Origin of the sequence: Amycolatopsis sp. lyj-23 (assembly GCF_046549135.1) — a bacterium.
Classification (GTDB): domain Bacteria; phylum Actinomycetota; class Actinomycetes; order Mycobacteriales; family Pseudonocardiaceae; genus Amycolatopsis.
In genome coordinates this window covers 112,339-227,681 of sequence record NZ_JAJPWN010000009.1, presented here as the reverse complement: position 1 = coordinate 227,681, position 115,343 = coordinate 112,339, and the positions used below count along the sequence as shown (strand labels likewise).

The window sequence follows — 115,343 nt, the reverse complement described above, 5'->3', positions numbered from 1 at the left end:
CGATGATGTCGAGGTGGCCGTTGGTGGCCGGGTCGTAGGAACCGGGACAGACCGCACGCCGCATGGCGCGGACGCTACCGTGCCGCACCCCGTCTCCGCGCGTGGTTCACGCCACAGCCGTGTACTCCGCCCAGTGGACGGCCGTGTCGCCGTACTTCTTCGCGCGCGTCGGCACGAACCCCGGCGGCCAGTCCGGCTCGCCGTCGCGGGCCGCGCGCTCGATCACCACCAGGGCCGACGACGTCAGCCAGCCGCCGGCGGCCAGCGCCGCCAGGACGGACCCGAGCGCCGCCGCGTCCACCGCGTAGGGCGGGTCGGCGAGCACGAGGTCGAACGCGGCCGGCGCGGGCGCCGCGACCACCGCCTCGACCGGCCCGGCCCGGACCGTGCCGCCCAGCCCGAGCGCCGCGACGTTGCCGCGCAGGACCTCCACCGCCCGCCGGTCGGACTCCACGAACAGCGCGTCCGCCGCGCCGCGGGAGAGCGCTTCGAGGCCGAGCGCGCCGGACCCGGCGTAGAGGTCGAGAACGCGGGCGCCGTCCAGCTCGCCCGCCGTCCCGAGCGCGTTGAACAGGGCTTCCCGCACGCGTTCCGACGTCGGCCTCGTGCCCTTCGGCGGCACCTTCAGCCGCCGTCCGCCCGCCGTCCCGGCCACGATCCTGGTCACCCCCCGATTGTGGGGGGACGGCGCGCGCCACACATGACCGGGACATTGGTGTCCCGGCCGGAACCAACGCGTAGAGTCGTCCTTCGCCCTCGGAGGCGATCCCAGAGCTGTCAAGGAGCCATGCGTGTCGGAACCTCGGGTCAGACGGGCCGAGATCGCCATCGAACAAGCCCACGTCGATCGCGTGTACACCCGTCTGGACGAACTGCGGGCCCAGGCCGAGGCCATGCGCACGAAGGGCTACGAGATCGGCCAGGGAGCGCAGCGCGAGGCGATCTTCGAGCAGGCGTCGATGCTGTTCGAACGCGACATGATGGTCTACCACGCCAACCAGACGCTGCAGTCGCTCGACGCCGAGTACGAAGGCCTCGTCTTCGGCCGGCTCGACGACCGCGAGGGAGAACGGACCTACGTCGGCAGGCTCGGCATCCGCGACGCCGAGTTCGACAACCTCGTCACGGACTGGCGCGCGCCGGCCGCGGCGGCGTTCTACCAGGCCACCGCCGAGGAACCGATGGACGTCGTGCGGCGGCGCGTGATCCGCTGCTCCGGCCAGAACGTCCTGGACGTCGACGACGACGTCCTGATCGCCGACGCCGTGCCCGAGGACATGCAGATCGTCGGCGAAGGCGCGCTGATGGCCGCGCTGGGGCGTTCGCGCGGCGAGAAGATGCGCGACATCGTCGCCACCATCCAGAAGGAACAGGACGAGGTCATCCGGGCGCCGTGGCGCGGCGTCACCGAGATCACCGGCGGGCCCGGCACCGGCAAGACCGCGGTCGCGCTGCACCGCGCCGCCTACCTGCTGTACCGCTACCGGCGTCAGCTGGGCGGAGCCGGGGTGCTGGTGATCGGGCCGTCCGGGGTGTTCACCAGCTACATCTCGCGGGTGCTGCCCTCGATGGGCGAGACGAACGTAGAGCTGCGCGCACTCGGTGAAGTCCTCGACGGCCTGGAGGCGACGCGGCAGGACGCGGCCCCGCTGGCCGCGGTCAAGGGTTCGCTGCGGATGCGGAAGGTGCTGCTGCGCGCGTTGCGCGACACGCCGCCGGAGGCGCCGGAGGAACTGCGGATCGTCTACCGCGGCGAGGTGCTCAAGCTGGGCGCGCGCGAGCTGGAGAAGGTCCGCCGCAAGGCCCACACGCAGGGCGCGCCGCCGAACCGGTCGCGGATCCGGGCGGCGGAGCTGCTGCTGGACGCCCTCGCCGCGAAGGCCGAGGAGCACGCGAAGGACGACGGCAGGCAGATCGACCGGGCCGAGCTGATCACCGACCTCGGCGAGCGGATCGACTTCCACCGCTTCCTCGTCGTCTGGTGGCCGGTGCTGTACCCGGCGCAGATCCTCAAGTGGCTGGCCGACGAGAAGCGGCTGGCTTCGGCGGCGAAGGGCGTGCTGAACCGCCAGGAGATCTCGATGCTGGCCGCGGACTTCGCGGACCGCTCGCGGGGCTGGTCGATCGCGGACGTGGCGCTGCTGGACGAGCTGCGCGTGCTGATCGGGCCACCGCCGAAGCGCAAGCGGCGCCAGGTGATCGAGGTCGAGCCGGAGCGCTCGGGCGGGGCGCCGACGCGGCCGGAGCACTACGACGAGTACTCGCACGTGGTCGTCGACGAGTCGCAGGACCTCTCGCCGATGCAGTGGCGGATGGTGGGCCGGCGCGGCAAGTACGCGAGCTGGACGGTGGTCGGCGACCCGGTGCAGAGCTCCTGGCCGGACCCGGCGGAAGCGGCTTCGGCGCGCGACCAGGCGTTCGGCGTCAAAACGGCCCGGCGCCGGTACACGCTGCGCACGAACTACCGGAACTCGGCGGAGATCTTCGACCTGGCCGCGAAGGTGGTGGCCGGGCACGCGGAGCCGGGCGAACTGCCGGTGGCGGTCCGCCGCACCGGCATCGAGCCGGAGGTCCGCCCGGTCGAGGCGGCCGGCCTGGCCGCGGCGACGCAGGCGGCGGTGAAGGAACTGCTGGGCGCGGTCGAGGGCACGGTCGGCGTCATCACGGCGATGGACCGGGTCCCGGAGGTCACGGGCTGGCTGCCGGGCCAGGCCGACGAGCGGCTGAAGGTCGTGGGCAGCCTGGATTCGAAGGGCCTGGAGTACGACGCGGTGGTCCTGGTGGAGCCGGTCGACCTGATCAGCGAGTCGACGACGGGCCGCCGGGTGCTGTACGTGGCGCTGACCCGCGCGACGCAGCAGCTGATCGTGCTCGCTTCGAACCCCGACTGGATCCCCGCGGCCTGACCCGAGCGCTGAAGGGCCCCTTCGCGGGGCGGGAGGCAGGGTTCCCGTGTCCGCGAAGAAGCCCTTCTGACCCCCGGTGAAATGCACGCCGCAGGGACGAGCTCGTCCACCGGCATGTGCGGAGCTCGGCCGCGAATTCGGTCAGCAGGTCGTCTCCGGGGTCCGAAGGTCGCTCCGGACGCGGCACCCAGTCCTCCTGGATTTCCTTTCCGGGTTCGTCCACCGCATCGCCACCGCGGGTCGTTCCGGGGCCGATCGCGGAGACCGGCGTGAAGATCGTCACCGCGGCGCGGGAAGCAATCGCGGCACCGGGGCGTTGACCCCGGTTGTGAGCTCACTGCCTGACGTGCCGCTGTCCGTGCTCGACCTCTCCCCCGTGTCGGAGGGGACCAGCATCGGGGAGACGCTGCGCAACACCCTGGACCTCGCCCGCGCCGCGGAACGGCTGGGCTACCACCGCTACTGGCTGGCCGAGCACCACAACATGCCCGGCATCGCGAGCTCCGCCACCGCCGTGCTGATCGGGCACGTCGCCGACGCCACCGAGCGCATCCGCGTCGGGTCGGGCGGGGTCATGCTGCCCAACCACGCGCCGCTGGTCGTCGCCGAGCAGTTCGGCACCCTGGAGGCGTTCCACCCCGGCCGGATCGACCTGGGCATCGGCCGCGCGCCCGGCACCGACCAGCGCACCGCGCTCGCCCTGCGCGGGCCGGGCGGGCTGTCCGCGGAGAACTTCCCGGAGCACCTGCAGGAACTGATCGGGTACTTCACCCATTCGGAGGCCCGCGGCGTCAACGCGGCGGTGGCCGAGGGCAACCAGCCGCCGATCTGGCTGCTCGGTTCGAGCGGCTTCAGCGCCCAGCTCGCCGGCCGGCTCGGCCTGCCGTTCTCCTTCGCGCACCACTTCGCCGCCGAGAACACCATCCCGGCCGTGCAGCTCTACCGCGAGAACTTCCGGCCCGGGGTGCTCGACGAGCCGTACGTCATGCTCGGGGTGTCCGTCGTGGCCGCCGAAACCGACGAGCGCGCCCGGTTCCTGGCCGGACCGTCCGGCCTGACGTTCCTCAGCCTCCGCCGCGGCCGCCCGATCGCGCTGCCGACGCCGGAAGAGGCCGAGGCCTACCCGTACACCGAGATGGACCGCGCCTTCCTGGCCGAGCGCTTCGGCTCCAGCATCGTCGGCTCGCCGGAGACCGTCCACAAGGGACTCGAGCAGCTACTGGCCGACACCGGCGCGGACGAGCTGATGATCACCACGATGGTCCACGGCCACGCCGACCGCGTCCGCTCCTACGAGCTCATCGCCGCCCTCAAGTCGTGATCCGGCGCCGGGGCGGACGGCCCGCACCGTCCGCCCCGGTTGCGCCGATTGTGCAGGCGCCGTCCCGCGACACCGTCCGGGACGGCGATTTCTTTTCCTCCGCTGACAACAAGATCGGGTCCGTTTGTCAGCGCCGGACAAGAAACGGTCCGGTTACCAGCCCGTGACCCCGTGATCCTGCTCAAGTTCTTGTCTCCCAGCAAGGCCGTCGTTAGCGTACCGACCAGTAGGAAACGGCACGGTGCCCCCGAGACCGTGAATGGCCGGAATTCGTTGACCCGTTCGGACCATTTCCCTTTAGTCATCTCGGGCGTATTCGTCGTGCCGCCGAAACCGCTGGAGGCACACGAATGGCCGAACGGACGACGACGGCGTCGTTCCCGGGGGCGGCCGCACTGCGGCAGACCGGACGGCTCTACGGGCTGGGTCTCGACGTCGTCCGGCTGACCTTCCGCCGCCCGTTCCAGGTGCGGGAGCTGATCCAGCAGTTCTGGTTCATCGCGAGCGTGTCGATCCTGCCGACGGCGCTGGTCTCGATCCCGTTCGGCGCGGTGATCGCGCTGCACATCGGGTCGCTGACCACGCAGATCGGCGCCCAGTCCTTCACCGGTGCGGCCAGCGTGCTCGCGATCATCCAGCAGGCCAGCCCGATCGTCACCGCGCTGCTCATCGCCGGCGCGGGCGGCAGCGCGATGTGCGCCGACCTCGGTTCCCGCACGATCCGCGAAGAGATCGACGCGATGGAGGTCCTCGGCGTTTCGCCGGTGCAGCGGCTGATCGTGCCCCGGGTGCTCGCCGCGATGGGCGTCGCGGTCTTCCTCAACGGCATGGTCAGCGTCGTCGGCGTGCTCGGCGGCTACTTCTTCAACGTGATCATGCAGCACGGCACCCCGGGCGCCTACCTGGCGAGCTTCTCCGCACTGGCCCAGCTGCCCGACCTGTGGATCAGCGAGATCAAGGCCGTCATCTTCGGTTTCGTCGCCGGGGTCGTGGCCTCCTACCGCGGGCTCAACCCCAAGGGCGGCCCGAAGGGGGTCGGCGACGCGGTCAACCAGTCCGTGGTCATCACGTTCCTGCTGTTGTTCGTGCTGAACCTGGTCCTCACCACCGTCTACCTGCAACTCGTGCCGCCCAAGGGGAGCTGAAGTGACGACCACGGAACTCCCCAGAGGCGCGCGGGTACGCGAAGCCGTCGACCGCCGGTTCGGTTTCCTCGACACCCTCGGCGACCAGATCCTCTTCTTCCTCCGCGCGATCGCCTGGACCCCGCGGGCCCTGCGCCGCTACCTGCGCGAAGTCGTCCGCCTGCTGGCCGAAGTGAGCTTCGGCAGCGGCGCGCTGGCCGTCATCGGCGGCACGATCGGCGTGATGGTCGGGATGACCGTGGCCACCGGCACGGTCGTCGGCCTCCAGGGCTACTCCGCGCTGAACCAGGTCGGGACGTCGGCGTTCGCCGGGTTCGTCTCCGCCTACTTCAACACGCGTGAGATCGCGCCGCTGGTCAGCGGGCTCGCCCTGTCCGCCACGGTCGGCTGCGGCTTCACCGCGCAGCTCGGCGCGATGCGGATCTCCGAGGAGATCGACGCCCTCGAGGTGATGGGCATCCCGAGCGTGCCCTACCTGGTGACGACCCGGGTGATCGCCGGTTTCCTCGCCGTCATCCCGCTCTACGCGATCGGGCTGCTGTCGAGCTACCTCGCCTCGCGGGAAGTCACCGTGTTGTTCTTCGGCCAGTCCGCGGGCACCTACGACCACTACTTCCTGCTGTTCCTGCCGCCCGGCGACGTGCTGTGGTCGTTCGGGAAGGTGCTGGTGTTCAGCGTCGTGGTGGTCCTGGCCCACTGCTACTACGGCTTCCGCGCGAGCGGTGGCCCGGCCGGCGTCGGCGTCGCGGTGGGCCGCGCGGTGCGCACCGCGATCGTCGCGATCAGCGTGCTCGACTTCTTCCTGTCCCTGGCCATCTGGGGCGCGACGACGACCGTGCAGGTGGCCGGATGAGGCGCGACACCCGCCGCAAGGCCGGGATCCGCACCGCGGGCGTGCTGTTCCTCGTGGTGATGGGCGTCCTGGTGACGCTGTCGATCAAGGTGTACGACAAGGACTTCGTCACCACGGTCCCGGTGACGCTGAAGGCGAGCCGCATCGGCAACCAGCTCTCCCCGGGCGGGCAGGTCAAGGCCCGCGGGGTGCTCGTCGGCGAGATCCGCGAGGTCCGGGCGACCCCGCAGGGCGCCGAGATAGCGCTTGCTCTCGAACCGGGCAAGGTGGACATGCTGCCCCGCAACGTCTCCGCGCTGCTCGTGCCGAAGACGCTGTTCGGCGAGCGGTACGTCCAGCTGTCCATCCCGGACGGCGAGCGGGCGCCGCACCTGGTCGCCGGCGACGTCATCGAGCAGGACCGCTCGGCGAACGCGATCGAGCTGGAACGGGTCTTCGACAACCTGCTGCCGGTGCTGCAGGCCGTCCAGCCGCAGAAGCTCGCCACGACGCTGACCGCGGTTTCGACGGCCTTGGAGGGACGCGGCGAGCAGCTCGGGAAGACGATCGACACCGCGTCGGCCTACCTGAAGAACTTCAACCCCGACCTGCCGCAGCTGACCGCGGACGTCCACGACCTGGCCTCGGTTTCCCGGCTCTACGGCGACATCGCGCCCGACCTCCTGGACGCCCTCACCGACTCCGCCGTCACGCTGAACACGGTCAAGGAGAAGCAGGCCGACCTGGCCGGGGTGTACCAGCAGGTGACGTCGTCCTCGCAGGACGTCTCGGCGTTCCTGGCCGCCAACCGGGACAACCTCATCGCCCTGGCCGCCGACAGCCGCGCGCCGCTGGAGATCGCGGCGAAGTACTCCCCCAGCTTCGCCTGCACGATCGGCTCGCTCAACGCCCTGAGGAAATCCATGGACAAGGTGCTCGGCGCGGGCACGGACGAACCGGGCATGCACGCCGTGGTCTCGGTGACCGCCGACAGCGGCAAGTACCTGCCGGGCCGGGACGACCCGCGCTTCACCGACAGCGGCGAGCCGCGCTGCTACCCCTCCGGCGTCGCCCCGACGACCGGCACCGCGGCCGCGGTCCCGGGCAGCACCGGGCACCCGCTGCTGACCGGCGGCCGGGGCGACCTCGGCGTCGCGAACTCGCCGCAGGAGGAGCAGCTGCTGGCCACGCTCCTCGCCCCGTCGATCGGGGTGCCGACGGGGTCGGTCCCGGGCTGGAGCAGCGTGCTCGTCGGGCCGCTCTACCGCGGCACGGAGGTGACGCTCAAGTGAGGAACATCGCCGCCCCGCTGATCAAGAGCCTGATCTTCATCGTCGTCACCGCGCTCGCCACCGCGTTGCTCGCCGTCTCCATCACCAACTCCGGCGTCGGGGCGACCAAGCGCTACACGGCCGAGTTCCTGGACGCCACCTCGCTCAACGTCGGCGACGACGTGCGCATCTCCGGGGTCCGCGTCGGCCAGGTGGAATCCCTGGAAATCGGCGACCGCAACCGGGCGGTGGTCGGGTTCTCCCTGGACCAGGGCCGCCGGCTGCCCGCCGACGTCCGCGCGGTCATCAAGTACCGCAACATGGTCGGGCAGCGGTACGTCGCCCTCGAACGCGGGAACACCGCCACCCGGGAGCAGCTGCCCGAAGGCGCCGAAATTCCGCTGGACCGCACGACACCGGCGCTGGACCTGACCGACCTCTTCAACGGCTTCAAGCCGCTGTTCCAGGCGCTGTCGCCGAACGACGTCAACGAGCTCTCCGGCGAGATCGTCCAGGTGCTGCAGGGCGAAGGCGGCACCGTCGAGAGCCTGCTGCAGCACACCGGCTCGCTGACCACCACCCTCGCCTCGCGCGACAAGGTGATCGGGGAAGTGATCGGCAACCTCGACGACGTGCTCAAGACGGTCAACGGCAAGGGTGACGCGCTGGCGAACCTCGTGTCCACGCTGCGGCAGCTGGTGTCCGGGCTGGCCGGCGACCGCGCCGCGATCGGCGACGCCATCAGCGGGATCGGCGCGCTGACCGAGTCGACCGCCGGGCTGTTCGAGCAGGCCCGTCCGCCGCTGAAGGACAGCATCGCCGGCCTGAAGGACGTCGCCGGGACGCTGGCCCAGAACCAGTCCGATGTGGACAGTTTTCTCACCAACCTGCCGGTGAAGTTCAACGAGATCGCCCGGACCGCCTCCTACGGCTCGTGGATGAACTTCTTCCTCTGCCGCGCCACGCTGCAGACCACGCCCCCGCGCGGCGTGTTCGTCCCCACGCCGAGGTGCGAATCGTGAAGTCCTTCAAGGAGCGCAACCCGATCGTCCTCGGCGTGGTCGGCAGCGTCGCGCTGGCCGCGCTGCTGACCGTCACGTTCAACTACGACAACCTCCCGATCGTCGGCGGCGGCACCACCTACGAGGCCGAGTTCTCCGAGGCCGCCGGCCTGCAGCCCGACGACGAGGTCCGGATCGCCGGCATCAAGGTCGGCGAGGTCCGCCGGGTGGAGCTGGCCGACGACCACGTCCTGGTCTCCTTCCGGGTCAAGAACGCCTGGGTCGGCGACCGCACGTCCGCCGAGATCAAGATCAAGACGTTGCTGGGCCGCAAGTTCCTCGCGCTGAACCCCACCGGCGACGGCGTCCAGGACCCGGACCGGGCGATCCCGCGGACCCGGACCGTGACGCCCTACGACGTCACCGACGCCTTCAACGGCCTGGCCGACACCGTGGGCGCGATCGACACCAAGCAGCTCGCGGACAGTTTCACCACGTTGTCCGACACCTTCCGCAACTCCCCCGAGCACGTCCGCAGCGCGCTCGACGGGCTGTCCCGGCTGTCCAAGACGGTGTCGAGCCGTGACAGCCAGATCGCCGAGCTGCTGGCCAACGCGCGGAAGCTGACCACGACGCTGGCGAACTCGAACGACGACTTCGAGAAGCTCATCTCCGACGGCAACCTGCTGCTCACCGAGCTCAACAGCCGCCGCGACGCGATCCGGGACCTGCTCGACGGTTCGGCGCGGCTGGCCGACCAGCTCAGCGGCCTGGTGCACGACAACTCCGACGCGCTCAAGCCGGCGTTGGCGTCGCTGAACCAGGTCACCGACCTGCTCAAGCGCCAGAACGACAACCTCGCCAAGGGCCTGCAGCTGGCCGGCCCGTATTTCCGGGTGCTCACCAACACGACCGGCAACGGCCGCTGGATCGACGCCTACCTCTGCGGGCTGCTGCCCGAGAACCACGACCCGTGCACCCCGCCGAAGAACCCGGGAGGGGCGAAGTGAGCGCGTTGAGGACCACCCGCACCGGCGTCCTGGTGAGCCGTTTCGTCGCCGCCGCCCTGCTGCTCGCCCTCGTCGTCTGCGCGGCGCTGTGGTGGGTGTTCTCCGGCTCGGGCCAGCACCACGTCACCGCCTACTTCACGCGCGCGGTCGGCGTCTACCCCGGTTCGGACGTCCGCGTGCTCGGCGTCCGGATCGGCCAGGTCGACCGGGTCACCCCACGCGGTGAGCAGGTGCAGGTGGACATGAGCGTCGACGGCTCGGTCGGCGTCGCCGAGGACACCACGCTGCTGGTGATCGCCCCCAGCGTCGTCGCCGACCGCTACCTGCAGTTCGCCAAGCCCGCCCGCGGCGGGCCGCGGCTGCCGGACGGCGCCACGATCCCCGTCCAGCGGACGGCCACCCCGGTGGAACTGGACCAGCTCTACGCCAGCCTCGACACGATCTCGAAGGCCCTCGGCCCGAACGGCGCCAACTCCCAGGGCGCGCTGTCGGACCTGCTGAAGACCGGCGCGCAGAACCTGCAGGGCAACGGCCGCGCGTTCAACGACAGCGTCCGCAACTTCGCGCAACTGGCCCGGACACTGGCCGGCAACTCGGGCGACCTGTTCGGCACGGTCGACCAGCTGCAGCAGTTCACCACCATGCTGGCCACCAACGACAGCCAGGTGAGCGCCGTGAACCAGCAGCTCGCGCAGATCTCCGGCACCCTCGCCGCCAACAGCGGCGACCTGGCCAGGGCCCTCGACGGCCTGGGTCGCGCGCTCGCCGACGTCCAGGGGTTCATCCGGGACAACCGCGGGGCGCTGAAGGCCGACGTGGACAACTTGGTGACCACCACCCGGACACTGGTCGAGCAGCGCGAATCGCTGGCGGGCACGCTCGACTCCGTCCCGCTCGCGGTGACCAACGTGCTCGACGCGGTCGACCCGGCCACCGGGCAGCTGCGGGGCCGCGGCAACTTCGACTACTACCTCCAGCCGCTGCCGTTGCCGGTCACCGGCGACGTGTACACGAACGGGGGACAGCGGTGAAGCGGATCGTCGCGGCCGTGGCCGTCGGGTGCCTGACCCTCGCGGGCTGCTCGTCGGGTGAGTTCAAGGGCGTCTACGACCTGCCCCTGCCAGGCGGCGCCGACGTCGGCGACCACCCGTACTCGGTGACCGTGCAGTTCGCCGACGTGCTCGACCTCGTGCCGCAGGCCGCGGTGAAGGTCGGCGACGTCCCGGTCGGCCGCGTGCGGGAAGTCCGGCTGGGCGGTGACGGCTGGACGGCCGAGACGGTCCTGGAGGTCAACGGCGACGTCGTGCTGCCCGCGAACGCGGTCGCGCGGCTGCGCCAGTCCAGCCTGCTCGGCGAGAAGTTCGTGGAACTGGCCGCTCCGGACGGCGAGGCGAAGAACGCCGGCCGGCTGGCGAACGGCGCCACGATCACCCTGGACCGGACCAACCGCAACCCGGAGTTCGAAGAGATCTTCGGCGCCCTGTCCCTGCTGCTCAACGGCGGCGGGATCGGGCAGCTGCAGACGATCAACCGGGAGCTGTCGAAGGTGATGGACGGCAACGAAGAGCAGATCCGGTCGTTCCTGTCCGGCGTGGACACCCTGGTGACCGGCCTGGACGCCCACCGCTCGGACATCACCGAAGCGCTCGACGGGCTGAACCGGCTGTCGGCCACGCTGGCGAACCGCCACGAGCAGGTCTCCGGCGCGCTGACCGACCTGACGCCGGGGCTGCGGACGCTCACCGACCAGCGCACGCAGCTCGTGTCGATGCTGCAGGCGCTGGACCGGCTCGGCACGGTCGCCACCGACGTCGTCGACCGCAGCCGCGCCGACCTGGTCGCCGACCTGCGCGCGCTCGCCCCGATCCTCGGGCAGCTGGCCGCGGCCGGGCAGAACCTGCCGCAGTCGCTGCAGATGCTGCCGACGTTCCCGTTCCCGGACTCGGTGCTCGGCGCGGTGAAGGGCGACTACGTCAACGCCTACGTCTCGATGATCCCGGCACCCGGGGTGCCGCTGCCCCCGCCCGGCGAAGGTGTCCCGCCGGGCCTGCCGACGCTCCCGCTGCCGAGCAGCGGGACCCGGGTTTCCGGAGGCAGCTGATGCTGAGCCGCAGAGTCCGCGTCCAGGTCGTGCTGTTCGTCGTGATCGCGCTGGCCACGACGGCGTTCGTCGGCGCGAAGTACGCCGGGCTGGGCCGGCTGTTCGGCGCCGGCAGCTACACGGTGAAGCTGGAGCTCGCCGAGGGCGGTGGCCTGTTCACCAACGGCGAGGTCACCTACCGCGGCGTCGCCGTCGGCCGGGTCGGGCAGCTGCGGCTCACCCTCACCGGCACGGAAGCCGACCTGCTGATCGACGACGGCGCCCCGCCGATCCCGGCCGACTCGCGGGCCGTGGTGGCGAACCGGTCGGCGGTCGGCGAGCAGTACGTCGACCTGCAGCCGCGCACGCCCGACGCGCCCTACCTCGACGGCGGCTCGGTGATCCGGCGCGAGTCGACGACGCTGCCGCTGCCGGTGAACAGCCTGCTGACGGACCTGGACTCGTTCACCGCGTCGGTGCCGACCCAGGACCTGCGCACGGTGGTCAACGAGCTCGACGACGCCCTGCGCGGCGCGGGGCCGGACCTGCAGACGCTGATGGACTCGGCGACGACGTTCACGCAGGAGGCGGCGGGCCACCTGCCGCAGACGTCGAAGCTGATCGACGACGGCGTGACGGTGCTGCGCACGCAGCTCGGGTCGTCGGCGGAGTGGCGGTCGTTCAGCAGCAACGCCAGGGTGTTCGCCCAGCAGCTGGCGAACTCCGACGGCGACCTGCGGCGCGTGATCGCGAGCGCACCGCCGGCGGCGTCCGAGCTGAGCGGGCTGCTCAAGGAGAACGATCCGGGCCTGCCGATCCTGCTGGCCAACCTGCTGACGACGTCCCGCGTGTTCGCCACCCGCACCGCGGCGGAGCAGCAGTTCCTGGTCGACACCCCGAAGGCGGTGGCGGCGGTGGGTTCGGCGCTGAACGACTCGGGCGACGCGCTGCGGATGGGGCTGGTGCTGAACTTCAACGACCCGCCGCCGTGCCTGCAGGGCTACGAAGGAACACCCCACCGTTCGAGCCGGGACCTGACGCCGTTGCCGTTCCAGACCGACGCGGCGTGCACGCTCCCGTACGGCAACCCGAGTTCGGTGCGCGGCGCCCAGAACGCGCCGCACCCGCCGGTCCCGGCCCCGGCGCTGCCGGGCGGCCTGACGAGCCCGCTTTCGCTGGGCACGCAGGCGACGGCGACGAGCCTGGAGGAGATGCTGTGGCTGCGGTGAAGGTGGCTGCGGTGAAGGTCGGCTTGGCGGCACTGACCGCGGCGGCGGCGGTGTTCGCGGGCTGGTCGGGCTATTCCTGGTACACGGCGGCCCACGCCGCCACGGCGACGTACGGGACGGCCCGCGACGAAGCACTGGTCACCGGCCGCACGCTGGTGGCCCAGCTGAACACCCTGGACTACCACGACGTCGACGGCGGACTGGGCAAGTGGCTGGCGGCCTCGACGGGCCCGCTGCACGACCAGCTGGCCCGCACGGACGAGACGACGAAGAAGACTCTGGCGGCGAACGCGACGGTGGCGACGGGCCGCGTGGTGGACGCGGCGTTGAGCGAGCTGGACGACCACGCGGGCACGGCGAAGATGCTGGCCTCGGTGGAGATCACGATGGCGAAGGCGGGCACGGCCCCGGCGGTGAAGCGCAACCGGTTCGCGGCGGCGCTGAGCCGGACCCCGGACGGGTGGAAGCTGAGCGCGCTGGACCAGCTGCCGGTGGGTACCCGATGAGCCGCACGAAGACGACGGCGGAGGAGCTCGCCGAGGCGGAGACCGGTGTCGTCGACGCGAACAGCGCCGAGGGTAAGGCGGCAGCCGACTCGACCGAGGGCACGACCGCCACCGAACCCGACGCCGAGGGTAAGGCGGCAGCCGACTCGACCGAAGGCACAACCGCCACCGAACCCGGTGCCGAGCCCAAGGCGGCACACTCGACCGAGAGCACAACCGCCACCGAACCCGGCGCCGACGAAGCCACCGCGACCGAAGGCGCGCCCTTCGCCGAGCAGGCCGAAGCCGGACCACACTTCGCCGCGGGGAACCCGGCCGCCGAGGGCACAGCCGCGAGCGAGCCGACCACCGGCCCGGCAGCCGCGAGCGAGCCCGAAGGCGAGCGCGCCGCCCAAGCTCTCCCCAGCCCAGCCCCGAGCGAACCGGCCACCGACCCAGCAGCCACCACCACCGGCGTGCCGCCCGAGGTTCCCGCAAGCGCAGCAGCCGAGGGCGAGCCTGCCGAACCCGAAGCCACCCAACCCACCCCAACCGAAGCCGAGCCCGAAGCCGGGCCCGCCGAAGGCCGCCCCGCCTGGCGCCGTCTCCCGGCGCTCCTCCTCGCCGCCACCCTCCTCCTCACCGGCGCCGGGGTCTGGTTCACCCTCGAAGCCCGCTCCGCCGCGGACAACCCCGCCGCCGCCAACCTCGCGCTCACCGATGTCGGCGCCACCGCCGATGTCACCTCCGCCGTCACCCTCGCGGTGAACCGGATCTTCTCCTATTCCTACGACCGGACCGACGTAACCGAAAAGGCCGCCGCCGCCGTGTTGCGCGGGTCGGCCAAGGATTCCTACGACAAGCTCTTCGCCGAAGTCAGGCGCAAGGCTCCGGAACAGAAACTCGTGCTCACTTCGCGCGTTTCGGCCATCGCGGTGCAAGAACTCAAGAATGGTCACGCGCGGTTACTCGTCTTTCTCGATCAATCAGCCGTCCGGGCCGACAACAATGCCACCGACACGGCCGCGGCGCAGCTTTCCGTGACCGCCGAGCGCACCACCGGCAGCTGGGTCATCACCGAGCTCGAACCACGCTGATACAGCGTACTTTCACCGTTTCCGGGAGCACCCGGGAACGGACGGGAAACGCAAAAGGAGGACAACCATGTCCGTGGCAACGCAGCTGAAGAGACTGGCCGTGCTCACGTCGGCGGCGGCCGTCGTGCTGACGGGGGTCACCGTCACGCCGGCGTCGGCCGACGTCGTCCCGATCCCCGTGTCCTACAAGGTCACCGGCTCCACCACGGTGAAGAAGACCGGCAGCGCACTGAAGCTCGGCCCCGGTTCGCTCAAGGGGAACCTGCTCATCGACGACCAGACCGGGTCGGTCGGGCTGAGCGCGGACCTGTCGCTGCCGCCGTCGCAGGCCGACATCTCGCTGCTGGCGGGCATCTTCCGGATCAAGGCGAAGGTCAAGGTGACCCCGCTCGGGCCGGTCACCGGCACCATCGCCGACGGCAACCTGGTCACCAAGGCCAAGGCCAACATGGAGATCTACGACATCTGGGCCGGCCCGATCGTGCCGGTCATCCCGCTGCCGACCGTGCCGGGCAGCTGCAAGACGAAGACCCCGCTCGACCTGACGCTGTCCGCGCAGAACATCGACATCACCGCGCCCGCGATCACGGTGACGGGCACCTACACCATTCCCGAGTTCAACAACTGCTTCATCGCCGACATCGCGCTCGGCGCCCTGATTTCGGGACCGGGCAACACGATCACGCTCGACCTGGCCAGCGACGCCACCTGAGCCGGACCGCCGGTGGCGGGCCCGCGCGGCCCGCCACCCCCCGGTTCAGCAGGGTGCGGCCGGGTCTTCCTTCAGCGCGAAGCTGTCGTTGTCCCCGGCCGAAACGGCGAACACCGGCCCGCACAGCAGCGGGGTCGACTCCCCGACGAAGTTCGACCCCCAGACGACGATGTCCCCGTTGGTCTTGTAGGCGACGTTGTGGTTGAACCCGGCGTCGACGCCCGCCACGTCGGACAGCGCCTCCGGCGGCACCTCGGTCTGGTGGAAGTTGTCGCGGCCCCAGGCGTAGACGCGGCCGTCCTTGAGGGCCAGGCTGTGGTTGAACCCCGCGGAAACCGCCGTGACGCCGGACGAAAGCCCGGCAGGCACCGTCGACTGGCCGTAGGTGTTGCTGCCCCAGGCGAGCACGCCGCCGTTCTTGAGCGCGAGGTTGTGGTCGCCACCGGCGGAGATCGCGGTGACGCCGGACTGCGCGGCGGCGGGCACATCGGTCCGCGTTCCCCAGCTCACCACCAGGCCGCCCTGCTTGAGCGCCAGGCTGTGCATGTTGGACGTCGAAATCGCGAGCACGCCACTGGCCACGGACGCGGGCAGGTTCGTCTGGCCGTACCAGTTGTTGCCCCAGGCGATCACCCCGCCGTTCTTGAGGGCCAGTTCGTGGCCCCAGCCCGACGCGATCTGGCTGACCCCGGAGGTCGCCGCCGCGGGGATTTCGTTGTTGCCCCAGTTGTTCAGGCCCCACGCGAGGACCGCGCCACCCTTCAGCGCCAGCGCGGTCGTGCTGCCCGCCGACACCGCGGTGACCCCGGTCAGCGCCTCCGGCGGCGGGATCGTGACGTTGTAGTCCGGTTTACCCCAGGCGATCACGCCGCCCACCGTGGCCGCGGAGGCCGGCTGGGCGAGCGACGAGACGGCCACCGCCGCCGTGAGCGCAAATGCGGCACGCTTGAATGACACCCGTCCACAACGTGAAGAACCCGGCACGATAGTCTCATTTCTGTCGAATGCGTCTTCGCGATTGCCCACGCAAGATCACAAATGGTAGCCCGCCGCTCGCCGTGCCGGGCGTTCTTTGTCACGATCCGCCAAATCCCGCGCGTTCCCTGCGCCCGTCCGCACAAGATTTCCCCGGAGCGGCGCGTGGCTCACCCGGGAGGGTTCCCGACTCTTGTTCCGTACTGAACTGGCGAGTAGCCTCGATTTCGGCAGATGGACCTCCACCTCGCACGCCGGTGGATTCGCCTCCCGCCGCCCGGGGCAAACGGGGCGGGTGAAGCGATGGGGGAACGACGGCGGCGAGCAATCGATCAGCCAAAAGCCGAGACTGAACCGAATCAAAGGAGATGAAGGTATGTCCCGACTCAGCAGGCTGTCCGCCGGTATCGCCACCACCGCGACCGCCATCGGCGCCATCGCGGTGCTGACCGCGGGCACCGCGGCCGCCGCCACGATCACCTACACCGCCGGCGGGACCGCCGGGATCACCTACAACTGCACCTTCCCCGGCATTTCGCCGCAGCCGGTCGCGATCACCGCGCACCTGGACGCGCCGGACACCGTCGTGCACGGCACCACCATCACGCCGAGCAACGTGGGCGGGACCGCGACGATCAGCTCGACCGTCCACTCGCTGCTGACCGCCGTGGGCTACGACGGCATCCGGGGCACCGCGACGGTTCCGGTGACCGTCTCGGCCGGCACGCTGTCGTCGTCGGCGGCCTCCGGGCTGAACATCCCGCAGGTCATCTACCCGACCGGTGGCCCGATCACGGTGAACATCGCGCAGGTGGCGTCGTCCAGCATCCCGAGCTGGACCGCGCCGTCGACCGCGGGCACCGCCACCCTGTCGCTGACGAGCGGGCTGTCGGCGAACCTGGAGTTCCACAAGAAGTCGACCGACACCTGGTCGCCGTGGACGATGAACTGCACCCTCAAGGTGACCAGCCCGGCGCAGAACACCGCGTTCAGCCCGAGCATCACCGTCTCCTGACCGGGTTTCCCGGTGCGGGCCGCCCGGCCCGCACCGGGAACACCCCGCCGCTGCCGCACCGCACCCAGGGAAACCGATGCCACGTCGAGTCCGGCCCCGCACCCTCACGATCTCCGCGCTGGCGGCCGTCGGCCTGCTGTCCGCGGTGAACGGCGCGCTGACCGGCGTCGGGTCGGCCGCTCCCGCCCCCGCCGTTCCGCCGGACACGAAGGCCGCGACGTCGGTGTCGGTGACGTGCCCCTTCGCCGACCCGCTCGGCGCCCGCAAGCTCACCGTCGACACCGCGGCGACGATCCCCGCCCAGGCGCGGACCGGGACGTCGCTGACCGTCGGCGCGCTTTCCGCCAAGCTCACGCTCCCCCGCGACGTCGCGCTGGCCTACCTCCCGGCCGGCACCACCGCCGGCTCGCTGGGCGGCGAAGTGCGGCTGGAGCTCGCTGTGCACCAGGACGACCGTGCGGACAAGGTCCCGGTGGCCCTGGTCGTGCCGGCCACCCCGCTGCCGGAAACCGGCGACGTCACCCTGACCGCCACCGGCACCGTGCCCGACATCGCGCTGAACACCGTCGGCGCCGTCACCTTCGACGTCACCGCGCCGTCGCTCGCGCTGACCGCCGCGCCATCGCCCGCCGCGCCACCAACCACCGCGCTGCCAACCACCGCGCCGCCAACCACCGGGGCGGCCGCCGCGAAGCCGGTCGCGTGCACCCTGGACGCCGAGCAGCAGACGACGCTGGCCAAGGTGCTCGTGCTGCCGAAGGTGACGCCGGGACAGAAGCAGGAGCAGCGGGTCGCGGCCGCCGACGAGCCCGGCCCGGGCGATCCGCCGACCGACGACGAGTTCGCCGTTCCGCTGAGCCTGGTCACGATCCTGACGAAGTCGACGGTCAAGAAGCTCGGCGCGACCGTCACCGCCGACCCGGCGTTCCTGTTCAACGGCCTGTTCATCCTGAACCTGGTCACCAACGACTCCCGGGTCACCGGGTCGACCACCTTCGCCCCGGCGACCGCCACGTTCCTGGGCTTCGGGTTCGTGCCGGTGACCGCGACCATCGAGTTCCTGCCGGTCGACTGGCGCGACAGCAAGCTCATCGAGTTCGCCGGCGGGATCACGACCGACCCGGACACCGGCGCCACCTTCCTGAACACGACGCTGCAGGTGATGGCCCGCCTCAGCGGCGCGAAGGTCAACGGCGTCCCGCTGGACCTCGGCCCCGAGTGCGTGACGGCGGACAAGATCACCCTCACGCTCAACGGCCCGTACGAGGCGTTCGGCGTCGGCCACATCCGGACCGACGAGAAGACGGGGTTCAAGATCCCCGCGTTCACCGGCTGCGGCGCGGGCGGCCAGGACCTGAGCCCGCTGCTGACGGGGATGAGCTCGGGCGAGGGCAACCAGGCGTTCGTCGACACCTACAACCTCCTCGTCTGCACCGAACCGGACCACACCCAGTGCCCGCCGGGCTCCGACGGGCCGCCACCGGACCCGGCCGCCGCGGCCGCGAAGAAGGCGGCGGCGAAGCGACCTCACTGAGGGGGAACCATGAGGATCGGAACGGCGGTCGCGGCCGCCCTGCTCGTCACGGCCACGACCGCGGGAACGGCGCACGCCGCCACGATCACCGCGCAAACGGCCACGCTGACCTACAGCTGCACCTATCCCGGCGTGTCTCCGCAGAACTCGACCTTCGCCGGTTCGTTCACGACCGCGGACACGGTGTCGCCGGGCGCCGCGATCACCCTCACCGACGTGCACCTGGACCACGTCATGTCCCCGGCGGTCCGCTCCCTCTTCACCGCCGCCGGGTACGACGAGGTCCAGGGATCCTTCGGCGCCACGATCACCGCGGCGAACGCCACCCCGGCGAGCGCCGTGATCTCCGGCGGCATCCCCCTGCAGGTGGTCCCCACCACCGGCGGCCTGGCCTTCCCGGAGAACGCCGGCCCCCTGACCTTCACCGCCGGCACCGCGGGTTCGGCCGGGTTCGCACTCGGCCTCCAGGTCACCGAGAACCTGCAGTGGCACCGGAAGGGGACGGGGACCGGGACGTGGACCGCCTGGTCGTCGACCTGCACGCTGAGGATCACCAACCCGGCGCAGGACTCCCGGTTCCAGCCCGGGATCACGATTTCCTGACCCGCGCTACGGCCACTGCGGGCGTGACCCACCCGACCGCGGTGACGGCAGCAGGTCGCTGACCGGGTGCCGCAGCGGGAGCGGCGCCGCCCCCGCGCGCAGCGCCAGCTCCATCTCGAACCGCGCCGACGGGTCGCGCAGGCTTTCGCCGAACGTCGCCTGCAGCTGGCGCATGCGGTAGCGGACCGTCTGCGGGTGGACGCCGAGGCGCTCGGCGATCTCCACCACGTTGCCCTGGCTGTCCAGCCACGCCCGCAGCGTCTCCAGCAGCCGCTCCTGCTGTTTGCCCGTCATGTCGGCCAGCGGCGCGAACAGGCGGTGCCGCAGCGTGCCGACCAGACCCGTGTCGGAGTTGACCAGCAGCGTCGCCAGGTGCTCCTCGGCGCGCAGCACCGGCCGCGGCGTCAGCACGCCGCGCTCGGCCAGCTGGAGGGTGTTGCGGGCCCACCTGAGCGAATCCGCGACCGAAGCGAGCGGGACGCACGGGCCGATCGACAGGCGGCAGTCCGGCAGGGCCACCTGCAGCGCCGCCAGCCGGGCACTGCTCAGCTCGCCGGGGACGACCAGCTTCGGGTCCGGGGTGTCGAGCTCGGCGAGGACGTCCGCGTCGAGCCCGGCGTGCCGCCGGGCCGGGGCGACGCCGCCGGCCGGGCAGATCGCCACCGGGGTCGCGTCGGACGGCACCGGCCAGCCGATCAGCTGCGCCAGCTCGGCAATCGCCTTCGGGGACGCCGGCGGCGTCTCCAGGATCAGGTGCAGCAGCTTGCGGCGCCAGGTGTCCAGCGCGCCCGCGGTGCGCGCCTTCGCCTCGAGGTAGCCGTCGAGGGCGACGGACGCGAGCTCGTCCATGAACGCCAGCATCGCGTCGGCCAGCTGCGACATCACCGCGGAGGAGAGGCCGCTGCGCCGCCCGACGCGCATGATCCGCCGCCACGACACCCGCGCGCCGACGCGGTAGGCCGACTGCAGCGTGTCGAGGCTGCGGCCCTCGCGCATTTCGTTCTGCCCCAGCCGGTGGTGCACTTCGTGGGACTGTTCCTTCGACACGGTGGGATCGGCGATCTGCGCGACGAACAGCGTGATCGCGTATTCGACGCCTGCCCGGATCGACTTGCCGTACGGCCCGTCGAGCGGCCGCGCATACGCCGGGATGGTCGCGCGGATTTCTTCGACGATTTCGGCGGCGAGACTGGCCAGTTCCGGACGCAGGATGTCAGCGAGCTTGCGGGGTAGTGCGGCGGGCGGCGCAGCGTGTTCGAATCCGCGCTCCACCGTCATCGCAGCTCCTTTGCTCCGCCCCCGGAATCCGGCCGCGGAGCACCCACGACCGGCACCCCGCGCCTGTCACGGGGTGACAACCGGCACATCGAAAAACTAACGCCAAACGTGTCACCTTCGTGAAAGAAAACCGGTTTCTTGTCAGGAAGATGACAAATTTCCGGACGGTTGGCTGCAACCAGCTGACAAGTGTCCCGCCGAGTGCACTGTCACGTGCGTGCGAACGGGCGAACGCGGTGTCGAGCGCCCCGCGCCGCGGCTGCGCACTCGTGCTTGTATCATGTGCTTGACACAAGCTTCGGGAGGTACGGCATGCCGTGGGACAACGTGCTCGCTGTCGCGCTCTTCACGGGCCTGATCGGGCTGGGGATCCTGATCGTGCTCTGGCCGGGTGAGAAGCACGGTAAGCGCTTGCTGGAACGCTGGGGGGTGGCCGAGCCGGGCGCCGACGAGGTCGCGCTGGCCGTCCGCTACCTCAAGCGGCGCCGGCTCTGGTACCCGTGGCTCTTCCTCGCGATCCCGCCGCTGCTCGACGACGGCGGAGCGGGCACGATCGTCGTCACGCTCCTGCTGGGCGGCCTGATCGCCGAGCTGCTGGCGCAGCGCCCGGCCCGCGGCCCGCGCCGGGAGGCCGTGCTGGCCCCGCGGACGCTGCGGGACGTCGTCCCGGTGTGGGTGCTGGTCCTCGGCGGGCTGGCGGCGGCGGGGGCGATGGTGCACCTGGGGCTGACGGCCCAGTGGAAGCTGCTGGCGGTCGCCGCGGGCACGGCGGTGGCCTGCGCGGCGATCGCGCTGCTGGCGGTGCGCCGCCCGGCGATCGGCGAGCCGCGCACCGACCTGGCGTTGCGCACCCGCAGCGCCCGGGTGGCGATCGGGCTGGGCATCGGCGCGTGCACGGCGATCGGCTGGCCGGCCGGCGACTTCGGGTCGTTCCTGGTCGTCGTGGCCGGCCTGGCGGCGTTCCTGGCGGTCACGGCCCCGGTGAAACGGCAGCCGGCCACCGCGTGAAGATCGTCGTCGACACCGAGACCGGCCTGGCGCCCTGGCGGCAGGTGCACGACCAGGTGGTCCGGGCGGTCACGACGGGCGCGCTGCCCGAGGGGACCCGGCTGCCCCCGATCCGCCAGCTGGCCCGCGACCTCGGCCTGGCCTCGGGCACGGTGGCCAGGGCCTACCGCGAGCTGGAGGCGGCGGGCTGGGTGACGACGGCCCGGTCGCGCGGCACGGTCGTGACGATCCCGCCCGGCCGCCCGGAACCCGCGGCCCTGCTCCGCTCCGCCGCCGCGGACTTCGCGACGACGGCCCGGGACCTCGGCGCCACCCTCGACGACGCGCTGGACGCGGTCCGCGCCGCCTGGTCGTGAACGGGAACCAGGGTGCTGACCCTCTCAACCACTCACGAGCAGGCGGCCGATCGCGGCGACCACCGGCTCGAGGACCTCGACCTCGCGCGGGGTGCCCACGCACTCCGTGATCCCCGCACCGACGACCTCGAAGCGGGCCAGGGCGTTGAGCTCCGCGACCAGGCGCTCGATCGTCCAGCCGCCGGGTTCCGGGTAGTTCAGCCCCGGGAACTCCGCCGGGTCCAGCACGTCGAGGTCCACGTGCACGTACAGCTTCTCCACCCCGGCCAAGGCGCCGAGGGACTCGACCACCAGGCCACGGGACACCGCCGCCCGCTCCTCCGGGTCGAACACGCGTGTCCCGGCGAGGGCCACGTTCCCGGGCGTCAACGCCGGGTCCGCCGCGAACTCCGGGTCGCCCTCGCCGAACAGCGACCGCAGCACCATCCCGTGGAACGCCCCTGAGGGCGACGAATCGGCCGTGTTCAGGTCCGCGTGGGCGTCGAACCACGCGACGCCCAGCCCGGGCCCGTGGCGGAACCGCGCGACCCCGATCGGGACCAGCTCGACGCCGCAGTCGCCGCCGATCGTCAGCACCGGCCCGCCCGGCGCCTCCAGTGCGGCCAGCTGAGCGGCCCGGTTGGCGCCGGTCAGCACCGCGCGGGACGCGATCCCGCGGTCCACTTCGGACACCGCGTGCGTCTGGCGGACGTGGTGGACGGGCCGGCCGAGGACGTGCCCGGCCAGCTCCGCGAGCGCCACACAGCCGTCCGGCAGCTCCGCCGCGCGCGGTCCGGCCGCGCCCTGCCGTTGCGGTACCGCGTTGATCAGCATCCGCCGAGCGTATCGCTGCCGGCACGCGGCCGGGCGCGGTCAGGCGGATCGGCACCCGCCTGACCGCACGGGAGGCCTTATTCGAGGACCAGGAGGAGGTCTCCGCCTTCGACCTGCTGCACGTTCGTGATCGCCAGCCTGCCGACCTTGCCGCCGGCCGACGCCGTGATCGAGGCCTCCATCTTCATCGCCTCGATCGTCGCGACCGTCGCACCGGCCTCGACCGTGTCACCCTCGGCGACCTGCAGCGTGACGACGCCGGCGAACGGCGCCGCGACCTGCTTCGGGTTGCCCTTCTCCGCCTTCTCGGTCGCCGGGATGTCCGAAGCGATCGAGCGGTCGCGGACCTGGATCGGGCGCAGCTGGCCGTTGAGCGTCGACATCACCGTGCGGACACCGCGCTCGTCGGCCTCGCCGATGGCCTCCAGCTCGATGAGCAGCCGCACACCCGGCTCGAGGTCGACCGAGTACTCCTCTCCCGGCCGCAGCCCGTAGAAGAAGTCCTTGCTGGGCAGCACCGACGTGTCGCCGTAGGCCTCGCGGTGCGCCTCGAACTCCTTCGTCGGGCCGGGGAACAGCAGCCGGTTGAGCGTCCGGCGCGGGTGTTCGGCCAGCGCGGAACGGTCCTCTTCGGACAGTTCGACGACCGGCTTCGCCGCCGCCCGGCCCTCGAGGGCTTTGGTGCGGAACGGCTCCGGCCAGCCGCCCGGCGGGTCGCCGAGCTCGCCGCGCAGGAAGCCGATCACCGAGTCGGGGATGTCGAACTTGTTCGGCTCCGCCTCGAAGTCGGCCGGCGAGACGCCCGCGCCGACCAGGTGCAGCGCGAGGTCGCCGACGACCTTGGACGACGGCGTCACCTTGACCAGGTGGCCGAGGATCTTGTCGGCGGCCGCGTACATCGCCTCGATGTCCTCGAACCGGTCGCCCAGGCCGAGCGCGATGGCCTGCGTGCGCAGGTTCGACAGCTGGCCGCCGGGGATCTCGTGGTCGTAGACGCGCCCGGTCGGCGACGCCAGGCCGGCCTCGAAGGGCGCGTAGATCTTGCGCACGCTCTCCCAGTACGGCTCCAGGTCGCCGATGGCCCGCAGGTCCAGACCGGTGGTCCGGGCCGAGTGGTCGGTGGCCGCCACGATCGAGGACAGCGACGGCTGCGACGTCGTGCCCGCCATCGACGAGACCGCGCCGTCGACGGCGTCCGCGCCCGCGTTGATCGCCGCGAGGTAGGTGGCCAGCTGGCCGCCCGCGGTGTCGTGGGTGTGGATGTGCACCGGCAGGTCGAACTCCTTGCGCAGCGCGGTGACCAGCTTGGTCGCCGCGGGCGCGCGCAGCAGCCCGGCCATGTCCTTGATCGCCAGGACGTGCGCCCCGGCGCCGACGATCTGCTCGGCCAGCTTGAGGTAGTAGTCGAGCGTGTAGAGCTTCTCGCCCGGGTCCGACAGGTCCGAGGTGTAGCAGAGCGCCACCTCGGCAACCGCGGACCCGGTTTCGCGCACGGCTTCGATGGCCGGGCGCATCTGCTCGACGTCGTTGAGCGCGTCGAAGATCCGGAAGATGTCGATGCCGGTCTTCGTCGCCTCCTGGACGAAGGCGGTGGTCACCTCGGTCGGGTACGGCGTGTAGCCGACGGTGTTGCGCCCGCGCAGCAGCATCTGCAGGCAGATGTTCGGCACGGCCTCGCGCAGCGCGGCGAGCCGCTCCCACGGGTCCTCGGCGAGGAACCGCAGCGCGACGTCGTAGGTCGCGCCGCCCCAGCACTCCAGCGACAGCAGCTGCGGCAGCGTGTTCGCGACCACCGGCGCGACGGCCAGCAGGTCCTTCGTGCGGACGCGGGTGGCGAGCAGCGACTGGTGGGCGTCGCGGAAGGTCGTGTCGGTGACGCCGATGTGCGGCGACTTCCGCAGCCACTCGGCGAACCCGGCCGGGCCCAGCTCGACGAGCTTCTGCTTCGAGCCCGGCGCCGGCTCGGCGTCCTTCGGCAGCTTCGGCAGCTTCAGGGTGGCGTCCGGGGTCTTCGGGCGCTCGCCGTTGGGCTTGTTGACCGTCTGGTCGGCGAGGTAGGTCAGCAGCCGCGTGCCGCGGTCGGCGGACTGCCGCGCGGTGAGCAGCTCCGGGCGTTCCTCGATGAACGACGTCGTGACGCGGCCGGCACGGAAGTCCGGGTCGTCGAGGACGGCCTGCAGGAACGGGATGTTCGTGGCGACCCCGCGGATCCGGAACTCGGCGACGGCCCGGCGCGCGCGGCCGACGGCGGTCTTGAAGTCGCGGCCGCGGCAAGTCAGCTTGACCAGCAGCGAGTCGAAGTGGGCGCTGATCTCGGTGCCGGAGAAGGCGGTGCCGCCGTCGAGCCGGATGCCCGAGCCGCCCGGCGAGCGGTAGGCGGAGATCATCCCGGTGTCCGGGCGGAAGCCGTTGGCCGGGTCCTCGGTGGTGATCCGGCACTGCAGGGCGGCCCCGCGCAGGTAGATCTTCTCCTGGCTCAGGCCCAGGTCGTCGAGGGTTTCGCCGGAGGCGATCCGCAGCTGCGACTGCACGAGGTCGAGGTCGGTGACCTCTTCGGTCACCGTGTGCTCGACCTGGATGCGCGGGTTCATCTCGATGAAGACGTGCTTGCCCTGCTTGTCGAGCAGGAACTCGACGGTGCCGGCGTTGCGGTAGCCGATCTGGCGGGCGAACTTGACCGCGTCCGCGCAGATGCGGTCACGCAGCCCGGGGTCGAGGTTCGGCGCCGGGGCGAGCTCGATGACCTTCTGGTGGCGCCGCTGCACGGAGCAGTCGCGCTCGTAGAGGTGGATGACGTTGCCGACGCCGTCGGCCAGGATCTGCACCTCGATGTGCCGCGGCTCGACGACGGCCTTCTCGAGGAAGACGGTCGGGTCGCCGAAGGCGGACTCGGCCTCGCGCGCGGCGGCCTCGATGGACTCGCGCAGCAGCGCGGGGTCCTCGACGCGGCGCATCCCGCGCCCGCCACCGCCGGCGACGGCCTTGACGAAGACCGGGAACCCGAGCTCTCCGGCCGCGGCGACCAGCGTGTCGACGTCGCTGGAGGGCTCGGACGAGCCGAGCACGGGCACGCCGGCCTCGCGCGCGGCCTTGACCGCACGAGCCTTGTTACCGGTGAGTTCCAGGATGTCGGCGCTGGGCCCGACGAAGGTGATCCCCGCTTCTTCGCACGCGCGCGCGAGATCGGGGTTCTCCGAGAGGAAGCCGTAGCCGGGGTAGACGGCATCGGCCCCCGCCTTCTTCGCCGCGGCGACGATCTCGTCGACCGAGAGGTAGGCGCGCACGGGGTGACCGGGTTCGCCGATCTCGTACGCCTCGTCGGCCTTCAGCCGGTGCAGCGAGTTGCGGTCTTCGTGCGGAAACACGGCAACTGTGCCGGCACCGAGTTCGTAGCCGGCGCGGAACGCCCGGATCGCGATCTCCCCGCGGTTGGCCACCAGAACCTTGCGGAACATGCCCGGTCCTTCCCTCTTGGATCGGTAAGTCAACGCACGTTACCCGGTTCTTCCCGCTGTGCGGGAGTTCAGTCCCGGGTGATGGACATCATGCGTCGCGCAGGGTTGCCGTCCGGGTCGTCTGGGCAGCTTTTCAGGATCCCGGCGGCGCGTAAAGCAGCCGGTTGGCGGTGCCGTTCGGGACGCCATTGAGCACGTCCGGGGTGGCCGCCTTGACCAGGGCGTCGTCCACTTGGGCCGGGCTGTCGCCGGGGTGCTGGGCGCGGTAGAGCGCGGCCACGCCGGCCGCGAACGCCGCCGCCATCGAGGTGCCGGACTCCGGGCCCGCGCCGGTGCCGCCCGCGATCGGGCACGGGATGCCGGCGCCTGGGGCGTAGAGGTCGACGTCCTGGCCGGAGTTCGACGTCTTGTCCGGCCGGTCCTGGGCGTCGGAGGCGGCGACGGTCAGCGCCTCGGGCACCCGGCCCGGCGAGAAGCCGCCGGCGTCGGCGGTCTCGCTGCCCGCCGGGACGGCGATCGGCACCACCTCGGCCAGCCGTTTCACGGCGGCGTCGAGCTGGTCGTTGGGCACCCCGCCGATGCCGAGGACGGCGACGGCGGGCTGCTGGGCGTTCTGCGCGACCCAGTCGATGCCGGCGATGATCTGGTCGGTGGCCCCGCCGCCGCCGGAGTCGAGCACTCGCACCGGCACGATCTGGGCGCCCTTCGCGACGCCGTAGGCCTTGCCGGCGGCGATGCCGGCGAGCCGGGTGCCGTGGCCGTTGGTGTCGGAGGTGTCGGAGCCGCCGCCGAGGAAGTCCCGCCCCGGTGCAACGCGGCCCTGGAAGTCGGGGTGCTTCGCGTCGACGCCGCTGTCGATGACGTAGATGGTGACGCCCGAGGCGTCGGTCGCGTAGTGGTAGGCGTGGTCGAGGCCGGCGCGCTGGTCGATCCGGTCGAGCCCCCAGCTGGGCGGATCGGGCTGCACCCCGCCGCTCGAGACCTGCCCGGCGAGCACGGCCACGGCCGCGAGAAGCATCCTCATGATCGTCGTGGTACCCCTGCGGTACACCAGCGACAAGTCGAAGCTGTCGCCCGTTCGGCTGATTCCGGACGATCAGCACGCCGGCCACGAGCTCCCGTAGACGACCAGCCCGGCGAGGTTCGCGCCCTCGGGTTCCGGCTTCCCGACGGCGACGACGTTCCCGAGAGGGCACCGGACCAGCCGGCGGCGAACCGGGCCGCCCCGGTGATGCCGGCGAGCACCGCGGCCGGGGACGAGGCCGGCCGCGCCGAGCAGGCCGAGCGCCATCGCGGCCCGGCCGGCCCGCCGGATGCCGAGCTGCCGCCGGACGAGCCACCGGGCCCCGGCCCCGGCGGCGAAGACGGCGAGCAGGTCGAGGAAGACGGCGGCGGGATCGCGGGAACTGGCGGCCCGGGCCGCGGGTTGCAAAGAATTCGCCGCGGTGGCCTGGGTGACCACGGGGTGCGGCGCTTCGGCCTGGGTGGCTGCCCTGCTCGCGGCGACGGACGGCTTCGGCCCCCGGCTGCGGCAATCAGCCGAACGGGCTCACCTACCCGGCGCCGCCGCCGAAGATCGTTTCCTGCTTCTCCAGGCAGACCACCGCATCGAACGCCGCCGCGACGTCCACCGCCGGGCTCAGGTGCGCGTGCCGGACGGCCGCGGCCGCCGGGTGCTCGGCCACGCACGGTGCCCGCGATGCCAGCAACGCCTCGACGCTGCCTTCCGCGGACGCGTCGAGGGCCTGCTCGAACATCCGGAAGCCCAGCGGGAACGCCGGGTCGGGTGCCAGACCGGTCGTCGTCCCCGAGACGGCGGTCAAAGCCAGCGCGAAATAGCGATCGCCGAGCTCCGCGGCCAGGTGCGTGCCCGCCGACGGCGCCGTCATGCCCGGCATCGGCGAGAACGGGATGCGCTGGAGGTGTCCGTTGTGGAGCATCAGCACGATCTTCTCGCCGGGGAACTGCCGCCGCAGCAGCCGCACCGTGGCCGCCATGTACGTGTCCCGCGACGAACTCTGCGGCTCGGGCGCGTGGCCTGCCATCAGCGCGGCCAGCTCCCGCAGGTACAGGTCCACCCGAAGCGCACCTTCCGCGTGGTGCACGGCGACGCCACCGTAACCAAGGGACTCCACGTGTCCTTTGAGGATGGTCAGCGCCGTCGTCGCGGCATCCCGCGCCTCTGCGCTCATCGCCGCGTACCGCCCCGGCGCGACCGCGCTGCTCACCGACGCGTACGGCTCGCACGCCGCCAACGCCGCGTCCACAAGGGACACGTTGGCCGGGTCCACGCGCCGGACCTCCGAACGCAGCGCCTGCAGCGCGGGCACCGGCGAGCCCGCCGAGCCCGGGACGTCGAGGCCGAAGAACCGGACGCCGCGGCCGCGCAGCCAGGTCAGCATCTCGTGCACCTCGGCGGAGTCGCCGAGGCCGAAGGTGAAGCCGTCCCGCGCGACGTCGGCGACCTCACCCGGGCCGCCCTGGAGCCACGCGTCGACCAGGTGCCCCTCCGGGAAGCCGCCCTCGAACCCGAGCACGGTGAACCCGCACTCGGTGACGAGGTGGCGCAGGAGGCGGTCCCGCAGCACACCGAACTCGCGGATGTGGTGGTTGTTCTCCCCGATCGCGACGACCTCGGCGTCCCCGATCAGTTCGGCGATTTCCGCAACGGCGACGGTTCCTGTCATACTGAGCACACTAACGCAACAGGAGTAGCAGTTGGCCACTGAGATTTCCGGGACCAAGCGCCCCGGCGGCCGCACCGAGCGGACCCGCCTCGCCGCGCTCGAAGCCACCCTCGCGCTGCTCGGCGAACGCGGGTACGCGGAGCTGACCGTCGAGGCGGTGGCCGAACGCTCCGGCGTCCACAAGACGACGCTGTACCGCCGCTGGGAGTCCGCCGAGGGCCTGGTCGCGGCCGCCCTGCTGATGGGCACCGAGCAGGAGTGGGCCGCCCCGGACACCGGGTCGCTCGAAGGCGACCTGCGCGCGATCAACCTGGAGCTGGTCCGCTACTTCACCACGCCGGGCGAACGCGAGCTCCCGACGGCGTCGATCTCGGCCGCGTTCCTCTCCGCGCGCGCCGCCGGCGCCCTGCAGGAGTTCTACGTCGACCGCCACGCCCGCTCGGCCGCCGCGGTCCACCGCGCGATCGACCGCGGCGAGGTCCCGCCCGGCACCGACGCCGTCGAGGTGATCCGGGTGGCGTGCGGGCCGGTCTTCTACCGCCTGTTCGTCTCCCGGGAAGGCGTGACGCCGGAGGACGCCGGCGTCGCCGCGAAAGCCGCCGCGGCGGCCGCGAAAGCCGGCGTGTTCACCGCAACCGGCGGCACTCTCCCGGGGTGACGCGCCCGCTCAGCTCTTCTCCAGGTACTCCGCGCGGTCGACGTCGACGACGTCGCCGACCATCTGGGCCAGCCCGCGGTACTTCTTCAGCTCCGGGTCCTTCTCGACGATCTCCTGCGCGCTCTCCCGGGACGCGGCGATGACGTCTTCGTCCCGCAGGAGCGACAACAGCTTCAGCGTCGAGCGCTTGCCGGACTGGGCCGCGCCCAGGATGTCGCCTTCGCGGCGCAGCTCGAGGTCCAGGCGCGACAGCTCGAAGCCGTCCGTCGTGGACTCGACCGCCGCCAGCCGCTCGCGGGTCGCCGTGCCGTCGAGGGTTTCGGTGACCAGCAGGCACAGCCCCGGCACGCTGCCCCGGCCGACGCGGCCGCGCAGCTGGTGCAGCTGGCTGACGCCGAAGCGGTCGGCGTCCATGATCACCATCGCGGTCGCGTTCGGCACGTTCACGCCGACCTCGATCACCGTGGTGGCCACCAGGACGTCCAGCTGGGCCGCCGAGAACGCGCGCATCACGGCGTCCTTGTCGTCGGGCGGCATCCGGCCGTGCAGCACGCCGATCCTCAGGCCCTGCAGCGGCCCGTGCTCCAGCTCGGGCGCGACTTCGAGGACCGCCAGCGGCGGCCGCTTGTCGCTCTTGTCCGACGGCGGCTCGTCGCCGATCCGCGGGCAGACGACGTACGCCTGGTGGCCCTTGCCGACCTCCTCGCGGACGCGCTGCCAGATCCGCTCGAACCACGCCGGTTTCTCGGCGACCGGCACGACCGTGGTCGCGATCGGCGACCGCCCGACCGGCATCTCCCGCAGCGCCGACACCTCCAGGTCGCCGTAGACGGTCATCGCGACCGTGCGCGGGATCGGCGTCGCCGTCATGACCAGCACGTGCGGGCTCGTGTCGCCGGCGCCGCGGGTGCGCAACGCGTCCCGCTGCTCGACGCCGAACCGGTGCTGCTCGTCGACGACGGCGAGGCCGAGGTCGGCGAACTCGACGTGGTCCTGGATGAGCGCGTGCGTGCCGACGACGATGCCCGCTTCCCCGCTGACGATCTCCAGCAGCGACTTCTTGCGTTCCTTCGCGCCCATCGACCCGGTCAGCAGCGTCACGCGCGTGGCGTTCTCCGCCGCGCCGAGCTCGCCGGCCTGGCCGAGGTCGCCGAGCATCTCCCGCAGCGACCGCGCGTGCTGCGCGGCGAGCACCTCGGTCGGCGCCAGCATCGCGGCCTGCCGCCCGTTGTCGACGACCTGCAGCATCGCCCGCAGCGCGACGACCGTCTTGCCCGAGCCGACCTCGCCCTGCAGCAGCCGGTTCATCGGGTGCTCGGACGCGAGGTCGGTGGCGATCTCGTCGCCGATCCCCCGCTGGCCCGCGGTGAGGTCGAAGGGCAGCCGCTTGTCGAAGGCGTCCAGCAGACCGCCGCTGACGTGCGGGTTCGCCTTCGCCGGCCGCGAGATCGCCGAGTGCCGCCGCTGCGCGAAGATCAGCTGGACGGCCATGGCTTCGTCCCACTTGAGCCGCTTCTTCGACGCCTCCAGGTGCGCCCAGTTCTCCGGGCGGTGGATGCCGCGCAGCGCGTTGTCCAGGTCGGCCAGCTTGTGCAGCCGCCGCAGCTCCGCGGGCATCGGGTCGTCGTCGACCTCGAGGACGTCGAGGACCTGGCGCACGCACTTGGCGATCGACCAGGTCGGCATGCCCTGCGCCGCCGGGTAGACCGGGATGATGGCGGCGAGGAAGTCGTCCATCGCCTCCTCGGCGCGGTCGGCCTCGAACAGCTCGTACTCGGGGTTGGTCAGCTGCAGCGTGTCGCGGAAGGCGGACACCTTGCCGGCGAACAGGCCGGTCTTGCCGGGGACGAGGTCCTTCTCCCGCCACGCCTGGTTGAAGAAGGCGCAGGTCAGCCGGCGTTTCCCGTCGGTGATGACCATGTCGAGGATGGTCCCGTTGCGTGCCTTCATCCGCCGCTTGCTCACCTTTTCGATGCGCGCCAGCACGGTGGCGTGCTCGCCCAGCTCCAGGCCGTGGATGTCGGTGAGCTCGCCGCGCTCGGCGTAGCGGCGCGGGTAGTGGCGCAGCAGGTCGCTGACCGTCTCGATGTCCAACGACGTGGCGAGCGCCTTCGCCGTCTTGGCGCCCAGCAGCAACGGCAGCTTGTCGCGCAGTCCGGCCATCCGCTATTCGACTCCCATCAGCAGCACGGCGTCCGCCTGGCCACTGGCGTAGCCGGCCAGTTCCACCTCGGGGTGCTCCACCCGCAACTGCTCCGCGAGCTCCTCGGCGACCCCCGGCGGGGCCGCCGCCCCGCTGAGCACGGTCACCAGCTCGCCGCCGAGCGCCAGCATCCGGTTCAGCACCTTCATCGCGGCCGCGACCAAGTTGGTCTCGGACGCGGGCGCGGGCTCGATCAGCACCACCTCGTCGTCGACCAGGCCGACCACGTCGCCGGACTGGGCCCGGCCCACCCAGGTTAGCGACTCCTCCTGCGCGATCCGCAGTTCGCCACGCCTGGTCGCGGCGGCCGCTTCGGCCATCGCGACGACGTCGTCGTTGGTGCGGCGGCCGGCGTCGTGCACGGCGAGGGCGGCCATGACCTGCACCGGCGATGCGCACGGGATGACGACGACGTCCCGGCCGGCGGCCATGGCGTGCCCGGCCGCGGCGTCGGCCGCGGCGGTGAGGGCGGCGCTGCCGGGCAGCACGGTCACCTGCTGCCCGGCGGCCTCGTTGAGCAGGCCGATCATGTCTTCGACGCTGGGGGTCCCGCCCTCGGGCACGGCCAGCACCGGGATGCTTTCGGCGCGCAGCAGCTCGGCCAGCGCCCCGCCGTGGACGACGGCGACGACCGTGCGGTCGATCCCGCCGCCCGGCTCGATCGGCGTCGGCGTGAGCAGCGGCTCGACGCGGATCCGGCGCGGGCGGCCCAGGGTGAGCCCGGCCTCGATGGCGGCGCCGATGTCGGCGCAGTGGACGTGCACGGCGTGGCTGCCCGAGCCGTCGCCGGCGACCGTGACGCTGTCGCCGAGGCCGCTGAGCTCCTTGCGCAGGGTCGGCAGGCTCGCCTCGTCGACGCCGTCGAGGAGGTACATGACCTCCCAGGCGTAGGCCTCGGCGCTATCGGTGTGGACTTCGAGGGCGTGCTCCTGCTGGACGGGGGCGCCGGTGAGCACCCCGACCAGCGCGTCGAGCACCGCGACCAGGCCGCGGGCGCCGGCGTCGACGACCCCGGCCCTGGCCAGGGCGGGCAACTGCTCCGGCGTCTTCTCGAGCGCGTGCGCGGCCTCTTTCGCGGCTTTCGCGGCGATCTCGGGCAGCGGGCTCGTGTCGCCGCGGACGGCGAGGGCGACGGCGTGCAGGACGGTCAGGATGGTCCCGGCGACCGGGCGGCTGACGGCGCCCGTGGCAACCTCGTCGGCGTGCCCGAGGGCCCGCGCCAGCCACGGGCCGTCGAGGTCGCCTTCGGCGCGGTCGGCGAGCCCGCGGATGACCTGCGAGAGGATGACACCGGAGTTGCCCTTGGCGGCGGCCACGGCCCCGCGCGCGAGGACCTTGAGCGCTTCGGCCGCGGTTTCCGGCGTCGCTTCGGAGAGTTCGCGGGCCGCGCCGGTCATCGTGAAGAGCATGTTGGAGCCGGTGTCGGAGTCGGCGACGGGGTAGACGTTGATGCCGTCGATGGCCGGCCGCAGGCTCGCCAGGCTGCGCACACAACCCGCCGCCCAGGCCGACACCGCCACCGCGTCCAGCACCCGCACCCCGTAACCTCCTACCCGGTCCCCGGGCAGCGTATCGACCCGGTGCCGGGGCCCTCGATCGCAGTAGTTACTATGGTCGAGTTGCCCAGTGCATCTGGGCTCATTTCTATGACCCAGATCCAAAGGAGTTCGACGTGGCTGCCGTGTGCGACGTCTGTGGCAAGGGACCGGGCTTCGGCAAGGCGGTCTCGCACTCCCACCGCCGTACCAACCGCCGGTGGAACCCGAACATCCAGACCGTCCACGCCAAGGTGGGTGTGTCCCAGCGCAAGCGCCTGAACGTGTGCACCTCCTGCATCAAGGCGGGCAAGGTCGTCCGGGGCTGACGCTGCAGCGAAGTTTGGGGATGGCGGGTGCTCGCGAGAGCACCCGCCATTTTCATGTCTACTTCAGGAAATCGGTCAGCAGCTCCTTGAGCGTCTCCGGGTACTGGAGGACGCCGTGGTCCTGGCCGTCGAGGGTCTCGTGACGGGCGCCGGGCACCGCCGCGGCCGCCGCGCGGGCGCCTGACTGGAGTGCGTCGTCGCTCGCGCCGCCGCCGATCACCAGCGCCGGCACCCGGATGCGGGCCAGGTTCTCCGAAGGGCGGGCGTCCGGGCCGACGATCGTCAGGTCGTACGGCAGCGTGTGCGCCAGCGCCGTGAACCAGCCCCACACCGGCGCGGACTTCATCCCCTCGATCATCTCCGCCGACGTGCCCGCGACCTGCAGGAACGTCGCCACCGCGCCATCGCGGTCCCCCACCGCCAGCTGCGCCCGCACCTCGTCGACGACATCGGCCCGCGGGTGCTCGTCGGTCGCGTACGGCGGCTCATACGCCACCACGCGGTCGATCCCGATGCCCGCCGCGGCCGCCTCGAGGGCCAGGACCGCGCCCGAGGAGTGCCCGAACACCGACGCCGTCCCGCCCAGGTGCGCGATCAGCGCCGCGAGGTCCTCGATCTCCCGCTCGACGGCGTACTCCGGGGCGTCACCGGAGTCCCCGCGGCCCCGCCGGTCGTAGTTGACCACCGTGGAGTCACCGGCCAGGACCTCCGCCAGGCCCACCGTGGTCGTCCGGTCGTTGAACGCGCCGCCGGTCAGGATCACCGGCGGGCCGTCGCCGCGCTGCTCGAAGCAGATGGTCGTGCCGTCGGCCGAGGTGACGTTCATGTTTTCCTCCGGAAAGGGTTCGTTTCCCCTCGGTCGGAGCCGTCACGCGGATCCGGACACGACCCTCAGGGAAGTTTCCAATCGACCGGCGCCGCGCCCTGCTGCTCCAGGAGCTGGTTGGCCCGGCTGAACGGCCGCGAACCGAAGAAGCCGTTGTGCGCCGACAGCGGGCTCGGGTGCGCGGATTCGATGCACGGGACGTCACCCAGCATCGGCCGCAGGTTGCGGGCGTTGCGGCCCCACAGGATCGCCACCATCGGCTCCGACCGGGCCGCGAGGGCCTTGATCGCCTGCTCGGTGACCGCCTCCCAGCCCTTGCCCTGGTGCGAGTTCGACTTCCCGGGCTCCACGGTCAGGGACCGGTTGAGCAGCAGCACGCCCTGCTCGGCCCACGGCGTCAGGTCGCCGTTCGAGGGCAGCGGGTGGCCGAGGTCCTCGGTGTACTCCTTGTAGATGTTGATCAGGCTCTTCGGGATCGGCCGGACGTCCGGCGCCACCGAGAAGCTCAGGCCCACCGCGTGTCCCGGCGTCGGGTACGGGTCCTGCCCGACGATCAGCACCCGGACGTCGTGGAACGGCTGCTGGAACGCCCGCAGCACGTGCTCACCCGCCGGCAGGTAGGTGCGGCCCGCGGCGATCTCCGCGCGGAGGAACTCCCCCATCGCGGCGACCTGCGGCGCCACCGGTTCGAGGGCTTTCGCCCAGCCTGCCTCGACGATGTCCTGCAGCGGTCGTGCGGTCACGGCGCGCAAGCCTACCGGGCGTGGCCGGCGTCACCCGAGCGGGTCGAGCCGCCTCAGCTCCGCCTTGAACCGCTTCGCCCGTTCGACGTAGGAATCCACGACCAGCGCGATGTTCTCCGGCCCGAACGAGGTGTTCTCGCGCACCTTCCCCGGCACGCCCAGCGCGATTTCGCCGGTCTTGACGTGCGAGCCGTAGGAGAGCACCGCGCCCGCGCCGACCATGCCGCCGTCCTCGATGACCGAACCGTTCAGCACCACCGAACCGGACGCGATGAGGCAGCCGGTGCCGATCGTCGCGCCCTCGACGTGGACGGCGTGGCCGATCGCCGACGACGGCCCGAGGATCGTCGGGTGCCGCCGGGTGCAGTGCAGGACGCAGCCGTCCTGGACGTTGGAGCGCTCGCCGATCTCGATGTAGCCGTGGTCGCCGCGCAGGACGGTCTGCGGCCACACCGACGCGTGGGCGCCGATCCGGACGTCGCCGATCACCGTCGCGTCCGGGTGGACGTAGGCGTCGGGGTGGATCGTCGGTTCGAGATCACCGAGCGCGTAGATGGCCATGCCGCCTCCGGGTGACTGCGGTTTCACTTCCGGTGCGATTGGATCACGCCATCGCCGCCAAGCCGAAGACCAGCCTGCTCGTCCTCCTCCTCGTCGTGCTGACGTGGCTGCTCAGCCTGCCCGTCGTGACCCCGGCGCTCGCGAACGGACTGGCCGGGACGCCGCCGATGGGCTGGAACAGCTGGAACCAGGTCCGCTGCTACGACCTGACCGAGGACGTCGTGAAGCGTGCCGCCGACGCGCTCGCCGACACCGGCCTGCGTGACGCGGGTTACCAGTACGTCGTCGTCGACGACTGCTGGCAGGCTCCGGCCCGCGCCGCCGACGGCTCGCTACAGGCGGATCCGGCGCGGTTCCCGCACGGGATCGCCGACCTCGCCGACTACGTCCACTCCCGCGGCCTGCTGTTCGGCATCTACGCCGTGCCCGGCAGCCGCACGTGCGCCATGGCGAACGACGCCTACCCGGCGGCCGGCATCGGCTCGCTCGGCCACGAGCGCCAGGACGCCGAGACGTTCGGCCGCTGGGGCGTCGACTACCTCAAGTACGACTGGTGCAACGCCGACACCGTGGACGGTCTCGACCGGAAGGCCGCGTTCGAGAAGATGCGCGACGAACTGGCCGCGCTGCCCCGGCCGATCGTCTACGCGATCTCCGAGTACGGCGTCTCCAGCCCGTGGACCTGGGCGCGGCCGGTGGCGAACCTGTGGCGCACCACCTACGACCTGGTCCCGACCTGGGATTCGGTGCTCGCCACGATCGACCAGCAGGCCGCCGTCGCCGTGCACAGCGGCTCGCCCGGCGGCTGGAACGACCCGGACATGCTGCAGGTCGGCAACGGCACCCTCACCGCCGATGAGGCCCGCGCGCACTTCAGCGTCTGGGCCGTGCTGAACGCGCCGCTGTTCGCCGGCACCGACCCGGCGAAGCTGAGCGCCACCGACCTCGCGACGCTCGGCAACGCCGAAGCGATCGCCGTCGACCAGGACTTCGCGGGCGGCCAGGGCCGTCGGCTCGCCGCGGGCCCCGGCTACCAGGTGTGGGGAAAACCGCTGAGCGACGGCGGTTTCGCGGTGGTGCTGCTCAACACCGGCAGCACCACCGCGACCGTTTCCGCGTCGATCCCCGGCGCTTGGCGGGTGCGCGACCTGTGGGCCCACCGGGACGCCGGGACGGCCGTGTCGGCGTCCCTGCGGCCCCACGCGGCGGCCCTGCTGCGGCTCACACCGAGGTGAGGTCCTTGCCGAAGCAGCGGCTTTCCGGCTCGTTCTTGTAGACGCCGAAGTGCGGGATCTCGGTGTAGCCCGACGACGTGTAGAGCGCGATCGCTTCCGGCTGCTTCGTCCCGGTCTCCAGGACCGCGCGCTTGCGGCCGGACAGCGCCGCCGTGCGTTCCAGTTCGAACAGGATCATCCGCGCGAAGCCGCGCCCGCGCGCGGCGTCGGAGACGTACATCCGCTTGAATTCGGCGTCACCCGGCCGGAAGTCGGGCTCCGGGCCGTCGTGGGCGCGCCACGCTCCGCACGCGACCGCCTCCTCGCCCTGGTAGCCGACGAGGAACAGGCCCTGCGGCGGGTCGAAGTCCGCCGGGCTCATCGGGGTGATGTCTTCGCTGCCGTAGCGCTCGATGTACACCTGCTGCACCGCGGTCATGAGCTTGGCCGCGTCAGGGTGGTCGTAGGGGACCGGAACGATTCTCACGCTTCCCGAGCCTAGATCAGCGCCAGTGCGTCCAGCCGCCTTCTCGGGAAAACGTCTTCCCGTCGACGGTGATCCCGGAGTCCGGCATGGTGACGACGCCGATGGTGCGCCAGCCGTCCGGCAGCTCGGTGAACGGCGGGAAGGTGGCCGCCAGCGCGTGGTCCTCGCCGCCGGTGAGCACCCAGTCCAGGGGGTCCGCGCCCAGGGCGGCGCCGACTTCGGTGAGCCGCGCGGGGACGTCGAGGTCGGCGGTGCGCACGTCGATGCCGACGCCGGAGGCCTCGCCGATGTGGCCGAGGTCGGCGAGCAGGCCGTCGGAGACGTCGATCATGGCCGTGGCCCCGGCCAGCGCGGCGCGAGGACCGGCTTCGTAGGGCGGTTCCGGGCAGCGCTGGGCGTTGACGACGCCGACCGGCGACCGGAAGCCCCGGCCGAGCACGGCCAGGCCGGCGGCGGCCCAGCCGAGCCGCCCGTTGACCGCGACGACGTCGCCGGGCCGGGCGCCCGAGCGCGTCACCGGCTCGCGGTCGCCGAGGTCGCCGAGCGCCGTGACGCTGATCACGAGCTGGTCGGCGCGGACCATGTCGCCGCCGGAGACGCCGATGCCGGCGCGGCCGGCCTCGGCCCACATGCCGTCGGCCACGCCGGTGACGACTTCGCGCGGGGTGTCGGGCGGGCAGGCGAGTCCGACGAGGACGGTGGTCGGGGTGGCGCCCATGGCGGCGATGTCGGCCAGGTTGACCGCGACGGCCTTGCGCCCGACGTGCTCGGGGGTGGACCAGTCGAGCCGGAAGTGGACGCCCTGGACGAGCACGTCGGTGCTGGCGACCACCCGCCCGTCCGGGGCGGCGACGACCGCGGCGTCGTCGCCCGGGCCGAGCAGCGTGCCCGGGGGCTGGCGCCGTCCTTCGGTGACGGCTCGGATGAGCGCGAACTCGCCGGTCTCGGCGACCGTTCCGTCGTTCGGTGACACCGGTCACCTCTGCTTTCTCTACCGGGACAAAGATCGATCACCGATAGTCGGATGCCCTATGTTTTTCCGTGAGCTGGCGATACGTTGCTGATGACGTTCCTACCTTGAGCGACAAGATCCCGACGAAAGGGCGCGCCGTGGTCCACGCATACATCCTCATCCAGACCGAGGTCGGCAAGGCGGCCGCGGTGGCTGCCGAGATCTCCAGCATCCCGGGTGTGACCAGCTCGGAGGATGTCACCGGACCGTACGACGTGATCGTCCGCGCGGCCGCCGACAACGTCGACCAGCTGGGTCAGCTCGTGGTCGCGAAGGTGCAGAACGTGGAGGGCATCACGCGGACGCTGACCTGCCCGGTGGTGCACCTGTAGCGAGTGGTGTAGTGGTCGGCGTGCCTGACTCCGACACCGGTGCTCCGCCCAGGGTGGTGCTCGTCACGGCGGCGGCGCTCGCCGTGGCCCTGGCGGTCGCCATCGCCGTGTTCGCGCTGACCCGGCCTCCCGCGGATTCCGCGGACTCCGGTCCCCTGCCGCTCGTGCCGGTGCCCGCGCCCTTCGCCGGGTCGCCGGGGTGCACGACGCTGCTCGGCGCCGTGCCGACGGAGCTGACGTCGAACGGCGCTTCCCTGAAGTTGCGTTCGCTGGCGTCCCCGGCGCCGCCGGCCACGGTGGCCTGGGGCACGACGGATCCCCTGGTGCTGCGCTGCGGCCTGGACCGGCCGCCGGAGCTGACGCCGTCGGCGCAGCTGCGGCTGGTGAACGGCGTGCAGTGGCTGCAGGTGCCGGGCGAGGGCGCGTCGACGTGGTACGTGGTCGATCGCGAGGTCTACGCGGCGCTGACGGTGCCGGACAGCGCCGGGACGGGCCCGCTGCAGCAGATCTCGGACACCGTCGCGGCGAAGCTGCCCGCGAAGCCGCTGCGCTTTTCCTAGCGCAGGCCCGTACCCCGGGCGATCGCCGTCTCGACGAGGGTGGTCAGCAGGGTCGCGTAGTCCATGCCGGTGACCTCCCACATCTTCGGGTAGGCGGACTTCGTCGTGAAGCCGGGCATGGTGTTGACCTCGTTGATGATCAGCTCGTGGTCTTCGGTGACGAAGAAGTCGACGCGCGCGAGCCCCTGGCAGTCCAGGGCCCGGAACGCTTCGACGGCCATCGCGCGGAGCTTCTCGGTGAGGGCGTCGTCGAGCTTGGCGGGGATGTCGAGTTCGGCGTCGTCGCCGAGGTACTTGGTTTCGAAGTCGTACCAGGCGTTTTCGTCCTCGGACAGCACGCGGATCTCGGCCGGCAGCGAGGCTTCGACGCGGCCGTCCGGGAACTCGAGGACACCGCACTCGACCTCCCGCCCGACGACGGCGGCCTCGACGAGCACCTTGGGATCGGTGGCGCGCGCGAGTTCGATGGCGGCGTCGAGCCCGGCCCAGTCGGCGACGCGCGAGATGCCGACGGAGCTCCCGGCCCGCGAGGGCTTGACAAAAACGGGAAGACCGAGGTTTTCCCGGTCGGCGTCGTCCAAAGTGGATTGACCCCGCTTGAGCGCGGCGTAGGTCCCGACCGGAAGCCCTTCGGCGGCAAGGAGTTTCTTGGCGGTCTCCTTGTCCATGGCGGCGGCGCTGGCGAGCACCCCGGGCCCGACGTAGGGGATGCCGGCGAGTTCGAGCAGGCCCTGGATGGTGCCGTCCTCGCCGAAGGCCCCGTGCAAGACGGGGAAGACGACGTCGACGCGCGACAGCATTTCGCTTTCCCGCCCGGGTTCCACGGCGACGAGGCCCTGGCTGGAGGGATCCCCGGCGAGCACGAGCCCCTTGCCGTCGTCGACGGAGGGCAGTTCCCGGCCGCGGATGGCGAGCTGGGCGGAGTCCCCGGACCCGAGCACCCACCGGCCTTCCCGGGTGATCCCGACGGGGACGGCCTCGAACCGCTCGGGATCGAGGTGGCCCAGGACGCTGCCCGCGGACAGGCACGAGATGGTGTGCTCGCTGCTGCGCCCGCCGAACACGACCGCGACCCGGATCTTCTCGCTCATGGTGAGCCACCGTACCCGGTGACCTCGCGGAACGGCCGAGCCCGGTGCGGTGGGTGGGCGGTACCGAGCGGTGAGCGCAACCGGTGACGGGGGTGATGCGTCCGGTAGGTCGCGGGGGTTGGTGGGGTGTTGTTCGGGGTGGGCTGGTTTCGGTGGGGTCGCTCGTCTTCCCACTCAGGTTTCAAGCCGCGTCCGCCGAGCTGCGCTCAGCCGGGCAGGCTCCGCAAGACACTCACCGCGGAAGACACAACCCATCACCGCAGCAAAGACACCAACGTCGGCAAAGCCGCCGCCAAGGCCTCCCGCGAACACCCCGCATACCCGATCGCCACCCCGAAAGCCGACGGCTCCCCGGCGAAGTGCCGCGACAACCCGTCCAACCGGATCCCCCGCCGCTCGGCCGCCGCGATCACCGAAGCCTCCACCGCGGCCGAGGAAAACGGCACCACCAGATGCGCTCCCGCGTCGTCACCCCGCATCGGGATGCCCGCCGAAGACAGCGCCGCCGCCAGCAAAGTCCGCCGCTCCGCCATCTCACGCCGCAGTTTCCGCAGGTGGCGGCCCAGATCACCGTTCCGCGCGAACTCGTACAGCACGCGCTGCCCCGCGGGCGACGGGCGCGTTCCGGTCAGGTCGCGGTACGCCAGCACCGCCGAAGTGATCGCCTCCGGCGCCACCATCCAGCCCGCCCCCAGCGTCGGGGTCAAGATCTTCGACGTCGTCCCCAAGTGGACCACCACGTCCGGCGCCAGCGAAGCCAGCATCGGCAGCGGCGCCACGTCGAAGCGCAGCTCTCCGTCGTAGTCGTCCTCGATCACCAGCATCGACGATGCGCGCGCCCGCTCCACCAGGGCGACGCGCCGGGCCGCGCTCAGCCTGCTGCCCATCGGGTACTGGTGCGCCGGCGAGCAGTACACCGCCCGTGCGCCCTCCGGGACGAAGTCCGGCCGCAGCCCCTCGAGGTCCACCGGTACCCCGACCACCCGCATGCCCGCCCGCCGGAACGCCTGGACCGCCCGCTGGTAGCCGGGCTCTTCGACGGCCACGACGTCTCCGCGCTCCAGCACCGCCGCGGCCAGCTCGACCACCGCCGCCGTCGTGCCGCCCGTCGCCAGTACCGAGCCCGCCGCCAGCCCGCGGTGGCGCAGCAGGTGCTCCGACACCGCCGCGCGGTACTCCGGGAGCCCCGCGCGGTGGGCGCGGACCAGCGGCTCCGGGTCGGCCGCCGCCCGCCACGCCCGGCGCCAGGCCGCTCGGTCCAGCCCCGCCGCCCACGGCGTGCCCGGGCCCAGGTCCAGCAACGACGGCGAAACGAGCTCCGGAGCCGGGACAGCGGGCGCCGGCACCTCCGAAGCCGACGAGGAAGGCGGAGTCGTCACGTACGTGCCGGAGCCGTGGCGGCCGGCGATCCAGCCCTCCGCGTGCAGCTGCTCGTACGCCGCCGACGTCACCGTGCGGCTGACGCCGAGCCGCCCGGCCAAGGCCCGGGTCGAGGGCAGCCGGTCGCCGCCGCGCAGGTGGCCGCTCGCCGCGGCTTCGCGCAGCGCGTCCGCCAGCTGCACCGCCAGCGGCGTCACCGCCGACCGGTCGAGGCTCACCGGGAGTGCGGTGTCGGTCACGGGGCACCTCCTGCCAGAGTGGACTTCCCAAGTGTACGAGAAGTGGCCGTTTTCCGAGGCCACTGTCCCGGGAGACGCTGGTCGCATGTTGTCGACCACGCCCCGCACCACGCTCGGCCGCAAGAGGCACCGCGCGGTGACCGATCGCTCGGCCCTGCACGCCGTTCTCGACGAAGGCCTGATCTGCCACCTCGGGATCGTCCGCGACGGCGTGCCGCTGGTCCTGCCCACCGGCTACGGCCGCGACGGCGACACGCTCTACCTGCACGGCTCGACCGGTGCGGCCAGCCTCCGCACCGCCGCGCACGGCCTCGACGTCTGCGTGACCGTCACCCTCCTCGACGGCATCGTCTACGCGCGCTCGGTCAACAACCACTCGATGAACTACCGCAGCGCCGTCATCCTCGGCCAGGCGAAGCCGGTCCTCGACGCCGACGCGAAGATGCACGGCCTGAAGGTGCTGACCGACCACCTCGCGCCCGGCTCCTGGGAGCACGCGCGCGAGGTCAACGCCAAGGAGTTCGCCGCGGTGTCCGTGCTCGCGCTGGACCTCGCCGAGGCGTCGGTGAAGATGCGCGCCGAAGGCCCCGACGACGAGCCCGAGGACGTCGAAGCCGACACCGCCTGGGCCGGCGTGCTGCCGGTGCGGACGGTCTACGGCACGCCTGAGCCGTCCGAAGACCTCTCCCCCGGCTGGACCACGCCGGCGCACGTCAGCGCGCGAGCGGCAGCCGCACGCTGAAGGTCGTCCGGCCCGGTACCGAAGACACCGACACGGTGCCGCCGTGCGCGGTGACCAGTGACTGGACCACCGACAGCCCGAGCCCGGTGCCGCCGTTGCCGCGGGTGCGGGAGTCGTCGACGCGGAAGAACCGGTCGAAGATCCGCTCCTGGTCCCCCGCGGCGATCCCGGGCCCCGTGTCGGTCACCTGCGCCACGGCGTGACCACCCGAAGCCGCCACCGAGACGTGCACCGACGTCCCGGGCGGGGTGTGCACGGCCGCGTTGGCCAGCAGGTTGTCCAGCACCTGCCGCAGCCGCACCGGGTCGGCGTCCACGAAAGCCGTCGTAAGCGCCGACGTCAGCGGGTGGTCCGGCCGGCCGGCGGCGAACGCGTCCGCCGCGTCCCCGGCCAGCTCGGCCAGGTCGACGCGCTCGGGCCGCAACGGCGTCTCGGCGGCCCGCGCGTCCAGGCGGGCCAGCAGCAGGAGGTCGTCGACGAGCACGGTCATCCGCGCGGTCTCCTCGCGGATCTTCGCCAGGTGCGCCTCGCGCTCGGCCGGCTCGTTCGCCGCGGCGTAGCGGAAGAGGTCGGCGTACCCGCGGATCGACGTCAGCGGCGTCCGCAGCTCGTGCGAGGCGTCCGCGACGAACCGCCGCAGCCGCTCGTTGGCCGCCGTCTTGGCCGCCAGTGACGTGTCGATGTGGGCGAGCATCACGTTGAACGCCGTCCGCAGCTCCTCGACTTCGGCGCCGCCGCCGGTGCCCGCCGCGCGCACCGGCAGGTCCGGGTTCGCGGTCAGGTCGTGCGAAGCGATGTCGTGCGCGGTGCCGGCCATGTCGGCCAGCGGACGCAGGCCGCGGCGCAGCACCAGCCGTCCCACGACCACCAGCACGCCCAGCGCGAGCGCGAACGCGGCGACCTCCACCCAGACCAGCTGCCGGACCGTGCCGTCGAGGTCCTTCTGCGGCGCGGCCGACAGCAGCACCGAGTCCGGGTCGACCGGGCACGCGCGCACCCGGTACGGGCCGTCGCCGGGCAGCGAGATGTCCCGGGTGACGTCGCCGTGCACGGCTTCGGCGGCGATCCTCGCCAGCTGCCCGGCGTCCCCCGGCAGCTTGCCGCCCGGTTCCGGCACGGCGACGCCGCCGGAGACCTTGTAGAGCGCCGAGTACCACGAGTACACCGACTGCGGCGAGCCGTGCGTCTCGCGCAGCAGCGGCAGCTGCGTGTTCTGGCTCTTGGACAGCTGCTCGTCGAGCCGCCGGTCGAGGTAGCCGTGCATGATCCCGACCGTCGTGACGCCGACGGCGGCGAACACCACCAGCGCGAGCGCGCCGAGGCCGAGGGTGATCCGGGTGCCCAGCCGCGAGCGCCGCCACGCCTCGAACCAGCGCCTCACCGGTGGACCTGCCGCACGACGTAGCCGACGCCGCGCACGGTGTGGATCAGCGGCTCGCCGCCGCCCGCGTCGACCTTGCGCCGCAGGTGCGAGATGACCAGTTCGACCACATTGGACCGGCCGCCGAAGTCGTACTCCCAGACGTGGTCGAGGATCTGCGCCTTGGTCAGCACCGCGGGCGAGCGGCGCATGAGGTAGCGCAGCAGCTCGTACTCGGTCGGGGTCAGCTCGGCCGGGACGCCGCCGCGGCGGACCTCGCGGGTGTCCTCGTCCAGGGTCAGGTCGCCGACCCGCAGGACGGCCCCGCGCGCCTCGGGCTGGTGCGCGACCCCGGCGCTGCGCCGCAGCACCGCCCGCAGCCGCGCCATCAGCTCTTCGACCGAAAACGGTTTCACGAGGTAGTCGTCACCCCCGCGGGTGAGCCCGGCGATCCGGTCGGCGGTCGCGTCCTTCGCCGTGAGGAAGACCACGGGCACCGCGTTGCCGCCCTCGCGCAGGCGGTCGAGCACGGTGAAGCCGTCGAGGTCGGGCAGCATCAGGTCGAGCACGACGATGTCCGGGGCGAACTCCGCGGCCCGGCCGAGCGCGGCCTGCCCGGTGCCGGCCGTGACCGCCTCCCAGCCCTCGTACCGGGCGACGGTGGCGACGAGGTCGGCGATGTGCGGCTCGTCGTCGACGACGAGCAGGCGCACGGGGTCGGAGCTCTGCACCTTCGTATCTTCTCCCGCCCCCGGCGGGCCGGGCGAGGCGGAACCGGGGGCCGACAGGATTCCGACAGCCGGCACCCAGGCTCGCCACAGCCTGCGCGGCGAGGCTGGCCTTCGTGAACCGAACCGAACGGGAATCCGTGTGACCACCATGACGCAGACCGCCGAGGCCGCGCGCCCGGCGATCCGCCCCCGGATCGCCGCGAAATCCGGCCTCTTCCTCTTCCTCGGCGCCAACGTGGCCGCCGTGACGCTCCTGTTCGTGCAAGCCGGCGTTTCGCAGAACGTGCTGATCACCATCGGCAGGCTCGCCGGGCTGTACGGCGCGCTGGCGATGGCGTTCCAGCTCCTGCTGGTGGCCCGGCTGCCCTGGCTGGACCGCAGGCTCGGGATGGACCGGCTGACGACGTGGCACCGCTGGACCGGCTTCACGATCCTCTGGACCCTGCTGGCGCACCTGGTGTTCATCACCATGGGCTACGCGGAGGTCTCGAACAAGGGTGTCGTCGACGAGCTGGTCGACATGGCCGACACGCTCGAAGGGATCCTGCGGGCGCTGGTCGCCTTCGCGGTGATCCTCGTCGTCGGTGCGGCCTCGGCGAAGTTCGCGCGCAAGCGCCTGGCCTACGAGACGTGGCACTTCATCCACCTCTACACCTACGCCGCGGTGCTGCTGGCGTTCACCCACCAGATCGCGCTGGGCCAGTCGTTCGCCGGCTCGGAGCCGGCGAAGGCGTACTGGTGGACGCTCTGGCTCGGCGCCGGCGCCACCGTGCTCGCCGGGCGCGTCGTCCTGCCGCTGTGGCGGAACCTGCGCCACCAGCTGCGCGTCACGGCCGTGGTGTCCGAGTCGCCGGACGTCGTCTCGGTGTACATGTCCGGCAAGCACCTGGACAAGATGCCGGCCAAGGCGGGGCAGTTCTTCCTGTGGCGGTTCCTGACGAAGGACCGCTGGTGGCAGGCCAACCCGTTCTCGCTTTCGGCCGCGCCGGACGGCCGTTCCCTGCGGCTGACGGCGAAGGCGCTCGGCGAGTCCAGCGCGGGGCTGCGCAACCTGCGCGTCGGGACGCGCGTGTTCGCCGAAGGCCCGTACGGCGCCTTCACGACGATCCACCAGCGGCGGCCCAACGCGCTGCTCGTGGCGGGCGGGGTCGGGATCACCCCGATCCGCGCGCTGCTGGAGGACATCGACGGCCACGTCGTCGTGCTGTACCGGGTCCGCAACCAGGCCGACGCGGTGCTGCTGCCGGAGCTGAACGAACTGGCCAGGGCCCGCGGCGCGGTCGTGAGCCTCCTCACCGGACCGGACCAGGCGGTCGGGCCGCGCGGGGTGATGCTCGGGCCGGCGAACCTGCACATGATGGTGCCGGACGTGCACGAGCGGGACGTGTTCGTCTGCGGGCCGCCGGGGATGACCTCGGCCGTGCTGCGCAGCCTGCGCGAGCTGCGCGTGCCGAACTCCCAGGTCCACGCCGAACGCTTCAGCCTCGCGGCCTAGGGGGACGTGGTGAAGAAGACCATTTTCGTCGTCGCGCTGTCCATCGCCGGGTTCATCTCGGTCTGGCGGTTCGAACCGGGACCGGTGCAGCACACCTCGGCCGTCGCCCAGGCACCGCCGCCGCCGGTCACCGCACCGTCCACATCGGCCGCTCCGGCGACCACCACCTCGCCGTCTCCGTCCACTTCGGCCGGTCCGGCTCCGTCCACATCGGAGGCACCGGCCACCTCGCCGCCGCCGTCCACCCGGAGCACCAGGACCGAGCCGGTGATCACCCGCGGCAGCGCGGAGTCGAGCCGCTACGGCACCGTGCAGGTGCAGGTGACGTTCACCGGCGCCCGGCTCACCGCCATCACCCTGCTGCAGGCCCCGGACAGCGGCCGGTCGCTCACCGCCCTGCCGAAGCTGCAGGAGGAAGCGATCAACGCGCAGAGCGCCGCCATCGACACGATCACCGGCGCGACCGAAACGAGCGAGTCGTACAAGAAGTCCCTGCAGGCCGCGATCGACGCGAGAGGCGCCCGATGACGAACCGCGTCGAACAGGTGATGGGCCTGCCGATCTCCCTCGACCTGCGTGACGAAGGCGACTTCGCCGAGGTCGTCGACGACGTCTTCGCGTGGTTCCGCGACGTCGACGCGCGGTTCAGCCCGTTCAAGGAGGACAGCGAGGTCAGCCGCTACGACCGCGGCGAGCTGACAGCTGCCGAGCTGAGCGACGACCTCATCGAGGTGCTGGAGCTCTGCGCGTACTACGAGCAGCTCTCCGGCGGGGCGTTCCGCGCGCGGCTGCCGGGCCGCGGTCTCGACCCCTGCGCGGTCGTCAAGGGCTGGGCGGTGCAGCGCGCGGCCGACCTGCTGAAGGCCGAGGGCGCGACGACGTTCTGCCTCAACGCCGGCGGCGACGTCGTCACGGCGGGCGAGCCCCAGCCGGGGCGCCCGTGGCGGGTCGGGGTGCGCCACCCCGAGCAGCCCCTGGCGGTGTGCGCGGTCCTGGAGTCCCGCAACGGCGCGATCGCGACGTCGGCGGCGTACGAGCGCGGCTCCCACATCCTCGACGGCCGCTCCGGCACCCCGGCGACGGGCCTGATGAGCGTCACCGTCGTGGCCGGCGACCTGGTGACGGCGGACGCGCTGGCCACGGCGGCGTTCGCGATGGGCGAGGAAGGCATCACCTGGGCGGCCGACCGGCCGGACTGCGAAATCCTCATCGTCGACGACAGCCGGCGCGTGCACCGGACGGCGGGGCTGGCGCTGGCGTCCTGAAATCGTTGGCTCTGCCCGGGGTGACTCGGCCAGACTCGGGCCGTAGCCGTCTTCGAGGAGTGCCATGCCGTCGTCCGTCCTGCACGTGTCCGTCGATTGCGCCGACCCGTACCGGCTGTGCCGGTTCTGGAGCGAGGTCACCGGCAAACCGATCCCGGACACCGTGGCCCCCGGCGACGACGAAGTGGGCATCGCCCTCGAAGGCGGCATCGACCTGCTGTTCCTCCGGGTCCCGGAACCGAAGACGGTGAAGAACCGCCTCCACGTGTGCCTGCAGCCGGACGGCCCGCGCGACGAGGAGGTCGAGCGGATCCTGGGCCTGGGCGCGACGCTGGTGAACGACCTGCGCAAGCCCGGCGGAACGGGCTGGGCGGTGCTCGCCGACCCGGAGGGCAACGAGTTCTGCGTGCTGCGCAGCGCGGCCGAGCGGGCGGCGACGTCGTGACGGATTCGTTCGCCGTCAACAAGGCCAACTGGGACGACCGCGCGGTGCTGCACGCGGCATCGCCGGACTACGCCTTCGACCGGTTCGCCGCGGACCCGGCCCACCTGAGCGACGTCGTGCGGTTCGACCTCCCGCGGCTGGGCGACCTCGCCGGGCTGCGCGCGGTGCACCTGCAGTGCCACATCGGCACGGACACGGTGTCGCTGTCCCGGCTGGGCGCGGCCGTGACGGGCCTGGACTTCTCGGGCGCGGCTCTGGCGGAGGCCCGGCGCCTCGCCGCGGCGGCGGGCGCGTCGATCGGCTACCACGAAGCCGACGTCCACGACGCCGTCGAGGTGCTCGGCGCCGGCCGGTTCGACCTGGTCTACACCGGGATCGGCGCGCTGTGCTGGCTGCCGTCGGTGGCGCGCTGGGCGTCGGTGGTCGCCGGCCTGCTGCGGCCGGGCGGGCGGCTGTTCGTCCGGGAGGGGCACCCGATGCTGGGCACCCTGGACGAGAACGACCCGGCGGTGCCGCGGTACCCGTACTTCGAGCACGCCGAGCCGCTGGTCTTCGACGACCCCGGGACCTACGTCGCCGTCGACCGGCCGCTGCGGCACACCGTCACCCACTCGTGGAACCACTCGCTGGGCGAGCTCATCACGGCCCTGCTGGAAAACGGCCTCGCGCTGACCGCGTTCACCGAGCACGACAGCGTGCCGTGGAACGCGCTGCCCGGGCAGATGGTGCTCGAGGAGGCCACCGGCGAATGGCGGCTGGAGGACACACCGTCGCGGCTCGCGGCGAGCTACACGCTCCAGGCCGTCAAGACGGCTGAATAGGGTGGCCGCATGCCTTTGCTAGCGGTCGCGACCCTCGGCGGCACCATCTCGATGGCTCCGGAGAACCGGGGCGGCGGGGCCGTCCCGCGGCTCGGCGCCGCCGACCTGCTCGGCGGCCTCGGCGACCTGCCGATGGACGTCCTGGCCGAGACGCTGGCCGGCGTCGGCAGCGCGTCGCTGGACTTCGCGACGCTGCTGCGCTGCCGCGACTGGGGGCTGCGGCAAGACGCCGACGGGTTCGTCGTCGTCCAGGGCACGGACACCCTCGAGGAGACCGCCTGGTTCCTCGAACTGACCTGGCCGTCGGAGATCCCGGTGGTGGTCACCGGGGCGATGCGCAACGCCGGCCTGTTCAGCCCGGACGGCCCGGCCAACCTGCGCAACGCCCTGACCGTGGCGGCCGACCCGCGCAGCCGGGGCCGGGGCGTGCTGGTGACGCTGAACGACGACGTCCACGCGGCACGCTGGGTGCGGAAGGCGCATTCGAGCCGGCTGGACGCGTTCTCGTCGGCGCCCGCCGGGCCGCTGGGCATGGTCGTCGAGCACGCCGTGCACTGGTTCCACCCGTCACCGCCGCGGCCGCCCGCGCTGGCGGGCGACGACTTCGGCGGCCTGGTCCCGGTGGTGGAAGCGGGCCTCGACGACTCGGGCGCGGTGCTGGCGCACGCGGCTGCCCAGCCGGGCGTGCGCGGAGTGGTGATCGCCGCGACCGGTGCGGGACACGTGTCGTCCGCGACGGCCGACGTCGTGGCGCGGCTGGTGCGCTCGATCCCGGTCGTGGTGGCGTCGCGGACCGGAGCCGGGCCGACGTTGCGCTCGACGTACGCCTTCCACGGCTCGGAGTCCAGCCTCATCGCGCTGGGCGCGACCATGGCGGGCTGGCTGGACGCGCGGAAGTCCCGGATCCTGCTGCACACGCTGCTGGCGTCCGGCGCGGACCGCGACGCGATCGAGCGCGAGTTCCGCCGGCGCGGCGACCTGGACTGAAACCGTCAGCCCGGGATCGGGCCGTCCACCGGGTCGAGGTGGTACGGCCGCATCGCGCGGCCCGCGTCGCGGTAGACGTGGACGGAGATGGCCGGGTCCGGCCCGTCGTTGCGGACCTCGTGCACGTACCCCGGCCCGAACACCCGCGACTGCCCCGCGGACAGGGCGTGCAGCTCGGTGACCGCGCGGCCGTCCGGGGCGCGGCGGGCCACGGCCTCGGTCAGGTGGCCGCCGACCACGGTGAAGGCGCCGCTGGCGAACGCGTGGTCGTGCAGGTCGGTGCGCTGGCCGGGCAGCCAGCTCATCAGCCAGACCTCTTCACGCTCGTCCTGCGACACCAGCGTCGCGAAGCGCTCGTCGGGGTCGTAGCGCAGCAGGTGGCGCCAGCGGTCGCGGTCGGCGGCGATCTCGAGGGCGACGCGCACGGGGTGGCGCAGCGCGGGGTTTTCGGGACGCAGCAGGGTGTTGTCCGGAACGGCGAACATGGGAGGTCCTCACGGGAAGAATGCGTCGAGCTGGGCCGGGGCTGGGTTCACCGACAACAGCGACACGCGCACACGCCCGCGCGGAGGGCCGTGCGGCCCCGCGGCTGAGTCGTCTCGTGCGCGAACATGCGATCAGAGTCCCAGCCGCTTCCCACCCGGTCAAGCCGTCCCACGTGCCGGGAGGGTCAGGACCACTCGTGCTTCTGGGACCGCCCGAGCAGCTCGGCGCCCGCCCGCCGGGGGTCGACGCCCTCGTGGCAGACGCGGTGCATGGCGTCGGTGATCGGCATGTCGACCCCGAGGCTCTGCGCCAGCGCCCGGATCGACGAGCACGACATGACGCCCTCGGCGACCTGCCCGCCGGTGGCCGCCTGCGCCTGTTCCAGGGTCTCGCCGCGGCCGAGGCGTTCGCCGAAGGTGCGGTTGCGCGAAAGCGGCGACGAGCAGGTCGCGACCAGGTCGCCGACGCCGGCGAGCCCGGCGAAGGTGAGCGGGTCGGCGCCGAGCTTCGCGCCGAGCCGGGCCATCTCGGCCAGCCCGCGCGTGATGAGCGTGGCCATCGTGTTGGTGCCGAGGCCGAGGCCGGCGGCCATCCCGGTGCTGAGCGCGATGACGTTCTTGCAGGCGCCGCCGAGCTCGCAGCCGACGACGTCGGTGTTGGTGTAGGGCCGGAAGTAGGAGTTGGCGCAGGCGCGCTGGATCGCGACGGCGCGTTCGTGGTCGGCGCAGGCCAGCACGGAGGCCGACGGCTGCCCGGCGGCGATTTCCTTGGCCAGGTTCGGCCCGGTGACGACGACGACCTCGCCGGCCGGGATCCCGACGATCTCGCCGATCACCTCGCTCATCCGCTTGAGCGTGCCGAGCTCGACCCCCTTGGCCAGGCTGACCAGGACGGCCTCGGGCGGCAGCAGGGCGCGCCACGCCGTCAGGTTGGCCCGCAGGCTCTGGCTGGGCACGGCGAGGACGACGGCGTCGGCATCGCGCAGCGCTTCCGCGGGGTCGCTGGTGGCGGTGATCGTCTCCGGCAGCGTCACGCCGGGCAGGTAGGCGCTGTTGGTGTGCCGCTCACGGACGTCCTCGGCGACCTGCTCCCGGCGCGCCCACACGGTGACGTCCCGGCCGGCGTCGCCGAGCACCTTGGCGAAGGCGGTGCCCCAGGAGCCGGCCCCGAGCACGGTGACCCGCTGCACGTCGGTGCGCATCAGGCGGGGTCCTCCGGCTTGGTCGCGGGCGGTTCTTCGTGCCGGATTTCGGCGAGGAGCCGGGTCACCTCGTCCATCATGACCTTGGTGACTTCGCGCAGCTTGGTGGCGCTGCGGGTGTTGCCGCCGCGGTGGGCGGACAGGTCGATCGGGTCGCCGACGGAGTGGGTGATGGTCTTGCGCGGGAAGGGCGTGAACTTCTTCGTGTAGCCGTTGAAGATCTGGCTGGTGCCCCACCGCGCGATGGGGATGACGGGCACGTCGTTCTGCAGCGCGAGCCGCGCGGCGCCGGTGAAGGACTCCTTCGGCCAGCCGGCCGGGTCCTTGGTGATGGTGCCTTCGGGGTAGATGACGACGATCTTCCCGTCTTGCAGGGCTTGGTGAGCGGCCTTGAGACTGTCCCCGGCGGCGGCCGACCCCCGCGAGACGGGGATCTGCCCGGACCCGCCGACGATCGGGCCGAGGATCGGCGCGCGCAGCAGGCTCTCCTTGAAGAGGAACCGCGGAACCCGCTTCTGCCGGTGCACGAAGACGGCGTCGACGGCGGGATCGAAGTGCGAGATGTGGTTCATGACGAGCAGGGCGGGCCCCTGCCGCGGAATCTTCTCGGCCCCGACGTAGACCCGCCGCCCAATGGCGGTGAGCGGGTAGAACAGTACGGCGGCGAGCCCCACCCAGAAGCCGCCCTTCTCACGCCGGGCCACGATCTCCTCCTCCATCGGTCACATCCGGCGTTGATCCTGCCGCGCCGGGCTCGGGGCAGTCCAGGGAGGGTCGGTTGGGGGGCGGGGTCGGGGGGTTTGAGCAGGGGTTTCCGGGGTCGGGTGTCCGGTTTGCGGGGGTGTGTGGGCTGGTCGTTGGTGGGGCGGGGTGACCTGGTCCGTCGGGTCGAGGCGGGGGCCGGCTGGGGTGATGGGTTGCCGGGCCCGCGGATCGGGTGGCTGGATCGTGGCTGGGCTGCGGCTTGCCGGATCGGTTCGGCGGGGTGCGAGCGCGGTTGGTCTGGTCCGCGGGCCGGTCGAGGGCCGTAGGTTCGGCAGGTCCGGCTTGGCCGGGAACCGGGCCGTGTGCGCGGGATCACGAGCTGCACGCCCTGAGTGGCCCCCGGCTGGTCGCGTGCCACCGGACCACCGAACTCGTACCAGTTCGGCGCGAGGCCGATCCAACGCGGCGGAAGCCGCCCCACACACAGCCCGCCCCACACACAGCCCGCCCCACACACAGCCCGCCCCACACACAGCCCGCCCCACACACAGCCCGCCCCACACACAGCCCGCCCCACACACAGCCCGCCCTCCCAAGGGGGCCGCCATCCCCCAACGGGGCACCCCCGATTTCGACGCTATCGCCCCCACCCGACAAAACCCCGCCCCCAACCCCCACCACCCCCCGAGTTGTCCACAACCCCCGTCGCCTGTGGACAACCCGGCCGACCCGCCGACACCGGCGAAAGCTTTCCGGTAAAGATGGACACGTGGACGTGGATCTGGTCGTGCCGATGAAACACCCCCGCGACGGCAAGTCGCGGCTGCGCGGTGCCGTCGAAACCGACCGCCATCCCGGCCTCGTCCTCGCGCTCGCCAAGGACACCCTCGCCGCCGTCGTCTCGACCGCGCACGTCCGGCGCGTCCTGCTCGTCGCCGCCGATCCCGGTGCCGTCGCCGAACTGGGCGAACTCGGGGTCGAAATCGTCGAAGAACCCGCCGAGAAGACCCTCAACGCCGCCTTCCGGCACGGCGAAGCCCTGCTCAAAGCCGACGATCCGGGAGCCGTCGTCGGTGCGCTGCAAGCCGATCTTCCCGCGCTCAGCGCCGGCGATCTCGCCGCCGCCCTCGTCGAGGCCGCCGGGCGGCGGGCCTTCGTCGCCGATCGGCAGGGCACCGGGACCACCCTGCTGCTGGCCGCGCCCGGCGCGCCGCTCGATCCGCGCTTCGGGCCCGGGTCCGCGGGACGGCACGCCGCTTCCGGTGCCGTCGCGCTGGCGCAACCGCTGCCGACCCTGCGCAGCGACGTCGACACCTCGGATGATCTCGCTCACGTGCGCGCCCTCGGTGTCGGAAAACACACTGCCGAGCTGTTCATCTGACCTTCACCGTGGCCTGCGCAATCCGGCCCCGCTTAGTGAAGAATGGGGGCCGTGAGCACAGACGACGGCGGCACGCCCGCACCGCGGAGGCGACGGAACCCGGCCAGCGCCGAGACGGCGAAGAAGACGACCACCGCCAAGAAGGTCCCGTCCAAGTCGACCGCGCGGGACACCGCCGCGCGTGCCACCGCCGGCAAGGCGCGCAACCGCAAGACCACGACCGCCGCGGCCACCCCGGCGGCGACGCGGCGACGCAGCTCCGCGCACGGCAACGCCCGGGCGGCCGAGGAGTTCCGGGCCGTGCCGTCGGCGCCGCCCGCGGTCACCACCGCGCCGACCGCCGTCGAGACGCTGCCCGACGACCGGTACTTCAACCGCGAGCTGTCGTGGCAGGACTTCAACGCGCGCGTGCTCGCGCTGGCCGAGGACGAGTCGCAGCCGCTGCTGGAGCGCGCTAAGTTCCTCGCCATCTTCGCGTCCAATCTGGACGAGTTCTACATGGTCCGCGTCGCCGGCCTGAAGCGCCGCGACGAGACCGGCCTGCTGGTGCGCAGCGCCGACGGCCTGACCCCGCGCGAGCAGCTGGGCTACATCGCCAAGCGCAACCAGGACCTCGTCGAGCGGCAGACCGGCGCCTTCGAGAAGCACCTGCGCCCCCAGCTCGCCGAGGAGGACATCCACATCGTCGGCTGGGCCGACCTGGCCGGCGCCGACCAGCTGCGGCTGTCCAGCTACTTCTCCGAGCAGATCTTCCCGGTCCTGACGCCGCTGGCCGTCGACCCGGCGCACCCGTTCCCGTACATCTCGGGCCTTTCGCTCAACCTCGCGGTGACGGTCCGCGACCCGGAGGGCGGCACCGAGCGCTTCGCCCGCGTGAAGGTGCCGAGCAACGTGCCGCGCCTGATGCGCATCGAGACCGAGCGGACCAGCCGGACGGCGACGTTCCTCCCGCTCGAGGAGCTCATCGCCGCCCACCTGGGTGAACTGTTCACCGGCATGGACGTCACCGAGCACCACGTCTTCCGCGTCACCCGCAACGCCGACTTCGAGGTCGACGAAGACCGCGACGAAGACCTGCTGCAGGCCCTCGAACGCGAGCTGGCGCAGCGCCGCTTCGGCCCGCCGGTGCGCCTGGAAGTCGCGCAGGACATGAGCGAGCACATGCTCGAGCTGCTGCTGCGCGAGCTGGACGTCGACCCGGCCGACGTCGTCGAGGTGCCCGGCCTGCTGGACCTGACCTGCCTGCACCAGCTGTCCGCTGTGGACCGCAAGGAGCTGAAGGACCGCCCGTTCGTCCCGGCGACGCACCCGGCGTTCGGCGAGCGCGAGACGCCGAAGAGCGTGTTCGCGACGCTGCGCGAGGGCGACGTGCTGGTGCACCACCCGTACGACTCGTTCTCCACGAGCGTGCAGCGCTTCATCGAGCAGGCGGCGGCCGACTCGAAGGTCCTCGCCATCAAGCAGACGCTGTACCGGACGTCCGGTGACTCCCCGATCGTCGACGCGCTGATCGACGCCGCCGAGGCGGGCAAGCAGGTCGTCGCGCTGGTCGAGATCAAGGCCCGCTTCGACGAGCAGGCCAACATCACCTGGGCGCGGACGCTGGAGCGCGCGGGCGTGCACGTCGTCTACGGCCTGGTCGGGCTGAAGACGCACTGCAAGGTGTCGATGATCGTGCGCCAGGAGGGCTCGACCATCCGCCGCTACTGCCACATCGGCACCGGCAACTACAACCCGAAGACCGCGCGGCTCTACGAGGACATCGGCCTGTTCACCGCCGACCCGAGCATCGGCGCGGACGTCACGGACCTGTTCAACGTCCTGACCGGCTACTCGCGGCAGGACACCTACCGGACGATCCTGACGTCACCGCACGGCATCCGCCGCGGCATCGTCCGCGCGATCGGCGAGGAGATCGAGCTCGCGCGCGCCGGGCAGCAGGCCGGGATCCGGATCAAGTGCAACTCGCTGGTCGACGAGCAGGTGATCGACGCGCTGTACCACGCGTCGCAGGCCGGGGTGCCGGTCGAAATCGTCGTCCGCGGGATCTGCACGCTCAAGCCGGGCGTCGAGGGGCTGTCGGAGAACATCCACGTCCGGTCGATCCTCGGCCGGTTCCTGGAACACTCGCGGATCTTCAACTTCCGCGCGGGCGGGACGCACTGGATCGGCAGCGCGGACATGATGCACCGCAACCTGGACCGGCGGATCGAGGCGCTGGTGCGCGTCAAGGACCCGAAGCTCACCGCGCAGCTGGACAACATCTTCGACTCCGCGCTGGACCCGGCGACCCGCTGCTGGGTGCTGACCGAGAGCGGCGAGTGGTCGCCGTTCCCGGCCGACGGCTCGCGGGTGCGCGACCACCAGCTGGAACTGGCGAAGCTGCACGGGGCCGCCGGATGACCCAGGAGGTACGGGCGGCCGGCGCGGTGCTGTGGCGCGTCGACGCCGGCGCGACGGAAGTCGCGCTGGTGCACCGCCCGCGGTACGACGACTGGTCACTGCCGAAGGGCAAGCTCGACCCCGGCGAGACGATCGCCGAGGCCGCGGTGCGCGAAGTGCGCGAGGAGACCGGGTTCACCGCGGTCCTGGGCCGCTACCTGGCCCGGACGGCGTACCCGGTGCCGTCGCGCCGCGGTTCCGGGACCGTGCCGAAGACCGTCGACTACTTCGCCGCGGAAGCGGTTTCCGGCGCGTTCGCCGCCAACGACGAGGTCGACGAGCTGCGCTGGCTCGAACCGACGGCGGCGGAGGAGCTGCTGACGCGGCCGGAGGACGTCCGGGTGCTGCGGGCGTTCTGCGAGCTGCCGGTGGGCCTGACGACGCTGCTGCTGGTGCGGCACGCGAAGGCGGGCAAGCGCGACGAGTGGTCGGGCGACGACGACCTCCGCCCGCTGTCGGAGGCGGGCCGGCGCCAAGCGGCGGCGCTGCGCCGGGTGCTGTCGTTGTTCGGCCCCGACCGGGTGCTGTCGGCCCCGCGGCTGCGCTGCGTGCAGACGGTGCACGGGGTCGCGGACGACCTCACGGCCGAAGTCCGTCACGAGCCGCTGTTCTCGGAAGAGGGCTACTGGCCGGACCCGGTCCTGGGCGTGGCGCGGCTGCTGGCGGTGGCCGGGGACGGCGGGACGCCGGTGGTGTGCAGCCAGGGCGGCGTGATCCCGGACCTGGTGAGCGCGCTGGCGGACCGCGACGGCGTCGAGCTCTCCGCCGCGCGCGGCGGGGTGGTGCCGAGCAAGAAGGGTTCGTTCTGGGTGTTGTCGTTCCGCCCGCCGACGGACTCGCAAGGCCCGCTGCTCCTGGCCGCGGACTACCACCCGAGCGCGCTCCCGGCCCCCTCCCCCAGCCGCTCCTGAGCCGCACCGGGGAGTGCGCTGCCGGCCCGAGACAGCGGCGTGACAGTCGATCTTGGTGTACTCGTCCCGGGTCCCGCTGGGCTGCGCCGGGCTAGGGGTACGGCGCATCCCCGGGCGAGGGGGTTTCTGTCGGCACCGTGGCCAGCAGGGCCTGCACCTGCGCGACGCGAGGGTCGCCGAGGCGCTGGCTGACGGTCAGCGCCTCGGCCCAGTGACCGCCGGCCTCGCGCTCGCGCCCGGTGCGGCGCTTGAGCCTGCCGAGGGTGATCTGGACGTCGATCGTGCCGTAGTCGGCGTTCAATTCCTTCAGCTCCGCCAGCGCGTCGAGCCCTGCCCGCTCCGCTTCGTCGTGCCGGCCGGCGCCTTCGAGGGCCTCGGCGACGTTCCCCAGCGCGAGCGCCGCGTGGTAGCGGTCGCCCAGTTCCGCGAACGCTTCGTGGGCCGCCTGCGCCGCTTCGGCGGCGTGGTCGTAGTCACGCAGGCCGATGCGGGTCGCGCTGACGTTGAGGAGCGCGTGCGGCACGAACGTGCGCTGGCCGTGGTCGCGCGCGAGGCGGACGGCTTGGAGCGCGTGGCGTTCGGCTTCGGCGTACTCGGCGCGGACGTAGTAGGCGCCGGCGAGGTTGGACAGGATCGCCACCGCCAGCGCGGTGCCGTCGCCGCTCTCGGACGCGGCGCGCGCTTCCTCCAGCGCTTCGAGCGCCTTGTCCGGCTGGAGCGTGCGCAGGTAGGCCGAGCCGAGGTTGTTGGCGCTGTACTGCAGGCCGGTGCGGTCGCCGGTGTCGCGGGTCGCGGCGACGGCCGTGCGCGCGGTGGCGATCCAGTCGTCGCGGTCGTGGCGTTCGGCGAAGAACCCGCGCAGGAGCCAGGCGAGCTTCCAGGCGTGCGCGGTCCAGCCGTGCCCGGCGGCGATGCCGACGAGTGCGGTGAGGGCCTGGCGTTCGGTGGTGTACCAGGCGATCGTCTGCTCGTGCTGCGCGAAGCGGACCGCGGGCAGCGGCGGCGGGTCGAGCGTGATGTCGTCGGTCAGCAGGTCCGGCCGGACGAGCTTGTTCGCTTCGGCGACGCTCGCGAGGTACCAGTCGAGGAGCCGGCGCAGCGCCGTCGCGCGTTCGGCCTCGCTCGTCTCGGTTTCGACGAGCTCGCCGGCGTAGACGCGCAGGAGGTCGTGGAACTGGTAGCGGTCGGTGCCGGGCTGGTTGAGCAGGTGGGCGGCGGCGAGCTGGTCGGCGAGCTCCCGCGCTTCGCGCAGGTCGGCGCCCGCGAGCGCGGCGGCCGAGGACAGGCTGAACCCGTGCCCGGGGTGCAGGCCGAGCAGCCGGAAGAAGCGGGCCGCGGCCGGGCGCAGGGCCTTGTAGGACCAGGAGAACGCGGCCCTCAGGTCGGTCCCGGCGTCCTGCGGGTCGCGCAGGGTGTCGAGCCGCAGCCGCTGGTCGCGGAGTTCCTCGACGATGCCCGCGAGCGAGACGCCGGAAAACCGGGAAGCGCGCTCGCCGGCCAGTGCCAGTGCCAGCGGCAGGCGCCCGCAGAGCTCGGCGAGTTCGGCGACGGCACCGGGCTCGGCGGCGACGCGCTGCGGCCCGACGCTGCCGGCGAGCAGCGCGGCCGCGTCACGGTCGTCGAAGGAACGCAGCGCGATGCGGCGGGCGCCGTCGCGGGCTACGAGACCGCGCAGCTGGTTGCGGCTGGTCACCACGACGAGGTTGCCGGACCCCGGTAGCAGCGGGCGGACCTGGTCGGCGTCGCGGGCGTTGTCGAGCAGCATGAGCGTGCGGCTGCCCGCCAGCCTGCTGCGCAGCAGGGCCGAGCGTTCCTCCACTGTGGCGGGCAGGGTTTCGGCCGGGACGCCGAGGGCGCGCAGGAAGCCGGCGAGCGCGGCGCCGGGCGTGACCGGGGTTTCGGCGGAGTGGCCGCGCAGGTCGAGGAACAGCTGGCCGCCGGGGAAGCGCTCGCGGACGCGGTGGGACCAGTGCACGGCCAGCGACGTCTTCCCGACGCCGGCGGTGCCTTCGATGACGACGATGCCGGACGCGCCCCCGGGCGGCAGCCGGTCGAGTTCGGCGAGTTCGGGGCCCCGGCCGGTGAACCCGGCGACGTCGAAGGGCAGCTGCCGCGGCACGGTGTGCCCGGCCGGGCTCGTGTCGGCGGCGAGCAGTTCCGCGTGCAGGCGGCGGAGGTCTTCGCCGGGTTCGACGCCGAGTTCGTCGGCGAGCAACGCGCGCAGGCCGGCGTAGCGCGCGAGCGCCTCGGCCCGGCGCCCGGACCGGGCGAGCGCGCGCACCAGCCGTTCCCACAACGACTCCCGCAGCGGGTGCTGCGCGACGAGGTCGGTGAGTTCGGCGACGAGCCGCGCATCGGGCACGAGGCCGGCGTCGAGGTCGATGCGCTGTTCGACGGCGAAGAGGTAGCGCTCGGTCAGCAGCGGCCCCCATTCGGCGGCCAGCGCGGGCGATCCGACGCCTTCGAGCGGAACACCGCCCCAGGCGTCGAGGGCGGTGGCGAGCAGGTCCCGGCGCCGTCCGGGTTCCGCGGCGGCGGCCTGGTCGAGGGTCCGGAGGAAGCGCAGGGCGTCCACCCGGGACGGGTCGAGGACCAGCCGGTAGCCGTCCGGTTCGGTGACGACGGTGTCGTCGCCGCAGAGGCGGCGCAGGCGCATGACGTAGGTTTGCAGGCTGCCCCGGATGTGCGCGGGCGGCGTTTCGCCCCAGACCCCGCGCGCGAGGGCATCGATCGACACGAGCCGCCCGGCGGAGAGCGCGAGGGTGGCGAGCAGCGCCCGCTGGCGCGAACTGGTCAGCAGGACCGGCGAACCGTCGACGAGCACCTGGAACGGGCCGAGCAGCCGGATGTCGATGGTGGTCGCCCCCAGGTTCGCCTCGCGCAAGCCCGGCCCCGCCGGACGCGGGCCCCGAGGAACGCAGCGTGGCACCACTCGGCCGGGCGCTCAAGCAACTTTGCGAAATTGGCCGGAACCGGTTTCGAGGTGGGCGTTGGGCCGAGCGGGTGATCCGGGAGTCTGTTCGGGACACTGCCGACGGCGGTGCGTGATCCCCCGCTCGCGGGTCCGACTCGCGACGGCTCAGCCGAACCGACTCAAGTACGTGCGGGGTCGATTCGGGTGCGAGGTCCGGTCGGCCCGGGTTCGGAATGCGGTCGGCTCGCGCGCCCGAACGGTCGGCCTGCGTACCTGGACAGTCGGCTCACTTACCCCGACAGTCGGCTCGCGTACCTAGAAGGTCGGCTCGCGTAGGGGTTGCGGTCGGCTTGCGTACCTGGACGGTCAGCCTGCGTACCTGGACGGTCGGCCTGCGTACCTGGACGGTCGGCCTGCGTACCCGGAGGGTCGGCTTGCGTACGTGGGAGGTCGGATCACGAGCCGGGGCAGTCGGATCACTGGCGCGGGCTGCTGTTCGCGGGCGCGGGCGTGGATTGTTCGGTCGGGCAGCCGGTTTCGCTCCGGCTTGGACTCGACCTGCCATCCGACCGTGCAGGTACGCCAACCGACCCTCTGGGTACGCAGGCCGACCCTCCCGGTACGCGGGCCGACTCTCCAGGCACGCGACCGACTCCCCTGTACGCGGGCAGGCGTTGCCGCGCGCGAGCAGCGGCTGTCTGGTCGGGGCGGACTTCCGGTCGATGACTTGCGCTGCGCCGGGGCTGAGATGCGGCAGGGCCCCGCGCGTCGCGCGGGGCCCTGGCGGAAAGTTGCTCGTTCAACAGGGGGTCGCCCCCGGGGGGTCCCCCGGATTTCACGTTACCGGAGGGGTCTGACAGTTTCGGGCCGGTCAGTCCTTCTTCGCCGCGGCCGCGGCGGACGTTCGCCTTGCCGGGGTCTTGGTCGTGGTCGTCTTGGCTGCTGTGGTCTTGCGGGCCGTGGTCGTCTTCGCCGCCGGAGACTTCGCGGCCGTGGCCGGCTTAGCAGCTGTGGCCGGCTTCGCCGCCGCCGGAGACTTCGCGGCCGTGGTCGATTTCGCAGCCGTAGCCGACTTCGCCGCCGTCGCGGGCTTCGCAGCCGTCGCGGACTTCGCGGCCGTGGTCGACCTCGCACCTGCGGCCGGCTTCGCCGCCGCCGACTTCGCCGCTGTCGTCCTCGTCCGGGTCGTCGCCGGCTTCGCCGCCGCCGCCGTCGTCGCCGACTTTGCCGCGGCCGTCTTCGGAGCCGCTGCCGGGCGGGAGGTCGTTGTCCTCTTCGCCGGTGTTGCCTTCGGGAGCTTCTTCGCGCCGGAGACCACGTCCTTGAACGTCGTTCCCGCGCGGAACGCCGGGACGTTCGTCTTCTTCACCCGCACCGCCTCGCCGGTGCGCGGGTTGCGGGCCGTCCGGGCCGCTCGGGCGCGCTTCTCGAACACGCCGAAACCCGTGATGTTGACCTTCTCGCCCTTGTTGACCGTGCGGATGATGATGTCGACCAGACCGTCGACCGCCTCGGCGGCGGCCTTCTTGTCGCCCAGGCGCTCGGTCAGCGCCTCGATCAGCTGGGCCTTGTTGGCCATGTCCAGTCCTCCAGGAAGGCTCCACGGCCGCGTCGGCCGGCTAGCGACACGGTATTACCTACGCAGCGCGAACTCCAACGGCACAGGGAAAGTTTCCCCGTGCCGCCACCATCCGGGAAGCAGTGGGTGGGATCCCTTGACGAGCAAGCGATCCCACCCCCGGGCCTAGGCGGTCACCGGCGTCGTCGTCGGCTTCCAGGACGGGCGGCTCGCCTCGAAGCCGTCGATCTCGCCCGCGTGGCGCAACGTGAGCGCGATGTCGTCGAGGCCCTCCAGCAGGCGCCAGCGGACGTAGTCGTCGATCTGGAACGGCGCGGTGAAGTCCTTGGCCCGCACGGTCTTGGTCTCGAGGTCGACCGTGACCTCGGTGCCGGGCTCGTTCTCCAGCAGCTTCCAGAGCAGCTCGACGTCGTGCTGCTCGCACTGCGCGGCCACCAGGCCGCCCTTGCCGGAGTTGCCGCGGAAGATGTCGGCGAACCGGGCGGAGATGACGACCCGGAAGCCGTAGTCCATCAGCGCCCAGACGGCGTGCTCGCGCGACGATCCGGTGCCGAAGTCCGGGCCCGCGACCAGCACGCTTCCGTTCCGGAACGGCTCCTGGTTGAGGATGAAGTCCTCGTCGCCGCGCCAAGCGGCGAACAGGCCGTCCTCGAACCCGGTCCGGGTCACCCGCTTGAGGTAGACCGCCGGGATGATCTGGTCGGTGTCCACGTTGGACCGGCGCAGCGGGACGCCGACGCCGGTGTGCTGGGTGAACGGTTCCATGGCTGTAGCTCCTCGGGTGGTCAGCGGGCGGCGGTCAGCAGGTCTTCCGGCGACGACAGCGTGCCCCGCACGGCCGTGGCGGCGGCCACGAGCGGCGAGACCAGGTGCGTCCGGCCGCCCTTGCCCTGCCGGCCTTCGAAGTTGCGGTTCGACGTCGACGCGCTGCGCTCGCCCGGCTTCAGCTGGTCCGGGTTCATGCCGAGGCACATCGAGCAGCCCGCCTGGCGCCACTCGGCGCCCGCCTCGGTGAAGACCTGGTCGAGCCCCTCGGCCTCGGCGGCCTTGCGGACGCGCATCGAGCCGGGAACCACCAGCATGCGGACCGAGTCCGCCACCTTCCGGCCGCGCAGCACCTCCGCCGCGGCCCGCAGGTCCTCGATCCGGCCGTTGGTGCAGGAGCCGAGGAAGACGGTGTCGACCGAGATCTCCCGCAGCGGCGTCCCCGGCTTGAGGTCCATGTAGGACAGGGCCTTCTCCGCGGCGATGCGGTCGTTCTCGTCCCCGATGGCCTCCGGGTCCGGCACCTCGGCGCCCAGCGGGAGGCCCTGGCCGGGGTTGGTGCCCCAGGTGACGAACGGTGTCAGCTCGCCCGCGTCCAGGTACACCTCGGCGTCGAACTCGGCGCCTTCGTCGGTGCGCAGCTGCCGCCAGTTCTCGACCGCCGCGTCCCAGTCCGCGCCCTGCGGTGCGTGCGGGCGGCCCTTCAGGTAGGCGAACGTCGTCTCGTCCGGCGCGATCATCCCGGCGCGGGCACCGGCCTCGATCGACATGTTGCAGACGGTCATCCGCGCCTCCATCGAAAGCGCCTCGATGGCCGACCCGCGGTACTCCAGGATGTAGCCCTGGCCGCCGCCGGTGCCGATCTTCGCGATCACCGCGAGGATGACGTCCTTCGCCGTGACGCCGGGCCGCAGCTCGCCGTCGACCGTGATCGCCATCGTCTTGAAGGGACGCAGCGGCAGCGTCTGCGTGGCCAGCACGTGCTCGACCTCGGACGTGCCGATGCCGAAGGCGATGGCGCCGAACGCGCCGTGCGTGGAGGTGTGGCTGTCGCCGCAGACCACCGTCATGCCGGGCTGGGTCAGGCCGAGCTGCGGGCCGATGACGTGCACGATGCCCTGCTCGGCGTCACCCATCGGGTGCAGCCGGACCCCGAACTCCTTGCAGTTGCGGCGAAGGGTGTCGACCTGGGTGCGCGAGACCGGATCGGCGATGGGGAGCTCGATGTCGACGGTCGGGACGTTGTGGTCCTCGGTCGCGATGGTGAGGTCGGGGCGGCGCACCGGCCGCCCGGCCAGGCGGAGGCCGTCGAAGGCCTGCGGGCTGGTCACTTCGTGCAGCAGGTGGAGGTCGATGTAGAGCAGGTCCGGTTCGGCGCCTTCGCCTCGGCGCACGAGGTGGCTTTCCCACACCTTCTCCGCCAGCGTGCGGGCCTTGCCGGTCGGGCTGGTCATCTCCGGCTCCTTCCACGGGTCGGAACTCGGGCGCGCACCGGCGGAACGGATGCGAGCCGCGAAGGAAGGGCGCAGCTCGAGTTCGGGGTTTCCCAGATACTGGACTTCCCAAAGTGCGGGACGCTAGTATCGGTTCGTGGGACAGCATAGCGGTATCGGAGTACTGGACAAAGCAGTGGCCGTCCTGCAGGCGGTCGCGGACGACCCCTGCGGCCTCGCGGAACTGTGCACGCGCACGGGCCTGCCCCGGGCCACCGCGCACCGGCTCGCGGTCGGCCTCGAGGTGCACCGGCTGCTGCGCCGCGGTCCGGACGGGCGCTGGCGCCCCGGTACGGCGCTGGCCGAGCTCGCGGGCGGTTCGACGGACCCGCTGCTCGACGCGGCGGGCGTGGTGCTCCCGAAGCTGCGCGACGTCACGGGCGAAAGCGTCCAGCTGTACCGGCGCGACGGCGTCCAGCGCGTGTGCGTCTCGACGGCCGAGCCGCCGAGCGGGCTGCGCGACACGGTGCCGGTCGGTTCGCGGCTGCCGATGACGGCCGGCTCGGGCGCGAAGGTGCTCGCGGCCTGGGCGGACCCGCACACGCAGCGCACGATCCTGGCCGACGCCGTCTTCGGCGAGCGCACGCTCCTCGAGGTCCGGCGGCGCGGCTGGGCGCAGAGCGTGGCCGAACGCGAGCCGGGGGTGGCGAGCATCTCGGCCCCGGTGCGGGACTCCGCGGGGACGGTGGTCGCCGCGGTGTCGGTGTCCGGGCCGATCGAGCGGATCGGCCGCAAGCCGGGCGCGCGCTGGGCCGCGGACCTCCTGGCCGCGGCGGACGCGCTGCAGGAACGCCTCTGAGTTCCATTGCGCTCCATTGCGCCGGGCCGTCGCGCCTGGCACGGTGACCCGATGCTGAACGAGGTGGCCGACGGCGTTTGGGTGCGGCAGAGCGAGTGGGTCTGGAGCAACACCACGGTGGTGCGCGGGGACGACGGGCTGGTCGTCGTCGACCCCGGCATCCACGGCGCCGAACTCGACGCGCTGGCCGACGACCTGGACCGGCTCGGGATCCCGGTCGTCGCCGGGTTCTCCACGCACCCGCACTGGGACCACCTGCTCTGGCACCCCCGCTTCGGCGACGTCCCCCGGTACGCCACGGCCGCCAACGCCCGCATCGCCGGTGAGGCGCGGGAACGGGCCCAGGCCATGGCGAAGGAAACCGCGCCGGACATCCCCCTTGAACCGATCGCCCGCCTCACGCCGCTGCCCGCGGACGGCACCCCGATCCCGGGCGAGATCATCGAGCACGACGCGCACGCCGTGGGCCACGCCGCCGTCCTGCTCGCCGACCGGGGCGTGCTGATCGCCGGCGACCTGCTGTCCGACGTCCTGATCCCGCTGCTCGACCCGCGGCGTGACGAGCAGCCCGACGCCTACCAGGCCGTGCTCGACCGGCTGGAGAAAACCGCCGAACACGTCGACGTCCTCATCCCCGGCCACGGCGAGGTCGCCGAGGGCCGGGAGATCGCGGCCCGGTTCGCCGTCGACCGGGCCTACCTGGACGCGCTCCGGCGGGGCGAGGACCCGGAGGACGAGCGCTGGGGCAAGCGCAAGTAGCGCCGTTCGGGTGACCGCGGGCGAAACCGCGTATTCGGTGACGACGGCCACGTCTCCTCATAGTCGGCACCACACGAGGGGGATGACCACCATGCACACCGAACTCAACCGCCGGGCCCTGGCGATGCTGCGGGCCGTCGGGGCCGGGCGGGCCGAACTCACCTGCAGCTGCGAACCCGACCTGCGGGTCGACGGCCTGCCCTGCTGCGACCAGGCGACGGCGCACCAGCTGGCGCGGGCCGGCCTGATCCGAGCCGCCCGGGCCGGGGTCGTCGGGCAGTGGACGCGGGCCGAGCTCACCGACGAGGGCCTCCGGGCGCTGGGCGGTACCCTCGCCGCCGCGTGACGCAACCGGACGGCCCGCTCGCGCGTGTAGCGGGCAAACGCGAGGGGGAACCCGTGAAGATCGCTGCCGCCCTGTTCGGCGCCTGCCTGCTGCTGACCGCCTGCGAGGACACTCCGGAGAAGCCCCCCGAGTCGCACTACCCGAGCCCGGTCGAGTCCATCCCGCGTTCCCCGGCCGCCGATCCGGCCGCCGTGCGCTGGATGGACGGCTTCTGCGCCGCGGTCCGCGGCTACCAGGAGCGGACCAACCGCGAAGCCGCACCGACGCGGCCGACGCCCAGCAGCGTCGCCGAGGTGCAGCGGGCCATCAGCGAGGAACTGGGCGGCCTCGCGGACCGCACGGGCGAGACGATCCGCAAGCTGACCGCGCTGCCGGCCGCGCCCGTGCCGCTCGGCGAAACCGTGCGCAGGGCCTTCATCACGAAGTTCACCACGGCCCGCGACCGCGCCGCCGGGGCGAAAACCGCGCTCGACCGCGCGAAGCCGGGCAACGAGGCGTCCCAGGGGCCGGCCTTCCAAGCCCTGGACCAGGCGCAGCTGGACCTCGACGGCACCTACGACCCGGTCGGCGCCGTGACGGCGTCCCCGGAGCTGATGCTCGCCGCCGCCGGCGCGCCCGGCTGCAAGTCCTGAACGCTCAGCGCCGCCCGCTACGCGAGGGCCGCCGGAAAACCCCCAGCTGCAGCGCACGAGCGCTCAGCGCCGCACCAACGCCGCCTGCAGTGGCAACGACCGTGACGAGCCGCCCACGAACACCGTGAACCCGCCGCGCACCGGCTGCCACGCGTGGGCCGTCGTGCTCCACACGGAGAAGTCGCGCGCGTCCAGCCGGATCGTCACCCGCTGGGCCTGGCCCGGCGCCAGCGAGACCCGCTCGAAGCCCTTCAACTGCCGCGGCGGCTCTCCGGCAGCCGCCGGGAAACCCAGGTACAGCTGCGCGACCTCGGCGCCCGCCCGGTGGCCGGTGTTGCGCACCGTGAACGTCGCCGTGGCGCCGTCGCCGGTGTTGCGGACCGACAAACCCGTGTAGGCGAACGTCGTGTACGACAGGCCGTGACCGAACGGGAACAGCGGGGTGCGGTCCTGCGCGTCGAACCACCGGTAGCCGACCTGCAGGCCCTCCGAATACGTCGCGACGCCGTCGACGCCGGGGAACTGCGCCGGGGTGTTCGCCGGGGTGTCGGCCTCCGCCGCCGGGAAGGTGATCGGCAGCTTCGCCGACGGGTTGACGTCGCCGAAGAGCACGGCCGCCACCGCCGCGCCGTCCTGCTGGCCCGGGTACCACGCCTGGAGGATCGACGGCACGCGCGAAGCCCACGGCATGAGCACCGGGCCCCCGCTCTTCACCACGACGACGGTGTGCGGGTTGGCCGCGGCGACGGCGGTGACCAGGGCGTCCTGGTTGCCCTCCAGGGCCAGGCCCGGGCGGTCCTTGCCCTCGGTCTCGTTGTCCCCGACCATCACCACGGCGACGTCGGCGGTCCGGGCCAGCGCCGCCGCGCGGGCGACGTCGCTGCCGTCGTCCAAGGTCACCGCGGCGCCCGGGACGCGCTGCTGCAGGCCCGGCAACGGGTCCACTGTGGACGTCGGGATGACGGCCGAGCTGCCGCCGCCGCCGGTCTTGGCCTTGGTCGCGAACGGCCCGACGAGCGCGATCGAGCGCACCCGCGGGTCGAGCGGGAGCTGCGCGTGCTCGTTGCGCAGCAGCACCATGCCGCGTTCGGCGAACTCCTGCGCGGCGGCGTCGTGCCGGGCCGTCGGCAGGGGGGTGAGCGCCGGCGGGTGGTCGAACTGCCCGAAGGCGAACATCGTGCGGAACCGCGGCCGCAGCAGTTCGTCCACCCGCTGCTCGGTCACCTGCCCGGCCAGCACGGCCTGCTTGAGCTTCTCGCCGTACCAGGTGCCGTCGATCATCTCGAGGTTCATGCCCGCCTCCGCCGAGCCGACGGTGCTGTGCGCGGCGCCCCAGTCCGACTGGACGAACCCGGTGAACCCCCAGCCGGCACGCAGCTTGCCCTGCAGCAGCGCGCGGTTCTCGCACGTGAAGACGCCGTTGATCTTCGGGTAGGCGCACATCACCGAGCCCGCGCGGCCTTCGGTGACCGCCTGCTCGAAGTGCGGCAGGTAGATCTCGTTGAGCGTGCGCTCGTCGATGTGCTCGTCGATGCTCTGGCGCCGGGTCTCCTGGTTGTTGGCCGCGAAGTGCTTGACCTCGGCGATGGTGCCGTTCTCCTGGATGCCGCGGATGTCCGCGGCACCCAGGGCGCCGACGAGGAACGGGTCCTCTCCCATGCCCTCGAACGTCCGGCCGTTGCGCGGGACGCGGGCGATGTTGATGTCCGGCCCCTCGGACACGTTGTGCGCCAGCGCGCGGGTCTCGCTGCCGATCAGCCGGCCGTACCGGCGGGCGAGCCCGGTGTCGAACGTCGACGCCAGCGCCATGGTGGCCGGCAGCGCGGTCGCCGGCTTCTGCGGCTTGTCGTCGGCGGGCCCCATGCCGGCCGGGCCGTTGGCGATCCGGAACCCCGGCACGCCCAGCCGCGGGATCGGCGGCACGAACCGCTGGTGCTCGGCGTCGGGCTGCAGGTGCAGCTGGGAGATCTTTTCGTCGAGGGTCATCGCCGCGATCAGTTCGGCGGCCCGGCGGTCGGGTGACTGCCGGGCGTCGCGCCAGGGCTGCGCGGCCGCGGCCGCCGGCGTCGCCGTCGACAACCCCAGTACCAGGACGAGAACGAGCGGGCCGGTGCGCATCGATGCCTCCCACGGCAGGCGGGACCAACGGCGGCCAAGCTAACGCATTCCTGACAGGGAAACATAGACTCGATTTGCGTTCACGTACCTGAACGAGAATTGGACTCGACCATTTCCGCCGCTCAAGCCCGGCGGGCGCACCGGCGAACCGGGCCGGACCCGGGTGGAGAAAGCCCCTGATCGGCCTAACGGCGGGAGCGGCCGCCGTCCGGCTGACCCTCCACAAAGGACACCTCGCGCGCCGCCGGAGGGCCCGGGGTCAGCGGGCCGCGGCCAGCCGCAGCGCCCGGTACACGAACTGCTGGTCGCCGAGCCGGTGCCGCAGGTCGCGCTCCAGGCCCGCGATCGGGTAGAGGTTCTGCGGCGCCCGCGAGTCCTTGTACGCGACGGAGGCGAACCGCCCCAGCACCGACTGGGTGACGTTCGCCAGCTCGGCGACCTGTTCGCGGCCGAGGTGCGGCGCCGCCTCCACGCGCACGACCCCCGACCACGGCGGCCCGCCCGCCGACGGCAGCCGCAGGTACCACGAGTGCCGGACCCACGTCGTGCCCATCAGGAACACCGGCGTGCGCTGGTGCGGGCCGAGCCGGCCGACGAGCGCGTTGAGCTCGCCGGGCAGGTACGTCGTCTGGTGGCTCTTGATGAACCCGACGGCCCGGTCCAGGTGCGCGCGGCCGCGCAGCGGGCCGTCCACGACCAGCAGGTCTTCGCCGACGTGCCCGGCGATCGCGGTGCGCGCCCGGATCGCCGTCTCCAGCTCGGTTTCGGCCAGCTGCTCCTGCAGCGCCGAGGACAGCACCACCGGCAGCGGCTTGTCCTCCTTCGGCGCCGCCCGGTGCGCCGTGTAAACGCCGGCCGGGGTCGCGATGTCGTCCGCCTGCGGAGCGACGGTGAACAACCCGCGCCGGACGTCGGTGCCGACGACGTGCGCCCGGCCCGCGCAGCAGCACACGACCCCCGCCGCGTAGGAGGCGCAGAGGCCGATGGACGCCGAGTTCGTGCCCGCCGGGTCGTCGATCCAGACGCGGGCGTCGATCCGGCGGACGCCGTCGACGAAGAGCACCGCTTCCGGCGGGGACACCGGCGACGGGTCGATCGGCGCCCACTCGGCCTCGGGGACCTCGACGTCGAGTTCCACCTCGGCCTGCGAGCGCCCGAGGTCCTCGGCCTCCAGCGAGCTGCCGTAGCCCGGGTCCCAGGCGTCGATGCTGAAGTTCATCCCGGCGGCCGCGTCGAGTTGTGGAACGGTCATGCGCCCTCCCTGGCGATGTGCGAGCCGGTGCCGTCCCGGGTGACCAGGAACCGCACCGGGACGCGCTCGGCGAGCGCCGGCACGTGCGTGATCACCCCGACCATCCGGGAGCCGGACGCGGCGAGGTTCTCCAAAGTGGACGCCACGACGTCGAGGGTGGCCTCGTCGAGCGTCCCGAAGCCCTCGTCGAGGAAGATCGACTCCAGCCGGGTCGCCCCTTCGGCCGCCATGGCCCCCAGCTGCGAAGACAGCGCGAGGGCCAGGGCGAGGGACGCCTGGAACGTCTCGCCGCCCGACAGCGTCTTCACCGGACGGCGGGCGTCGGCCTCGTTGTGGTCCACCACCAGGAAGTCGCCCTTGTCGTGGGTCAGCTCGAACTGGCCGCCGGACAGTTCCAGCAGCGACGCCGAGGCCTCCGCGACCAGCGTGTCGAGGGCCCCGGCGATCAGCCAGCGCGGGAACTTGTCCGAGCGCAGCAGGTCCGCGAGCAGCCGCGCGACCTGCGCGTCGGACTCCGCGGCCGCGATGTCTTCGTGCAGCCCCGCGACCCGGGCCACGCGCCGCTTCATGTCGGTGTGGTCGGCTTCGGCGCGCGCCCGGGCGGCCGCGACGGCGACCGGGACCCGGTCGCGCACCGGCCCGTCCCCCGCGGCGACCCCCAGCGCGGCCACGTCGTCGGCAACCGCGCGTCCGGCCGCCTGCAACGCTTCCGCCGCTTCGCGCTCGGCCGTCTCCGCGATCGCCAGCCGCTCGCGGTGGTCCTTCGCCTGGCCGGCAGCCCAGTCCGTGAGGGTGGTCCAGGCGTCGAGAAGGCCTTCTCCGTCGATCGGCGGAGCGCCGAGACCGACCAGCGGGTCGCGCGCACGGGACAGCTTCTGCCGCTCAGCTTCGACCTGGGCGCCGATGCCCGCCTGGGCTTCCGCGGCTTGCTTCGCGGCCGCGCGGGCCGTCCTGAGCCCGGCGTCCGCGGTTTTGGCGGCCTGCTCGAGTTCCGCGACGCGGGCGAGCTGCTCGGTGACCACCTCGGCGGAAGGCGCGCCGTCGAGGATGGCCGTCAGTTCCGCCTGCCGTTGCCGGGCGGCCGCCAGTCCGGTGCTCGCCGCCTGCTCGGCCAGCCCCGTGTCGACCGCCCGGGTGCGCCGCTGCTCGGCGTCCCGCTCGGCGGTCCGGAAATCCTCCGCCGCCACGACAGCTTCCTTGCCGGCGGCTTCGGCGGCCGCTTCGCAGGCGGCCAGCACGGTTCGCCGTTCGGCGAGCGCGGAAGCCGCCCACGAGGTGAGGCGCTGCCACCCCGCCGGGACGTCGTCGCCGCCGAGCGCGGGCGCCCCCAGCTCCACCAGGGGATCGCGGGCCGCCCGCAAGGCCTCGCGGGCCGCCGCGAACGACTTCGCCACCACCTCGGCCTCTTGCCGGGCCTTCGTGCGTTCGGCGCGAGCCGCGGCCAGTTCCGCGTCGGCGGCGCGCGCGGCTTCGGCGACCCGGGTGCGACCGTCGATCGTCGCGGAGAGCCACTCACCCCGTTCGCGGACGGCGGCGACGAGATCCGCGTAGTCCTGCTCGGAGAAGGCCGCCTCGACGGGCCGCAGCAGGGCTGCCGACTCCGGCGGGCCGTCGACCTCGGCGAGCACCGCGCGGAGTTCTTCCGCCTGCGCGGCCGCCGACGCGCGGGCGTCGGCGTCGCGGTCCACGGTCCGTTCCAGCTTGCGCACGCCCGATTCGGCCGACGCACGGCCGCGCTCGGCGTGTTCGAGGCGTTCGCGGGCCTCGGCGAGGTGGGCGTGGCCGCCGGCGTCCGGCAGGGCCGTGACTTCCTGCTCGCACACCGGGCACGGGTGCCCGACGGCGAGCCCGGCCCGCAGCACCAGCGCCTGCCCGGCCCGCTCGGCTTCGGCCAACGCGGTCTTCGCCGCGGCGAGTTCGGCGTCGGCGACGGCGAGGGCCGCGCGCGCCGTTTCCAGGTCCGCCCGGCGAGCGACCTGCTCCGGCGCGGCCTTCCGTTGCGCCTCGCACAACGCATACAGCGTGCGGGCATCCGAGCGGGCCGCGGCCAGCGGAGCGACATCCGGCTGGGCGGCCAGCGCCGCCCGTGCCCCGGCGTCGGCGGCCTCCGCGGCCTGCAGACGCTCGTCGGCGGCCGCCGTGCGCTTCGCCACCCGCGCCGATTCCGCCGACAGGTTCCCGAGATCCCCCGGCGGCCGCAGGCCGGCGAGCCGGTCCCGGTCCTGCCGGGCGCGAGCGGCTTCGGCGGCGGTGTCCTCCGCCGCCCGGGCGGTCCGGTCCCGGTTCTCCCTGGCCGCGTCGAGGACGGACACCGCTTCGCTCGCGGCCGTGGCGGCGACTTCCTTCGCCTGCTTCGCCGCTTCCGCCGCTTCACCGAGCCGCGGGAGAGCCTGCTCGAGATCGGCGAGTTCGGTGTGCGCGACGCGGATCCGTTCCAGCTCGCCGCGCGCGGGCGCCGCGGCGAGGGCGGCCCGGGCGGCTTCGTCCGCGGTTTCCGCCGTCTCCAACGCGGTGCGGGCCGCCGCGACGGCCTCGGCCGCCTCGCGACGCCGGGTTTCGAGGTCTTCGACACCGTCCGGGCGTTCTACAGCGTCGAGGACTTTCAGCTCCGCCGTGAGCGTGGCGACGCGTTGACGCGCTTCTTCGTGCGCGCGGGTGGCGTCGTTCAACCCGGGCAGGGCCGCGTTCACCCGCGCGTCCAGTTCCGCCAGCGCGGTCATCCGCGCGGCGAGCTCCGCGACGGCTTCCTCGGTGGCGTCGGCGTAGCTGCCGAGCTGTTCGGCCAGGACGGCGGCACGCTGCTTCTGCTGCTCCGCCGTCACGCCGGCCCGGCGGCCGATCCGCTCGTAGACCTCCAGGCCCAGCAGCTTGATGAGGATCTTCTGCCGGTCGGCGGCCTTGGCGTGCAGGAACTCGGCGAAGTCGCCCTGGGGCAGGGCCACGCAGGTGCAGAAGTGCTTGAACGTCAACCCGAGCAGGCGTTCGACCGCCGGGGTGACCTCGGAGTCCGCGGCGACCGGGTCGGCGTCGTCCTCCGGGCCGCCGGGCGCGGTCGGGTCGATCAGCCGTTCCAGGCGCACGTTCTTGACGCTGACCGTGGGTTTCTTGCCGCCGCTGCGGCGGACTTCGCGCACCACGTGGTAGCGCGCGCCGCCGGCGTCGAAGACCAGGCGGACGGTCGCGCGGTTCACCGTCGGCGCGAGCGCGGGCGCGACGAGACCTTCGTGGTCCCACCGGGCGACCGAGCCGTACAGCGCAAACGTGAGGGCGTCGATGACCGTGCTCTTGCCCGCGCCGGTCGGCCCGACGAGCGCGAAGTAGTCCGTGTCTTCGAAGCTCACTTCGGTCTTCTCGCGGAAGGACGCGAAGCCGGTCATCTCCAGCAGCACTGGCCGCATGTCACACCCCGCTCGTCTCTTCGTCGTGCAGCCGCGCGAAGAGCGCCTGCACGCGCTTGTCCTCGACCGTGCGTTCCGCGCAGTAGCTCGCGAACAGCTCCCCCGGCGAACGGTCCGCGACCGCGCGGTCGCCGTTCGACGTCGTCACCGGCGCGGCGAACTCCGGGTCGATGCGGATTTCCAGGGCGTTCGGCAGGGCTTCCTGGATCTCCTCGCGCAGCCCGGCCCTGGTCGCTTCGCGGAGGTAGACGCGGAGGTAGTCCTCGCCGAACTCCCCCGCGCGGGCGATCAGTTCCGCCACCGTGCCGTGGACCGTCCGCAGCTTCCGCCCGGCGGTGAGCGGGATGTCGGTGATCTTCGCCGGCGTCGCCGGGCTCACTTCCACCGCCAGCACGACGCTGGTGTTGTCCTGCTCGCCGAAGTCGACGGCGAACGGCGAACCGCTGTAGTGCACCGGGCACGCGGCGGGCAGCGACTGGCGCCGGTGCAGGTGGCCCAGCGCCACGTAGTGCGGGTCGGCGCCGAACGCCGTGGCGGGCACGTGGTACTCGAAGATGGACTGCGCGGCGCGCTCCCCGCCGCCCATCGTGCCGCCGGTCACCGTCAGGTGCGCCATGACGAGGTTCACCGCGCCGGGCGTGAACCCGGTCTTGAGGTGCTCGAGGATGTCGCGCACCCGCTGGTCGTACTCGCCGACGTTGTCGGCCGGGGTCCCGGCGAGCAGCTCCGCGGCGCGGACCGCGTAGCGCTGGGAAAGGAAGGGCAGCACGGCGACGTTGACCCGCTCGCCCGTCGAACGCGCGTCGAACGAGTACACCCCGCCGTCGTGCACCGGGCGCGGGTCGCCGGTGAGCTGGATGCCCGCGGCCTTGAGCAGCGGCCGGTAGGCCTCGAAGGTCGCGGCGTGGTCGTGGTTCCCGGCGATGGCGACGACCTCGGCCCCGGTTTCGCGCAGCGCCATCAGCGCCCGCACCACGAGTTCCTGCGCGGCCGCCGACGGCGCCGACGTCTCGTAGAGGTCGCCCGCGACGAGGATCGCGTCGAACGGCTCGTCCCGCGCGATCCGGACGATCTCGCCGAGCACCGCCCGCTGCTCGTCGAGGCGGTTGCGGCCCTTGAGCGTCTTGCCGATGTGCCAGTCGGAGGTGTGCAGGAACTTCACACGGCTTCCTTCCGTTCGGGTAGCGGGCGGTCAGGCTCAGAACGGCGGCGGGTCGTCGCCGAAGGGGTCGCTGCCGCGCGAAGGGAGGCCCGCGAAGGGATCGGACTTCTTCGACGTGGACGACACCGTGGTGGTCGTCGGGATCCGCCCGGCCTCGGAAAGCCGCGTGGCCCAGGCGGGGAACGGGAAGCCGACGGCGATCGGCACCGGGATCTCCGGCTGGCTCACGAACATCGTGCCGGGTGTGGCGAGCGTGGCGCGGACCCGCTGGCTGGCCGGGAGGAAGCCGTACTCGGGCCGCGAAGCCTCGGCGGCGTCGAGGCGGCCGACGATGCGGACCGAGCTGTTGCTGACGATCCGGCGTTCGACCTCGCTGGCGGTCTGCTGCGCGCCGATCAGGATGACGCCGAGGGAGCGGCCGCGCTCGGCGATGTCCAGCAGCACCTCCTTGATGGGGCTGCTGCCTTCCCGCGGCGCGTACTTGTTGAGCTCGTCCAGCATGGTGAACAGCAGCCCGCCCGGGCCGGCCGCTTCCTTGCGCGCGGTCTCCGCGGCGAGCGTCACGCCGACGACGAACCGCTGCGCGCGCTCGACGAGGTTGTGGATGTCCACCACGGTCACCTGCTGGTTCTCCGTGGACAGCGAGCGCGCCGGGTGGTCGGCGAGGTCGCCGCGGATGAGGCCGGACAGCGCCCGCTGGCTCGAGCGCAGGCGGCGGATGAAGGCGTTCACCGTGCCCGCGCCGGTGACCGCACCCGCCCAGCTCGCGCGGGTTTCCTCGTCGGTGACGCGCTCGCAGATGACGTCGACGAGCTCGGCGTAGGTGCGGCACAGGACGCCGTCGACGTTCGCGGCGCCGTCCTTGCCCGCCGGCGTGCTGTCCAGCCGCAGGCGGTTCGCGACCTGGTGGATGACCATCGTGTACTGGTTGCGCTCGTCCTCGGCGTCGGCGAAGACGTAGGGCAGCAGGTCACGGGCGCAGAACTCCGCGATGGTCCACCAGAACGCGCCGACGCCGGAGGTCCGCCCGGTGACGTAAGGCTTCCCCGTGGTGTCCGACGGCGTCGGCGGCGCGTAGAAGCCGACGGAGGCGAAGGGCTCGGCGGGCAGGCCCAGCTTGAGGTACTCGCCGGTGAGCTTTTCGTCGAGGTGGACGTTCGGGGTGTCGAGGAACAGCAGGTCCTCGCCCTTGACGGAGAAGACGAGGGCCTTGGCGTTGTGGGCGTTGGGCAGGGCGCCGCCGCGGAAGATCGAGTGCAGCAGGAACAACGCGAACGACGTCTTGGTGGCCACGCCGGAGACGCCGCTGATGCTGACGTGCGCGCCGCGGGTGCCGTCGAGGAAGTCCATGTTGAGGTAGACGGGTTCGCCGTCCCGGCCCAGCCCGACCGCCACCTGGCGGGTCATGTTGTCGAAGTACAGCGCCTGCGCGCGATCCTCCCCCACGGCCCGCTCGACCCGGCTGCCCGGCCGGGGCGGCACGTAGCACTCGGGCTCGACGCGGGTGGTGGCGATCTCGGCGATCTCCTGCACCTGGGCGGGCAGGACCCCGTCGGAGATCAGGAAGACGTCGCTGCCAAAGCTGGCGCCCTCGTGCCGCGCGCTCACCTGCGTCACGACGCCGTAGGAGGTGACCTGCCCCAGGCCCGGGAGTTCCCGCCGGGTCACGACCACGTCGTCGAGCTGCAGGTAGGCATCGGGATCGATGGCCACGCAGAACTGCAGCGGCGTCGAGTCCTCGGTGCCTGCCACCCGGCCGACCACGGTGGTGAGCGTCTCCTGGTCCACGGTTCTCCCTGTCTCACCCGGCGCTTTCCCCCGCCGCAGACTAGCCCGCCGGGACGACGGTCCCGCGCCCAACACGGCGTTGCCGCGGCCGGCGTCACCGCAGGCCACGACTGCGCCGAACGAGTGAGCTCACCCTTCGGGGATGATCTTTTGCCGCCGCAGGGCCTTTTCCGTGGCACGCCGGAGAGATCGTCCGCGACGGCTCCGGAGTCACCGCACCGTCGACCAGGCTTCCCGCCGCGCCGCCGGTCAAGGCCGCGATGGCCCCGGGCGGACCGCCGGCCGTGGTCGCGTCCCCTTGGTCCCACGGCGAAGTGGTGCGGCAGGCCCCACGATCGACGCCACCGCGTTCCGCCCGGTCGGGGTTGCGGCGAAGGAGACCTGCGCGCCCGGCCGTCCCGGGGACCGCCGCCGAGCCCGCCGCGACACCCCGCCGCCCCTGCCGCGGGACGCGCCGGGCGGCCCGCGTTCCCCCGGCCGCAGCGCGGGATCGGGCCCCGGGTGGCCTCGGCCACCCGCCGGGACCCCCGCTTCGGCGTGTCGCGCGAAAAGTTCTCCGAACGGGCCTCGGGTCCTATATGGACGACCACTGTGGACGGCTCTGCGACCCCATTTTGCCTGATCAGAGGCGTGGCGGGAGTGCGGTCCGCGTTCCGGTCGGCGTCCGGAGGGGGCCGCCGGAGGGCCGGAACCCGCCCCCGCACAAGGAAATATTTCGACCCCCGGTTGGATTTTGTGCGGTATTGGTAATACCGTGTGCAGTGTCGGCCGAGATGGGCCGTGACTAGTAGTTCCACTATGGAGGACTGGAATGACGAACAAGGCCCAGCTGATCGAGGCGCTGTCGGAGCGTCTGGGCGACAAGAAGGTGGCTTCGCAGGCCGTTGACGGTCTGGTCGACATCATCATCCGGACGGTCAACAAGGGCGAAAAGGTCAACATCACCGGCTTCGGGGTGTTCGAGAAGCGCGCCCGCGCCGCTCGCACCGCCCGCAACCCGCGCACCGGTGAGGCCGTCCGCGTCAAGAAGACCAACGTGCCCGCCTTCCGCGCCGGCACCACCTTCAAGGACGTCATCTCCGGCACCAAGAAGCTCCCGAAGGCGACCCCGGTCAAGCGCGCCACCACCGCGGCGACGACGAGCACCCGGTCCACCGCCACCAAGACGGCCGCGGCGGCGTCGTCGGCTCCGGCCAAGGCCACCACCTCGCGCACCACGCGCACGGCCGCGGCCAAGCCGGCCACCACGCGTTCGACCACCACGCGGACCCGCACGGCGGCCGCGAAGCCGGCCGCGAAGGCCACCGCCACCAAGGCGGCCCCGAAGACCACGGCGGCGAAGACCACCGCGGCCAAGGCCACCACGGCGAAGGCGACCACCTCGCGGGCCAAGACCGCCGCCGCCAAGCCGGCCGCGACCAAGACCGCTGCCGCCAAGAAGCCGGCCGCCGCCAAGGCCCCGGCCAAGCGCACCTCCGCCGCCAAGAAGAAGTAACACCGGCGACGATCGGAAGGGCCCCGCACCTGCCTGGTGCGGGGCCCTTCCGGCGTCTGGGGCCCCGAGCCGGTCCGGGCGGCGCCGCGCAGACCGGGCTGAGATCGCCGCTCCCGGCTCCCCGGCCGGTAAGGACCTTCCCCGGACCCCGACCGGCTCCGAAGCCCGCTCCGGGCACCTGAACGCCCTCCCCCGGCCCGCGCCGCCTTCTCGGGACGGGGAAGAGCCTCGCTCGACATCGGAAGTGCTCGCGCCCGCTCCGGCACCCGCCGTACGCGCCGACGCTCGACGCCACCGCCCGCCCGCTGCCATCGGCAAGCCCGCGCCCCCACCTCCGCCGCACACCACATCGGCAAACCCCGCGCCCGCACCGCCGCCGTAACCGACATCGGCGAGAGAACGCTCCGCCGCCCTTTCCCGCGTCGATTCCCCGCCTCGGCCCGCCCGCGGAACCGGTCCCGGTCACCGGCTCACCCGATCACCTCGCCGGACGTCGAAGAATTCACCGCCGCCACTCGTTGGGGTGACACCCGGGCGGCCTTTCCACGCCGGGCGCCGACGGTTGCGTTCGCGGCTTCGCGGGTAGCCGTGGCGGTACGGAACGCAATCCGACCGCAGGGAGTGGCGATGACGGCGAACGAAAACAACCCCGAACCGGACCTCGCGCACAGCAGGCAGCTCATCAAAGAGGCGAAAGAAGCCGCCGAGGAGGCCAAGCTGGCCGATCCCGCCGAAGGCGCCGCCGACGAGGCGCTCGCCACGGATCCGCCCTACCACCACGGCGAGCAGGGCTCCACGCCGTCCGGGACGTAGATTCCCGGCGGCATTCACGCCGGTATTGCCGCCCCGGGCCGCGGCCGCCGGGCGAAAGCCGCGACCGGCCGCGACCCGCCGCCGCGGCGGCGGCCCAGTCCTATCAGGACCACCCCGGGCCGCCGCCGTTCCGCGTTTCCGACAGGAAATTGCCGTACGTCTCCCCGGGTGGATACACTCCACCGAAGAACGCCGACCATTGTGCAACTTGTCACACGTCGCGTTCCCCGGACGCACATCCAGCTGAGGAGCATTCACGTGGCCCAGAAAGTCCTCGTCGAGATCCTGGACGACATCGACGGCAGCACCGCCGCCCAGACCGTTCAGTTCGGCCTCGACGGCGTCACCTACGAAATCGACCTTTCGGACGAGAACGCCACCGCCCTGCGCGACGAACTGGCCCGCTACATCGCGGCCGGCCGGCGCATCGGCGGCCGGAAGGTCCGGGTCGCGACCGGCCAGTCGACCACGACCAGCACCACCGACCGCGAGCGCAACCAGCAGATCCGCGCCTGGGCCAACGCGAACGGCTACGAGGTCTCCGAGCGGGGACGCCTGTCCTCCGAGGTGATCGCCGCCTACGAGCAGGCCCAGGCCGAAGAGGCCGAGACGCCCGCCGCGCCGCCGCGCAAGCGCGCTCCGCGCAAGAAGGTCGCGGCCGCCAAGAAGTAACGCGGTGGCCGTCGGATCGCTGGGGGAGAGATCACGGCAACGCCCGCGGCGAAGGAAGCGAACCTTCGCCGCGGGCATTCCGCGCCGGGCGTGGGAGGCATCACACCGCCGCCGTTGTCAGGAATTGTCAGCGCATTCATCGCCGCGTTTCCCGGAACTCACCCGCGCAGTGCCGGACCGACCCAGCGGCGGACCAGGGCGCGCAGCTCGTCGTCGCTGAGCGGCGGTGTCGACGGGTACTGCAGGAACGACAGGAACAGCCGCATCAGGACTTCGGCGAGGCCCCGGAGGTCTTCGTCTGTCGCGACACCGGCGGCGGCCCAGTCGACCGGCAGGTTGCGGAGGATCCGCGCCCCGTACGAGAACGCCGGCGGCGAGATGACCCCGTCGGTGAAGAAGTCCGCTTCGCCCGCCTGCAGCAGCAGGCCCATGTGGGGTTCGCCCGGGAGCGTCCGGACGGCGAACACCACCGATTCCACCGCCGCTTCGGCGGCCGTGCCGAACGCGGCCAGGTGCCGCTCCATCCGGCCGGCGAACTCTTCGACACCCGCCAGCGCGACCGCGCGCAGGATGTCCTTCAGGCCCGGGAAGTACCGGTAGACGGTCTGCCGGGTGACGCCCGCCTCCGCGGCGACGTCGGAGAGGCTCGTCTTGGCCAGGCCGGCCCGGTCCAGGCACACCGTCGCCGCTTCGACGATCCGGCGGCGTGCCTCGTCTTCGGTGCCGGGCGGGTTGCCCTGCCATCCGTGGTGCCCCATGCCGCCCATCTTCCCCGAGCGGGGCGTCAGCCCGGGACGGGGGCGCGGTCGCGCCGGTACAGCGCCAGCAACAGCAGTCCGGCCACGGCGAAGCAGGCGAGCGCGTACGGCCCGCTGCCGATCGGGGTGCCCTCCGCGGTGACACCGTCCTTCGCGGCCAGGTAGGACGGCAGGGCGCCGAGCCAGAACACCGCCATCGCACCCAGGTAGCCGGCCGGGTAGATCCGCGTGAAGGCCGGCAGCGGCTCCCCCGGCTCGCCCGATCGCAGGTGCGCCACGACGATCCAGGCGCCGCCCAGCCAGAGCAGGCCGAGTTCGACGCCGAGGATCCACGCCCGCGCGGTGCTGTCGTCGCCCGCGAGACCCGACGGGATCCCGGCGATCGCCATGGCCGGCGGGGTCAGGACGCCGGCCAGGAGAATGCGCAGGGGCAGCCGTCGCCGCGGCGGACCACCCGTCAGCAGCACGACGAGGTAGGTCATGGCGGCCATCGAAACCGAAGCGAACAGCAGCATGCTGTTCAGCGGCACCGACGCCAGCAACGGCCGGTTCACGAGCGTGTTGCCCGGGTTCCACGCCCACCACGCCAGCTGCGGGCCGAGGTGGTCGAAGACTTCGTAGAACACCTGGCAGGCGAAGGCCACCGCGACCGAACCCCGCAGCGCGCTCCGCCGGAAGAGCCCGAGCGAGCGGACGACCTCGTAGGCGAGCTGGCTGATCACCGGGTAGAACGCCACGATGTAGAGCGGCAACCGGTCGGCCATGAACTGCACGGTGAACCGGTTGTGGGCGAAGACGAAGCCGTAGAGCCGGTCGAGGCCGAACCACTCCGGGAAGTACAGCGGCGGCTCGGTGACGAAGAGGTAGACCAGCGAAGCCCACCACAGCGCCAGGTTCACCGGATCACCCGCGCGGCGGCGGCGCAGCGCGTGCACCAGAGCGAACACCGCGCCGCCGACGATCAGCACCTCCAGCAGCGGCATCGTCCAGTGGGCGAGCGCCCACGGCGGCCGGACCGAAACCACCGGCGAGACGTCGTGGCAGTCGAACCCCAGCCCGCGGGTGACGGCTTCGGCGTCCGGCCCGCACGCGGCGGTCATCGCGCGTTCGCCGCGTGCGGGCCGGGTGCCGAGTAGTCCGTGGCCGGCGGTTCGGCCCGCGGGTCGAAGCCGGACGGCACGCGGTGCCGGCCCAGCGCCGCGCGGACGCGGTAGCGCACCAAGCCCGCGAGCACGCGCGGGTTGCGCAACATCTGCCCCAGCGACTCGTCCAGGTTGAACACCTTGGCGAAGTGCTCGTCCACCACGGCGTCTTCCCGGGCCGCGCCGACGACGAGGCTGAACGCCGGCGCCGACACGGCCGCGACGAGGCGCCGCCGCCACTCCGGCAGCCGCTCGGTGCCGACCGCGCACGCGTAGCCCTGGTCACGGGCCATCGCCAGCCGCCACGGCACCCGCAGCAGACGGCGTTGCGCGGCGAAGAACCGTGCGGAGAACTCCGCGTCCAGCCGTCCGGCGCGGGCCAGGTGCTCGCGCAGCAGCAAGGCCGAAGCCGACGCGGAGCTGATCCCCTGGGCGTAGAAGGGGTTGAACGCGCAGATCGAGTCGCCGACGAAGACCAGCCGCCGCGGCGGGGTGCGCAGGCGGTCGTAGCGCCGCCACTTGTTGCCCGTGGAGCGGGTGAGGTGCACCGGTGAGGCAGGCGCGCAGCGGGCCATGGCTTCGGCGAACAACGGCGTCCGCACCCGGCGGGCCGTCTCCACGAAAGCGGCGGTGGTGCTGGGCATCTCCAGCCCCCACGAGCCCATGCAGGCGATGACGCGGTTGCCTTCGATCGGGAAGAAGTTGACCAGGAACTCGTGCTCGGCGGGGTGCTCGCCCTTGTCCGGCGTCGGCATGATCACCAGGTGCCGCCACCACCAGGAGGCGGGGCGTTCGGCGGGCAGGTCGTACCAGCGCGAGGTGTAGGTGACCTTGGCGTCGAGCGTCCGCACCGGCGGTTCGGGCCAGCCGGCCGCCGCCAGCCAGCCGGCGACCGGGGAACCGCGCCCCAGCGCGTCGACGACGAAGTCGGCGTCGACGTGCTCCTCGCCGCCGGCCGCGGAGAAGTCCACGCCGGTGATCTCCCCGGCCGCCGCCGTCAGGCCGCGCACCGCCACGCCTTCCCGGACGACGACTTCCGTCAGCTCGCGCACCTTGTCCCGCAGCACGCGCTCGATGAGGATCCGCGAGCCGTAGACCATCGTCATCGCGCTGCGCTTGCGAGCCGACCAGCCCGGCCCGTCGAGGTAGGCGGCGTCCATGGACGGCATCAGCAGCAGCCCGCCCGCCGCGATCAGTTCGTCCTCGAAGCCGGGGAACAGCGCGCCGATCGCGCGCCGGCCGGAGTTGAGCAGGAAGTGCGGGTGCTTGCTCTGCGGCACGCCCCGGCGGTGTTCCGCGCCGTCGGGCAGCTCGTCGCGTTCCAGCACCAGCACGCGGTCGAAGTGCGGGGCGAGCGCACCGGCCGCGCACAGACCGGCGACGCTCCCACCGAGGACGACGGCGGTCTGGCCGAGCCGCATGCGGATCAACTCCCGTCATTCATACAAAGAGACATCGAATGTATGAATGACAAGGTGCAGGTGTCAAGTCCCCCGGCCGGTCCACTGTGGACGTTTCCCGCCACGCGCGCCCGGGTACCACCGCTGCGACAGGAGGGCGGGCCATGACCGACGACGAGCCGTCCACGGCCGCGTACACGCAGGCGGTGGCCGCGGAGCTGGGTCTGCAGCCGGAGGACACGCGGGCGCACACCGGCGACTTCGCGGGCGGCCAGATCCGCTTCGCCGGCCAGGCGGGAGACCGCGAGCCGAGCGACTACCTGCTGCGCTGGACCCCCGGCGAAGGCTGGGAGCTGGCCACCGAGACCGGCGACCCGGCCCTGCAGGTCGTCGCCGCCCTGCCGGGCAAGCCGTCCCCGGAGGCGGTGGCCGACTTCGTGTTGAGCGCGTTGTCCGAGCGCGGCGAACGCCCGGTCCGGCGGTCGGACGAGCCGGGTCCGGAAACGCTTCCGCAGGACCGGAACCCGGCGCTCGGCTGACCCCGCCGGTTGCCGTCGGCGTCCGCCGGGCGGGCTGCGGCTGACCGGATCGGGCGTAACAAACCGCCGGGGACCGACGACCTGAGGACGTGATCCCGGCAGCTCGCAAAACGCGTACCGATCGGCGAAGGTGGTTCCGCGGATGAACGGATTCACCGTCGACCCGGCTGTCCTGCGGCAACTCGTCACCACGCTGCGGAGCATCGACGAACAACTCGGGCGGCTCGCGGTCGCCGAGCCGCTGAGCCGGGAGGAAACCGGGCACGCCCGGCTCGCGGACTCGGTCTCCGGGTTCGTGGGCCGGTGGGACGATGCGAGGCACCTGCTGGGGCAACGGATCAAGGACTGCACGGACCACCTGGACAGCGCCATCGCGGCGTACTGCGGCACCGAGGACGACGTCGTCCGGTCCTTCGGGGGGCACCGGTGAGCTATCCCGTGCTGGGCCGGGACCCGTCCCCCGGCGATCCCGACCGCGTCGACCGCACCGCCGAAGTGTTCCGTTCGGTCTCGCGTGACGCCAAGGACGCACGGAGTCGTCTCCAGGCGATCAGCGACTCCGGCATCGACACGGCCTGGACCGGAGACGCCGCGAAAGCGTTCGAACGATCGCTGCGCGAACTGTGCGGCGACCTCGACCGCCTGACGAACTCCTACGGGGAGGCGGGTGACGCCCTCGCCACCTACGCCGCGGAGCTCAGGCGGTGCAAGGCCGACGCGCGACAGGCGGAAACCCAGGCGGAAGCGGCGCAGCACGACCAGGAGGACTTCGATCGACGGCACCGGGAGGCGACGGAACGCTCGTCCGCCTACGCGGCACAGTCCCGCTCGGCGCAGGTCCGGGTCGGCTCCTCCCGGGTGCAGCAGACGGTGAGCACCGCGGCCGGTGACATCGCCGGCGCGACCACCGCGCAGAACCGGATCACCCAGGACCTCCGCATCAGCCACGAAGCGGACGCGGCCCGGTCCCAAGCGGACGGCGACGCACGTTACGCGGCCACGCAGGCAGATTCGGCCCGGCAGCGGCTGCTCGCCGCCCGGCGCCTGGCCGACCAGGTGGCCGAACTCCAGCACCACGCCGGCGACGCCGCGGCGGCGAAGATCGACGAGGCGGGCAAGGTCGCCGGCAAGTACCACCGCGGCACCTTCGAAGCCGCCTTGCAGGGCTTCACGGACATCGTTTCATCACCGGAGTTCGACGCGTTCCTGACCGGTCTGTCCCAGGTCGGTTCGCTGCTCACCACCGTGGCGCCGTTCGTGGCTTGCATCGCCCCGGAGGCGGCTGGCGTGCTGTACGCGGCGGGCGTCACCCTCACCGCAGCCGCCCTGCTCGGCCGGATCGCTCAGGCGGCTGTGGACCACAGCAAGGTGGGCGGAGTCTTCGAAGCCGGCTTGGACCTCGGCCTGGCGCTGATCGGCGGTGGCGGCAGCTACGCAAAGACCGCCAAGGAGCTTCCCGGCCTCGTGAAGCGGCTGGTCAGTCCGGCCGATCACGGGAGCCACGTGGTGCTCAACAGCGCGAAGCTCTCCGGGCCGCTCCGGAGTCTGACTCGGGGGTTCCACACCGCGGATGTGCCGCTGCGCATCCAGAACATCGCCCACGGCACGAACTTCACCGCGACCGTGAGAACGGTCGCCGCGCGCACTTATTTCACCGGACAGGTCCTGTCGAGTTCGGTCGAATTGGTCGCCAAGCCCATCGAATTGGTCTCCGAGGGCCGGCAGGTGGTCGCCGACCTGACCGGCCACGGCCAGTCCGAGCCCGACAAGCTCGGTGAAGCCGCGAAGAACGCCGACCGCGTCGCGGAAAGCTGGGATTTCCTGGCGGAGAAACTCGTGCGAGCGAAGAAGTGAGGACACCCCGGATGCCGCTCCGAACCCCCGCTCGTCAGATCAGCGTACGGCTGCCCGAGAACTGGCTGGAAATCGATCCCCGAGCCGAAGACCTCACCGCCGAACTCACCCGGACCGCTCGCGAACACCACGGCGACGGCGTCGACGACGACCTCCTCGCCCGGCTGGCCGGCCCGCTCGCACTCGAACTGCGCCGGCTCACCGCGAGCACCGACCTGATCCTGGCCGCGTTCTTCGCCGAGATCGTCGACACCGGCTCGCCCCAGCCGCTGCTGATCACCGCCAACCTCGCCATCGCCCTTTCGCCTCCCGTCGGTGACCTGAACCAGCTCCGGCGCCGGATCGAACAGGATGCGCGTGCCGCGGACGTCGAGATCACCACCCGGGAACTCCCCGCCGGGCTCGCGGTCTCCACCGCCGGGCACCTCGACGTCGAGCACGCCGGCTGGTCGGACACCGTGCGGGCGTTCACGCGCCGGTTCTACCTCCCGGTGCCCGGCCTCGGCCGCGTCGCCGCGCTGACCTTCGTCACCCCCAATCTGGACCTCGTCGACGAGTTCGACGAGGTGTTCGCCGCGATCGCGGGCACGCTCTCCTTCAGCGACTAGGGGCTGTCCTGTAAGTGGTTGAGCTGGACCTCTGGTGACTATGCGCGGTGGTTGATCGCGGTGAGTTGACGGACAAGGCATGGGCGGTGATCGAGCCGCTGCTGCCGCCGCAGCAAGGCGGTGGGCGGCGGTGGCGGGATCACCGCCGAGTCATCAACGCGATTCCGTGCCGCGGTCGACGGGCGTGGCCTGCCGATACGTTTCCTGCTCACCCCGGGCCAGGCGGGCGACAATCCGCAGCTGCTGCCGCTGCTGGACGGCATCAGCGTCGCCTGCCCCGGGCCGGGACGACCCCGGTGCCGGCCGGAGACGGTGATCGCGGGCAAGGCGTATTCGCATCCCTCGACCCGGGAGGCGATGCGGGATCGGCGGATCAGGTTTATCAGCCCAGAGCGCGAGGACCAGATCGCCCGCCGCGCGGCCAAATGCTCCCGCGGCGGGCGGCCACCGGCCTTCGATGCCGAGGTCTACAAGCAGCGCAACGTGGTCGAACGCTGCTTCAACCGGCTCAAACAGTTCCGCGACCTGGCCACTCGCTACGCCAAGCGTGCCGCCTACTACCAGGCCGAACTCACCATCGCCGCCATCGTGCTCTGGCTTCGATGGCTTACAGGGCAGCTCCTAGGAACTGTCCTGTAAGTCATCGAAGCCAGAGCAGTCCGTCGACTCATCTGGCAACCGCCGGGAACGACGGCCGGGACGGCAACGCAGGATCAGCAGCCTGGCCCAGCACTGCCTCGCCGTGCGACACGAAAAATCCCCGGCCCGGCGGGAAGTCGAACGTCGGGCGGGGGAAGTCGACGCCGAGCACTTCGCCGCGCTCCGGCCGCAGGACCATTCCGGCTTCGGCCTTGGCGAGCACCTTCACCAGTCCCTGGCCGAACGCCAGCTTGTCCGCGCGGCAGGCGCCCACGAGCACCGGGCTGCCGGGCTTGCCGAACTCGACCAGCCGCGGGTCCGGCAGCGCCAGGCCGTCCGCGTCGTCGACGAACAGCACCTCCACCCCGCGTCCCAGGACGTCGGCGAGGTCGCCGGGGCCCACGACGTCCACACCGCCGGCTGCCAGAGCGGAGTGCACCGCGTCTCTCCGCGGGGCCACCACGGCGACCCGGTGACCGCGGCCGGCCGCGGAGAGAGCTGCCGAGCACAAGGCCGTGCTGCGTCCCGACCGGCGGGGACCCGCGATCGTGACGACCCGCTCGGTGCCGAGGTCGACCCAGTGCGGGGCCAGCCGGTCGCCGCCGACGCCGAGCAGGACGGCCAATCCCGGCTGCGGGTTGTCGCCGGTGGCCACCGCGTCGGAAGTCGAAATCCTCGGCGGGAGCCGGTCGATCCGCAGCCGCTCGGACGGCGCGCTCCAGCGGCGTGCGGCGCTGTCGACCGCCGCGGCCCAAGCGGCTTGCTGGGCCGGCCCGGCCGGGTCGGGCGCCAGCAACGGCAACTGCACGAGTGTGGAGTCCACCTGGCACATCGCCCGCCCGGCCGGGAGCGCGGTGACGTCCGCACGAGGAGGGAAGCCCAGGAGCGCCAGACGGTCGTTGTCGGACTGGCGGAGGCTCAGCCGGTACTCGAACAGCCGCGCGAACGTCGTGCGGATCCCGGAACCCGTCGTCGTCACGCAGAAGGTCACGCCGGCCGCCGGTCCGCTCTCGAGCACCCGGCGGAGCAGGTCGGCGTGCTGCTCGCGTTCCAGGACCGGGTCGACGCCGTCAATCAGCACGACCAGGTGCGGCGGGGCATCCGGGGCCACTTCACGCAGCTCGTTCAGGTTGGCCACACCGGACTCGGCGAACAGTTCCCGGCGCGCCTCGAGCTCGGCCTCGAGCCGGACCAGCAACCGCTCCACCCGCCAGACCTCGCCGGCGTTCGTCACCACCCCCGCGTGGGGCGCCCTGTCGAGGTCGTCGAGCCCGTGACCGGAGTCGATGACGTGCAGCTGGACCGCATCCGGCCCCGCGCTCCGCAGGCAGCCGGCCGCGATCGCTCGCAGTGCACTGCTCCGGCCGGACTGCGGCGCGCCGACGAGCAGCACGTTGCCGGTGCCCAGGCGGGGCGCGTACCCGTGCTGCCGTTGTTCGTGCGGAACGTCCCGCAAGCCCAGCTGCAGCGAGGCATCCGCCGCCGGCAGCTCGTCGAGGGTGATCGCCGTGGGCAGGGGCGGCAGCCACGCCCGGTGCGGGGGCCGGAGCTCGTCCGCGGCCGCCGCTGCGGCGACCGCGTCGATCACGTCGTCGAGTTCGGTGCGCACCTGCTCGCCGGACGGAGCCGCCGGGGCGTCCGGGAGGTCCAGGTCCTCATCCCGCAGGGGAACCGCCCGCAACCCGACCACCTGGACGGCGCCGCTCGGCGCGCCGGACCAAGCGGTCTGCACCGTGCGCAGGGTGTCCGCCTGGCGCAGCACGGCCCGCCCCTTCTGCCGTTGCCCGATCTCACCGGCCAAGGGGCTGTCGAGCAGCATGTCACTGCCGGACCGGCTGACCTTCAGCGCGACGCGCAACGCCGAGTTGTCCTTGATGTTCTTCTTCACGTCCGCCTCGGTCTGCGTCGCGAGCAGCAGGTGCACGCCCAGTGCCCGTCCCACCCGGGCCAGGCCGACGAGGTCGTCCACCGCGCTCGGCAGCAGATCGTTGAGCTGGGCGAACTCGTCGACCGCCACGACGAGGCGGGACACCTTGGGCAGGTCCGCACTCCCCCGCCGGGTCTCGTAGTCGGCGAGCCCGTTCGCACCGGCCCGCTTGAACAACCGTTGACGGCGTTCCAGCTCGGCGCGCAACGACGACAGGAACCGCACGGGTGAGCCGTCGAGGTTGGTGACGGTGCCGAGGGCGTGCGGGAGCCGGTCGAGGTCCTTGAACGTCGCCCCGCCCTTGAAGTCGACGAACAGGAAGTTCAAGTCCTCGGGGGTGTTCGCCAGCGCGAGGGACGCCAGCAGGGTGACCAGGAATTCACTCTTCCCGGCCCCCGGCATGCCGACGATGACGCCGTTGGGGCCGTCCTTGGCGATGTCGACGAGCACCGGGCCGGCAACGTCCACTCCGACTGGGACCGACGTGCAGGCAGGCAGGAGCCGCCAAGCCGCCTGCACCGCCGCGGCGTCCACCGGCGGGACGAGTTCCGTCAGCCGCACCAGTTCCGGCAGTTCCGCCGCTCCGGCTGCCCCGACGACACGCAACGGCGCCAGCGTGCGTGCTGCTCGCTCGACGGCTTCGGCGGTGACCCGGTCGGGGGTGACGCCGACCGGGTCACCGCGATCGAGGCCGAGGCGATCACCGTCCGGGGACAGCTCCAGGACCGCGGTGCACACGTCGGGCAGTGCCGCCGCGGACTCGTCGGTGCAGACGAACCTGATCCCGGCGACGCGACCGCGCTGCAGCAGGTCCGCCACGTCCGGGCGGGCACAGAGCTCGCGCGCGCCCGACAGCACGACGAGGGTGTCGGCCGCGATCTCCCCCCGGTGCGGAGCTTCGAGCCGCGCCTGCGTCTGCTCGGTGAGCGCGGCCACGGCTGCCGCGACGGCGTTCTCCGTCCACGCCGCGAGAACTCCGCCGCTCGTGGCCCGCGCGTGCGGCAGCCACCGCACCCACAGCGGCGCGTCCCGGTGCGGGGCGAGCACCACGATCTTCAGCTCGTCCGGCCCGTGCAGGACGGCGGCTTGGAGGAGCACCCAGTCCAGCACGGCACGGGCGCCGGTGCCGGCGATGCCCAGCGCGCCCGCCGAGGCGAGGTCGACCCCGACCGGCGCGGCTTCAAGCCGCGGTGCGGCCCAGCCGTCGGCGGGAGCCGGGCCACGCAGCTGCACGCTCGCGGCACGCGACCGGCAGCCGAGCCGCAGGCGCAGCCAGTCGTCGTCGTCCCGGCGTCGCTGCCACAGGCCGGGTGCCGCGGCCTCCGCCCAGCTCGTCACGGTGGGCGGAGCCGGCCATTCGCGGCGCAGGTAGGCGTCCTCGTCGTCGACGGCGGCGTGGATGGCGATCTTCGCTTCGGTGAGCCGTCGTTCGTATTCCGCGGCGCTCCCTTCCCGCGCCTGACGCGCGGTGCGCCGGCTGCTCCACCACATGCCCGCCGTCATCAGCGGCGACAGGAGCGCGAACAGCAAGTAGAGGTACTGCCCGGTGAACAGCACCATCGCGGCGCTGAGCACGAGCGGTCCCGCGATCATGATCGCGATCGGGGTCCGGGCGGGAGTGTGCTGCTGGGGAAGCGGCGGAAGGGTCACTTCGGCTTCCGGCCGCCGCGGCCGGGTCCGGGGGGCCCGGTTGACGAGGGTCCCGCCACGCCCGTCGTCGTTCGCCGCGGGCCGCGCCGGCGGACCCTCGATCGCCAGCCGTGTGCCGCCCACCTGCAGGAGCTCACCCGGCGGCACCACCTGGGTCTCCTTCGCGTGCAGCACTTTCGCCTCGGCGAACCGGGCGTCGCGGCTGACCGACGTGCCGTTGCTGGAGCCGTGGTCGATCACTTCGACCCGTTCGCCGTCCCAGCGGAGGCTGCAGTGCACGCGAGAGACGTCGGGGTCGGTCAGGGACAGCTGAGCCGTGGAGCTCCGGCCGACGACGACGGTATCTCCGCGGGCCAGTTCCCGGGAAGCGCCCGCGTCCCGTCCGGAAACGACGCGCAGCAGGGGCCCCGAGCTGCGTCGCTGCCGTTCCCGCGAGGCCGTCGCGGCGCCGGCTTCGACGACCACGCCGTCCCGCAACGCGGATTCGCCGACGGGTTCGGAGCCGGTGACCGGCCGTCCGCCGACGTGGAAGACGCCCGCGAATCCGGTGGCGGCGCGAAGAACTCCGGCGACCTCGTCGATCGTGTTCTCCGGTACGCATTCGATACCGAAATCGCGTAACACGGAGTCCCGGGGATCGCGGACCGACAATCGAATACGCACGCTTTCTCCCACGGGTTTCGTAGTTGTCACAGAACTATCGCTGCCGGGGCCGCCATTGCTACGCTCCGGACGTGCATTTCGCGACGCGCGGCGAAGAAGTCCCCGAAATTCCCGGATTCTCGCGGCTGACCCCCTTGGCGAGCGGTGGCTTCGCCACCGTTTACCGCGCCGTGCAGGAAAACTTCGACCGGCCGGTCGCCGTCAAGGTCTTCCACGCTTCGGCGCTGGATCGCCGCGCCCGCGAATCGTTCCTCGACGAATGCCGGGCCATCGGCAGGCTGCCCAGCAGCCTGGACGTGATCACCATGTACGACAGCGGGCTGACGCCCGGCCGGGAAAGCCACCCGTACCTGGTGATGGAACTCTGCCGGGAGTCGCTGGCCACGCGGATCGCCGCGAACGGCCCGCTGCCGGCCGGCGAAGTGGCCCGGATCGGCCGTCGGATCGCGACCACGTTGAACGCGGTGCACGAAAGCAGGCTGCTCCACGGCGACATCACCCCGCCGAACATCCTCTTCCGCGGGGCCGACGACCCGGTCCTCACCGACTTCGGCTTGTCGCTGCTGGCCGACGCGGAAGGGGCGAGAGCGGAGTGCGCCACCTGGCAGCACGCCGCACCCGAGGTCTACCACGGCTCCTCGACGCTGCGATCCGACATCTACGGTCTGGGTTCGACCCTCTACACGGCGCTCACCGGGCAGCCACCGGTCCCGCGGCGGCCGGGCGAACCGCTCGGGGCCTACCGGTTGCGTGCGGTCGGCACGCCCGCGCCGAGGCTGGCCGACCACGTGGCCGGCCCCGGGTTCGCCGCGGTCCTGGCGAAAGCCCTGGCCGAAGACCCGGCCGAACGGCACTCGAGCGCCAACGAACTCGCGATGGAACTGGCCGCACTGACACCGGCCCGCTCGCCGGGCCCGGCCGCGGGCGCGGCGGGCTGGACGTCACCTCCGCTTCCCGCGTCGGTGTCCCAGCCGGCGACCGGCTTGCGACCCGAGTGGCGGCCGCACCCCGAACCCGGCGGAGCGGGCAGTGCGCCGGAATCGGCGGCCGCGACGTCCTTGCGTCCGTCCCGCACGGCCGCCGGACCGGCGGTCCGCCGGTCCACCTCGACCCGCTGGCTCGTGGCCGGCGCGGCGGCGCTGCTGGTCGTGGTGGGTGGCGGGGTCTTCTGGTTGACGACCGGATCCACCCCGGCCGCCTCCGTCGGCGCGGGTTCGGCCGTTCCGCAACAGGGAAACACCGGGCCGAGCGCCGAAGCGCCGGCCACCGCGCCGGTGCTGGCACCGCCGGAGGACCGCGGGCAGCAGGTCCGGCTGTCCTGGACCGGCGGTCCGGGATGGGACTACGCGGTCGTGATCGCCGAAGAAGGCGCCCCCTCGCCGACGGTCAAGCTCGCCGAACGCCGGACGACCTACACCGCCGACGTGACCGCCGGCAAGAAGTACTGCTTCCAGATCCAGGCCACCTGGGACGGCGGGAACCACACCGCGGCCAGCGAGAGCCTGGGAATCCGCCAGGCGCAGTGCGTGCACCAGGGCACCTGACGCACCGCAGAACGCCGAAGGAGCGCCCGGAACTCCGGGTGCCCCTTCGGCGTTTCGTCAGGCTCGGACGGGCAACAGGCTGCGCACCGTCAGCACGGCCGTGATCCGCTGCCGGAGAGTTCCCCGGACGGCGGCGCGGACGTCGTCGGACACCGACCACGCCCGGCGAGCCAGCTCCGGCGAGGCGTCCCGGCCCGACCAGAGCGCGACGTCGAGACAGCGGGAAAGTTCGCGGAGCCCTTCGACGACCGCCACCGGGTACGCGCTTCCGGCTTCGGCCGCGAGGTCGCGTGCGGTCATGCCCGGTACGACCGCGACGCCGCGGTCGCGCAGCCGGTCGCGGGCATCGAGCCACGCGCCGACCACGGCCTGCGCCGGTGTACCTCGGCGACGGCGGTGCCGCCGCACCGCCTTGACCGCCACCGGCGTGAGCGCGGCGAGCAGCAGCAGGGCCAGCGGGGCGACGGCGAGCCACACCCACCACGGCGTGCCGTCCGCCGCCGGCTGCGGCGGCACGGACGGCGCCGGCTGCGGCCGGGTGTCCGGCTGGGGCGGCAGGTTCTTGCGGGCGTCGTCGGTCGCCTGCGCCACGCTGCTCCGCTGTGGCCCGGCGTCCGCGGCGGCGGTCCCGGTCGGGTCGAGCGGCACCCAGCCGACGCCACGCACCGCGACCTCCGGCCACGCCAGGACATCCCCGTTGTGCACCACCACCGAGCCGCCGGGACCGGCAGCCGGCGGACGGAAGCCCACCGCCACCCGGACCGGCAGACCCGCGGCACGGGCGAGGACCGCGTAGGCCGTGGCGAACTGCTCGCTCGTGCCGCGCTTGCTGGACACGAGGAAGAAACCGAGCTGCGCGTAACCGTGCCCGGTCGGGATGTCCTCCCCCGACGCCACCTTGTAGTTCTTGCGGAACCACTGTTCCAGGACGAACGCGGTCCGCAGCGACGGGCCGAGACCGCCGGTCGCTTCGCGCACGAGCGGGGCGATCTCCTTCGGCAGCGCCCCCACCGGCTCCAGGCCGGCCGCCGAAGCGTCCACATCGGAGGATCCCAGTGCCTTCGCGTCGACCGACGGCGGCCGCCAGGACAACCGGTAGGTCAAGCCGTCCGTGGCCTGCGTCGACAACAGGGTCCCGGTGACGGGGTCCACCAGCGGGGTGGTGCCTTCGACGTGGTCGGTGCGGTTCACCGTCGGCAACCACGCACCCGGTGCCGAAGCGAGCGTCAGGGTCGCGTCCGCGAGGGGGCCCGCGGGCGCCGCGCCCGCGGCGGCGGGCAAGGAACTGCCCAGCGGCCGGAACCGTGCGCTGCTCGTCCAGTTCACCCCGTCGAACCGGTCGAGCACCGAGACGGTCCAGCGGTCGACCGGCGCGGAGACGTGGCCGTGGAAGACCTCCGCTCCCGGCGTCGCCAGGCGTGAGCCGATCTCGTCGAGCGGGTTGGCCAGCACCGACGTGACCGTCGGCGACCGGTGGTGCGCGGGCAGCGAATAGGCGGGCCTGCTCAGCGGCGTCCAAGCGGTGAACGCCAGGCAGCCGGCCACGACGGCCGCGACCGTCACCGCCGCCGGTACCGCGTACCCCACCACGGAACCACGCGACAGCCCGGGCCGCCGACGTCCGGAGGAAGCCGTATCCCGGCCCTCCGCGGCTTTCGCCGCCGCGAGGACCACGACCGCGGCCACGGTGTAGGCGGCACCGAAGATGAGCGCGTTCCGGCCGTCGGCCACGGAAAACGCCTGGGACAACCCCACCAGCACGACGCTCGGCGTCAACGCCGCCAACGGACTGCGCTCCCGGCGCAGGCACTCCACCCCGAGCACGCCCGCCAGCAGGACCAGCACCGGCACGAACAGCAGGAGCGGTGGCTCCGGCCGCGCGGGCCAGGTGCTTTCGAGGGTGCGGAGCCAGCCGTGCAGGAGCCCGTCTCCCAGCGCCCGGACCGTCGCGGCCGTCGGCAGGGCTCCGTCCAGGGTGGGCCGCAGCACGGTGCCGGCGAGGGCCACCAGACCGAACAGCAGGGCCAGCGGCGGCCGCAGGAACCCCGCTGCGCGAACGCAAGCGACGTCGGCAGCCACGACCGCCACGCACACGGCGGCCACGGGCAGGACCAGTGCGGACCACGAGAACACCGGCTGGAACAGCAGTCCGCCGATTCCGGCCGCGACGACGACCGCGGTGCACGCCGCCAACCGGTTCACGCGGCCACCGCCCGGTTCCAGGCCGCCGCGGCCACGACGGCGTCGCGTTCCTTGATGACCGTCACGCCGGGCAGCGCGGGGGCCGGCCCGGCCGGCCCGAAGTCGAACAGGGTCACCTCGCGTGCCCGTCGGCGAAGCGCACCCACGAGGGCGGTGTCGAACCCGCCACCGAGCAGGACCAGGCTGGTTCCGCTGTCGCACCGGGAAACCAGCAGTTCGCGGTCCAGCTCCCCGCTTCCTTGCTCCACCGCGCACAGGGCGTCCTGGAGGACCCGGCTGCCGGTCAGCCCGCCGTGCGGGTGCAGGTCCAGGCCGGTCACCGTGAGCAGCCGGGTCTGCGTGCCCGCCGATGCGGAGGCGTGGGTGAGCGACGCCGCGATCTCCACGGCCGCCTCGAACCCGTCCTCGTCGAGCGCGTCCGCGCGGTCGTCGAGCAGCACGGTGAACCGGGGCTGCGCCGGGTCGACGTACTCGCGCACCATCATCCGGCCGGTCTTGGCCGTGGCCCGCCAGTGGACGTGCCGGAGTTCGTCGCCGATGACGTACTCGCGCACCGAGCGCAGGTCGGTCGACCCGGCCATGGGCCTCGGGGCGATGATGCCTTCGTGGTGGTGGCGCGGATGGGCACCCGGGCTGACACCCACGCGGTGACGCCGGGGGTGCACGAGGAGCGTCGAAGTGCCGCCGCCGCGGGCGTCCGCGGCCACGAGACCGAGCAGGTCGGTGCGGCGGACGGTCAGCGGGCCCACGGTGAGCAGGCCGCGCCGCCCGGTCGGGAGCCGGTAGGCACGTTCCGCCGACGCCCCGGGCGCCAGCGGCTGCACCGCCAGCCGGGCTTCCTCGGTCGGCGGGTCGATGGCGGTGAAACCGCCGGTGCGCCGCCTCGAGCGGTTCGTCAGCGTGAGCGTGGCCACGGCGGCATCGCCCCGTTCGACCCGGTCGGGTACCAGCTCCCGGTGCACGTCGACGCTCACCCGGCGGAGACAGCTCAGCACGGCCACGACGACCACGGCGACCGCCGCGCCCGCGATCAGCCGCAGGAGCGGGAAACCCAGCCCGAGGCCGGCGGCCAGGCACAGCGCGGCCGCGACCAGCAGCCCGGTGCCCCGGCGAGTCAGGCGAAGGCCGCGGGCAGCAGCAGTGGACGGCACCGGTCAGCCCCGGACCGTCGCGGAGCCGCCGGGCGCGGGAACCGCCCGCAGCACTTCGCCCAGCACGTCGGCGGCTTTGCGCCCGTTGAGCTCCGCTTCCGGGGTGAGCACGAGCCGGTGCTCCAGCACCGCGGGGGCGACCGCTTTCACGTCGTCGGGTGTCGTGTAGCCGCGGCCGTCGGTGGCCGCCCAGGCCCGGGCCGCCCGGACCAGGGCGACACTGCCCCGCGGGCTCGCGCCGAACCGGACCATCGGGTGCTGCCGGGTCGCCTCCGCCAGGCTCACCGCGTACGAGCAGACCGCGGGGTGCGCCTGGATCTGCCGCACCGAGGCGATCACCCCGGCCAGCGCCTCCTGGCTCAGCACCGCCCCCAGCTGGGCGGGCGAAGCACCGGCCATGTCACCGAGCACGACCTGGACCTCCGCGTCGTGGGCGGGGTAGCCGACGGTGAGGCGCACGAGGAACCGGTCGAGCTGGGCCTCCGGCAGCCGGTAGGTGCCTTCGAGTTCGATCGGGTTCTGCGTCGCCAGCACGAGGAACGGCCGCGGCACCGGGTAGCGCTGCCCGTCGACGGTGACGGCCGACTCGGCCATCACCTCCAGCAGGGCCGACTGCGTCTTCGGCGTCCCGCGGTTGATCTCGTCGGCCAGCACGATGTTCGCGAAGATGGCTCCCGGGTGGAACTCGAGCCGCTCGCTGCTCTGGTGGTAGATCGACGCGCCGGTGATGTCGCCGGGCAGCAGGTCCGGGGTGAACTGGATCCGGTTCAGCGTGCCTTCGACGCTGGCCGCCAGGCAGCGGGCCAGCGTGGTCTTGCCGAGGCCGGGCACGTCTTCCAGCAGCACGTGCCCCTCGGCGAACACGGCGACGACCGCCATCCGCACGACATCGGGCTTGCCCTGCACGACACGCTGCACGTTGGCGGAGATCAGGCTGTAGGCGTCGCCCGGGCTCAGCTGGGGGTTCATCTGTTTCTCCTCGTTGGCGGGAACCGGGTCACCAGGTCAGGTGGTTGGACTCGACGGAACCGACGACGGCCCAGACCTGCTTGCCCCGGTAGCCGAAGAAGCAGACGGAGCTGTCGAACGCACCGGAACCGTTCGTCCGCGCCGAGTACGTGTAGTAGGTCCCGTCCACAGTCGACACGCAGGACACGGAGTAACTCGTGTTGGCGGCGAAGTTGCGGGCCGAGACGGTGACGTAGGCACAGCTCGGGTCGGTGCACGCCGAGCCGGAGTAGCGGCCGCCCTTGGCCACCGAAACCGACGGCGGCGGGGGCGGCGGGTCGTTGGTGCGCGCCGACCCGTGGGAACCGGTGGGCCCACGGCCGAAGCCGTTTTCGCCGGTGACGTAGATGTCGTAGGTCGTCGCGTAGCTCAGCCCGCCGACGGTGATCGAATTGCCGCTCGCGCAGCCGCCCGTCCAGCGTTCGGCGCCGTTCAGCACCACGTGGCAGGTCACCGCGCCGCTGCTGTAGTCGGCAACGCCGACGGTGAGGGTGATCTGCCGGTCACCGCTGCTCGCCGCTCCGGTCACGTCGACCTTCGGCGCCCGCCCCGGCGTGGCCGACGCGGTCGCCGGCGCACCGTCGACCGTGGCGCCGGTCGTGCCGCGCTGGCGGGTCGTCGCCCGCACCGTGAAGGTGTACTTCGTGCCGTTCGACAACCCGGTGAAGGTGGCCTTCGGCGCGGTGACCGTCTGGGGGCTCAGCCCGTCCGCCTCCACCCGGTACCCGGCCAGGTCGCCGCCGTTGAGCTCGGGCGCGGTCCAGGTCAGGCTCACCGTGGAGTCGTCGGCAGCGGCGTTCAGGCTCCCGACCGCAGCCGCCGGCGAATAGGGCGACACCACGCCGCTCGACGGCGAGTCCGCGCTCGACAACCCCAGCTCGTTGGCGGCGGTCACGGTGAACGTGTAGGCGGTGCCGAGCGTCAGTGCGCCGGCCGCGGTGGTCAGGGAGGCGTCCGCCGACGTGCCCGCCGCGGTCGCGCTGCCGTCGGCACCGTGCGCAGTCACGGTGTAGTTCCTGATCTGGTGGCCCTGCCCGTCGGCCGGGGCCCAGGTGAGCTTGACCGTTCCGTCGTCGGCCGCGGTCGCCGCCGGCACCCCCGGCGCTCCGGGCACCTCCGAACTGGGCGTGACCGGCTGCGAGTCCGCGCCGGGGCCGGGACCGACCGAGTTCACGGCCGTGACGGTGAAGACGTAGGTCGCGCCGTTGCGCAGGCCGGGTACCTCGGTCCGCAGCTGGTTGCCGCCGACGCCGAGCGCACCGTCGGTGCCCCCGCCCGCGGTCGAGCGCCAGCCGACCCGGTATTCGGTGACGGCGGCGCCGTTCGCGTCCGCCTCGTTCCACGACAGCTTCACCGTGGCGTTGCCGGGCTGCGCGTCCACGGCACCCGGGGCTCCCGGTGCCTTCGGGGGCACCTTCGCGGGGTCTTTCGCTCCCTTGCCGGAGGGCGGCGGGGTCTTGCCGGGCGGGACGACGGAGGGGGTCACCGGCGGCTGCGGCGTCTTCGGGGTGTCCGGGGACGGCACGTCCGCCTTGCCGATGCCGACCGTCGTCACCGAGCCGTCGTGGTCGACGACGACGGTGTGGGCGCCGTCCTGCGCATCGACGTACACCCGCCCGTCCTGCCCGCGCGTCATCCGCGCTTGGCCGGCCCCTTCCGGCAAGGACGTCGTCGCCTTCTGCCTGCCCTCGGGGGTGAACGTCAGCACCCGCTTCCCGGCGCGGTCGAGCACCGCCACGGCATCGGTGGAGGTGACGGGCGCGGCGAAATCACCGGCGCCCAGCCCGACGGTGATCGGCGGTGACGCGGGGTGCTCCCCACCGAGACCGTCGAGGGCGGCCAGGATCAGCCGGTTGCCCCGGGGATCGACCAGCGGGAGCTTGCGGGCGACCGCGACGGTGGCCGTGCGCGCGTCCCCGAGGTCGCGGACCCCGAGGTTCGCCGCGGTCCCGGCACCGCTTTCCCCGAACGGGGTGACCGTTCCGGCGGCCGGGTCGACGAACACGGCCTGGTCACCGGTGGCCACGACGTCGCCCTGCCGGCCCGCGGTGTTCACCGGGCAAAGGACATCGCCGGCGTCGCGCTTGACCCGGCACAAGGCGCCGTTGTCGACGCGCTGGAACCAGATCGTGCCGTCGGCCAGCGGCGCCGGTTCACCGACGGTGCCCCCGGCCCGCAGGGTGACCGGCGGCAGCTGCGCGAACCGCACCACGGTGCCGGCCTGCTTGTAGACGTAGTACGGCCCGCCGGGCACCTCGAGGCTCACCGGGACGTCCCCGCCGCCGGAAGCGGCGAACGTGGCGGCCACCGCGAGATCGGACTTGCCGAACACGATCGCCTTGCCGCCGCCGACCGCGCTCAGCTGCCGGTCGCCCTGGCCCAGCGCGACAGCACCGGTGAGCTCGACCTTCCCGGTGCGGGCGTCGACCTGCTTCGTGCCGCCGTTGACGTGGAATGCGGCTTGCTCGGCCGGGTTGTAGACCCAATGGCCTTCCTGCTGGAAGTTCAGGTCCGGGCGGGCGTCGCTGCCGGCCGCGATCACCACGAAGGTCGTCGCCGCGAGGAAAACCCCCGCCCAAACCGCGACCGCCGCACGCGTTCGCCTCTGCCCTGGCACCCGGCCTCCAGAATCGCTGGGAAACGGCGGCCACGATCGGTCCATCGCCGCGGCCACGAACCTCTAAAGCGGCCGGCGAACCGATTCCGTTACAGCGAAAGCCGGTTTTCCGTCCGGAAAACAAGCAACCCGGCGGCTCAGGAAAATGGTGACCGTCGCCGCATCGCGGAAACAACCGCGACCGTTACACCGCCGTCCGGCGAGATCTTCTGCGTGGCGCGGGAGCTGCCGGCTTCCTTTACCCGGCAACCAGTTCGTCACCGCGCCAGGTGTTTACGGACGTCTTCGGCCACCGCTGCGCGGCCGTTCATCCGGTACTTCGCCAAGATGCTCCGGACGTGCGTCTTGACCGTGTGCAGGCTGACCCCCAGCTCGCGCGCGATCTCGTCGTTCGGCATGTTGCTCGCGAGCAGGACCACCACGCCCTGCTCGGCCGCCGTGAGGGAGATGAAGCGTTCCTCCGGGCCGTTGTCGATGTCGAGGGTCAGTTCCACCAGGTCCGACTGGAGCTGCTGGCAGTCGGTGACGATGCGGTGCAGGGCTTCGCGCATCGAGTCCCGCTCCGGCGTCGCCAGTGCGTCCTGGGCCCGCTGCCGGACGCCGGCCACGCGCGAGGACAGCAGCTCGACGATGTGGTCGGCGGTGACCACCGGCGGCGCGTCGCCGACACCGGCCGGCAGGCGGCGGAGGGCGTCGACGTCCTCGGCCTCCTTCGTCAGGACCCGGGCGACCAGGTCGGCCAGCCATTCGAAGGCCCGCACCGAGTTGTCGTCGAACGTGTCCGGGCGGTAGCTCTGCATGGACATCATGCCGAACACCGTGGGCTCGCCGTCGCGGCCGCGGCGGAACAGCGGGGTGGTGACCGCGTCGGCGGAGGCCCGGCTGGTGTCCCCCGACGCGACGCCGGCGTTGAGCGCGGCGCCGTTGTCGTACTGCATCCGGTAGGTCTGGCGGTGCTTCAGGAGCCACGCGGCTTGCCCGTGCGGCCCGTAGATGTGGGATTCCGGATCGGTGTACACGCCGCTGTCGTAGCCGTAGGGGTAGCGGACGCGGTTGGCGCCGTGGAAGAAGCCGATGTAGAAGTGGTCCAGGGCCACGATCTTGCTCATGACGGCGCGGGCGTAGTCGTACAGGCCGTAGTGGTCGTTGCGGTAGTGGGCGTCGATCTTGTGGAACGCCTCCCGCAGGACCAGCGTCGTCTCCGCGTTCACCCGAAGCCGGCCGCCCCGCCCCGGCTCGCCAGAAGGCACCTTTCCCTCCTCCGCAGCTCCCGCTTCAGCCGGTTCTGACGGACAGCCGCTCCGCGGGATGAGGCCGCCGTCGGATCCCGTCACTCCGAGAGCGATGGAGGCCCGTCCGCGCCACTGCCACGGTGGACCCTGCCGACGAGAGACGGAGGGGTCCCATGGAGACGCACTGACGTCGCAGAGGCGTGGCAAAGGCCCGCGTTCCGGCCGTGTCCTCAGAGGACAGAACCCAGGGGGCGCGCGCTGGTGGCCCGAGACGGAACAAGCCTCGTTGACCGAGGTCAACGAGGCTTGTGCGAGTACCCCCGATGGGATTCGAACCCACGCTACCGGCGTGAGAGGCCGGCGTCCTAGGCCGCTAGACGACGGGGGCTTAGGATCTTCCCTGGTTTCCCAGGGGCTTTTCTGTTTTTCTTGCTGGAGAGAACCTACCAGAAGCGATTTCCCGCCCTGCAGGGGGGTCACTCTCCGCAGCTGGGGTACCAGGACTCGAACCTAGACTAACTGGACCAGAACCAGTCGTGCTGCCAATTACACCATACCCCAGTGAGGTACTGCTCCGGCTGGCCGGTTCAGCACCGCACGAGGAGAAATACTAGAGCACGCCGTTCCGGACCGTGAAGGCGGGGGTCCCACTGCTGCGCTGGGCCGGGACGCCGATCGTCGCGTACTCCGAAACCAGCAGCTCAGGCAGCTCCGCCAGGCCCGCCACCGTGTGGACGCCTTCGGGGGCGCGCTCGCCGATGCCGTCGCGGTCGAGCCAGACCGCGCCCAGGCCCGCGTCGCGGGCGCCGATCGCGTCCGTGTCCAGTTTGTCGCCGACGTGGACCGCCTGGGCCGGGGCGCAGCCCAGGCCCAGGCACACCGTGTGGAACATCACCGGGTCGGGCTTGGCCACACCGAGCTCGCCCGCGATGGCGACGTGGTCGAAGAACGGGGCCAGGCCGAGGTCGGCGATCTTCTTCCGCTGGTGGACACCCGAGGCGTTCGTCACCGCGGCCAGCAGCAGGCCTGCGGCGCGCAGCCACTCCAGGCAGTCGAGGACGTCGTCGAACAGCTGCCAGGAGTGGTCGAGCAGTTCCCGGCGGCGACGCTCGAAGGAGCGCACCTGCTCGGCGTCGGCGAGGATGCCGATTTCGGCGAGGAAGCAGCCGGTGCGGCGCTGGTGCATCGTCGCGTAGTCGAGTTCGCCGGCGACGACGAGGGCGACGTGCTCTTCGGTGATCAGGTCCCACAGCGGCCAGAGGTCGCCCCGGCCGGTGAGGATGTGGAGGCTGCGGCGGATCGCGGCGGTGCAGTCGATGAGCGTGTCGTCGATGTCCAGGCACACCAGCCGCAGCTCGGGCGGCGCCCAGGGCTCGGACGCCGCCGCGGCGGGCGGGGCGGTTCGCGAAGGGGTCCGGGGTGCCGCGGCGAAATCCACCCAGTGAGGCTAGGGCAACCGCCGCGTTCGCGACGCTGCCAAAGAGGTGATTGCGGCTCGCCTGTTCCGGCGCACCGGGTCTACTCCCAGTTGGCGGACCGTCCCCGTTCGGTTATCCGCACGCACGCTCACGACGGCCGGTCCCGGTCGCGCGACCGGCGGTTCTCGGCGAAAACCCTTGTCCGGTCAGGGATTCGACTCCGTCCACAAGGGCGCCTCCGCATTCCGCCGCGAGCGCGGCGCCGAACTCCGGTCAGGTTCGACCAACTGTCGCGTTTGGACGGTTTCCGGTCACCACGGCGCCGGTCCGCGGCCATCGCCCGATCAGCGTATCTCCGGCCACACCCCTTGACGCCGACGCCGGACGGGTGCATCCTCGTCTTATTCAACAAGTGATGAATAAGGGAGATGGTCGAGATGACCGAGCGCACGACCTGCGTCGTCATCGGGGGCGGCCCGGCCGGGATGGTCACCGGACTGCTGCTGGCCCGGGCCGGCGTCGAGGTGACGGTGCTGGAGAAGCACGCCGACTTCCTGCGCGACTTCCGCGGGGACACGGTGCACCCGTCGACGCTGACGCTGCTCGACGAACTGGGCCTCGGCGAGAAGTTCCACGCCCTGCCGCACAGCGAGCTCAGTTCGGCCGGGTTCCCGCAGGAAAACGGCGAAATCATGAAGCTCGCCGACTTCAGCCGGCTCGACGTGGCGCACCCCTACATCGCGATGGTGCCGCAGTGGGACTTCCTCGACCTGCTCGCCGAAAGCGCGCGCGAGGAACCGACGTTCGTCCAGCGCATGGAGACCGAGTGCACGGGCCTGGTCCGCGAGCACGGCCGGGTCGAGGGCATCACCTACCGCACCAGCGCGGGCGAGACCGGCGAAATCCGCGCCGACCTGGTGATCGCCGCCGACGGACGCTGGTCACTGGCCCGCCGGGAAGCCGGCCTGGTGCCGCGGGAGTACGACTGCCCGTTCGACGTCTGGTGGTTCCGGCTCTCGCGCGGCGACGGCGAAGCCGGGAACATGCTGCTGCCGAAGATGCGGGACCGCCGGTTCGCCGTGCCGCTCCCCCGGCCGGACTTCTACCAGGTCGCCTACCTCGCGCCGAAGGGTGCCGACCTGCGCGCCCGCGGCATCGAGGCGTTCCGGGAGAACGTCGCGCAGATCTGTCCCGAATTCGCCGGCCGGGTGCACGAGCTCGAGACGATGGCCGACGTGAAGTTCCTCGACGTGCGGCTCAACCTGCTGCGCCGCTGGCACATCGACGGGCTGCTGTGCATCGGTGACGCGGCGCACGCGATGTCGCCGATCGGCGGGGTGGGCATCAACCTGGCGGTGCAGGACGCGGTCGCGGCGGCGACGCTGCTGGCCGAGCCGCTGCGCCGGGGCCGTCCGGCGGAAGCCGACCTGGCGAAGGTGCGCGCCCGCCGGCTCGCCCCGACGCTGCTGGTGCAGGGGCTGCAGCGCCTGCTGCACCGGACGGTCGTGCGCGGGGTGATGAACGGACGGCGCAACGGCCCGCCGCAGCCGATGATCCGGGCGTTCACGCGCTTCCCGCGGCTGTCGTACGTCCCGGCCCGGCTCCTCGGCCTGGGACTGCGCCCGGAGCACGCCCCGGCGTTCGCCCGGCGGCCGATGGAGCCGGCGGCGCGGGGTTAGGGCGTGTCTGACAAACAGTCCGGTTGGTTGCTGGGGTGCTGCTGGTTGTGTCGCGGTTTCGGTTGCTGTCGGATGATCAGTGGGCGTTGATCGAGGATCTGCTGCCGGCTCGTACGAATAGGCGTGGTCGTCCGTTTCGGAGGCGCGGGCGACGGTGGAGGGGATCATCTACCGGTATCGGTGCGGGATCCCGTGGCGGGAGGTGTGCCGGCGGCGTTCGGTCCGCGGCAGATGTTCACGCACCTCATGCGGCATCTGCGCATCCCTCGAGCCGGACGTGGTCGAGCGCGGACCCGGCCCGACCGGGTCCGCGGCGACAAGGCCTACTCCTCGCGCGCGATCCGCGGATATTTGCGGCGACTGCGGCATCACCGCCGTGATCCCCGAGTCCGCTGATCAGGCCGGGCACCGCAAACGCCGCGGGTCCCGCGGCGGTCGACCACCCGCCTACCGATCAGAGGTCGTCCTGCATGCCGTGATCACCTGGACCAAGGCATTGTCAGACACGCCCTAGACGTCCTCGACGGGGTTGGTCAGCGTGCCGATGCCCTCGATCGTGATCGAGACGCGCTGGCCGCCCTCGATCGGGCCGACGCCCTCGGGCGTGCCGGTGAGGATGACGTCGCCGGGCAGGAGCGTCATGATGCCGGAGACGAACTCGACCAGCTCGGGGATCTTGTGGACGAGGTCCGAAGTACGCCCGTCCTGCTTGAGCTCGCCGTCGACCTCGGACTTCAGCGCGAGGTCGGCGGGGTCGAGCGCGGTCTCGATCCACGGGCCGATCGGGCAGAACGTGTCGAAGCCCTTGGCGCGGCCCCACTGGCCGTCGGCCTTCTGCAGGTCGCGGGCGCTGACGTCGTTGGCGATCGTGTAGCCGAGGATCGCGCTCGCGGCGCGGGCCGCCGGCACGTTCTTCACCGGCTGCCCGATGACGATGGCCAGCTCGCCTTCGAAGTCGACGCGGCCGATGCCGGACGGGCGGCGGATGGCCGCGTTGGGCCCGACGACCGTGGTCGACGGCTTGAGGAACAGCATCGGGGCGCTGGGCACCTCGTTGCCGAACTCGGCCGCGTGCTTGGCGTAGTTGCGGCCGACGGCGATCACCTTCGACGGCAGGATCGGCGCGAGCAGCCGGACGTCGGCCAGCGGCCACCGCTTGCCGGTGAAGTTCGGCTGGCCGAAGGGGTGTTCGGCGATTTCCAGGACCTGGGCGTCGTCGCCGTCGCCTTCGATCGAGGCGAACGCGACACCACCGGGATGAGCAATTCGGGCTAGGCGCACGCGGCCATTCTACGTGCGCCCCACCCACCGCTTCAGGCCACGGTCGTGCTCTTGTGCACCAGCGCGTCGCACAGCGCCAGCCAGCTGGCCTCGACGATGTTGCCGTGCACCCCGACCGTGGTCCACTCGCGTTCGCCGTCGGTGCTCTCGACCAGCACGCGCGTCACCGCGTCGGTGCCGGGGTGGCCCTGGAGGATGCGCACCTTGTAGTCGGCCAGCTCCACACTGTCCAACCAGGACAGGTGCGGGGACAGCGCCTTCCGCAGGGCGGCGTCGAGGGCGTGCACCGGCCCGATGCCCTCGGCGGTGGCGATGACGCGCTGCCCGCCGACGTGCACCTTGACCGTGGCCTCGGCCACCACCTCGCCGTCGGAGCGGTGGTCGAGCACCACCCGGTAGGACTCCAGCGCGAACGGCGATTCCGCCGGGACGTCGGCCTCCTGGCGCAGCAGCAGCTCCAGGGAGGCGTCGGCGGCCTCGAAGGACCAGCCTTCCGCCTCGAGCCGCTTGACCTTCGTGATGGCGCTCGTCAGCGCTTCGGGCCGGCCGGCAAGGTCGACCCCGAGCTCACGTCCCTTGAGCTCGAGGCTGGCCCTGCCGGCCATCTCGGTGACCAGTACCCGCATGTCGTTGCCGACGGAGGATGGATCGATGTGGTTGTACAGCAACGGATCCACCTTGATCGCGCTCGCGTGCAGTCCCGCCTTGTGGGCGAAGGCCGACGCCCCTACGTAAGCCTGGTGGGTGTAGGGGGCGATGTTCGCGATTTCGGCAAGGGCATGGGAGACCCGGGTCAGCTCGGCCGCTCCTCCGGTCGGGAGGACGTCCATGCCGAGCTTGGTCACGAGGTTTCCCGTCACGGCGAAGAGGTCGGCGTTGCCGGCCCGTTCGCCGTAACCGTTGGCGGTGCACTGGACGTGCGTCACGCCGGCCTGCACCGCGGCGACGGAGTTCGCCACGGCGCAGGAAGTGTCGTCTTGGCAGTGGATCCCGAGGCGGAACCCGGTTTTCTCCTTGATGGTGCGGACGGTCTCGGCCAGGCCGAGCGGCAGCTGGCCGCCGTTGGTGTCGCAGAGCACGAGGACGTCGGCACCCGCGTGGGCGGCGGCGTCGAGGACCCGGAGGGAGGTCTCGGGGGAATGCGCGTAGCCGTCGAAGAAGTGCTCGGCGTCGAGGAACACCCGCCGGCCTTCCTTCGTGAGGAACTCGACGGTGTCCTTCACCATCGCGCAGGCTTCGTCGACGTCGACGCGGAGAGCGCGTTCGATGTGCCGGAGGTCGGACTTCGCGACGAGCGTGATGACCGGGGCTTCGCTGTCGAGCAGGGCCCGGACCTGCGGATCGGCGTCGGCGGTGGTGCCGGCCTTCCGGGTGGCCCCGAAGGCGACGAGGGCCGCGTGGTTGAGCTTCAGCTCGCCCTTCGCGGCACGGGCGAAGAACTCCGTGTCCTTGGGGAGCGCCCCGGGCCAGCCGCCTTCGATGAACCCGACACCGAGCTCGTCCAGCAGCCGCGCGACGGCGAGCTTGTCCTGGACGGAGTAGGAGATGCCCTCCCGCTGGGCACCGTCGCGCAGGGTGGTGTCGTAGAGGTGGAAGGCGTCGCCCAGCGGCGTATCGGCGGGCTCCTGGCGGGTCACGGGCTTCTCCTAGCGTTTCAAGGCAACAAAAAAACCTCCCGCAGGGGTGCGAGAGGTTGCGCGCCGGGGGCTCTTGTGGAGCTATCGTCCGGCGCGCTCGTCGATAATGATCGCGAAGCTGGTCACAGCCGCATCATGCCACAGCGCCGCCGGACGAGTCCAGGAACTGGGCGAAGCTCCCACCATCCGGGAACACCGGAAACGCGAAAAAGCCCCGCGCAGCTGCGCGGGGCTTTCCCGAAAACCTCAGCCGGCCGTCCGCACGTTGGACGACACCAGTGCCGCCAGCCGGTCGCCGATGGCCTGCGTGGCCCCCGGCGAAGACTGGTCCCGCGTCGCCAGGTCGAACGCCACCGACGCCTCGATCCGCCGGGCCGCTTCCTTCTGGCCCAGGTGGTCCAGCAGCAGCGCCACCGACAGCACGGCCGCCGTCGGGTCGGCCAGGCCCTGGCCCGCGATGTCCGGCGCCGAGCCGTGCACCGGCTCGAACATGCTCGGGTTGCGGCGGGTCATGTCCAGGTTGCCGCTGGCCGCCAGGCCGATGCCGCCGGTCACCGCGGCCGCGAGGTCGGTGATGATGTCGCCGAACAGGTTGTCCGTCACGATCACGTCGAACCGCGACGGGTCCGTGACCAGGTGGATGGTCGCCGCGTCCACGTGGGAGTACGCGACCGTCACCTCCGGGTGCTCCAGCGAAACCTCTTCGACGATCCGCGACCACAGCGAGCCCGCGAACGAGAGCACGTTGGTCTTGTGCACCAGCGTCAGGTGCTTGCGCGGCCGCGCCTCGGCGCGGTTGAACGCGTCCGCGACCACGCGCCGGACGCCGAACGCCGTGTTGACGCTGACCTCGGTCGCGATCTCGTGCTCGGTGTCCTTGCGGATCAGGCCACCCGTTCCCGCGTACGGGCCTTCGGTGCCTTCGCGCACGACGACCATGTCGACGTCGCCGGCGTCGGCCAGCGGTCCCCGGACACCCGGGTACAGCCGCGCCGGGCGCAGGTTGACGTGGTGGTCCATCTCGAACCGCAGGCGCAGCAGCAGGCCGCGCTCCAGGATCCCGCTCGGCACCGACGGGTCGCCGACCGCGCCCAGCAGGATCGCGTCGTGCTGGCGGAGCTCGCCGAGGACCGACTCCGGGAGCAGCTCACCGGTCGAGTGCCACCGGGCCGCGCCGAGGTCGTAGTTCGTGATCTCCGCCGTCGGTACTACCTCGCCGAGCACCTTCAGCGCCTCGGAGACCACCTCGGGCCCGATCCCGTCTCCTGGGATCACCGCGAGCCGCATCCACACACCTCCGTCGACCGGACCACCGGCCGCACCGATGGTCCATCGCAACAAAACGCCAGCAGCGGGAAGGTTACCGGCCGTAGACAAACCGCCGTAGCCGCACCACCCTTATGCCGCATCCTCCCACGGGGTGAGACACCCAATCGGGTGAATGCGCGAGGGGCGCCCCCGGCGGAAAACCACCGGGAACGCCCCTGGTCCTGCACGGATCGATCTTGCGCCCGCCTAGCGGTGACCAGCCCCGATCGGCTGACGCTCGTTCCCCGGCCGGGCGCCCTGCGCCGCGTCCACCTTGACCACGTTCGCCCGGTTGCCCGCGGCGTTGTGGTGCTCGACGGCCAGCAGCCCGAGGGCGTTGTCGGCCGCGGCCGAGGCCGCGTTCCGGGTGACGACCAGGGCCGTTCCCGGCTTCGCGACGTAGCCCAGCGCGGCGTCGCCGCCGCCCTGCACCGCGTAGCCCGGCGCGAGCGCGTCGAACGAAAGCGGCGTGCCGACGTAGTCGACCAGCCCGTTCGTGCTGCCCGGCGCGACGTAGAACCCGCTGACGCCCACCGTGTAGGAGATGCGGTGGCTGTCGGCGTTCGCGTCGATGCCCAGTGCCGCCAGGGAAACCGGCAGGGTGACCACGTTCGTGTCGAACACGTTGGTGTCGACGTCGCCGAGCTGGCCGTTGACGGCCTGGACGTCGACGGTCGGGAAGCCGGGCTTGAGGGCGACTGTGGTGGCCAGGAGCACGTCGGTCGACGTCGCCTTGGTCACGTAGGTCTCGAAGTCCGGCTGCCCGTCGCCGGTCGTGTCGATGTCGACGAACGGCGAGGTGTTGCTGCCGATGTTCGCCCAGTCACCCCAGGTCGACAGGCCGAACGCGAGGATCGCGTTCTCCGGCTCGCCCTGGGCCTTCGCCAGCGGAGCGGTCGAAGCCGCGCCGATGTAGCGGAGGTCGCCGCCCTTGGCCGTGTTGTTCAGCGTGCAGTCGGTGACCACGTCCGCGTCGCACTCGGGCAGCTGCGGGGACTCCGCCTGCAGCTCGAAGACGCTGATCAGCGAGCGGTAGCGCTGCGCGCCCGTCCCCTGGTCGACGCCCTTGCCGCCGAGGTTCAGCACGGCCTGGGTCGCGTCCGGGGCGAACTTCACCGACGGCGGCGTCGAAATCGTCGACACCGGCTTCGGCGCGGAGTAGACCGAGACCCGCAGTGGCACCTTCGCTCCGCTGACCGGCGTGAAGGCGACGCGCCCGGAGGCGTCCGCGACGAACTGGCGGGCCAGGCCGGCCTGGGTGGCCGCCATGGTCGGGTCCATCACCTTGCGCAGCGCCTTCGGGTCGGCGATCCGCAGCGTGACGCGCACCTTCGCGGTGCCGCGCGGGGTCAGCTTCACCGACTGCTTGTCCACTGTGTACTCGACACCCGGCAGCGAGGTGACCGCCTGGTAGGCCACGGTGTACTCGGCGGGCGTGACGCCCTTGTTGACCAGCTTGACCGTCTTCGACAGCGTGACCGGGCCGGCCGCCTCGACCGTGCCGAAGCTGACGCTCACCGCGCCCGGGTCGTCCTGCACGTAGGCGAGCACCTGGTTGTCCAGCGCCGCCTTGGCGTCGATCCGGCCGCTGCCGACGCGCTGCGGCGCGTAGGTGTGGCCGGCGCCGTCGGAGACGTCGTGGCCGGCGGTGCCGATGACCGACGCCTTGACCTCCTCGACCGACCAGTCCGGGTGGGCCTGGCGGACGAGCGCGGTGATGCCCGTGGTGTGCGGGGCGGCCATCGACGTGCCGGAGAGCACCGTGCGGCCGTTGCCGCTGCCGCGGAACGCCGAGGTGATCGTGTCACCGGGGGCGGCGACGTCCGGCTTGAGGGCCGGCCCGCGGGTGCCGCGCGAGGTGAACGAGCTCGGGGTGTCGACGATCGTCTTGTCGTAGGTCTGGACCGAGGCGCGGCCGGCACCGTAGAGCCGGACCTGCAGCGTGCCCGCGGTCAGCGCCGCGCGCAGCGTCTTCGTGGCGGAACCGGTGAACTGGAACATCGGGATCGCCGCGTTGCCCGCGATGCCCGCGCTGAAGTGCTCCAAAGTGGACGACAGCAGCGCACCCTTGGCCCCGGCGGCCTGCGCGTTGTTGGCGCGCGCGGCCGAACCGCAGGCGCGGGTCGAGTCGTTGTCGTCCCACTCCAGCCAGACGAACTTGCCGGCCGCCTTCGCCTTGTCCTCGGCGGAGTACGGCGCGCAACCGGCGCTGTTCGACGCGGACAGCGTGACGACCGGCGCGGTCACGTCCAGGGTGTCGTAGCCGGTGTAGTTCTGGCTGTACTGGCCGGTCTTCTGCCCGGCGGTGGGGGCCTTGACCTCGGCGGCGTCGCGCAGGACGCCCGCGTCGCGCGTGCTGGCGACGGTGAGCGCCTCGGGGGTGTTGCCCGGGGAGCCGGCGATGTCGTTGACGTCGCCGCCGTTGCCCGCGGAGATCACCGGGAGCACGTTGTTCGCGGCGAGCTTGCGCACGAACAGCGAGTCCGGGTCGTCCGGCGCGCCGAAGTCGGAGCCGAGCGAGAGGTTGACGATGTCGAGGTGGTCGGTGAAGTCGCCGTCGCCGTCGGGGTCGAGCGCCCAGTCCAGGGCCTGCGAGGTGACGTTGGTCGAGCCGGTGCAGCCGAACACCTTGATCGCGTACAGCAGCGACTTGGGCGCGGTGCCCGGGCCGATCTGCATCGCGTCGACCTTCTTGCCGTCGAGCTTCTTGTAGTCGCCCTTGAAGGTCTTGCCGTCGGCGGTGACGCCGAAGCCGCCGATGGTGCCGGCGACGTGCGTGCCGTGCTCCCCGCAGGCGAGCGGGTTCGGGTCCGGCTTCGGGGTGGCCTTGGCGGCCGTCGCGGCGTCGTAGTCGTCGCCGACGAGGTCGGTGCCGCCGACGACCTTGGCGCTCGGGAAGAGCGGGGTCGGCTTGGCGGGATCCACGCTCTTGTAGGCGGCCTGCGTGCCGGGGCCGCCGAAGTCGGCGTGGGTGTAGTCGATGCCGTCGTCGATGACGCCGATGCGGACGCCGTCACCGAACCTGCCGGTCTGCTGCCAGGCGGCGAGGGTGTTGGTGAGCTGCTCGGCGCTGGCGTTGGTGCGGGTCTTCGGCACGACCGTGCGCACCGCGACGACGTCCGCCCGCTTCGCGACTTCGCGCAGCTTCGCGGCGTCGGCGGTGACGACCACACCGGGAACGGCGTTGGCCGTCTCGGTGACGACCTGCGGCTGGGCATGGCCCGCACGCAGCTGGTTCACGACCGAGTCCACGGCGGCGGCGGTGTCGGCCTTCGCGGCCTTGGCGGCCCGCTTGGCCTGTTCCTTGCCCTGCGGCTGCGTGGCGGTGAACGCGTCGACGGCCGGCTGCTTGGCCAGTTCGACGAACGCGGTGACCCGGCCCTGCACGGCCTCCAGCCGCGGCGACAGCTTCCCCTGCAGCTTGGCGTCGTCGATCTTGGCCGGTGCGACGCCGTCGGCGAGCGGGGCATCCGCCGCGCTCGCCACCGGCGCCCCGAGCGCGGCCGCCAGAACGACGGCGAAGGCCGCCGTCGTGGCGCGCGCGGGGAGGCGGGATCTGTTCATGAGTCGGCCCCTTACCCGAGGTCTGGACCCGAACCTGCCCGCCGCTCCGGACACCCCCGACGGTGAAGCGCGGCGCAGCGCCGTCCCTCGACGGCGCGTGGTTCGACCTCGCGGAAGGAACCTAATGCCCCAAAACACCTACTTAGGTAGGCAAAGGACTCCGTTACGTGAATGTGATTGCGCACGAAGGCCCCCTGTCGAGTGACAGGGGGCCTTCGAAAGCGTTACGTCAGTTGAAGTCCACCGCACGGATCGTGTGCGCGCCGACCGCGGCACCGATCGGCTCCAGCAGGTGCGCGTCGATGTGGCGGTCCACGCGCAGGAGCATCACCGCGTCCGAGCCGTCGGTCGTCTGGCTGATCTGGGCGGCGTCGATGTTGATGCCGGCTTCGCCCAGCAGCGTCCCGACGCGGCCCATCACGCCCGGGCGGTCCGGGTACTCGACCAGCAGCACCGTGCCTTCGGCGCGCAGGTCGAAGCCGCGGCCGTTGACCTCGACCAGCTTCTCGACCTCGTCCTTGCCGGTGACCGAACCGGACACGGTCAGCGCCTGGCCGTCGGCGTGCACCGCGCGCACCGTGACCAGGCTGCGGAACTTGGGGCTCTCCGGCTCGGTCGTCAGCTCGACCTGGACGCCGAGCTTCTCCGCCAGCTGCGGCGCGTTGACGAACGTGACCTGGTCCTCGACCACGCCGGTGAACACCCCGCGCAGCGCCGCCAGCTGCAGCACGCCGGTGTCCTCGCTGGTCAGCTCGCCCTTGACCTGCACCGTCACCGACGTCGGCGACGTCGGGTTGAGCGCCGTCAGGAGCTGGCCGAGCTTCTGGGTCAGCGACAGGTACGGGCGGACGTGCTCGCCGACCGCGCCGCCGCCGGAGACGTTCACCGCGTCCGGCACGAAGTCGCCGCGCAGGGCCAGCAGCACCGACTTCGCGACGTCGGTGCCCGCGCGGTCCTGCGCCTCGGCCGTCGAAGCACCCAGGTGCGGCGTCACGACGACGTTCTCCAGCTCGAACAGCGGGCTGGAGGTGGTCGGCTCCGAGACGAAGACGTCGACGCCGGCGCCGCCGACGTGGCCCGAACGCAGCGCGTCGGCCAGGTCCTCCTCGACGATCAGCCCGCCGCGGGCGGCGTTCACGATGATGACGCCCGGCTTGGTCTTCTTCAGCGCCTCGGCGTCGATGAGGCCCTTGGTCTCCGGCGTCTTCGGCAGGTGGATGGAGATGGCGTCGGCGCGGGTCAGCAGCTCGTCGAGGGTGACGAGCTCGATGCCCAGCTGCGCGGCGCGCGCGGCCGAGACGTAGGGGTCGTACGCGATGAGCTTCGTGTCGAAGGCGGCGAGGCGCTGGGCGAACAGCTGGCCGATCTTGCCCAGGCCGACCACGCCGATGGTCTTGCCCTGCAGCTCGACGCCGGAGAACGAGCTGCGCTTCCACTCGCCGCCGCGCAGGCTCTGGTCGGCGGCCGGCACCCGGCGCGCGACCGACAGCAGCAGGGCGACGGCGTGCTCGGCGGCGGAGACGATGTTCGACGTCGGCGCGTTGACGACCAGGACCCCGCGCGCGGTCGCGGCGGGCACCTCGACGTTGTCCAGGCCGACGCCGGCCCGGGCGACGACCTTGAGCTGCGTGGTGGCCGCGAAGACCTCGGCGTCCACCTGGGTGGCGGAGCGGACCAGGAGCGCGTCGGCGCTCTTCACCGCCTCGAGCAGCGCGGACCGGTCCGTGCCGTCGACGTGCCGGACCTCCACCTCGTCACCGAAGACACTCAGCACGGAGGGGGCGAGCTTCTCCGCGATGAGGACGACGGGTTTGCTGGGCTTGCTCACGATGCGGCTCCCACTATCTGGTCATTTCCAGGACGCTCTGTGTCGACAAACGGTCTCAGCACGTCGTTGTGCCCCGGTCGTGGCGGAGTTTATCGCGCGGGCCTGACCCGTGGCGTCTTCTGGTGTTAACTCGCTCGCAATCCCTCGAAAACAAGAGCCAGCAGCCGCTGCATGCCCCCGCCGCCGGGTAGGTGCCCACCCGCCCAGGATGCCGCGTGCAGCAACAGAAGCAGCTCGTGCGCCGTCACGTCCGCCCGCAGTTCGCCCGCCTGCTTCGCGCGTTCCACCAGCTGGGAACCGACCTCCCGCATCGCGTGACAGGATTCGTACAACCGGGACGTTTCGTCGTTGAGCGCGTCGGCGGTGAGCTCGACGAGGCCGCGGAAGGTGCCGGTCGCGTCGCCGAGGCCGGCGAGCCACATCTGCAGGGCCACCAGCGGCTCGGGGTGGCCGAGCAGCTCGCGCCCCCGCTCGGCCTGCGCGTCGAAGCGGGCCCGCAGGAGCGCCTCCAGCAGCGCGTCCCGGGTCGGGAAGTGCCGGTACAGCGTGCCGATGCCGACCCCGGCGCAACGCGCGATGTCCTCCAGGGACGCCTCGACGCCGTGCTCGGCGAAGGCGCGTTGTGCCTCTTCGAGGAGGCGCTCGTAATTGCGGCGGGCGTCCGCGCGCATCGGTTTCACGTCGGTCATCGCGCTCCCGAGCGTACCGGGTAGCCAATCGGAGGCTACCTCCGTATATTAACCGGAGGCAGCCTCAGCTTATTGGAGGGAACTCGAGGATGACCCTGATCGACGACACCCGCGCGCGGCTCGGCGCGATCGGCGCCTGGTTGCCCAGTGCGCCCCTGCAACCACCCCCGGACGTCGAACGCGCGGCCACGCGGCGGCTCGCCGACGCCGGCTACCGCTCGGTCTGGAGCGGCGAAGGCCCCGGCTCCCGGGAGGTGTTCGCCCACTTCGGCGACCTCCTGGCCACGGTTCCGGACGTGGTGCTCGGCGCCGGCATCGCCAACGCCTGGCTGCGGCGCGCAACGACTGCGTACAAGGGCGGGGCGACGCTCGCCCAGGCCCACCCGGGCCGGTTCGTGCTCGGCATCGGCGTCGGGCACGCGGTCCAGGCGGCGCAGCTCGGCGAGGACTACCGGCCGATCGACCGGATGCGGGCCTACCTGTCCGAAATGGACACCGCCGCCGCCGGAAACCCGTCGACGGTGGCGTTCCCGCGCGTGCTGGCCGCCGTCGGGCCGAAGATGCTGGAGCTCTCCCGCGACCACGCCGACGGCGCGCACCCGTTCGCCCAGCCCGTCTCGCACACGCCGTACGCCCGCGGAATCCTCGGGCCGGACAAGCTGCTGATCCCGCAGCAGACCGTGCTGCTCGGCAGCCGCGAGGACGCCCGCGAGAGCGTCCGGCGGCGGGTGGCGCAGTTGCGGGAATACTCCGTCACCGTCTACCTCGCGGGCTGGAAGCGGCTGGGCTACACCGACGCCGACATCGCCGGGCCGAGCGATCGGTTCGTCGACGACCTGGTGCTCTGGGGCGACGCCGCCACGATCGCGAAACGCGTCGGCGAGATCCTGGACGCGGGCGCGGACCACGTGCTGCTGACGCCGTCCGCGGTGACGTTCGAATCCACTGTGGACGCACTGGCGGAGCTGGCGCCGGCGGTGCTCCGGTGAGCGTCGGGATCTGGCGGTTCTTCGACGGCGCCCCCGTCGGCGTGCTGCGGGAGACGGCCGCCGAAGTCGAGGAGCTGGGCTTCGACGCCGTCTGGTTCGGCGAATACGCCGGCCGGGAGGCCTTCACGCAGGCGGCCTTGCTGCTCGCGGCGACTTCGAAACTGACCGTCGCCACCGGGGTCGCGCGGTTCGACCAGCGTTCGCCGCTCGCCGCGGAAGGCGCCGTCCGCGCCTTGGGCGAGGCGTACCCGGGCCGGTTCGTCGCCGGGCTGGGCGGGCACCGGCCGGGCGCGCGGCCGCTGACGGCGTTGCGCGAGTACCTCGACGGCATGGACGCGGCCGAGCTGCCGGGCCTGCCGCAGCCGTCGCCCCGCCCGAAGCGGGTGCTCGCGGCCCTGGGTCCGAAGCTGCTGGACCTGGCGGCCGAACGCGCCGACGGCGCCCACCCGTACTTCGTCCCGCCGGAGCACACCGCGATGGCGCGCGAACGGCTCGGGCCGGGCAAGTACCTCGCGGTCGAGCAGGCGGTGGTGCTCGACGCGGCCCCCGAAGCGGCCCGCGAGCACGTGGACCTCTACGTCCGGCAGGCCCCGCACCACCAGGCGAACCTGCGGCGGCTCGGCTTCACCGACGCCGACCTGGCCGACGGCGGCAGCGACCGCCTGGTCGAGGCCATCGTCGCGACCGGCGAACAGGCGGTGGCGGATCGGATCCGCGCCCACCTCGACGCGGGCGCCGACCACGTCTGCGTCCAGGTCCTGGCCCGCACTCCGGATTCCTACCGCAGGCTCGCCGACCTCCTGCCGTGATCGGCGGGGCACCACGCGTGTCCCAAGGGGCATCACCTGTGCTCGGCGAGGCATCACCCGAGATGCCCCCTCAATCACGGCTGATGCCCCTCCAATCACGCGAGATCCGGGTTCAATCACGCGAGATCCGGCCTCGATCACGCGAGTTCCGGCGGGAAACACGCGAGATCCGGGTTCCGGGGTAGGGTGGCGGGACGCGGCGGGGGCCGCGTCCCGTCCGCGGAAAGGGCCGAGCCCACCCCGGCAGTACCGCACCACCAGCTCCGC

97 protein-coding genes, 2 tRNA genes and 1 pseudogene (1 of these 100 running past the window's edge) are annotated in these 115,343 nt (G+C 72.3%); 50 read left to right on the top strand and 50 right to left on the bottom strand.

The window, feature by feature from the left end; all coding sequences use genetic code 11:
* Together coaD and rsmD are read right to left on the bottom strand one after the other, a co-directional pair.
* A protein-coding gene (gene coaD / locus ACLJPY_RS23685; RefSeq protein WP_410591558.1) for a pantetheine-phosphate adenylyltransferase crosses the window boundary here: on the bottom strand, nt 1–64 show its 5' portion. The gene continues 422 nt to the left of window position 1, outside the view; only the first 64 of its 486 coding nucleotides appear in the window; it begins with the start codon at nt 62–64; the stop codon falls past the left edge of the window.
* Between the two features lie 42 nt (nt 65–106).
* Nucleotides 107–667, bottom strand: coding sequence for a 16S rRNA (guanine(966)-N(2))-methyltransferase RsmD (rsmD, locus tag ACLJPY_RS23680; RefSeq protein ID WP_410591557.1), 561 nt, complete (start codon nt 665–667; stop codon nt 107–109).
* 124 nt (nt 668–791) lie between these two features.
* Here rsmD and ACLJPY_RS23675 point away from each other — a divergent pair, with 124 nt between their 5' ends.
* From ACLJPY_RS23675 to ACLJPY_RS23615, 13 genes are all read left to right on the top strand, one after another.
* Entirely contained in the window at nt 792–2,906 is a 2,115-nt protein-coding gene (locus ACLJPY_RS23675) for a HelD family protein (protein ID WP_410591556.1), read from the top strand.
* 328 nt (nt 2,907–3,234) lie between these two features.
* Nucleotides 3,235–4,227: an LLM class flavin-dependent oxidoreductase gene (locus tag ACLJPY_RS23670; RefSeq protein WP_410591554.1), complete on the top strand. Its 993-nt coding sequence runs from the start codon at nt 3,235–3,237 to the stop codon at nt 4,225–4,227.
* Between the two features lie 350 nt (nt 4,228–4,577).
* Complete coding sequence (locus ACLJPY_RS23665; RefSeq protein ID WP_410591552.1) at nt 4,578–5,372, top strand: MlaE family ABC transporter permease; 795 nt, start codon at nt 4,578–4,580, stop codon at nt 5,370–5,372.
* Nucleotide 5,373: 1 nt separating this feature from the next.
* Nucleotides 5,374–6,225: an MlaE family ABC transporter permease gene (locus tag ACLJPY_RS23660; RefSeq protein ID WP_410591550.1), complete on the top strand. Its 852-nt coding sequence runs from the start codon at nt 5,374–5,376 to the stop codon at nt 6,223–6,225.
* Nucleotides 6,222–7,496 carry an MCE family protein gene (locus tag ACLJPY_RS23655; protein WP_410591548.1) on the top strand — a complete coding sequence of 425 codons (1,275 nt, stop codon included), beginning with the start codon at nt 6,222–6,224 and terminating at the stop codon, nt 7,494–7,496. The genes ACLJPY_RS23660 and ACLJPY_RS23655 overlap by 4 nt, the downstream gene beginning before the upstream one ends.
* Complete coding sequence (locus tag ACLJPY_RS23650) at nt 7,493–8,497, top strand: MCE family protein (RefSeq protein ID WP_410591546.1); 1,005 nt, start codon at nt 7,493–7,495, stop codon at nt 8,495–8,497. Before ACLJPY_RS23655 ends, ACLJPY_RS23650 begins: the two co-directional genes overlap by 4 nt.
* Nucleotides 8,494–9,486, top strand: a complete 993-nt coding sequence (locus ACLJPY_RS23645; RefSeq protein ID WP_410591544.1) for an MCE family protein — start codon at nt 8,494–8,496, stop codon at nt 9,484–9,486. The genes ACLJPY_RS23650 and ACLJPY_RS23645 overlap by 4 nt, the downstream gene beginning before the upstream one ends.
* Nucleotides 9,483–10,517, top strand: coding sequence for an MCE family protein (locus ACLJPY_RS23640; protein ID WP_410591542.1), 1,035 nt, complete (start codon nt 9,483–9,485; stop codon nt 10,515–10,517). The genes ACLJPY_RS23645 and ACLJPY_RS23640 overlap by 4 nt, the downstream gene beginning before the upstream one ends.
* Nucleotides 10,518–10,522: 5 nt before the next feature.
* Nucleotides 10,523–11,587, top strand: a complete 1,065-nt coding sequence (locus ACLJPY_RS23635; protein WP_410591853.1) for an MCE family protein — start codon at nt 10,523–10,525, stop codon at nt 11,585–11,587.
* On the top strand, nt 11,587–12,795 hold the full coding sequence (locus ACLJPY_RS23630; protein ID WP_410591541.1) for an MCE family protein: 1,209 nt from the start codon (nt 11,587–11,589) through the stop codon (nt 12,793–12,795). Before ACLJPY_RS23635 ends, ACLJPY_RS23630 begins: the two co-directional genes overlap by 1 nt.
* On the top strand, nt 12,783–13,301 hold the full coding sequence (locus ACLJPY_RS23625; RefSeq protein WP_410591539.1) for a hypothetical protein: 519 nt from the start codon (nt 12,783–12,785) through the stop codon (nt 13,299–13,301). Before ACLJPY_RS23630 ends, ACLJPY_RS23625 begins: the two co-directional genes overlap by 13 nt.
* Nucleotides 13,298–14,377: a hypothetical protein gene (locus tag ACLJPY_RS23620; RefSeq protein WP_410591537.1), complete on the top strand. Its 1,080-nt coding sequence runs from the start codon at nt 13,298–13,300 to the stop codon at nt 14,375–14,377. Before ACLJPY_RS23625 ends, ACLJPY_RS23620 begins: the two co-directional genes overlap by 4 nt.
* Before the next feature lie 67 nt (nt 14,378–14,444).
* The gene (locus tag ACLJPY_RS23615) at nt 14,445–15,089 is read left to right on the top strand and encodes a hypothetical protein (protein WP_410591535.1); all 645 of its coding nucleotides are present in this window, start codon (nt 14,445–14,447) and stop codon (nt 15,087–15,089) included.
* Between the two features lie 45 nt (nt 15,090–15,134).
* On the opposite strand, the gene ACLJPY_RS23610 is transcribed toward ACLJPY_RS23615, so the two are convergent.
* Nucleotides 15,135–16,046 carry an RCC1 domain-containing protein gene (locus tag ACLJPY_RS23610; RefSeq protein ID WP_410591533.1) on the bottom strand — a complete coding sequence of 304 codons (912 nt, stop codon included), beginning with the start codon at nt 16,044–16,046 and terminating at the stop codon, nt 15,135–15,137.
* A gap of 394 nt (nt 16,047–16,440) precedes the next feature.
* On the opposite strand from ACLJPY_RS23610, the gene ACLJPY_RS23605 reads away from it, so the two are divergent.
* The 3 genes from ACLJPY_RS23605 (at nt 16,441) to ACLJPY_RS23595 (ending at nt 19,216) form a co-directional block, all read left to right on the top strand.
* Nucleotides 16,441–17,079 (top strand): DUF6801 domain-containing protein, encoded by a 639-nt coding sequence (locus ACLJPY_RS23605; RefSeq protein ID WP_410591531.1) that lies wholly within the window; start codon nt 16,441–16,443, stop codon nt 17,077–17,079.
* Nucleotides 17,080–17,155: 76 nt separating this feature from the next.
* Nucleotides 17,156–18,613, top strand: coding sequence for a hypothetical protein (locus ACLJPY_RS23600; RefSeq protein ID WP_410591530.1), 1,458 nt, complete (start codon nt 17,156–17,158; stop codon nt 18,611–18,613).
* A gap of 9 nt (nt 18,614–18,622) precedes the next feature.
* Entirely contained in the window at nt 18,623–19,216 is a 594-nt protein-coding gene (locus tag ACLJPY_RS23595; protein ID WP_410591528.1) for a DUF6801 domain-containing protein, read from the top strand.
* A 6-nt stretch (nt 19,217–19,222) separates the two neighbouring features.
* On the opposite strand, the gene ACLJPY_RS23590 is transcribed toward ACLJPY_RS23595, so the two are convergent.
* Nucleotides 19,223–20,494 (bottom strand): PucR family transcriptional regulator, encoded by a 1,272-nt coding sequence (locus tag ACLJPY_RS23590; RefSeq protein ID WP_410591526.1) that lies wholly within the window; start codon nt 20,492–20,494, stop codon nt 19,223–19,225.
* Between the two features lie 312 nt (nt 20,495–20,806).
* Between ACLJPY_RS23590 and ACLJPY_RS23585 the strand changes: the two genes are divergently transcribed.
* Together ACLJPY_RS23585 and ACLJPY_RS23580 are read left to right on the top strand one after the other, a co-directional pair.
* A complete protein-coding gene (locus ACLJPY_RS23585) occupies nt 20,807–21,502 on the top strand; it encodes a hypothetical protein (protein WP_410591524.1) in 696 nt (231 codons plus the stop codon).
* Nucleotides 21,499–21,858: a GntR family transcriptional regulator gene (locus ACLJPY_RS23580; protein WP_410591523.1), complete on the top strand. Its 360-nt coding sequence runs from the start codon at nt 21,499–21,501 to the stop codon at nt 21,856–21,858. The genes ACLJPY_RS23585 and ACLJPY_RS23580 overlap by 4 nt, the downstream gene beginning before the upstream one ends.
* 24 nt (nt 21,859–21,882) lie before the next feature.
* Here the strand turns inward: ACLJPY_RS23580 and ACLJPY_RS23575 are convergent, their stop codons facing one another.
* The 5 genes from ACLJPY_RS23575 to ACLJPY_RS23555 all read right to left on the bottom strand — a co-directional run bounded on the left by ACLJPY_RS23575 (nt 21,883) and on the right by ACLJPY_RS23555 (nt 28,813).
* Nucleotides 21,883–22,671, bottom strand: coding sequence for an arginase family protein (locus tag ACLJPY_RS23575; RefSeq protein WP_410591521.1), 789 nt, complete (start codon nt 22,669–22,671; stop codon nt 21,883–21,885).
* 77 nt (nt 22,672–22,748) lie between these two features.
* On the bottom strand, nt 22,749–26,126 hold the full coding sequence (locus tag ACLJPY_RS23570; protein ID WP_410591519.1) for a pyruvate carboxylase: 3,378 nt from the start codon (nt 26,124–26,126) through the stop codon (nt 22,749–22,751).
* Nucleotides 26,127–26,259: 133 nt separating this feature from the next.
* On the bottom strand, nt 26,260–27,144 hold the full coding sequence (locus tag ACLJPY_RS23565; RefSeq protein WP_410591852.1) for a S8 family peptidase: 885 nt from the start codon (nt 27,142–27,144) through the stop codon (nt 26,260–26,262).
* 78 nt (nt 27,145–27,222) lie between these two features.
* Nucleotides 27,223–27,588: a hypothetical protein gene (locus ACLJPY_RS23560; RefSeq protein ID WP_410591518.1), complete on the bottom strand. Its 366-nt coding sequence runs from the start codon at nt 27,586–27,588 to the stop codon at nt 27,223–27,225.
* 91 nt (nt 27,589–27,679) lie between these two features.
* Nucleotides 27,680–28,813: an erythromycin esterase family protein gene (locus tag ACLJPY_RS23555; protein WP_410591517.1), complete on the bottom strand. Its 1,134-nt coding sequence runs from the start codon at nt 28,811–28,813 to the stop codon at nt 27,680–27,682.
* Between the two features lie 31 nt (nt 28,814–28,844).
* Here ACLJPY_RS23555 and ACLJPY_RS23550 point away from each other — a divergent pair, with 31 nt between their 5' ends.
* Nucleotides 28,845–29,471, top strand: a complete 627-nt coding sequence (locus ACLJPY_RS23550) for a TetR/AcrR family transcriptional regulator (RefSeq protein ID WP_410591516.1) — start codon at nt 28,845–28,847, stop codon at nt 29,469–29,471.
* Nucleotides 29,472–29,480: 9 nt separating this feature from the next.
* On the opposite strand, the gene recG is transcribed toward ACLJPY_RS23550, so the two are convergent.
* Nucleotides 29,481–31,634: an ATP-dependent DNA helicase RecG gene (recG, locus tag ACLJPY_RS23545; protein ID WP_410591514.1), complete on the bottom strand. Its 2,154-nt coding sequence runs from the start codon at nt 31,632–31,634 to the stop codon at nt 29,481–29,483.
* A 3-nt stretch (nt 31,635–31,637) separates the two neighbouring features.
* On the bottom strand, nt 31,638–33,212 hold the full coding sequence (locus tag ACLJPY_RS23540) for a DAK2 domain-containing protein (protein WP_410591512.1): 1,575 nt from the start codon (nt 33,210–33,212) through the stop codon (nt 31,638–31,640).
* A 134-nt stretch (nt 33,213–33,346) separates the two neighbouring features.
* On the opposite strand from ACLJPY_RS23540, the gene rpmB reads away from it, so the two are divergent.
* On the top strand, nt 33,347–33,538 hold the full coding sequence (rpmB, locus tag ACLJPY_RS23535) for a 50S ribosomal protein L28 (protein WP_176172341.1): 192 nt from the start codon (nt 33,347–33,349) through the stop codon (nt 33,536–33,538).
* Nucleotides 33,539–33,596: 58 nt separating this feature from the next.
* Here the strand turns inward: rpmB and ACLJPY_RS23530 are convergent, their stop codons facing one another.
* The 3 genes from ACLJPY_RS23530 to ACLJPY_RS23520 all read right to left on the bottom strand — a co-directional run bounded on the left by ACLJPY_RS23530 (nt 33,597) and on the right by ACLJPY_RS23520 (nt 35,668).
* The gene (locus ACLJPY_RS23530) at nt 33,597–34,364 is read right to left on the bottom strand and encodes an alpha/beta fold hydrolase (RefSeq protein ID WP_410591511.1); all 768 of its coding nucleotides are present in this window, start codon (nt 34,362–34,364) and stop codon (nt 33,597–33,599) included.
* 65 nt (nt 34,365–34,429) lie between these two features.
* Nucleotides 34,430–35,107, bottom strand: coding sequence for a uracil-DNA glycosylase (locus tag ACLJPY_RS23525; RefSeq protein ID WP_410591509.1), 678 nt, complete (start codon nt 35,105–35,107; stop codon nt 34,430–34,432).
* Nucleotides 35,108–35,137: 30 nt separating this feature from the next.
* Nucleotides 35,138–35,668, bottom strand: a complete 531-nt coding sequence (locus ACLJPY_RS23520; RefSeq protein ID WP_410591508.1) for a gamma carbonic anhydrase family protein — start codon at nt 35,666–35,668, stop codon at nt 35,138–35,140.
* A gap of 32 nt (nt 35,669–35,700) precedes the next feature.
* Between ACLJPY_RS23520 and ACLJPY_RS23515 the strand changes: the two genes are divergently transcribed.
* On the top strand, nt 35,701–36,903 hold the full coding sequence (locus ACLJPY_RS23515) for a glycoside hydrolase family 27 protein (protein ID WP_410591506.1): 1,203 nt from the start codon (nt 35,701–35,703) through the stop codon (nt 36,901–36,903).
* Here the strand turns inward: ACLJPY_RS23515 and ACLJPY_RS23510 are convergent.
* The gene (locus tag ACLJPY_RS23510; RefSeq protein ID WP_410591505.1) at nt 36,890–37,369 is read right to left on the bottom strand and encodes a GNAT family N-acetyltransferase; all 480 of its coding nucleotides are present in this window, start codon (nt 37,367–37,369) and stop codon (nt 36,890–36,892) included. The genes ACLJPY_RS23515 and ACLJPY_RS23510 overlap by 14 nt on opposite strands.
* Nucleotides 37,370–37,385: 16 nt before the next feature.
* Nucleotides 37,386–38,342, bottom strand: a complete 957-nt coding sequence (locus ACLJPY_RS23505; protein WP_410591503.1) for a thiamine-phosphate kinase — start codon at nt 38,340–38,342, stop codon at nt 37,386–37,388.
* A gap of 137 nt (nt 38,343–38,479) precedes the next feature.
* Here ACLJPY_RS23505 and ACLJPY_RS23500 point away from each other — a divergent pair, with 137 nt between their 5' ends.
* Both ACLJPY_RS23500 and ACLJPY_RS23495 read left to right on the top strand, forming a co-directional pair.
* Nucleotides 38,480–38,713, top strand: a complete 234-nt coding sequence (locus tag ACLJPY_RS23500; protein WP_003091994.1) for an Lrp/AsnC family transcriptional regulator — start codon at nt 38,480–38,482, stop codon at nt 38,711–38,713.
* 20 nt (nt 38,714–38,733) lie between these two features.
* Nucleotides 38,734–39,273: a DUF3515 domain-containing protein gene (locus ACLJPY_RS23495; protein ID WP_410591502.1), complete on the top strand. Its 540-nt coding sequence runs from the start codon at nt 38,734–38,736 to the stop codon at nt 39,271–39,273.
* Here ACLJPY_RS23495 and ACLJPY_RS23490 read toward each other — a convergent pair.
* Nucleotides 39,270–40,364, bottom strand: a complete 1,095-nt coding sequence (locus ACLJPY_RS23490; RefSeq protein WP_410591500.1) for a D-alanine--D-alanine ligase family protein — start codon at nt 40,362–40,364, stop codon at nt 39,270–39,272. The two genes, ACLJPY_RS23495 and ACLJPY_RS23490, sit on opposite strands and share 4 nt — an antisense overlap.
* Nucleotides 40,365–40,618: 254 nt before the next feature.
* A complete protein-coding gene (locus ACLJPY_RS23485; RefSeq protein ID WP_410591498.1) occupies nt 40,619–41,983 on the bottom strand; it encodes a PLP-dependent aminotransferase family protein in 1,365 nt (454 codons plus the stop codon).
* A gap of 85 nt (nt 41,984–42,068) precedes the next feature.
* Here ACLJPY_RS23485 and ACLJPY_RS23480 point away from each other — a divergent pair, with 85 nt between their 5' ends.
* Nucleotides 42,069–42,725, top strand: a complete 657-nt coding sequence (locus tag ACLJPY_RS23480) for a pyridoxamine 5'-phosphate oxidase family protein (RefSeq protein WP_410591496.1) — start codon at nt 42,069–42,071, stop codon at nt 42,723–42,725.
* Here the strand turns inward: ACLJPY_RS23480 and ACLJPY_RS23475 are convergent.
* A complete protein-coding gene (locus ACLJPY_RS23475) occupies nt 42,697–44,106 on the bottom strand; it encodes a sensor histidine kinase (RefSeq protein ID WP_410591495.1) in 1,410 nt (469 codons plus the stop codon). The two genes, ACLJPY_RS23480 and ACLJPY_RS23475, sit on opposite strands and share 29 nt — an antisense overlap.
* Nucleotides 44,103–44,816, bottom strand: coding sequence for a response regulator transcription factor (locus tag ACLJPY_RS23470; RefSeq protein ID WP_410591493.1), 714 nt, complete (start codon nt 44,814–44,816; stop codon nt 44,103–44,105). The genes ACLJPY_RS23475 and ACLJPY_RS23470 overlap by 4 nt, the downstream gene beginning before the upstream one ends.
* 148 nt (nt 44,817–44,964) lie before the next feature.
* On the opposite strand from ACLJPY_RS23470, the gene ACLJPY_RS23465 reads away from it, so the two are divergent.
* The 6 genes from ACLJPY_RS23465 to ACLJPY_RS23440 all read left to right on the top strand — a co-directional run bounded on the left by ACLJPY_RS23465 (nt 44,965) and on the right by ACLJPY_RS23440 (nt 49,829).
* Nucleotides 44,965–46,311 carry a ferric reductase-like transmembrane domain-containing protein gene (locus ACLJPY_RS23465; protein WP_410591851.1) on the top strand — a complete coding sequence of 449 codons (1,347 nt, stop codon included), beginning with the start codon at nt 44,965–44,967 and terminating at the stop codon, nt 46,309–46,311.
* A gap of 9 nt (nt 46,312–46,320) precedes the next feature.
* A complete protein-coding gene (locus tag ACLJPY_RS23460) occupies nt 46,321–46,839 on the top strand; it encodes an FMN-binding protein (protein ID WP_410591491.1) in 519 nt (172 codons plus the stop codon).
* The gene (locus ACLJPY_RS23455; RefSeq protein WP_410591489.1) at nt 46,836–47,576 is read left to right on the top strand and encodes an FAD:protein FMN transferase; all 741 of its coding nucleotides are present in this window, start codon (nt 46,836–46,838) and stop codon (nt 47,574–47,576) included. The genes ACLJPY_RS23460 and ACLJPY_RS23455 overlap by 4 nt, the downstream gene beginning before the upstream one ends.
* Before the next feature lie 64 nt (nt 47,577–47,640).
* Nucleotides 47,641–48,021: a VOC family protein gene (locus ACLJPY_RS23450; RefSeq protein ID WP_410591487.1), complete on the top strand. Its 381-nt coding sequence runs from the start codon at nt 47,641–47,643 to the stop codon at nt 48,019–48,021.
* On the top strand, nt 48,018–48,842 hold the full coding sequence (locus ACLJPY_RS23445) for a class I SAM-dependent methyltransferase (RefSeq protein ID WP_410591485.1): 825 nt from the start codon (nt 48,018–48,020) through the stop codon (nt 48,840–48,842). The genes ACLJPY_RS23450 and ACLJPY_RS23445 overlap by 4 nt, the downstream gene beginning before the upstream one ends.
* Before the next feature lie 9 nt (nt 48,843–48,851).
* Entirely contained in the window at nt 48,852–49,829 is a 978-nt protein-coding gene (locus ACLJPY_RS23440; protein WP_410591483.1) for an asparaginase, read from the top strand.
* A gap of 5 nt (nt 49,830–49,834) precedes the next feature.
* Here ACLJPY_RS23440 and ACLJPY_RS23435 read toward each other — a convergent pair whose 3' ends face one another.
* The 3 genes from ACLJPY_RS23435 to ACLJPY_RS23425 all read right to left on the bottom strand — a co-directional run bounded on the left by ACLJPY_RS23435 (nt 49,835) and on the right by ACLJPY_RS23425 (nt 52,235).
* Nucleotides 49,835–50,314, bottom strand: coding sequence for a cysteine dioxygenase (locus ACLJPY_RS23435; RefSeq protein WP_410591481.1), 480 nt, complete (start codon nt 50,312–50,314; stop codon nt 49,835–49,837).
* A 185-nt stretch (nt 50,315–50,499) separates the two neighbouring features.
* A complete protein-coding gene (locus ACLJPY_RS23430) occupies nt 50,500–51,516 on the bottom strand; it encodes an NAD(P)H-dependent glycerol-3-phosphate dehydrogenase (protein WP_410591480.1) in 1,017 nt (338 codons plus the stop codon).
* A complete protein-coding gene (locus tag ACLJPY_RS23425) occupies nt 51,516–52,235 on the bottom strand; it encodes a lysophospholipid acyltransferase family protein (protein ID WP_410591478.1) in 720 nt (239 codons plus the stop codon). The genes ACLJPY_RS23430 and ACLJPY_RS23425 overlap by 1 nt, the downstream gene beginning before the upstream one ends.
* 755 nt (nt 52,236–52,990) lie before the next feature.
* Here ACLJPY_RS23425 and cofC point away from each other — a divergent pair.
* Genes cofC through ACLJPY_RS23410 form a run of 3 tightly spaced genes read left to right on the top strand, consistent with a single transcriptional unit; the run spans nt 52,991 to nt 56,955 of the window.
* Nucleotides 52,991–53,602: a 2-phospho-L-lactate guanylyltransferase gene (cofC, locus tag ACLJPY_RS23420; RefSeq protein WP_410591476.1), complete on the top strand. Its 612-nt coding sequence runs from the start codon at nt 52,991–52,993 to the stop codon at nt 53,600–53,602.
* 42 nt (nt 53,603–53,644) lie between these two features.
* The gene (locus ACLJPY_RS23415; protein WP_410591474.1) at nt 53,645–56,005 is read left to right on the top strand and encodes an RNA degradosome polyphosphate kinase; all 2,361 of its coding nucleotides are present in this window, start codon (nt 53,645–53,647) and stop codon (nt 56,003–56,005) included.
* Nucleotides 56,002–56,955 (top strand): NUDIX hydrolase, encoded by a 954-nt coding sequence (locus ACLJPY_RS23410; RefSeq protein WP_410591472.1) that lies wholly within the window; start codon nt 56,002–56,004, stop codon nt 56,953–56,955. The genes ACLJPY_RS23415 and ACLJPY_RS23410 overlap by 4 nt, the downstream gene beginning before the upstream one ends.
* A gap of 91 nt (nt 56,956–57,046) precedes the next feature.
* Here the strand turns inward: ACLJPY_RS23410 and ACLJPY_RS23405 are convergent, their stop codons facing one another.
* From ACLJPY_RS23405 to leuC, 4 genes are all read right to left on the bottom strand, one after another.
* Nucleotides 57,047–59,839, bottom strand: coding sequence for a BTAD domain-containing putative transcriptional regulator (locus ACLJPY_RS23405; RefSeq protein ID WP_410591470.1), 2,793 nt, complete (start codon nt 59,837–59,839; stop codon nt 57,047–57,049).
* A 901-nt stretch (nt 59,840–60,740) separates the two neighbouring features.
* Entirely contained in the window at nt 60,741–61,448 is a 708-nt protein-coding gene (locus ACLJPY_RS23400) for an HU family DNA-binding protein (RefSeq protein ID WP_410591469.1), read from the bottom strand.
* 165 nt (nt 61,449–61,613) lie between these two features.
* Nucleotides 61,614–62,213 carry a 3-isopropylmalate dehydratase small subunit gene (gene leuD / locus ACLJPY_RS23395; protein WP_410591468.1) on the bottom strand — a complete coding sequence of 200 codons (600 nt, stop codon included), beginning with the start codon at nt 62,211–62,213 and terminating at the stop codon, nt 61,614–61,616.
* A 20-nt stretch (nt 62,214–62,233) separates the two neighbouring features.
* On the bottom strand, nt 62,234–63,667 hold the full coding sequence (leuC, locus tag ACLJPY_RS23390; protein WP_410591467.1) for a 3-isopropylmalate dehydratase large subunit: 1,434 nt from the start codon (nt 63,665–63,667) through the stop codon (nt 62,234–62,236).
* Nucleotides 63,668–63,803: 136 nt separating this feature from the next.
* Here leuC and ACLJPY_RS23385 point away from each other — a divergent pair, with 136 nt between their 5' ends.
* From ACLJPY_RS23385 to ACLJPY_RS23370, 4 genes are all read left to right on the top strand, one after another.
* On the top strand, nt 63,804–64,505 hold the full coding sequence (locus tag ACLJPY_RS23385; RefSeq protein ID WP_004560682.1) for an IclR family transcriptional regulator: 702 nt from the start codon (nt 63,804–63,806) through the stop codon (nt 64,503–64,505).
* A gap of 51 nt (nt 64,506–64,556) precedes the next feature.
* Nucleotides 64,557–65,264 carry an MBL fold metallo-hydrolase gene (locus ACLJPY_RS23380; protein WP_410591466.1) on the top strand — a complete coding sequence of 236 codons (708 nt, stop codon included), beginning with the start codon at nt 64,557–64,559 and terminating at the stop codon, nt 65,262–65,264.
* A gap of 91 nt (nt 65,265–65,355) precedes the next feature.
* A complete protein-coding gene (locus ACLJPY_RS23375) occupies nt 65,356–65,610 on the top strand; it encodes a hypothetical protein (protein ID WP_410591849.1) in 255 nt (84 codons plus the stop codon).
* 53 nt (nt 65,611–65,663) lie between these two features.
* The gene (locus ACLJPY_RS23370; RefSeq protein ID WP_410591464.1) at nt 65,664–66,242 is read left to right on the top strand and encodes a hypothetical protein; all 579 of its coding nucleotides are present in this window, start codon (nt 65,664–65,666) and stop codon (nt 66,240–66,242) included.
* Nucleotides 66,243–66,305: 63 nt separating this feature from the next.
* Here the strand turns inward: ACLJPY_RS23370 and ACLJPY_RS23365 are convergent, their stop codons facing one another.
* The 5 genes from ACLJPY_RS23365 to ACLJPY_RS23345 all read right to left on the bottom strand — a co-directional run bounded on the left by ACLJPY_RS23365 (nt 66,306) and on the right by ACLJPY_RS23345 (nt 75,960).
* Nucleotides 66,306–68,360: a glycoside hydrolase family 3 C-terminal domain-containing protein gene (locus ACLJPY_RS23365; protein ID WP_410591462.1), complete on the bottom strand. Its 2,055-nt coding sequence runs from the start codon at nt 68,358–68,360 to the stop codon at nt 66,306–66,308.
* Nucleotides 68,361–68,619: 259 nt separating this feature from the next.
* Nucleotides 68,620–69,612, bottom strand: coding sequence for a hypothetical protein (locus ACLJPY_RS23360; protein ID WP_410591460.1), 993 nt, complete (start codon nt 69,610–69,612; stop codon nt 68,620–68,622).
* Entirely contained in the window at nt 69,609–73,010 is a 3,402-nt protein-coding gene (locus ACLJPY_RS23355; protein ID WP_410591459.1) for an AAA family ATPase, read from the bottom strand. Before ACLJPY_RS23355 ends, ACLJPY_RS23360 begins: the two co-directional genes overlap by 4 nt.
* 1 nt (nt 73,011) lies before the next feature.
* Nucleotides 73,012–74,172, bottom strand: coding sequence for an exonuclease SbcCD subunit D (locus ACLJPY_RS23350; RefSeq protein ID WP_410591457.1), 1,161 nt, complete (start codon nt 74,170–74,172; stop codon nt 73,012–73,014).
* Nucleotides 74,173–74,208: 36 nt separating this feature from the next.
* Nucleotides 74,209–75,960 (bottom strand): ATP-binding protein, encoded by a 1,752-nt coding sequence (locus ACLJPY_RS23345; protein WP_410591455.1) that lies wholly within the window; start codon nt 75,958–75,960, stop codon nt 74,209–74,211.
* Nucleotides 75,961–76,771: 811 nt separating this feature from the next.
* Here ACLJPY_RS23345 and ACLJPY_RS23340 point away from each other — a divergent pair.
* The 3 genes from ACLJPY_RS23340 (at nt 76,772) to ACLJPY_RS23330 (ending at nt 78,940) form a co-directional block, all read left to right on the top strand.
* Complete coding sequence (locus ACLJPY_RS23340; RefSeq protein ID WP_410591454.1) at nt 76,772–77,455, top strand: HU family DNA-binding protein; 684 nt, start codon at nt 76,772–76,774, stop codon at nt 77,453–77,455.
* 627 nt (nt 77,456–78,082) lie between these two features.
* On the top strand, nt 78,083–78,268 hold the full coding sequence (locus ACLJPY_RS23335; protein WP_410591452.1) for a hypothetical protein: 186 nt from the start codon (nt 78,083–78,085) through the stop codon (nt 78,266–78,268).
* A 258-nt stretch (nt 78,269–78,526) separates the two neighbouring features.
* On the top strand, nt 78,527–78,940 hold the full coding sequence (locus ACLJPY_RS23330) for a histone-like nucleoid-structuring protein Lsr2 (RefSeq protein ID WP_410591450.1): 414 nt from the start codon (nt 78,527–78,529) through the stop codon (nt 78,938–78,940).
* A 158-nt stretch (nt 78,941–79,098) separates the two neighbouring features.
* Here the strand turns inward: ACLJPY_RS23330 and ACLJPY_RS23325 are convergent, their stop codons facing one another.
* The 3 genes from ACLJPY_RS23325 to ACLJPY_RS23315 are packed head-to-tail and all read right to left on the bottom strand — an operon-like array spanning nt 79,099 to nt 82,261.
* Complete coding sequence (locus ACLJPY_RS23325; RefSeq protein WP_410591449.1) at nt 79,099–79,698, bottom strand: TetR/AcrR family transcriptional regulator; 600 nt, start codon at nt 79,696–79,698, stop codon at nt 79,099–79,101.
* 26 nt (nt 79,699–79,724) lie between these two features.
* Complete coding sequence (locus ACLJPY_RS23320) at nt 79,725–80,798, bottom strand: hypothetical protein (protein ID WP_410591448.1); 1,074 nt, start codon at nt 80,796–80,798, stop codon at nt 79,725–79,727.
* Nucleotides 80,795–82,261 (bottom strand): NAD(P)/FAD-dependent oxidoreductase, encoded by a 1,467-nt coding sequence (locus ACLJPY_RS23315; RefSeq protein WP_410591447.1) that lies wholly within the window; start codon nt 82,259–82,261, stop codon nt 80,795–80,797. Before ACLJPY_RS23315 ends, ACLJPY_RS23320 begins: the two co-directional genes overlap by 4 nt.
* Nucleotides 82,262–82,404: 143 nt before the next feature.
* On the opposite strand from ACLJPY_RS23315, the gene ACLJPY_RS23310 reads away from it, so the two are divergent.
* From ACLJPY_RS23310 to ACLJPY_RS23290, 5 genes are all read left to right on the top strand, one after another.
* On the top strand, nt 82,405–82,779 hold the full coding sequence (locus tag ACLJPY_RS23310) for a DUF6292 family protein (protein WP_410591446.1): 375 nt from the start codon (nt 82,405–82,407) through the stop codon (nt 82,777–82,779).
* 142 nt (nt 82,780–82,921) lie between these two features.
* Entirely contained in the window at nt 82,922–83,209 is a 288-nt protein-coding gene (locus ACLJPY_RS23305; RefSeq protein ID WP_410591445.1) for a hypothetical protein, read from the top strand.
* Nucleotides 83,206–84,633, top strand: coding sequence for a hypothetical protein (locus ACLJPY_RS23300; RefSeq protein WP_410591443.1), 1,428 nt, complete (start codon nt 83,206–83,208; stop codon nt 84,631–84,633). The genes ACLJPY_RS23305 and ACLJPY_RS23300 overlap by 4 nt, the downstream gene beginning before the upstream one ends.
* An 11-nt stretch (nt 84,634–84,644) precedes the next feature.
* The gene (locus tag ACLJPY_RS23295; RefSeq protein ID WP_410591442.1) at nt 84,645–85,241 is read left to right on the top strand and encodes a hypothetical protein; all 597 of its coding nucleotides are present in this window, start codon (nt 84,645–84,647) and stop codon (nt 85,239–85,241) included.
* 120 nt (nt 85,242–85,361) lie between these two features.
* Complete coding sequence (locus tag ACLJPY_RS23290; RefSeq protein ID WP_410591440.1) at nt 85,362–85,880, top strand: IS5 family transposase; 519 nt, start codon at nt 85,362–85,364, stop codon at nt 85,878–85,880.
* A gap of 28 nt (nt 85,881–85,908) precedes the next feature.
* On the opposite strand, the gene ACLJPY_RS23285 is transcribed toward ACLJPY_RS23290, so the two are convergent.
* Nucleotides 85,909–90,120, bottom strand: a complete 4,212-nt coding sequence (locus ACLJPY_RS23285; RefSeq protein WP_410591438.1) for an FtsK/SpoIIIE domain-containing protein — start codon at nt 90,118–90,120, stop codon at nt 85,909–85,911.
* Nucleotides 90,121–90,191: 71 nt separating this feature from the next.
* Between ACLJPY_RS23285 and ACLJPY_RS23280 the strand changes: the two genes are divergently transcribed.
* Nucleotides 90,192–91,664, top strand: a complete 1,473-nt coding sequence (locus ACLJPY_RS23280) for a protein kinase domain-containing protein (protein ID WP_410591437.1) — start codon at nt 90,192–90,194, stop codon at nt 91,662–91,664.
* 57 nt (nt 91,665–91,721) lie between these two features.
* On the opposite strand, the gene ACLJPY_RS23275 is transcribed toward ACLJPY_RS23280, so the two are convergent.
* The 8 genes from ACLJPY_RS23275 to ACLJPY_RS23240 form a co-directional block, all read right to left on the bottom strand.
* Nucleotides 91,722–93,866: a DUF4129 domain-containing transglutaminase family protein gene (locus ACLJPY_RS23275; protein WP_410591435.1), complete on the bottom strand. Its 2,145-nt coding sequence runs from the start codon at nt 93,864–93,866 to the stop codon at nt 91,722–91,724.
* Nucleotides 93,863–95,017 (bottom strand): DUF58 domain-containing protein, encoded by a 1,155-nt coding sequence (locus ACLJPY_RS23270; RefSeq protein WP_410591434.1) that lies wholly within the window; start codon nt 95,015–95,017, stop codon nt 93,863–93,865. The genes ACLJPY_RS23275 and ACLJPY_RS23270 overlap by 4 nt, the downstream gene beginning before the upstream one ends.
* Before the next feature lie 3 nt (nt 95,018–95,020).
* The gene (locus ACLJPY_RS23265) at nt 95,021–95,986 is read right to left on the bottom strand and encodes an AAA family ATPase (protein WP_410591432.1); all 966 of its coding nucleotides are present in this window, start codon (nt 95,984–95,986) and stop codon (nt 95,021–95,023) included.
* Between the two features lie 28 nt (nt 95,987–96,014).
* Complete coding sequence (locus ACLJPY_RS23260; protein ID WP_410591430.1) at nt 96,015–98,642, bottom strand: fibronectin type III domain-containing protein; 2,628 nt, start codon at nt 98,640–98,642, stop codon at nt 96,015–96,017.
* 257 nt (nt 98,643–98,899) lie between these two features.
* Complete coding sequence (locus ACLJPY_RS23255; protein ID WP_410591428.1) at nt 98,900–99,892, bottom strand: LuxR C-terminal-related transcriptional regulator; 993 nt, start codon at nt 99,890–99,892, stop codon at nt 98,900–98,902.
* Between the two features lie 297 nt (nt 99,893–100,189).
* Nucleotides 100,190–100,262: transfer RNA gene (locus ACLJPY_RS23250), tRNA-Glu, on the bottom strand.
* 101 nt (nt 100,263–100,363) lie between these two features.
* Nucleotides 100,364–100,435: transfer RNA gene (locus ACLJPY_RS23245), tRNA-Gln, on the bottom strand.
* A gap of 49 nt (nt 100,436–100,484) precedes the next feature.
* Complete coding sequence (locus ACLJPY_RS23240) at nt 100,485–101,219, bottom strand: HAD family hydrolase (protein WP_410591847.1); 735 nt, start codon at nt 101,217–101,219, stop codon at nt 100,485–100,487.
* Between the two features lie 510 nt (nt 101,220–101,729).
* Here ACLJPY_RS23240 and ACLJPY_RS23235 point away from each other — a divergent pair.
* Nucleotides 101,730–102,971, top strand: coding sequence for an FAD-dependent oxidoreductase (locus ACLJPY_RS23235; protein WP_410591426.1), 1,242 nt, complete (start codon nt 101,730–101,732; stop codon nt 102,969–102,971).
* A 258-nt stretch (nt 102,972–103,229) separates the two neighbouring features.
* Nucleotides 103,230–103,422: pseudogene (locus tag ACLJPY_RS23230) on the top strand (IS5/IS1182 family transposase); the annotation flags it as partial.
* A gap of 59 nt (nt 103,423–103,481) precedes the next feature.
* Here ACLJPY_RS23230 and ACLJPY_RS23225 read toward each other — a convergent pair.
* From ACLJPY_RS23225 to ACLJPY_RS23200, 6 genes are all read right to left on the bottom strand, one after another.
* Complete coding sequence (locus tag ACLJPY_RS23225; RefSeq protein WP_410591424.1) at nt 103,482–104,252, bottom strand: fumarylacetoacetate hydrolase family protein; 771 nt, start codon at nt 104,250–104,252, stop codon at nt 103,482–103,484.
* A 32-nt stretch (nt 104,253–104,284) separates the two neighbouring features.
* Nucleotides 104,285–105,889 carry a citramalate synthase gene (gene cimA / locus ACLJPY_RS23220; RefSeq protein WP_410591422.1) on the bottom strand — a complete coding sequence of 535 codons (1,605 nt, stop codon included), beginning with the start codon at nt 105,887–105,889 and terminating at the stop codon, nt 104,285–104,287.
* Between the two features lie 246 nt (nt 105,890–106,135).
* Nucleotides 106,136–107,176, bottom strand: coding sequence for a 3-isopropylmalate dehydrogenase (locus tag ACLJPY_RS23215; protein WP_410591421.1), 1,041 nt, complete (start codon nt 107,174–107,176; stop codon nt 106,136–106,138).
* A 228-nt stretch (nt 107,177–107,404) separates the two neighbouring features.
* A complete protein-coding gene (locus tag ACLJPY_RS23210) occupies nt 107,405–110,761 on the bottom strand; it encodes a S8 family serine peptidase (protein WP_410591419.1) in 3,357 nt (1,118 codons plus the stop codon).
* A 229-nt stretch (nt 110,762–110,990) separates the two neighbouring features.
* Nucleotides 110,991–112,589 carry a phosphoglycerate dehydrogenase gene (gene serA / locus ACLJPY_RS23205; protein WP_410591417.1) on the bottom strand — a complete coding sequence of 533 codons (1,599 nt, stop codon included), beginning with the start codon at nt 112,587–112,589 and terminating at the stop codon, nt 110,991–110,993.
* Between the two features lie 125 nt (nt 112,590–112,714).
* Nucleotides 112,715–113,278 (bottom strand): TetR/AcrR family transcriptional regulator, encoded by a 564-nt coding sequence (locus ACLJPY_RS23200; protein ID WP_410591416.1) that lies wholly within the window; start codon nt 113,276–113,278, stop codon nt 112,715–112,717.
* A gap of 89 nt (nt 113,279–113,367) precedes the next feature.
* Between ACLJPY_RS23200 and ACLJPY_RS23195 the strand changes: the two genes are divergently transcribed.
* Together ACLJPY_RS23195 and ACLJPY_RS23190 are read left to right on the top strand one after the other, a co-directional pair.
* Nucleotides 113,368–114,267 (top strand): TIGR03620 family F420-dependent LLM class oxidoreductase, encoded by a 900-nt coding sequence (locus ACLJPY_RS23195; protein ID WP_410591414.1) that lies wholly within the window; start codon nt 113,368–113,370, stop codon nt 114,265–114,267.
* Nucleotides 114,264–115,076, top strand: a complete 813-nt coding sequence (locus ACLJPY_RS23190) for a TIGR03620 family F420-dependent LLM class oxidoreductase (protein ID WP_410591413.1) — start codon at nt 114,264–114,266, stop codon at nt 115,074–115,076. The genes ACLJPY_RS23195 and ACLJPY_RS23190 overlap by 4 nt, the downstream gene beginning before the upstream one ends.
* Nucleotides 115,077–115,343: the final 267 nt, after the last annotated feature.

Bases quoted from the DNA above. Each gene is read 5' to 3' on its own strand.
- ACLJPY_RS23615 (WP_410591535.1), top strand. From the start codon at position 14,445: ATGTCCGTGGCAACGCAGCTGAAGAGACTGGCCGTGCTCACGTCGGCG.
- ACLJPY_RS23520 (WP_410591508.1), bottom strand. From the start codon at position 35,668: ATGGCCATCTACGCGCTCGGTGATCTCGAACCGACGATCCACCCCGAC.
- ACLJPY_RS23450 (WP_410591487.1), top strand. From the start codon at position 47,641: ATGCCGTCGTCCGTCCTGCACGTGTCCGTCGATTGCGCCGACCCGTAC.
- ACLJPY_RS23400 (WP_410591469.1), bottom strand. From the start codon at position 61,448: ATGGCCAACAAGGCCCAGCTGATCGAGGCGCTGACCGAGCGCCTGGGC.
- ACLJPY_RS23415 (WP_410591474.1), top strand. From the start codon at position 53,645: ATGGGGGCCGTGAGCACAGACGACGGCGGCACGCCCGCACCGCGGAGG.
- ACLJPY_RS23570 (WP_410591519.1), bottom strand. From the start codon at position 26,126: ATGTTCCGCAAGGTTCTGGTGGCCAACCGCGGGGAGATCGCGATCCGG.
- ACLJPY_RS23480 (WP_410591496.1), top strand. From the start codon at position 42,069: ATGTTGTCGACCACGCCCCGCACCACGCTCGGCCGCAAGAGGCACCGC.
- ACLJPY_RS23195 (WP_410591414.1), top strand. From the start codon at position 113,368: ATGACCCTGATCGACGACACCCGCGCGCGGCTCGGCGCGATCGGCGCC.
- ACLJPY_RS23595 (WP_410591528.1), top strand. From the start codon at position 18,623: ATGAGGATCGGAACGGCGGTCGCGGCCGCCCTGCTCGTCACGGCCACG.
- ACLJPY_RS23585 (WP_410591524.1), top strand. From the start codon at position 20,807: ATGCCGTGGGACAACGTGCTCGCTGTCGCGCTCTTCACGGGCCTGATC.
- ACLJPY_RS23605 (WP_410591531.1), top strand. From the start codon at position 16,441: ATGTCCCGACTCAGCAGGCTGTCCGCCGGTATCGCCACCACCGCGACC.
- recG (WP_410591514.1), bottom strand. From the start codon at position 31,634: ATGGCCGGACTGCGCGACAAGCTGCCGTTGCTGCTGGGCGCCAAGACG.
- ACLJPY_RS23430 (WP_410591480.1), bottom strand. From the start codon at position 51,516: ATGCGCACCGACGTGCAGCGGGTCACCGTGCTCGGGGCCGGCTCCTGG.
- ACLJPY_RS23320 (WP_410591448.1), bottom strand. From the start codon at position 80,798: ATGACCGCCGCGTGCGGGCCGGACGCCGAAGCCGTCACCCGCGGGCTG.
- ACLJPY_RS23465 (WP_410591851.1), top strand. From the start codon at position 44,965: ATGACGCAGACCGCCGAGGCCGCGCGCCCGGCGATCCGCCCCCGGATC.
- ACLJPY_RS23530 (WP_410591511.1), bottom strand. From the start codon at position 34,364: ATGAACGTCACCTCGGCCGACGGCACGACCATCTGCTTCGAGCAGCGC.
- ACLJPY_RS23265 (WP_410591432.1), bottom strand. From the start codon at position 95,986: ATGAACCCCCAGCTGAGCCCGGGCGACGCCTACAGCCTGATCTCCGCC.
- ACLJPY_RS23630 (WP_410591541.1), top strand. From the start codon at position 11,587: ATGCTGAGCCGCAGAGTCCGCGTCCAGGTCGTGCTGTTCGTCGTGATC.
- ACLJPY_RS23295 (WP_410591442.1), top strand. From the start codon at position 84,645: ATGCCGCTCCGAACCCCCGCTCGTCAGATCAGCGTACGGCTGCCCGAG.
- leuC (WP_410591467.1), bottom strand. From the start codon at position 63,667: ATGACCAGCCCGACCGGCAAGGCCCGCACGCTGGCGGAGAAGGTGTGG.
- ACLJPY_RS23335 (WP_410591452.1), top strand. From the start codon at position 78,083: ATGACGGCGAACGAAAACAACCCCGAACCGGACCTCGCGCACAGCAGG.
- leuD (WP_410591468.1), bottom strand. From the start codon at position 62,213: ATGGAACCGTTCACCCAGCACACCGGCGTCGGCGTCCCGCTGCGCCGG.
- ACLJPY_RS23375 (WP_410591849.1), top strand. From the start codon at position 65,356: ATGCACACCGAACTCAACCGCCGGGCCCTGGCGATGCTGCGGGCCGTC.
- ACLJPY_RS23655 (WP_410591548.1), top strand. From the start codon at position 6,222: ATGAGGCGCGACACCCGCCGCAAGGCCGGGATCCGCACCGCGGGCGTG.
- ACLJPY_RS23310 (WP_410591446.1), top strand. From the start codon at position 82,405: ATGACCGACGACGAGCCGTCCACGGCCGCGTACACGCAGGCGGTGGCC.
- ACLJPY_RS23425 (WP_410591478.1), bottom strand. From the start codon at position 52,235: ATGGAGGAGGAGATCGTGGCCCGGCGTGAGAAGGGCGGCTTCTGGGTG.
- ACLJPY_RS23340 (WP_410591454.1), top strand. From the start codon at position 76,772: ATGACGAACAAGGCCCAGCTGATCGAGGCGCTGTCGGAGCGTCTGGGC.
- ACLJPY_RS23315 (WP_410591447.1), bottom strand. From the start codon at position 82,261: ATGCGGCTCGGCCAGACCGCCGTCGTCCTCGGTGGGAGCGTCGCCGGT.
- ACLJPY_RS23365 (WP_410591462.1), bottom strand. From the start codon at position 68,360: ATGCGCACCGGCCCGCTCGTTCTCGTCCTGGTACTGGGGTTGTCGACG.
- ACLJPY_RS23305 (WP_410591445.1), top strand. From the start codon at position 82,922: ATGAACGGATTCACCGTCGACCCGGCTGTCCTGCGGCAACTCGTCACC.
- ACLJPY_RS23575 (WP_410591521.1), bottom strand. From the start codon at position 22,671: ATGCTGATCAACGCGGTACCGCAACGGCAGGGCGCGGCCGGACCGCGC.
- ACLJPY_RS23410 (WP_410591472.1), top strand. From the start codon at position 56,002: ATGACCCAGGAGGTACGGGCGGCCGGCGCGGTGCTGTGGCGCGTCGAC.
- ACLJPY_RS23215 (WP_410591421.1), bottom strand. From the start codon at position 107,176: ATGCGGCTCGCGGTGATCCCAGGAGACGGGATCGGGCCCGAGGTGGTC.
- ACLJPY_RS23210 (WP_410591419.1), bottom strand. From the start codon at position 110,761: ATGAACAGATCCCGCCTCCCCGCGCGCGCCACGACGGCGGCCTTCGCC.
- ACLJPY_RS23360 (WP_410591460.1), bottom strand. From the start codon at position 69,612: ATGACCGTTCCACAACTCGACGCGGCCGCCGGGATGAACTTCAGCATC.
- ACLJPY_RS23200 (WP_410591416.1), bottom strand. From the start codon at position 113,278: ATGACCGACGTGAAACCGATGCGCGCGGACGCCCGCCGCAATTACGAG.
- ACLJPY_RS23355 (WP_410591459.1), bottom strand. From the start codon at position 73,010: ATGCGGCCAGTGCTGCTGGAGATGACCGGCTTCGCGTCCTTCCGCGAG.
- ACLJPY_RS23590 (WP_410591526.1), bottom strand. From the start codon at position 20,494: ATGACGGTGGAGCGCGGATTCGAACACGCTGCGCCGCCCGCCGCACTA.
- ACLJPY_RS23490 (WP_410591500.1), bottom strand. From the start codon at position 40,364: ATGAGCGAGAAGATCCGGGTCGCGGTCGTGTTCGGCGGGCGCAGCAGC.
- ACLJPY_RS23620 (WP_410591537.1), top strand. From the start codon at position 13,298: ATGAGCCGCACGAAGACGACGGCGGAGGAGCTCGCCGAGGCGGAGACC.
- ACLJPY_RS23555 (WP_410591517.1), bottom strand. From the start codon at position 28,813: ATGACAGGAACCGTCGCCGTTGCGGAAATCGCCGAACTGATCGGGGAC.
- ACLJPY_RS23600 (WP_410591530.1), top strand. From the start codon at position 17,156: ATGCCACGTCGAGTCCGGCCCCGCACCCTCACGATCTCCGCGCTGGCG.
- ACLJPY_RS23440 (WP_410591483.1), top strand. From the start codon at position 48,852: ATGCCTTTGCTAGCGGTCGCGACCCTCGGCGGCACCATCTCGATGGCT.
- ACLJPY_RS23565 (WP_410591852.1), bottom strand. From the start codon at position 27,144: ATGCTTCTCGCGGCCGTGGCCGTGCTCGCCGGGCAGGTCTCGAGCGGC.
- ACLJPY_RS23455 (WP_410591489.1), top strand. From the start codon at position 46,836: ATGACGAACCGCGTCGAACAGGTGATGGGCCTGCCGATCTCCCTCGAC.
- ACLJPY_RS23665 (WP_410591552.1), top strand. From the start codon at position 4,578: ATGGCCGAACGGACGACGACGGCGTCGTTCCCGGGGGCGGCCGCACTG.
- ACLJPY_RS23435 (WP_410591481.1), bottom strand. From the start codon at position 50,314: ATGTTCGCCGTTCCGGACAACACCCTGCTGCGTCCCGAAAACCCCGCG.
- ACLJPY_RS23325 (WP_410591449.1), bottom strand. From the start codon at position 79,698: ATGGGGCACCACGGATGGCAGGGCAACCCGCCCGGCACCGAAGACGAG.
- ACLJPY_RS23235 (WP_410591426.1), top strand. From the start codon at position 101,730: ATGACCGAGCGCACGACCTGCGTCGTCATCGGGGGCGGCCCGGCCGGG.
- ACLJPY_RS23380 (WP_410591466.1), top strand. From the start codon at position 64,557: ATGCTGAACGAGGTGGCCGACGGCGTTTGGGTGCGGCAGAGCGAGTGG.